Source organism: Geodermatophilus dictyosporus, assembly GCF_900115505.1.
Taxonomy (GTDB): domain Bacteria; phylum Actinomycetota; class Actinomycetes; order Mycobacteriales; family Geodermatophilaceae; genus Geodermatophilus; species Geodermatophilus dictyosporus.
In genome coordinates, this window is record NZ_FOWQ01000006.1 from 54,298 (window position 1) to 166,987 (window position 112,690).

Annotated in this window: 112 protein-coding genes, 3 tRNA genes and 1 pseudogene (1 of these 116 cut by a window edge); 50 read left to right on the forward strand and 66 right to left on the reverse strand. The window is 75.9% G+C overall.

Annotated features, from left to right (window positions below; all coding sequences use genetic code 11):
* Positions 1 to 107, forward strand: the 3' end of a protein-coding gene (locus BMZ33_RS15010) for a DUF4262 domain-containing protein (RefSeq protein ID WP_091112699.1). 373 nt of this gene lie to the left of the window's left edge; only the last 107 of its 480 coding nucleotides appear in the window; its start codon lies beyond the left edge, outside the window; the stop codon is at positions 105 to 107.
* 17 nt (positions 108 to 124) lie between these two features.
* Here BMZ33_RS15010 and gndA read toward each other — a convergent pair whose 3' ends face one another.
* On the reverse strand, positions 125 to 1,561 hold the full coding sequence (gene gndA / locus BMZ33_RS15015; RefSeq protein ID WP_091112073.1) for an NADP-dependent phosphogluconate dehydrogenase: 1,437 nt from the start codon (positions 1,559 to 1,561) through the stop codon (positions 125 to 127).
* Between the two features lie 131 nt (positions 1,562 to 1,692).
* On the opposite strand from gndA, the gene BMZ33_RS15020 reads away from it, so the two are divergent.
* Entirely contained in the window at positions 1,693 to 2,283 is a 591-nt protein-coding gene (locus tag BMZ33_RS15020; RefSeq protein WP_169064371.1) for a QsdR family transcriptional regulator, read from the forward strand.
* A gap of 23 nt (positions 2,284 to 2,306) precedes the next feature.
* On the opposite strand, the gene bcp is transcribed toward BMZ33_RS15020, so the two are convergent.
* Both bcp and BMZ33_RS15030 read right to left on the reverse strand, forming a co-directional pair.
* The gene (gene bcp / locus BMZ33_RS15025; RefSeq protein ID WP_091112076.1) at positions 2,307 to 2,795 is read right to left on the reverse strand and encodes a thioredoxin-dependent thiol peroxidase; all 489 of its coding nucleotides are present in this window, start codon (positions 2,793 to 2,795) and stop codon (positions 2,307 to 2,309) included.
* Between the two features lie 46 nt (positions 2,796 to 2,841).
* Positions 2,842 to 3,246 carry a YjbQ family protein gene (locus BMZ33_RS15030; protein WP_169064372.1) on the reverse strand — a complete coding sequence of 135 codons (405 nt, stop codon included), beginning with the start codon at positions 3,244 to 3,246 and terminating at the stop codon, positions 2,842 to 2,844.
* A 73-nt stretch (positions 3,247 to 3,319) separates the two neighbouring features.
* On the opposite strand from BMZ33_RS15030, the gene rph reads away from it, so the two are divergent.
* Both rph and rdgB read left to right on the forward strand, forming a co-directional pair.
* Positions 3,320 to 4,057: a ribonuclease PH gene (gene rph / locus BMZ33_RS15035; protein WP_091112081.1), complete on the forward strand. Its 738-nt coding sequence runs from the start codon at positions 3,320 to 3,322 to the stop codon at positions 4,055 to 4,057.
* Positions 4,054 to 4,695 carry an RdgB/HAM1 family non-canonical purine NTP pyrophosphatase gene (gene rdgB / locus BMZ33_RS15040; protein ID WP_091112085.1) on the forward strand — a complete coding sequence of 214 codons (642 nt, stop codon included), beginning with the start codon at positions 4,054 to 4,056 and terminating at the stop codon, positions 4,693 to 4,695. Before rph ends, rdgB begins: the two co-directional genes overlap by 4 nt.
* Here the strand turns inward: rdgB and BMZ33_RS15045 are convergent.
* Positions 4,673 to 5,203, reverse strand: coding sequence for a hypothetical protein (locus BMZ33_RS15045; RefSeq protein WP_091112089.1), 531 nt, complete (start codon positions 5,201 to 5,203; stop codon positions 4,673 to 4,675). The two genes, rdgB and BMZ33_RS15045, sit on opposite strands and share 23 nt — an antisense overlap.
* Complete coding sequence (locus BMZ33_RS15050; RefSeq protein ID WP_091112710.1) at positions 5,200 to 7,131, reverse strand: glycosyltransferase; 1,932 nt, start codon at positions 7,129 to 7,131, stop codon at positions 5,200 to 5,202. Before BMZ33_RS15050 ends, BMZ33_RS15045 begins: the two co-directional genes overlap by 4 nt.
* A gap of 221 nt (positions 7,132 to 7,352) precedes the next feature.
* Between BMZ33_RS15050 and BMZ33_RS15055 the strand changes: the two genes are divergently transcribed.
* Entirely contained in the window at positions 7,353 to 8,450 is a 1,098-nt protein-coding gene (locus BMZ33_RS15055) for an HPP family protein (protein WP_091112093.1), read from the forward strand.
* 3 nt (positions 8,451 to 8,453) lie between these two features.
* On the opposite strand, the gene BMZ33_RS15060 is transcribed toward BMZ33_RS15055, so the two are convergent.
* Positions 8,454 to 9,347: a hypothetical protein gene (locus tag BMZ33_RS15060; RefSeq protein ID WP_091112095.1), complete on the reverse strand. Its 894-nt coding sequence runs from the start codon at positions 9,345 to 9,347 to the stop codon at positions 8,454 to 8,456.
* A 230-nt stretch (positions 9,348 to 9,577) separates the two neighbouring features.
* Here BMZ33_RS15060 and BMZ33_RS15065 point away from each other — a divergent pair, with 230 nt between their 5' ends.
* A complete protein-coding gene (locus BMZ33_RS15065) occupies positions 9,578 to 10,498 on the forward strand; it encodes a DUF6910 family protein (RefSeq protein WP_091112099.1) in 921 nt (306 codons plus the stop codon).
* A 21-nt stretch (positions 10,499 to 10,519) separates the two neighbouring features.
* Here BMZ33_RS15065 and BMZ33_RS15070 read toward each other — a convergent pair whose 3' ends face one another.
* Positions 10,520 to 12,592 carry a GDSL-type esterase/lipase family protein gene (locus tag BMZ33_RS15070; RefSeq protein WP_091112102.1) on the reverse strand — a complete coding sequence of 691 codons (2,073 nt, stop codon included), beginning with the start codon at positions 12,590 to 12,592 and terminating at the stop codon, positions 10,520 to 10,522.
* Between the two features lie 165 nt (positions 12,593 to 12,757).
* A tRNA-Leu gene (locus tag BMZ33_RS15075) sits at positions 12,758 to 12,838 on the reverse strand.
* Between the two features lie 91 nt (positions 12,839 to 12,929).
* On the opposite strand from BMZ33_RS15075, the gene BMZ33_RS15080 reads away from it, so the two are divergent.
* On the forward strand, positions 12,930 to 13,190 hold the full coding sequence (locus BMZ33_RS15080) for a DUF3618 domain-containing protein (RefSeq protein WP_091112106.1): 261 nt from the start codon (positions 12,930 to 12,932) through the stop codon (positions 13,188 to 13,190).
* Between the two features lie 85 nt (positions 13,191 to 13,275).
* Positions 13,276 to 13,695, forward strand: coding sequence for a DUF427 domain-containing protein (locus BMZ33_RS15085; RefSeq protein WP_169064373.1), 420 nt, complete (start codon positions 13,276 to 13,278; stop codon positions 13,693 to 13,695).
* A gap of 4 nt (positions 13,696 to 13,699) precedes the next feature.
* Here BMZ33_RS15085 and BMZ33_RS15090 read toward each other — a convergent pair whose 3' ends face one another.
* Positions 13,700 to 14,317: a TetR/AcrR family transcriptional regulator gene (locus BMZ33_RS15090; protein ID WP_091112114.1), complete on the reverse strand. Its 618-nt coding sequence runs from the start codon at positions 14,315 to 14,317 to the stop codon at positions 13,700 to 13,702.
* A 135-nt stretch (positions 14,318 to 14,452) separates the two neighbouring features.
* Here BMZ33_RS15090 and BMZ33_RS15095 point away from each other — a divergent pair, with 135 nt between their 5' ends.
* Positions 14,453 to 15,544, forward strand: a complete 1,092-nt coding sequence (locus BMZ33_RS15095) for an EAL domain-containing protein (RefSeq protein WP_091112117.1) — start codon at positions 14,453 to 14,455, stop codon at positions 15,542 to 15,544.
* On the opposite strand, the gene BMZ33_RS15100 is transcribed toward BMZ33_RS15095, so the two are convergent.
* On the reverse strand, positions 15,522 to 16,103 hold the full coding sequence (locus tag BMZ33_RS15100) for a histidine phosphatase family protein (RefSeq protein ID WP_091112713.1): 582 nt from the start codon (positions 16,101 to 16,103) through the stop codon (positions 15,522 to 15,524). The two genes, BMZ33_RS15095 and BMZ33_RS15100, sit on opposite strands and share 23 nt — an antisense overlap.
* A gap of 58 nt (positions 16,104 to 16,161) precedes the next feature.
* Between BMZ33_RS15100 and BMZ33_RS15105 the strand changes: the two genes are divergently transcribed.
* Entirely contained in the window at positions 16,162 to 17,016 is an 855-nt protein-coding gene (locus tag BMZ33_RS15105; protein ID WP_091112716.1) for an aldo/keto reductase, read from the forward strand.
* A 28-nt stretch (positions 17,017 to 17,044) separates the two neighbouring features.
* On the opposite strand, the gene BMZ33_RS15110 is transcribed toward BMZ33_RS15105, so the two are convergent.
* The gene (locus BMZ33_RS15110; protein ID WP_091112121.1) at positions 17,045 to 17,545 is read right to left on the reverse strand and encodes an STAS domain-containing protein; all 501 of its coding nucleotides are present in this window, start codon (positions 17,543 to 17,545) and stop codon (positions 17,045 to 17,047) included.
* Positions 17,546 to 17,713: 168 nt separating this feature from the next.
* On the opposite strand from BMZ33_RS15110, the gene BMZ33_RS15115 reads away from it, so the two are divergent.
* A complete protein-coding gene (locus BMZ33_RS15115; RefSeq protein ID WP_091112124.1) occupies positions 17,714 to 18,868 on the forward strand; it encodes an acyl-CoA dehydrogenase family protein in 1,155 nt (384 codons plus the stop codon).
* Positions 18,861 to 19,544: a PaaI family thioesterase gene (locus BMZ33_RS15120; protein ID WP_091112128.1), complete on the forward strand. Its 684-nt coding sequence runs from the start codon at positions 18,861 to 18,863 to the stop codon at positions 19,542 to 19,544. The genes BMZ33_RS15115 and BMZ33_RS15120 overlap by 8 nt, the downstream gene beginning before the upstream one ends.
* A gap of 21 nt (positions 19,545 to 19,565) precedes the next feature.
* On the opposite strand, the gene BMZ33_RS15125 is transcribed toward BMZ33_RS15120, so the two are convergent.
* The 14 genes from BMZ33_RS15125 to paaA form a co-directional block, all read right to left on the reverse strand.
* Entirely contained in the window at positions 19,566 to 20,726 is a 1,161-nt protein-coding gene (locus BMZ33_RS15125; RefSeq protein ID WP_091112131.1) for an HNH endonuclease signature motif containing protein, read from the reverse strand.
* A gap of 111 nt (positions 20,727 to 20,837) precedes the next feature.
* Positions 20,838 to 21,488: an N-acetyltransferase gene (locus BMZ33_RS15130; protein ID WP_091112134.1), complete on the reverse strand. Its 651-nt coding sequence runs from the start codon at positions 21,486 to 21,488 to the stop codon at positions 20,838 to 20,840.
* Between the two features lie 12 nt (positions 21,489 to 21,500).
* Positions 21,501 to 22,619, reverse strand: coding sequence for an NAD-dependent epimerase/dehydratase family protein (locus tag BMZ33_RS15135; protein WP_091112137.1), 1,119 nt, complete (start codon positions 22,617 to 22,619; stop codon positions 21,501 to 21,503).
* A gap of 45 nt (positions 22,620 to 22,664) precedes the next feature.
* Positions 22,665 to 23,927 (reverse strand): MFS transporter, encoded by a 1,263-nt coding sequence (locus BMZ33_RS15140; RefSeq protein ID WP_169064374.1) that lies wholly within the window; start codon positions 23,925 to 23,927, stop codon positions 22,665 to 22,667.
* Between the two features lie 14 nt (positions 23,928 to 23,941).
* Positions 23,942 to 24,526, reverse strand: a complete 585-nt coding sequence (locus BMZ33_RS15145) for a helix-turn-helix domain-containing protein (RefSeq protein WP_169064375.1) — start codon at positions 24,524 to 24,526, stop codon at positions 23,942 to 23,944.
* Between the two features lie 49 nt (positions 24,527 to 24,575).
* Positions 24,576 to 25,907 (reverse strand): MFS transporter, encoded by a 1,332-nt coding sequence (locus BMZ33_RS15150; RefSeq protein ID WP_091112147.1) that lies wholly within the window; start codon positions 25,905 to 25,907, stop codon positions 24,576 to 24,578.
* 66 nt (positions 25,908 to 25,973) lie between these two features.
* A complete protein-coding gene (locus BMZ33_RS23380; protein ID WP_091112151.1) occupies positions 25,974 to 26,168 on the reverse strand; it encodes a hypothetical protein in 195 nt (64 codons plus the stop codon).
* A 102-nt stretch (positions 26,169 to 26,270) separates the two neighbouring features.
* Positions 26,271 to 26,903 (reverse strand): hypothetical protein, encoded by a 633-nt coding sequence (locus BMZ33_RS15160; protein ID WP_091112155.1) that lies wholly within the window; start codon positions 26,901 to 26,903, stop codon positions 26,271 to 26,273.
* Between the two features lie 448 nt (positions 26,904 to 27,351).
* A complete protein-coding gene (locus BMZ33_RS15165; RefSeq protein WP_169064376.1) occupies positions 27,352 to 27,744 on the reverse strand; it encodes a thioesterase family protein in 393 nt (130 codons plus the stop codon).
* Positions 27,741 to 28,817: a 1,2-phenylacetyl-CoA epoxidase subunit PaaE gene (gene paaE, locus BMZ33_RS15170; RefSeq protein WP_091112158.1), complete on the reverse strand. Its 1,077-nt coding sequence runs from the start codon at positions 28,815 to 28,817 to the stop codon at positions 27,741 to 27,743. The genes BMZ33_RS15165 and paaE overlap by 4 nt, the downstream gene beginning before the upstream one ends.
* A 3-nt stretch (positions 28,818 to 28,820) precedes the next feature.
* A complete protein-coding gene (gene paaD / locus BMZ33_RS15175; RefSeq protein WP_169064377.1) occupies positions 28,821 to 29,333 on the reverse strand; it encodes a 1,2-phenylacetyl-CoA epoxidase subunit PaaD in 513 nt (170 codons plus the stop codon).
* Between the two features lie 5 nt (positions 29,334 to 29,338).
* Entirely contained in the window at positions 29,339 to 30,250 is a 912-nt protein-coding gene (gene paaC, locus BMZ33_RS15180; protein ID WP_091112166.1) for a 1,2-phenylacetyl-CoA epoxidase subunit PaaC, read from the reverse strand.
* A gap of 88 nt (positions 30,251 to 30,338) precedes the next feature.
* A complete protein-coding gene (gene paaB / locus BMZ33_RS15185) occupies positions 30,339 to 30,707 on the reverse strand; it encodes a 1,2-phenylacetyl-CoA epoxidase subunit PaaB (protein WP_169064378.1) in 369 nt (122 codons plus the stop codon).
* Positions 30,704 to 31,678: a 1,2-phenylacetyl-CoA epoxidase subunit PaaA gene (gene paaA, locus BMZ33_RS15190; RefSeq protein ID WP_091112172.1), complete on the reverse strand. Its 975-nt coding sequence runs from the start codon at positions 31,676 to 31,678 to the stop codon at positions 30,704 to 30,706. The genes paaB and paaA overlap by 4 nt, the downstream gene beginning before the upstream one ends.
* A 100-nt stretch (positions 31,679 to 31,778) precedes the next feature.
* Between paaA and paaK the strand changes: the two genes are divergently transcribed.
* On the forward strand, positions 31,779 to 33,125 hold the full coding sequence (gene paaK, locus BMZ33_RS15195; RefSeq protein ID WP_091112176.1) for a phenylacetate--CoA ligase PaaK: 1,347 nt from the start codon (positions 31,779 to 31,781) through the stop codon (positions 33,123 to 33,125).
* Between the two features lie 70 nt (positions 33,126 to 33,195).
* Positions 33,196 to 33,795: a TetR/AcrR family transcriptional regulator gene (locus BMZ33_RS15200; RefSeq protein ID WP_091112180.1), complete on the forward strand. Its 600-nt coding sequence runs from the start codon at positions 33,196 to 33,198 to the stop codon at positions 33,793 to 33,795.
* A 6-nt stretch (positions 33,796 to 33,801) separates the two neighbouring features.
* Here BMZ33_RS15200 and BMZ33_RS15205 read toward each other — a convergent pair whose 3' ends face one another.
* The 5 genes from BMZ33_RS15205 to BMZ33_RS15225 form a co-directional block, all read right to left on the reverse strand.
* Entirely contained in the window at positions 33,802 to 35,124 is a 1,323-nt protein-coding gene (locus BMZ33_RS15205) for a cytochrome P450 (protein WP_091112184.1), read from the reverse strand.
* Positions 35,121 to 35,879: an alpha/beta fold hydrolase gene (locus tag BMZ33_RS15210; protein ID WP_091112189.1), complete on the reverse strand. Its 759-nt coding sequence runs from the start codon at positions 35,877 to 35,879 to the stop codon at positions 35,121 to 35,123. The genes BMZ33_RS15205 and BMZ33_RS15210 overlap by 4 nt, the downstream gene beginning before the upstream one ends.
* 89 nt (positions 35,880 to 35,968) lie before the next feature.
* Positions 35,969 to 36,424 (reverse strand): hypothetical protein, encoded by a 456-nt coding sequence (locus tag BMZ33_RS15215; protein WP_091112193.1) that lies wholly within the window; start codon positions 36,422 to 36,424, stop codon positions 35,969 to 35,971.
* Entirely contained in the window at positions 36,421 to 38,337 is a 1,917-nt protein-coding gene (locus BMZ33_RS15220) for a primary-amine oxidase (RefSeq protein ID WP_091112196.1), read from the reverse strand. Before BMZ33_RS15220 ends, BMZ33_RS15215 begins: the two co-directional genes overlap by 4 nt.
* 11 nt (positions 38,338 to 38,348) lie before the next feature.
* Positions 38,349 to 39,824 (reverse strand): APC family permease, encoded by a 1,476-nt coding sequence (locus BMZ33_RS15225; RefSeq protein ID WP_091112197.1) that lies wholly within the window; start codon positions 39,822 to 39,824, stop codon positions 38,349 to 38,351.
* A gap of 217 nt (positions 39,825 to 40,041) precedes the next feature.
* On the opposite strand from BMZ33_RS15225, the gene BMZ33_RS15230 reads away from it, so the two are divergent.
* Positions 40,042 to 41,508 carry an APC family permease gene (locus BMZ33_RS15230; RefSeq protein WP_091112201.1) on the forward strand — a complete coding sequence of 489 codons (1,467 nt, stop codon included), beginning with the start codon at positions 40,042 to 40,044 and terminating at the stop codon, positions 41,506 to 41,508.
* A complete protein-coding gene (locus BMZ33_RS15235) occupies positions 41,505 to 42,260 on the forward strand; it encodes an IclR family transcriptional regulator (protein WP_091112204.1) in 756 nt (251 codons plus the stop codon). The genes BMZ33_RS15230 and BMZ33_RS15235 overlap by 4 nt, the downstream gene beginning before the upstream one ends.
* Before the next feature lie 3 nt (positions 42,261 to 42,263).
* Here the strand turns inward: BMZ33_RS15235 and fahA are convergent, their stop codons facing one another.
* The 7 genes from fahA to BMZ33_RS15270 form a co-directional block, all read right to left on the reverse strand.
* Entirely contained in the window at positions 42,264 to 43,457 is a 1,194-nt protein-coding gene (gene fahA, locus BMZ33_RS15240) for a fumarylacetoacetase (protein WP_091112208.1), read from the reverse strand.
* On the reverse strand, positions 43,454 to 44,284 hold the full coding sequence (locus BMZ33_RS15245) for a hypothetical protein (RefSeq protein ID WP_091112726.1): 831 nt from the start codon (positions 44,282 to 44,284) through the stop codon (positions 43,454 to 43,456). The genes fahA and BMZ33_RS15245 overlap by 4 nt, the downstream gene beginning before the upstream one ends.
* Positions 44,281 to 45,486 (reverse strand): homogentisate 1,2-dioxygenase, encoded by a 1,206-nt coding sequence (locus BMZ33_RS15250; protein ID WP_091112211.1) that lies wholly within the window; start codon positions 45,484 to 45,486, stop codon positions 44,281 to 44,283. Before BMZ33_RS15250 ends, BMZ33_RS15245 begins: the two co-directional genes overlap by 4 nt.
* Positions 45,487 to 45,501: 15 nt before the next feature.
* Entirely contained in the window at positions 45,502 to 47,160 is a 1,659-nt protein-coding gene (locus BMZ33_RS15255; RefSeq protein ID WP_091112217.1) for an FAD-dependent monooxygenase, read from the reverse strand.
* 18 nt (positions 47,161 to 47,178) lie between these two features.
* Positions 47,179 to 48,141 (reverse strand): MBL fold metallo-hydrolase, encoded by a 963-nt coding sequence (locus BMZ33_RS15260; RefSeq protein ID WP_091112220.1) that lies wholly within the window; start codon positions 48,139 to 48,141, stop codon positions 47,179 to 47,181.
* 116 nt (positions 48,142 to 48,257) lie between these two features.
* Positions 48,258 to 48,947 (reverse strand): IclR family transcriptional regulator, encoded by a 690-nt coding sequence (locus BMZ33_RS15265; RefSeq protein WP_091112224.1) that lies wholly within the window; start codon positions 48,945 to 48,947, stop codon positions 48,258 to 48,260.
* Between the two features lie 73 nt (positions 48,948 to 49,020).
* Positions 49,021 to 49,854: an alpha/beta fold hydrolase gene (locus BMZ33_RS15270; protein ID WP_091112228.1), complete on the reverse strand. Its 834-nt coding sequence runs from the start codon at positions 49,852 to 49,854 to the stop codon at positions 49,021 to 49,023.
* Between the two features lie 60 nt (positions 49,855 to 49,914).
* Between BMZ33_RS15270 and idi the strand changes: the two genes are divergently transcribed.
* From idi to BMZ33_RS15290, 4 genes are all read left to right on the forward strand, one after another.
* The gene (gene idi / locus BMZ33_RS15275) at positions 49,915 to 50,460 is read left to right on the forward strand and encodes an isopentenyl-diphosphate Delta-isomerase (RefSeq protein WP_091112232.1); all 546 of its coding nucleotides are present in this window, start codon (positions 49,915 to 49,917) and stop codon (positions 50,458 to 50,460) included.
* A gap of 113 nt (positions 50,461 to 50,573) precedes the next feature.
* Entirely contained in the window at positions 50,574 to 51,359 is a 786-nt protein-coding gene (locus tag BMZ33_RS15280; protein ID WP_091112236.1) for a polysaccharide deacetylase family protein, read from the forward strand.
* Positions 51,360 to 51,453: 94 nt separating this feature from the next.
* Positions 51,454 to 52,227 (forward strand): SDR family NAD(P)-dependent oxidoreductase, encoded by a 774-nt coding sequence (locus tag BMZ33_RS15285; RefSeq protein WP_091112239.1) that lies wholly within the window; start codon positions 51,454 to 51,456, stop codon positions 52,225 to 52,227.
* 7 nt (positions 52,228 to 52,234) lie between these two features.
* The gene (locus BMZ33_RS15290) at positions 52,235 to 52,495 is read left to right on the forward strand and encodes a hypothetical protein (RefSeq protein WP_169064379.1); all 261 of its coding nucleotides are present in this window, start codon (positions 52,235 to 52,237) and stop codon (positions 52,493 to 52,495) included.
* Here the strand turns inward: BMZ33_RS15290 and BMZ33_RS15295 are convergent.
* From BMZ33_RS15295 to BMZ33_RS15305, 3 genes are all read right to left on the reverse strand, one after another.
* On the reverse strand, positions 52,492 to 54,903 hold the full coding sequence (locus tag BMZ33_RS15295) for a SpoIIE family protein phosphatase (protein WP_091112732.1): 2,412 nt from the start codon (positions 54,901 to 54,903) through the stop codon (positions 52,492 to 52,494). The genes BMZ33_RS15290 and BMZ33_RS15295 overlap by 4 nt on opposite strands.
* Positions 54,900 to 55,523: a biliverdin-producing heme oxygenase gene (locus BMZ33_RS15300; RefSeq protein WP_169064380.1), complete on the reverse strand. Its 624-nt coding sequence runs from the start codon at positions 55,521 to 55,523 to the stop codon at positions 54,900 to 54,902. The genes BMZ33_RS15295 and BMZ33_RS15300 overlap by 4 nt, the downstream gene beginning before the upstream one ends.
* A gap of 120 nt (positions 55,524 to 55,643) precedes the next feature.
* Positions 55,644 to 56,747, reverse strand: a complete 1,104-nt coding sequence (locus tag BMZ33_RS15305; protein ID WP_091112242.1) for a helix-turn-helix domain-containing protein — start codon at positions 56,745 to 56,747, stop codon at positions 55,644 to 55,646.
* A gap of 96 nt (positions 56,748 to 56,843) precedes the next feature.
* Here BMZ33_RS15305 and BMZ33_RS15310 point away from each other — a divergent pair, with 96 nt between their 5' ends.
* From BMZ33_RS15310 to BMZ33_RS15320, 3 genes are all read left to right on the forward strand, one after another.
* Complete coding sequence (locus BMZ33_RS15310) at positions 56,844 to 57,776, forward strand: proline dehydrogenase family protein (protein ID WP_169064381.1); 933 nt, start codon at positions 56,844 to 56,846, stop codon at positions 57,774 to 57,776.
* Positions 57,777 to 57,790: 14 nt separating this feature from the next.
* The gene (pruA, locus tag BMZ33_RS15315) at positions 57,791 to 59,416 is read left to right on the forward strand and encodes an L-glutamate gamma-semialdehyde dehydrogenase (protein WP_091112248.1); all 1,626 of its coding nucleotides are present in this window, start codon (positions 57,791 to 57,793) and stop codon (positions 59,414 to 59,416) included.
* A 374-nt stretch (positions 59,417 to 59,790) separates the two neighbouring features.
* Positions 59,791 to 62,109, forward strand: coding sequence for an ATP-binding cassette domain-containing protein (locus BMZ33_RS15320; protein ID WP_169064382.1), 2,319 nt, complete (start codon positions 59,791 to 59,793; stop codon positions 62,107 to 62,109).
* Positions 62,110 to 62,126: 17 nt separating this feature from the next.
* Here the strand turns inward: BMZ33_RS15320 and BMZ33_RS15325 are convergent, their stop codons facing one another.
* Positions 62,127 to 62,657 carry a DUF488 domain-containing protein gene (locus tag BMZ33_RS15325; RefSeq protein ID WP_091112255.1) on the reverse strand — a complete coding sequence of 177 codons (531 nt, stop codon included), beginning with the start codon at positions 62,655 to 62,657 and terminating at the stop codon, positions 62,127 to 62,129.
* A gap of 521 nt (positions 62,658 to 63,178) precedes the next feature.
* Positions 63,179 to 63,664 (reverse strand): hypothetical protein, encoded by a 486-nt coding sequence (locus tag BMZ33_RS15330; RefSeq protein ID WP_091112258.1) that lies wholly within the window; start codon positions 63,662 to 63,664, stop codon positions 63,179 to 63,181.
* Between the two features lie 169 nt (positions 63,665 to 63,833).
* Here BMZ33_RS15330 and BMZ33_RS15335 point away from each other — a divergent pair, with 169 nt between their 5' ends.
* From BMZ33_RS15335 to BMZ33_RS15345, 3 genes are all read left to right on the forward strand, one after another.
* Complete coding sequence (locus tag BMZ33_RS15335; protein WP_091112261.1) at positions 63,834 to 65,789, forward strand: sensor histidine kinase; 1,956 nt, start codon at positions 63,834 to 63,836, stop codon at positions 65,787 to 65,789.
* Complete coding sequence (locus BMZ33_RS15340) at positions 65,786 to 66,427, forward strand: response regulator transcription factor (RefSeq protein WP_169064383.1); 642 nt, start codon at positions 65,786 to 65,788, stop codon at positions 66,425 to 66,427. Before BMZ33_RS15335 ends, BMZ33_RS15340 begins: the two co-directional genes overlap by 4 nt.
* Before the next feature lie 97 nt (positions 66,428 to 66,524).
* Positions 66,525 to 67,679, forward strand: a complete 1,155-nt coding sequence (locus BMZ33_RS15345; RefSeq protein WP_091112264.1) for an MFS transporter — start codon at positions 66,525 to 66,527, stop codon at positions 67,677 to 67,679.
* Positions 67,680 to 67,681: 2 nt separating this feature from the next.
* Here BMZ33_RS15345 and BMZ33_RS15350 read toward each other — a convergent pair whose 3' ends face one another.
* Complete coding sequence (locus tag BMZ33_RS15350; RefSeq protein ID WP_091112268.1) at positions 67,682 to 68,113, reverse strand: Lrp/AsnC family transcriptional regulator; 432 nt, start codon at positions 68,111 to 68,113, stop codon at positions 67,682 to 67,684.
* Between the two features lie 123 nt (positions 68,114 to 68,236).
* On the opposite strand from BMZ33_RS15350, the gene BMZ33_RS15355 reads away from it, so the two are divergent.
* On the forward strand, positions 68,237 to 69,274 hold the full coding sequence (locus BMZ33_RS15355) for an ornithine cyclodeaminase (protein ID WP_091112272.1): 1,038 nt from the start codon (positions 68,237 to 68,239) through the stop codon (positions 69,272 to 69,274).
* Positions 69,275 to 69,287: 13 nt separating this feature from the next.
* Here the strand turns inward: BMZ33_RS15355 and BMZ33_RS15360 are convergent, their stop codons facing one another.
* From BMZ33_RS15360 to BMZ33_RS15380, 5 genes are all read right to left on the reverse strand, one after another.
* Positions 69,288 to 69,635 (reverse strand): hypothetical protein, encoded by a 348-nt coding sequence (locus BMZ33_RS15360; RefSeq protein ID WP_091112276.1) that lies wholly within the window; start codon positions 69,633 to 69,635, stop codon positions 69,288 to 69,290.
* Between the two features lie 111 nt (positions 69,636 to 69,746).
* The gene (locus tag BMZ33_RS15365; RefSeq protein WP_169064384.1) at positions 69,747 to 70,544 is read right to left on the reverse strand and encodes an ABC-2 transporter permease; all 798 of its coding nucleotides are present in this window, start codon (positions 70,542 to 70,544) and stop codon (positions 69,747 to 69,749) included.
* Positions 70,541 to 71,458, reverse strand: coding sequence for an ABC transporter ATP-binding protein (locus BMZ33_RS15370; RefSeq protein ID WP_091112279.1), 918 nt, complete (start codon positions 71,456 to 71,458; stop codon positions 70,541 to 70,543). The genes BMZ33_RS15365 and BMZ33_RS15370 overlap by 4 nt, the downstream gene beginning before the upstream one ends.
* 117 nt (positions 71,459 to 71,575) lie before the next feature.
* Positions 71,576 to 72,670, reverse strand: a complete 1,095-nt coding sequence (locus BMZ33_RS15375; RefSeq protein WP_091112282.1) for an FAD-dependent oxidoreductase — start codon at positions 72,668 to 72,670, stop codon at positions 71,576 to 71,578.
* A gap of 39 nt (positions 72,671 to 72,709) precedes the next feature.
* Complete coding sequence (locus tag BMZ33_RS15380) at positions 72,710 to 72,895, reverse strand: hypothetical protein (protein WP_091112286.1); 186 nt, start codon at positions 72,893 to 72,895, stop codon at positions 72,710 to 72,712.
* 207 nt (positions 72,896 to 73,102) lie between these two features.
* On the opposite strand from BMZ33_RS15380, the gene BMZ33_RS15385 reads away from it, so the two are divergent.
* Genes BMZ33_RS15385 through BMZ33_RS15395 form a run of 3 tightly spaced genes read left to right on the forward strand, consistent with a single transcriptional unit; the run spans position 73,103 to position 75,053 of the window.
* Positions 73,103 to 74,251, forward strand: a complete 1,149-nt coding sequence (locus BMZ33_RS15385; protein WP_091112289.1) for a zinc-dependent alcohol dehydrogenase — start codon at positions 73,103 to 73,105, stop codon at positions 74,249 to 74,251.
* A gap of 13 nt (positions 74,252 to 74,264) precedes the next feature.
* Positions 74,265 to 74,846, forward strand: coding sequence for a hypothetical protein (locus BMZ33_RS15390; protein WP_091112293.1), 582 nt, complete (start codon positions 74,265 to 74,267; stop codon positions 74,844 to 74,846).
* A 15-nt stretch (positions 74,847 to 74,861) separates the two neighbouring features.
* Positions 74,862 to 75,053, forward strand: coding sequence for a helix-hairpin-helix domain-containing protein (locus BMZ33_RS15395; protein WP_091112297.1), 192 nt, complete (start codon positions 74,862 to 74,864; stop codon positions 75,051 to 75,053).
* Between the two features lie 62 nt (positions 75,054 to 75,115).
* Here BMZ33_RS15395 and BMZ33_RS24155 read toward each other — a convergent pair whose 3' ends face one another.
* Positions 75,116 to 77,674: an MDR family MFS transporter gene (locus BMZ33_RS24155; RefSeq protein ID WP_169064385.1), complete on the reverse strand. Its 2,559-nt coding sequence runs from the start codon at positions 77,672 to 77,674 to the stop codon at positions 75,116 to 75,118.
* A 772-nt stretch (positions 77,675 to 78,446) separates the two neighbouring features.
* On the opposite strand from BMZ33_RS24155, the gene BMZ33_RS15410 reads away from it, so the two are divergent.
* The 4 genes from BMZ33_RS15410 (at position 78,447) to BMZ33_RS15425 (ending at position 80,957) form a co-directional block, all read left to right on the forward strand.
* A complete protein-coding gene (locus tag BMZ33_RS15410) occupies positions 78,447 to 79,259 on the forward strand; it encodes a tyrosine-type recombinase/integrase (protein ID WP_091112301.1) in 813 nt (270 codons plus the stop codon).
* The gene (locus tag BMZ33_RS15415; protein WP_169064386.1) at positions 79,223 to 79,390 is read left to right on the forward strand and encodes a hypothetical protein; all 168 of its coding nucleotides are present in this window, start codon (positions 79,223 to 79,225) and stop codon (positions 79,388 to 79,390) included. The genes BMZ33_RS15410 and BMZ33_RS15415 overlap by 37 nt, the downstream gene beginning before the upstream one ends.
* Positions 79,391 to 79,699: 309 nt before the next feature.
* Complete coding sequence (locus BMZ33_RS15420; protein ID WP_169064387.1) at positions 79,700 to 80,140, forward strand: hypothetical protein; 441 nt, start codon at positions 79,700 to 79,702, stop codon at positions 80,138 to 80,140.
* Between the two features lie 130 nt (positions 80,141 to 80,270).
* A complete protein-coding gene (locus tag BMZ33_RS15425; RefSeq protein WP_136697307.1) occupies positions 80,271 to 80,957 on the forward strand; it encodes a hypothetical protein in 687 nt (228 codons plus the stop codon).
* A gap of 66 nt (positions 80,958 to 81,023) precedes the next feature.
* Here BMZ33_RS15425 and BMZ33_RS23390 read toward each other — a convergent pair whose 3' ends face one another.
* Together BMZ33_RS23390 and BMZ33_RS15435 are read right to left on the reverse strand one after the other, a co-directional pair.
* Positions 81,024 to 81,221 carry a hypothetical protein gene (locus BMZ33_RS23390; RefSeq protein ID WP_169064388.1) on the reverse strand — a complete coding sequence of 66 codons (198 nt, stop codon included), beginning with the start codon at positions 81,219 to 81,221 and terminating at the stop codon, positions 81,024 to 81,026.
* Between the two features lie 243 nt (positions 81,222 to 81,464).
* Positions 81,465 to 81,668, reverse strand: a complete 204-nt coding sequence (locus BMZ33_RS15435) for a hypothetical protein (protein WP_091112318.1) — start codon at positions 81,666 to 81,668, stop codon at positions 81,465 to 81,467.
* A gap of 720 nt (positions 81,669 to 82,388) precedes the next feature.
* On the opposite strand from BMZ33_RS15435, the gene BMZ33_RS15440 reads away from it, so the two are divergent.
* Positions 82,389 to 82,778, forward strand: a complete 390-nt coding sequence (locus BMZ33_RS15440) for a hypothetical protein (RefSeq protein ID WP_091112322.1) — start codon at positions 82,389 to 82,391, stop codon at positions 82,776 to 82,778.
* A gap of 293 nt (positions 82,779 to 83,071) precedes the next feature.
* Here the strand turns inward: BMZ33_RS15440 and BMZ33_RS15445 are convergent.
* Positions 83,072 to 83,147: transfer RNA gene (locus BMZ33_RS15445), tRNA-Lys, on the reverse strand.
* A gap of 162 nt (positions 83,148 to 83,309) precedes the next feature.
* Here BMZ33_RS15445 and BMZ33_RS15450 point away from each other — a divergent pair.
* From BMZ33_RS15450 to BMZ33_RS15465, 4 genes are all read left to right on the forward strand, one after another.
* Positions 83,310 to 84,497 carry a L,D-transpeptidase gene (locus tag BMZ33_RS15450; protein WP_169064389.1) on the forward strand — a complete coding sequence of 396 codons (1,188 nt, stop codon included), beginning with the start codon at positions 83,310 to 83,312 and terminating at the stop codon, positions 84,495 to 84,497.
* A gap of 63 nt (positions 84,498 to 84,560) precedes the next feature.
* Complete coding sequence (locus tag BMZ33_RS15455) at positions 84,561 to 85,028, forward strand: hypothetical protein (RefSeq protein WP_091112325.1); 468 nt, start codon at positions 84,561 to 84,563, stop codon at positions 85,026 to 85,028.
* Positions 85,029 to 85,115: 87 nt separating this feature from the next.
* The gene (locus BMZ33_RS15460; protein WP_091112327.1) at positions 85,116 to 86,198 is read left to right on the forward strand and encodes a WD40/YVTN/BNR-like repeat-containing protein; all 1,083 of its coding nucleotides are present in this window, start codon (positions 85,116 to 85,118) and stop codon (positions 86,196 to 86,198) included.
* Positions 86,195 to 86,476, forward strand: a complete 282-nt coding sequence (locus BMZ33_RS15465) for a MoaD/ThiS family protein (RefSeq protein WP_091112744.1) — start codon at positions 86,195 to 86,197, stop codon at positions 86,474 to 86,476. The genes BMZ33_RS15460 and BMZ33_RS15465 overlap by 4 nt, the downstream gene beginning before the upstream one ends.
* Before the next feature lie 7 nt (positions 86,477 to 86,483).
* Here the strand turns inward: BMZ33_RS15465 and BMZ33_RS15470 are convergent, their stop codons facing one another.
* On the reverse strand, positions 86,484 to 86,729 hold the full coding sequence (locus BMZ33_RS15470; protein ID WP_091112747.1) for a hypothetical protein: 246 nt from the start codon (positions 86,727 to 86,729) through the stop codon (positions 86,484 to 86,486).
* A 174-nt stretch (positions 86,730 to 86,903) separates the two neighbouring features.
* Between BMZ33_RS15470 and BMZ33_RS24500 the strand changes: the two are divergent.
* From BMZ33_RS24500 to BMZ33_RS15485, 4 genes and pseudogenes are all read left to right on the forward strand, one after another.
* Positions 86,904 to 87,317: pseudogene (locus tag BMZ33_RS24500) on the forward strand (MFS transporter); the annotation flags it as partial.
* An 85-nt stretch (positions 87,318 to 87,402) separates the two neighbouring features.
* The gene (locus tag BMZ33_RS15475) at positions 87,403 to 88,341 is read left to right on the forward strand and encodes an MFS transporter (protein ID WP_169064390.1); all 939 of its coding nucleotides are present in this window, start codon (positions 87,403 to 87,405) and stop codon (positions 88,339 to 88,341) included.
* A 7-nt stretch (positions 88,342 to 88,348) separates the two neighbouring features.
* A complete protein-coding gene (locus BMZ33_RS15480; protein ID WP_136697309.1) occupies positions 88,349 to 88,747 on the forward strand; it encodes an ANTAR domain-containing protein in 399 nt (132 codons plus the stop codon).
* An 81-nt stretch (positions 88,748 to 88,828) separates the two neighbouring features.
* The gene (locus BMZ33_RS15485) at positions 88,829 to 89,029 is read left to right on the forward strand and encodes a DUF1918 domain-containing protein (RefSeq protein WP_091112335.1); all 201 of its coding nucleotides are present in this window, start codon (positions 88,829 to 88,831) and stop codon (positions 89,027 to 89,029) included.
* Positions 89,030 to 89,086: 57 nt separating this feature from the next.
* Here the strand turns inward: BMZ33_RS15485 and BMZ33_RS15490 are convergent, their stop codons facing one another.
* From BMZ33_RS15490 to BMZ33_RS15505, 4 genes are all read right to left on the reverse strand, one after another.
* Positions 89,087 to 90,715 carry a peptide chain release factor 3 gene (locus BMZ33_RS15490; RefSeq protein ID WP_091112338.1) on the reverse strand — a complete coding sequence of 543 codons (1,629 nt, stop codon included), beginning with the start codon at positions 90,713 to 90,715 and terminating at the stop codon, positions 89,087 to 89,089.
* A gap of 140 nt (positions 90,716 to 90,855) precedes the next feature.
* A complete protein-coding gene (locus BMZ33_RS15495; protein ID WP_091112341.1) occupies positions 90,856 to 91,044 on the reverse strand; it encodes a hypothetical protein in 189 nt (62 codons plus the stop codon).
* Between the two features lie 38 nt (positions 91,045 to 91,082).
* A complete protein-coding gene (locus BMZ33_RS15500) occupies positions 91,083 to 91,823 on the reverse strand; it encodes an HAD family hydrolase (protein ID WP_091112345.1) in 741 nt (246 codons plus the stop codon).
* Positions 91,820 to 93,337, reverse strand: a complete 1,518-nt coding sequence (locus tag BMZ33_RS15505) for a mannitol dehydrogenase family protein (RefSeq protein ID WP_091112349.1) — start codon at positions 93,335 to 93,337, stop codon at positions 91,820 to 91,822. Before BMZ33_RS15505 ends, BMZ33_RS15500 begins: the two co-directional genes overlap by 4 nt.
* A 607-nt stretch (positions 93,338 to 93,944) precedes the next feature.
* Here BMZ33_RS15505 and ngg point away from each other — a divergent pair.
* The gene (gene ngg, locus BMZ33_RS15510; protein ID WP_091112353.1) at positions 93,945 to 95,693 is read left to right on the forward strand and encodes an N-acetylglutaminylglutamine synthetase; all 1,749 of its coding nucleotides are present in this window, start codon (positions 93,945 to 93,947) and stop codon (positions 95,691 to 95,693) included.
* 27 nt (positions 95,694 to 95,720) lie between these two features.
* Here ngg and BMZ33_RS23400 read toward each other — a convergent pair whose 3' ends face one another.
* The 3 genes from BMZ33_RS23400 to orn form a co-directional block, all read right to left on the reverse strand.
* The gene (locus BMZ33_RS23400) at positions 95,721 to 96,038 is read right to left on the reverse strand and encodes an EthD family reductase (RefSeq protein ID WP_091112356.1); all 318 of its coding nucleotides are present in this window, start codon (positions 96,036 to 96,038) and stop codon (positions 95,721 to 95,723) included.
* A gap of 144 nt (positions 96,039 to 96,182) precedes the next feature.
* Positions 96,183 to 96,258, reverse strand: a tRNA-His gene (locus BMZ33_RS15520).
* Between the two features lie 58 nt (positions 96,259 to 96,316).
* Complete coding sequence (orn, locus tag BMZ33_RS15525) at positions 96,317 to 97,006, reverse strand: oligoribonuclease (protein WP_091112360.1); 690 nt, start codon at positions 97,004 to 97,006, stop codon at positions 96,317 to 96,319.
* 149 nt (positions 97,007 to 97,155) lie between these two features.
* Between orn and BMZ33_RS15530 the strand changes: the two genes are divergently transcribed.
* A complete protein-coding gene (locus BMZ33_RS15530; RefSeq protein ID WP_169064391.1) occupies positions 97,156 to 98,406 on the forward strand; it encodes a hypothetical protein in 1,251 nt (416 codons plus the stop codon).
* 102 nt (positions 98,407 to 98,508) lie between these two features.
* Positions 98,509 to 100,290 carry a hypothetical protein gene (locus tag BMZ33_RS15535; RefSeq protein WP_091112363.1) on the forward strand — a complete coding sequence of 594 codons (1,782 nt, stop codon included), beginning with the start codon at positions 98,509 to 98,511 and terminating at the stop codon, positions 100,288 to 100,290.
* A 21-nt stretch (positions 100,291 to 100,311) separates the two neighbouring features.
* Here the strand turns inward: BMZ33_RS15535 and BMZ33_RS15540 are convergent, their stop codons facing one another.
* On the reverse strand, positions 100,312 to 101,334 hold the full coding sequence (locus tag BMZ33_RS15540) for an NADPH:quinone reductase (RefSeq protein ID WP_091112366.1): 1,023 nt from the start codon (positions 101,332 to 101,334) through the stop codon (positions 100,312 to 100,314).
* Positions 101,335 to 101,352: 18 nt separating this feature from the next.
* On the reverse strand, positions 101,353 to 101,691 hold the full coding sequence (locus BMZ33_RS15545) for a hypothetical protein (RefSeq protein ID WP_091112368.1): 339 nt from the start codon (positions 101,689 to 101,691) through the stop codon (positions 101,353 to 101,355).
* A 167-nt stretch (positions 101,692 to 101,858) separates the two neighbouring features.
* On the opposite strand from BMZ33_RS15545, the gene BMZ33_RS15550 reads away from it, so the two are divergent.
* Entirely contained in the window at positions 101,859 to 102,677 is an 819-nt protein-coding gene (locus BMZ33_RS15550; protein WP_169064392.1) for an alpha/beta hydrolase, read from the forward strand.
* 121 nt (positions 102,678 to 102,798) lie between these two features.
* Here the strand turns inward: BMZ33_RS15550 and BMZ33_RS15555 are convergent, their stop codons facing one another.
* Both BMZ33_RS15555 and BMZ33_RS15560 read right to left on the reverse strand, forming a co-directional pair.
* On the reverse strand, positions 102,799 to 105,402 hold the full coding sequence (locus tag BMZ33_RS15555; protein WP_091112371.1) for a bifunctional FO biosynthesis protein CofGH: 2,604 nt from the start codon (positions 105,400 to 105,402) through the stop codon (positions 102,799 to 102,801).
* Between the two features lie 56 nt (positions 105,403 to 105,458).
* Positions 105,459 to 105,953 (reverse strand): flavin reductase family protein, encoded by a 495-nt coding sequence (locus BMZ33_RS15560; protein ID WP_091112375.1) that lies wholly within the window; start codon positions 105,951 to 105,953, stop codon positions 105,459 to 105,461.
* Positions 105,954 to 105,980: 27 nt separating this feature from the next.
* Between BMZ33_RS15560 and BMZ33_RS15565 the strand changes: the two genes are divergently transcribed.
* Entirely contained in the window at positions 105,981 to 107,411 is a 1,431-nt protein-coding gene (locus tag BMZ33_RS15565) for a dihydrolipoyl dehydrogenase family protein (RefSeq protein WP_091112378.1), read from the forward strand.
* 43 nt (positions 107,412 to 107,454) lie between these two features.
* Positions 107,455 to 108,243, forward strand: coding sequence for an SGNH/GDSL hydrolase family protein (locus BMZ33_RS15570; RefSeq protein ID WP_091112382.1), 789 nt, complete (start codon positions 107,455 to 107,457; stop codon positions 108,241 to 108,243).
* 4 nt (positions 108,244 to 108,247) lie between these two features.
* Here the strand turns inward: BMZ33_RS15570 and BMZ33_RS15575 are convergent, their stop codons facing one another.
* Complete coding sequence (locus BMZ33_RS15575) at positions 108,248 to 110,227, reverse strand: putative bifunctional diguanylate cyclase/phosphodiesterase (protein WP_169064394.1); 1,980 nt, start codon at positions 110,225 to 110,227, stop codon at positions 108,248 to 108,250.
* Positions 110,228 to 110,359: 132 nt separating this feature from the next.
* Here BMZ33_RS15575 and BMZ33_RS15580 point away from each other — a divergent pair, with 132 nt between their 5' ends.
* Positions 110,360 to 111,403, forward strand: a complete 1,044-nt coding sequence (locus tag BMZ33_RS15580; protein ID WP_091112384.1) for an LLM class flavin-dependent oxidoreductase — start codon at positions 110,360 to 110,362, stop codon at positions 111,401 to 111,403.
* A gap of 93 nt (positions 111,404 to 111,496) precedes the next feature.
* On the opposite strand, the gene BMZ33_RS15585 is transcribed toward BMZ33_RS15580, so the two are convergent.
* The gene (locus BMZ33_RS15585; protein WP_169064395.1) at positions 111,497 to 112,153 is read right to left on the reverse strand and encodes a DUF4333 domain-containing protein; all 657 of its coding nucleotides are present in this window, start codon (positions 112,151 to 112,153) and stop codon (positions 111,497 to 111,499) included.
* Between the last annotated feature and the right edge of the window lie 537 nt (positions 112,154 to 112,690).

The following is a 112,690-nucleotide window of genomic DNA, read 5'->3' on the forward strand; positions in this document are numbered from 1 at the left end:
CGGCCCAGCAGCTGGCGTGGGCCTCCCCGCCCGGCTGCTGGCCGTGGGACGCCGGCTGGGACGGCGGCGCGCACGGGCAGCCGCGGCCGGGCACCTGGACGGCGTGAGGACCGGCCGCGGGCGCTCAGCCGACCGGCCGCTCGCTGCGGTCCTCCGACCAGAGGGTGTGGAAGGAGCCCTCCCGGTCGACCCGCCGGTAGGTGTGCGCCCCGAACAGGTCGCGCAGCCCCTGCACCAGCGCGGCCGGCAGCCGCTCGGCGCGCAGACCGTCGTAGTAGGCCAGGGCGCTGGCGAAGCCGGGCGCCGGGACCCCGGCGCGGGCGGCCTCGACGACCACGGTGCGCCAGCCCTCCTGGCACTGCGCGACGGCGTCGCGGAAGTAGGGGTGCACCAGCAGCGTGGTCAGGGCCGGGTCGTCGGTGAACGCCTGCCGGATCCGGTCGAGGAAGCGGGCGCGGATGATGCAGCCGCCGCGCCAGATGGTGGCCAGCGCCGCCCGGTCGACGTGCCAGCCGTGCGCCTCGGCCCCGGCGGCGACCTGGTCGAAGCCCTGGGCGTAGGCGACGACCTTGGAGGCGTAGAGCGCCTGGCGGACCGCCTCGACGAACCCGTCGCGGTCGGTCACCGGCTCCGGCGGCGCGGCCGGGCCGGGCAGCGCCCCGCGGGCCGGGCCGCGCTGCTCGGCGTGCCCGGACAGCGCGCGGGCGAACACCGCCTCGGCGATCCCGCTGACCGGCACGCCCAGGTCCAGGGCCGACTGCACCGTCCAGCGCCCGGTGCCCTTCTGCTCGGCCTGGTCGAGCACGACGTCCACGAAGGGCCGGCCGGTGTCGGCGTCGACGTGCCGCAGCACCTCGGCGGTGATCTCGATCAGGTAGGAGTCGAGGTCGCCCGCGTTCCAGCCGGCGAACACCTCGCCGATCTCGGCCGGCGACATCCCCAGCCGGACCCGCAGCAGGTCGTAGGCCTCCGCGATGAGCTGCATGTCGGCGTACTCGATGCCGTTGTGCACCATCTTCACGAAGTGGCCGGCACCGTCACCGTCGACGTGGGTGCAGCACGGCGTCCCGTCGACGACCGCCGCGATGCTCTCCAGCAGCGGGCCGATCAGCGCGTAGGCCTCGGCGGAGCCGCCGGGCATGATGCTCGGCCCGAGCAGCGCGCCCTCCTCGCCGCCGCTGATGCCCGCGCCGACGAAGTGCACGCCCTTCTCGGCCAGCGCCGCCGTCCGCCGGATGGTGTCGGTGTAGCGGGCGTTGCCACCGTCGACCAGCACGTCGCCCGCGTCGAGCAGGTCCATCAGCTCGTGGACGACGGCGTCGGTCGAGGCCCCGGCCTGGACCATCACGATGATCCGGCGGGGCCGCTGCAGGGTGGCGACGAACTCCCCGGTCGAGCCGGTGGCGACGAACTCGCCCTCGTCGCCGTGCGCGGCCAGCAGCGCGTCGGTGCGCGCCCGCGTGCGGTTGTGGACGACCACCCGGCAGCCGTGCCGGGCGAGGTTGCGGGCGAGGTTGGCGCCCATCACGGCCAGCCCGGTCACACCGATCTCTTGGCTCATGCCCGGCCATGCTGCCCCACCCCGCGGGCCGGCGAGAAGTGCGCGGACGGGCCGCACGGTGCCTCCCGCCTCCGGGCCGCCCGCGGTGCCGCGGTGTCCCCGCAGCTCACCGCGGCCCTAGGCTCGGCGGCGTGATCGCGCCCCCGGACGAGGTGGTCCGCCAGGCCGCGCGCACCCTCCTGCGCGAGGAGCGCCTGGACACCACCGTGCTCGCCGCCCAGCTCGGCATCTCGCGGGTCACCCTGTTCCGGCGGGTCGGCAACCGCGACGCCATCCTCGGCGAGGCGCTGTGGTGGCTGGCGGAGCGGACGCTGCACCGGGCGGTCGCCGACCACGACGCCCGGAGGGCCGACCTGCGCGAGCCCGGCCGGCTGCGCAGCCTCGCCGTCATCGAGGACTACCGCGGCGTGCTCGGGACGGCGCCCGCGCTGCGCCGTTTCCTCGACGACGAGCCGGCCACCGCGATGCGCATCCTCACCGACCCGCGGGGCCGGGTGCAGCCGCGCCTGGTCGAGGCCTACACCGCCCTGTTCGAGCGCGACGTCGAGGAGCTCGGGCTGGTCCCGGACGTGCCGCTGCCGCTGCTGTCCTACGCGGTGGTGCGGCTGGGGGAGTCGTTCCTCTACTCCGACGTCATGGTCTCGCGCGAGCCCGACCTCAAGGCCGCGGCCACGGTGTGCGACGCGCTGGTGACCGGCGTGCTCGGTGTCCGGGCCGGCTGACCGGGCCCGGGCCCGGCCGGGGCTCAGGCCAGGCCGAGGTCGCGGCGCAGCTTGGCGACGTGCCCGGTGGCCTTGACGTTGTAGGCGGCCCGCTCCACGCGGCCCTCGGCGTCGATGACGAACGTCGACCGGATGACGCCCTGCACCTCCTTGCCGTACAGCTTCTTGGTGCCGTACGCGCCGTAGGCGGCCAGCACCCGCTTGTCCGGGTCGGAGAGCAGCGTGATGCCCAGGCCCTCCTGCTCGCGGAAGCGGTGCAGCTTCTCCGGCGGGTCGGGCGAGATGCCGATGATGTCCAGCCCGGCCTCGGCGAGCTCGCCCGCGGCGGCGGTGAAGTCGACCGCCTGCGTGGTGCAGCCCGGGGTCAGGGCGGCGGGGTAGCAGTAGACGACCACCCGGCGACCGCGGTGGTCGGCGAGGGCCACCGGGGTGCCGTCGGCGTCGGGCAGGGTGAAGTCCGGGGCCGGGTCGCCGGGCGCGAGGCGGATCGGGGCGGGCGCGGTCTCGGTCATGCCCGGCATCCTGCCGTGCCCGGGCCACCGGGCGGCAGCGGGGCGGCTACCCCGCGAGGAAGGACAGCCGCACGTGGCGCTGGGGGTTGTCCCGGTTGGTGTCGACCAGGCAGATCCGCTGCCAGGTGCCCAGCTGCAGGCGTCCCTCGAGCACCGGCACGCTCGCGTGCGGCGGCACGAACGCCGGCAGCACGTGGTCGCGGCCGTGCCCGGGGCTGCCGTGCCGGTGCCGCCAGCGGTCGTCGCGGGGGAGCAGCTCGTCGAGCTGGGCGAGCAGGTCGTCGTCGCTGCCCGAACCGGTCTCGATGACCGCCACGCCCGCCGTCGCGTGGGGGACGAAGACGTGCAGCAGGCCGTCGCCCTCGCCGCGGACGAACTCCTCGCACTCCCCGGTCAGGTCGACCACCGCCGGCACCCCGCCGGTCCGCACCGCCCGCAGCTCCGACCTCACGACGCCGATCGTGGCCCAGCCGCAGCCGTCTCGCCGGTCGGGAGGCGGCGGCGCGTCGTTAGGCTCGGCGTCCGTGACCCGCCCCGACGGCCGCACGGCCGACCAGCTCCGCCCGGTGACCATCACGCGCAACTGGCTCGACCACGCCGAGGGGTCGGTCCTCGTCGAGTTCGGCCGCACCCGGGTCCTGTGCGCGGCCAGCGTCACCGAGGGCGTGCCGCGCTGGCGCAAGGGCTCGGGGCTCGGCTGGGTCACGGCCGAGTACGCCATGCTGCCGCGCGCCACGCACACCCGCGGCGACCGCGAGTCGGTGCGCGGGAAGATCGGCGGGCGCACGCACGAGATCAGCCGCCTCATCGGCCGCTCGCTGCGCGCCTCGATCGACCTGGCCGCGCTGGGCGAGAACAGCATCGCCCTCGACTGCGACGTCCTGCAGGCCGACGGCGGCACCCGGACGGCGGCCATCACCGGCGCCTACGTGGCGCTGGCCGACGCCGTCACCTGGCTCGGCGAGCGCCGGAAGCTCGCGAAGGAGGACCCGCTGGCGCAGTCGGTGGCCGCGGTCAGCGTCGGCGTGGTCGACGGCGAACCGCGGCTAGACCTCGCCTACGAGGAGGACGTGCGGGCCGGCACCGACATGAACGTCGTCTGCACCGGCGGCGGCGGCTTCGTCGAGGTGCAGGGCACCGCCGAGGGTGCGGTCTTCGACCGGCCGACGCTCGACGCGCTGCTCGACCTCGCCGTCGCCGGGTGCGCCGAGCTCACCCGCGTGCAGCAGGAGGCGCTGCGGTCGGCGGGTGCGGCCCGATGACCACCCGCCTGCTCCTGGCCACCCGCAACGCGGGCAAGCTCGCCGAGCTGCAGCGGCTGCTGGAGAGCGCCGTCCGCGGCGTCGAGGTGGTCGGCCTGCGCGACGTCGAGGAGTACCCGGAGGCGCCCGAGACCGGGGCGACCTTCGCCGAGAACGCGCTGCTCAAGGCGCGCGAGGCGGTCCGGTACACCGGCCTGCCGGCGGTCGCCGACGACTCTGGCATCACCGTCGACGCGCTCAACGGGATGCCGGGGGTGCTCTCGGCGCGCTGGTCGGGCCGGCACGGCGACGACCCGGCCAACACCGCGCTGCTGCTGGGCCAGCTCGCCGACGTCCCCGACGAGCGCCGCGGGGCGGCCTTCGTCTGCGCCGCCGCGCTGGTCACCCCCGACGGCAGCGAGCACGTCGTCGAGCGGCAGTGGCGTGGGCGCGTGGTGCGCGAGCCGCGCGGGGGCAACGGCTTCGGCTACGACCCGGTGTTCCTGCCCGACGGCCTCGACCTCACCGCCGCGGAGCTGGCGCCGCAGGAGAAGGACGCCCGCAGCCACCGCGGCCAGGCCTTCACCGCGCTGGTGCCGGTGGTCGCCCAGGAGCTGGGCGACGGCTCCGGCGGGCTCAGCGCGCGGCCGACCAGCTGACGAAGGCCACCGCCGCGGCGGTGAGGGCGGGCGGGAAGGCCAGCACCAGCCAGGCCGCCAGCACCCGGTCGGTCCGCCACGGGCCCCGCACCCGGCCCGGCCCGCCGGACGCCGACGTGGCAGCAGTCGGCGTGGCGGTCCGGGTGGCCTGCCAGGCCTCCACCCGCGCCCACCCCGGGGCCAGGCCGCAGGCCACGGCCACGACCAGCGCGGCGGCGAGGGCGACCGGGAGGCTCCCGGGCACCAGCAGCACCACCCCGGCCATCCCGGCGCCGGCGACGAACCCGGCCACGCTCACCGCACCGAGGCAGAAGACGACGGCGTAGGCGACGGCGAGCACGGTGCAGGCCCCGGCCAGCACCTCGGTCCAGGGGCGGGCGAACAGCAGCAGGACGCCGGCCCCGAGGGCGACGAGGGCCGCGCAGGCCAGCGTCACGCGGCCCATGGGCACCGGCTCCGGCGGGAGCGGCGCCGGGACGGCGGAGCGGGCGGGCACGACGGCGCTCACCGGGGACCGCCGGCGGTCAGGTCGGCCCAGCCCAGCCTCTCGGGCCGGTCGTCGTCGGCCACCGCGGGCGGCTCGTCGCGCACGTGGCTGGACAGCCCGTGCGTCGTCTTCTCCCAGTAGAAGGGCTTCGTGAGCAGCTGCCAGGCCGCCTTGTACGACGCGACCGAGTGCAGCAGCCAGTACAGCGGCGAGAGCAGCGCGAAGGGCACCAGGCCGTAGGTGCGCCGCTTGAAGCCGGCCAGCAGCGACAGGTAGACGATCACCCCGTTGCCGAAGACCAGGTTGGCGGTGCTCACCCACAGCAGCCACTCCGGCAGCACCGGCAGCAGCGCCCCGGGCGCGGCCAGCTCGACGAGGAACAGCGCGTACAGCCACGGGGTGAGCAGGAACATCGCCGGCGTGCCGCCGATGAGCAGCCCGAAGCCGGCGGCCTGGCGCGGCCCGACGGTGCGCACCAGGTGCACCGGGCGGCGGGTGTGCACCAGGACGGTCTGCATGTAGCCCTTGATCCAGCGGCTGCGCTGCCGGATCCAGTTGCCGACGGCCATGTTGGCCTCCTCGTACGTCGTCGAGTTGACGACGGCGACGCGGTGGCCGCGGGCGGAGGCGCGGATGCCGAGGTCGGCGTCCTCGGTGACGTTGAAGGGGTCCCAGCCGCCGAGCTCGCGCAGCAGGTCGGTGCGGAAGTGGTTGCTCGTCCCGCCTAGGGGGATGGGCAGCCGCATCCGGTCGAGGCCGGCGAGGGTGTAGTCGAACCAGGACGAGTACTCGAGGGTGAACATGCGGGTGAGCACGTTCTCCCGGGCGTTGAAGTAGTTGAGCGCGGCCTGCACGCAGACCAGGTCCTCGCCGCCCTTGCGGAAGGCGACGACGGCCTTCTTCAGCTGGTCGGGGTCGGGCCGGTCCTCGGCGTCGAAGATGACGACGTGCTCGCCCCGGGCGAAGGTCAGGCCCACGTTGCACGCCCGCGGCTTGGTCTTGGGCAGCGAGTGCGGGACGACGACGATGCGCACGAGGTCCGGCGGCGCGGCGGCCAGCGCGGCCTCCAGCGTCTCGGGGTCGTCCTCCTCGAGCAGCAGGAGGACCTCCGTCTTCTCCCGCGGGTAGTCCAGCGCGGCGAGGTTGCGCATGAGCAGCCCGACGATGCCGGCCTCGCGGTAGACCGGGACGAGGATCGTGTACCGGGGCAGGTCGTCGTCGGTGAGCGCGGCGACCTCGGCGTCGGTGACCTGCTCGACGGTCTCGTAGGCGGTGCCGACCGTGCTGATCAGCGCCTTGGCGCCGACGGCGAGGGCGACGACGACGTTGACCGTCGCCACGACCACCGTGACGGTGGAGGCCGGGGCCAGCACCAGCCCGACCGCGGTGGCCAGCAGGAGCGCGACGGCGGCGGCGACCTGCGGCCACACGAACACCGTGGACGCCGACTCCTCGGGCCGGCGCTCGGCCAGCGAGCTGACCGCGTCGTGCACCAGCTCGTCGCGCCACACGGTGCGCAGCGCCCGCTGCACGTCCCAGTCGGTCGTGACCACCTGCCGGACGCGGGGGATGCCGGTGCGCGCGGTCACCTCGGCCTCGACGTGCGCGGAGGGGCGGCCGGCGGTGGCGACGACGACCCGCTCCCGGCCGTCCTCGTCGCGCTCGACCTCCAGCGGCAGCCACAGCTCGCGCGCCAGCAGCGCGGCGGGGAACAGCCGGGCCAGCTCCGGGTCGACCTGCACCGGGTCGACGAAGGCCAGGTCGGTGCCCCACACCTCGGCGAGGGCCACGTAGAGCTGCCGGCGGGTGACCAGGCCCCGTGCGAGCAGCACCGAGCCCAGGGGCTCGCCGATCCGCCGCCCCTGGGCCAGCGCGTCGCCGAGCTGCGTCGGCGTCAGCACGCCCTGGTCGACGAGGACGTCGCCGAGGCGGCGCTCGACCCGCCGCACGGGCGGCAGGGGAGGCGGCGGGGAGGACCCCCGGGCGCGGTCGGGCCGGAGCCGGGGCGGGGGAGCGGTCACCTCGGGGACATCGGCGCGCGGCCGGTCCCGGTCCAGGCAGCGGGCCGGCGCGCTCACCCGCAGGGGTGGGGACGGGATCCGGCCCGGGACCGGCCGCGGACGGCTAGGGTCCGCCGGCGCGGGCAGCGGCGCCCGCGGAGGAGGCCGGGGTGCGCGCGGACGGCAGGGCGTGGGCGACGGGGCTGCGCCCGGGGCCGGTGGGCTACCGGCGGGCGGAGGTGCTGCGCGGCGGGTTCGGCGCGCTGGTCGGCATCGCGCTGGCCGGGCTGACCGCGTCGGCGGTGCCCGGCGGGCCGGCGGGGCTGCCCTGGATCGTGGCGCCGATGGGCGCCACCGCCGTCCTCCTGTTCGCCGCGCCGGCCAGCCCGCTGGCGCAGCCGTGGCCGGTGCTGGCCGGCAACACCGTCTCGACGCTGGTCGGGGTGGCCGCCGGCAAGGTGCTCGACGACGTCACGCTCGCCGCCGCGGTCGCCGTCGGGGTGGCGGTCCCGCTGATGATGGTGCTGCGCTGCGTGCACCCGCCCGGCGGCGCGTGCGCCCTGTTCACCGCGGTCGGCGGGGCGGCGGTGCACGACCACGGCTGGGCGTTCGTCCTGTGGCCGGTCGGCGTCGACACCGTCGTGCTGCTGCTGGTGGCCGCGCTGGTGAACAACCTGACCGGCCGGCCCTACCCGCACGTGCCCGAGCCGCCGCCGCCACCCGGTGCCGACGTGCCGCCCACCGAGCGGGTCGGCCTGCGCACCGAGGACGTGCGGGCGGCGATGGAACGCCTCGACCGCGGCCTCGACGTCATGCCCGGCGACGTCCTCGCGCTGGTCCGCGAGGCCGAGGCGCACGCCCTGGACCGCCGGCTCGGGCAGCTGCGGGTCGGCGCGCTGATGGCCCGCGACGTCCGCACCGTGCAGCCGCAGGAGACGCTCTACCGGGCGCGGATGCTGATGAACCAGCACGCGGTCAAGGCGCTGCCGGTGGTCACCGAGGACCGCCGGGTGGTCGGCATCGTGACCGTGCACGACCTGTTCAACCTCGACGTCGCGGCACTGGACCCGGTGTCGCGGGTCATGAGCAGCCCGGTCGCCACCGTCGGCGTCGACACCCCGGTGTCGGAGCTGGTGGGCCTGATGGCCGACCGCGGGCTGCGGCACCTGCCCGTGGTCGGCGACGACGGCCGGCTGGCCGGGATCGTCACCCGCGCCGAGCTCGTCGCCGTCCTGCACCGCGCCCTCGTGGACGCGCAGCAGGCGTAGGGGTCAGCCGGTGGGCTCGGCGCCCGCCTGCGGCTCGCCGCCCGACGAGCCGCTCTGCCCGGAGCTGCCGCCGCCGGAGCCGGTGCCGGCGTCGGTCCCGCTGCCGGTGCCGGAGCCGGTCCCGGAGCCGGTCCCGGTGCCGGAGTCGGTGCCCGGAGCGGTGCTGCCGTCGTCGTCCGTCGTGGGCGAGGACTCCGACGTCGAGGTCGCCGGCGCGTCCGTGTCGCCGTCCTCCGTGCCGTCCTCGCTGCTGTCGTCCTCGGTGCCGCTCTCCGGGGCCTCGGAGGAGCTGGGGGCCCCGGTCGTCGGGCCGGCGGGCTCGGTGCCGTCCGTGTCGTCGGAGGAGCCGTCGCCGGTGGAGGTGCCGGAGCCGGAGGAGCCGGACGTGATCTCGCCCAGCGTCGTGGAGGACGACGCGGTCTGGGCGCCCACGAGGGCCGAGACCGGCTCCTTGGAGACCAGCTCGATCCCGGTGACGATCGCCATCCCGAGCACGAAGACCCCGGCGGCGCAGGCAGCCACCCGCGGCCAGCGCACCCGCTCCAGCAGGGGTGCGCGGCGGCGCGGCTCGGGGCGGCGCGGGTCGAGGTGGGCGGGCAGGACGGCGGTGGCCGCGTCCGGACCGGTGGCCGACCGGCGGGCCAGCTGCTCGCGCGCCTTGCGCAGCTTCTCGTTGGTGCGGTTCAGCGACTCGCTGTAGAGGGCGGCGCCGACGGTGCTGACCACGCTGGCCATCGCCGCGCCGACCACCGTGCCGGCGACGCCGAAGAAGGACAGCACCACGGCGGCGGAGACGGCGGCCAGGGCGCCGGCGGCCACCTGGACGGCGCTGATCGGCGCCTTGGGCTTCTCGTCGGGGGTGGGACGGTCGGTCTGCTCGGTGCGCGGGGAGGTCATGGGCTCCGACGGGTCGGGTCCGGAGGACGTGCGGTCGGGGGGAGAGCCCGGCGCGAGCACGTCGTCGTGCGACCGGGCCGACCCTCCGAGCCTACGTCCGCCGGCACCGGCGTTTCGCCGCTCCCGGGCGTGGCGTCCCGCTGACCTGCAGGGACGCCGGGCTGTGACATGGCCTACGTCCCGCGGGACGGCCGCGCATACGGCGGCGCCCCGGTGGGCACCGGTTCGCGGTGCGCGTGACGGTGGACGGGGTCGGGGCTCTGCGGTTCGACGACGGGACGCCGGTGCGGGCCGCCTCCGGCATCGCCCCGCTGGGGGACGGGTGGCTGGTCGCGCAGGACGACGCCACGCACGCGGCCTGGCGCCGCCCCGGCTCGGTGACCCGGGTGCGGGTGCTGCCGCCGGTCGAGGGCCACGACACCTTCGCCGCGGCGCTGGGGACCAAGCACCTCAAGCCCGACCTGGAGGTCGCCTGCCCGGCGGAGGTGGACGGCGCACCGGCCGTGCTGCTGCTCGGCTCCGGGTCCACCGCCCGGCGGGTGCGCGGCGTCCTCGTGCGGCTCGAGGACGGCCGGCCGGTGTCCGTCGCCGCCGACCTCGGCGCGCTCTACGGGCGGGTCGCCGCCGTCCTCGGGGTGCCGGCGGACCAGCTCAACCTGGAGGGCGGCAGCCGGCTCGGGGACACCGTGCGCTGGTACCAGCGCGGCAACCTGGCCGCCGGGGTGCCGTCGGCGAGCGTCGAGGTGCCGCTGGCCGGCCTGGTGGCCGCCGTCCTCGGCCGCACCGCCCCCGGGGCGGTCCCGGTGACGCGGCCGTGCCGCCACGAGCTCGGCGAGGTCGACGGGGTGGGCCTCGCCGTCACCGACGCGGTGGCGCTGCCCGACGGGCGAGAACTGCTCAGCGCGGCGGCGGAGGACACGCCCAACGCCGTCGACGACGGCCCGGTGGTCGCCACCGCCCTCGCGCTGGTCGACGGGCCGGAGGTGCTGGCCGTGGCGCGGATCCCCGAGATCGGCGGCCGGGTGCACAAGGTCGAGGGCCTCGCGCTGCGCGAGGTGCGCGGCGCGGAGGTGCACCTGCTGGCGGTGGTGGACGACGACGACCCGGACACCCCGTCGGCGGAGCTCGCCCTGCGCGCCGTCCTCGACTGAGGACACGGCGCGCGGGCCGGCTCAGTCGTCGTCGGGTGCCGTGGGACCGGACCCCCGGCGGTGCCGCCGCCAGCCGAAGACGCCGACCGCGAACACCCACGCCCCGGCACCGAAGACCCCGAGACCCAGGCCCCAGGTGAGCCCGAAGCGGCCGAGCTGCTGCAGCGCCCACGCCGTGCCCTCGGCGCGGCAGCCGTCCGCGCCGTCGTCGTAGACGCTGCAGTCGGTCACGCCGGCGACCTCCCGGCCGGCCTCCTCCACCGTCGGGGCGTAGGGGTCGTCGGGGGCGTCGACCGCCGGGTCCGGGTTGGCCGCGCGCCAGACCTGGAAGGTGCGCAGCATGGCCGCGTGGCCGCGCTCGTTGGGGTGCAGGCTGTTGTGCGACCAGTTCACCGGGTTGAAGCGCTGCTCCGGGGCACCCCTGACCGAGCGCAGGCCGACGAAGTTGATGCCGGGGCGTCCGTCGTTGAGCGGGTCGCACAGCTGGAGGTGGGCGTCCCGGAGGGCGTTGCGCATCCCCTCGAGGTAGTGGAAGCCGACCTCGTCCGCGGCCGCGCGGATGCGGCCGTTGAGGGCGTTGAGGAACTGCGTGATGAACGTGCGTTCCTCGTCCTCCAGGGCCACGTCGTCGCACGGCAGGCTGGTGCCCGACCGGTCCCGCGCGGCGATCGGCGAGGGGTAGGGGACGACGACCACGGGGACCCCGGCGAACGCCTCCCGCACCTCGGCGTAGGTCCGCCGCAGCTCGCGCTCGACCTCGTCCAGCCCGGCGAGCCAGGTGTCGCGCTCGGTGCTGCAGTCGCCCGGGGCCAGGCACATCAGGCCGATCGTCGAGAACCCGGCGTCGTTCCCGCCGATGCTCAGGACGACCAGGCCCGGCCGGTAGCCGCCCCGGTGCCTGGCGTACTGGGCCAGCTGCGTGTCCAGCCCGGCGGTGAGGTGCTCCTGCTCGCTGAGCTCCGGCGCCGGGGTTGCCGCGACGTCCGGCGGCGTCCCCGGGAGCGCCTCGGCTCGGGCGCGGACGTTGTAGGTGTCCGCGCCCGAGCAGGCGAGGAGGTCCAGCCCGCCGAAGTGCGGTTCCTGCGCCGCCAGCACGGCCCAGGCGGTGGGCGCCCGGCGACAGGTGTTGCCGCCGCCCTCGTCGGTCTCCGCGAAGAAGGTCGACGCGCCCTCTCCGGACATGTAGGAGTCGCCGAGCGCGACCAGGACGTCGTCCCTGCCCGCGGGGTGGTCCGGGGCGGCCTCCTGCCTCGGGGTGACGCCCATGAGGGCGATCACCGCGAGCACGACGACGATGTCGGCCTGGGTGGAGGAGGCGAGGGCGACCACCAGGCCGGTCAGGACCGCCAGTCCCACCAGCGCCCAGGCGGATCCCGCGGTCAGCCAGGTGACCAGCACGCCGACGGCGACGACCGCCGCGCCGGACCCCACGGCGAGCAGGCGGGACGTGCCCGCGCCCGGCCCCTGCAGGCTCCCGATCGCCGCCTCCGACGCCAGCGACACCCCGGCCGGCAGGCAGAGCAGCGCGACGACCGCGAGACCGGCCGCCACCCACCGGGTCCAGGTCGGCCCCCCGAGCGCGAGGACGGCGGCGCTCCCCAGGAACGCCACGGCCCCCGAGCCGAGGAGCACCCGGCGCAGCAGCCGCCGCGGACGGCCGTCGGCGACCTGCTGCCGGAGCGCGGCGATCAGCGACCCCGCGAACAGGTAGCCGCCCACCAGGGAGAGGAAGAGGAGGGTCCCGCCGGGCAGGTCGGGGAACCACCGCGGGCCGGCCAGGCCGACCACCGCGCAGCCCACCGCGACGGCGGCGACCCCCGCCAGCCAGAGCGGGTGCGGTGCCCACGCCCGCCCGTCGAGCGAGTCGGCGTACTGGCCGCGGACCCACACCGTCGCCAGGACGGCGAACAGCACGAACGCGACGACGACCAGGGGTCTGGCCGCCTCGGCCCGGGCGCTGACCAGCAGGAGTCCCAGGCCGGCGAGGAACGCGACCGTCCGCCGCCACTGCAGCCGCGAGACCCGCGGTCCCGCCGCCGTGCCGCCCGCGGACGTCGTCGTCCCCGCCACCGCTGTGCCGACCCCGACGGACACGGGTCCCCCCTCGGCCCGCGACCGCCGCGCTGCAGGGCGGGGCGGGCGGAGCGCAGGCTAGGACCGGTCCGGGAGGGCCGACAAGACGGTCCGTCCCCGGCGTGCCCGCGCCCGGCGGGTCCCCGGCGAGTCCCCGGCGTGCCCGCGCCCGGCCGGTGGCTCGTGTGCGGGAGGCGGGAGTCGAACCCGCACGCCCGAGGGCACCAGATCCTAAGTCTGGCGTGGCTGCCGTTACACCACTCCCGCGTGGCCGCCGAGTGTAGGTGCGGTCGCCCGGCCGGGTGCCCCGGACCGGCCGGGACGGGCCGGTCGGCGCGGTGTCTGGCAGGCTGTCGCCGTGCCTCGCGACCCACGAGAGATCCAGCTGGAGATCGACGCCGCCCGCGAGTCGCTGGCGGCCACCCTGGACCAGCTCGCCTTCCGGGGCAGCCCGACCCGCCTCAAGGCCCAGGGCCAGGCCGCGGTCGTCCGCTTCCTGCAGTCGCCCGCGGGCAAGGCCGCGATGGGCGGCCTGGGCCTGCTCGCGACCCTGACCGTGGTGCAGAAGGTCCGGCACCGCCGGAACGCCGGCCGCCGGGTGCAGCGCCGGAAGCGCTGACGCGCCCGTGCGGCCGCCGCGTCGCGACCCGGTGGGGCCGGGGCAGGAGTCGGTCTGGGACTACCCCCGCCCGCCCTCGGCCGAGGTGACGCCCCGCCGCGTCGTCGTCGAGCTCGGCGGCCGGGCGGTCGCCGCGACCGACCGGGCGGTGCGGGTCTGCGAGACCAGTCACCCGCCCGTCTACTACGTGCCCCGGGAGGACGTCGCCGACGGCGTGCTCGAGCGCGCGGCCGGCGCGTCGTGGTGCGAGTGGAAGGGCGCGGCCACCTACTGGGACGCCGTCGTCGACGGCCGCCGGTACCCCGCGGTGGCCTGGTCCTACGAGCAGCCCACCGCCGGCTACGAGCACCTGCGCTCGGCGGTGGCGTTCTACCCGAGCAAGGTGGACCGGGCGCTGGTCGACGGCGAGCAGGTGCGCGCCCAGGCCGGGGACTTCTACGGCGGCTGGATCACCGGCGACGTCGTCGGCCCCTTCAAGGGGGAGCCGGGCACGCTGGGCTGGTGAGGCCTCAGCGGGTGCCGCGGACCAGCGGGAGCACCACCGTCTGGAGCACCTCGTCGGCGTAGGCGGTGTCCACCGGCTCGCGGGTGACCAGCCAGCGCTGCACGAACAGCGCCGTGGTGGCCTCGGCGGGGATCGACTGCGGCAGCCCCGGGCCGACCTCCCCGCGCGCCTGCGCCCGCTCCCAGGTCTGGTCGTAGGCCCGCCGCCACACCGCCAGCGGACCCTCGCGGAAGGCCACGGCCAGGGCCTCCTCGTGCTGCATCGCCGCCAGCAGCGAGCGGGTGGCCGCCCCGACGGGGCTGGCCATCATCTCCACCATCCGGTGCACCAGGGAGCGGAGGTCGCCCTCCAGGGAGCCGGTGTCGGCGGTGACCGTCCACGCCCGGTTGACCTCGGAGACGGTGTCGACGACGAGGTCCTGCTTGGTGCGCCACCGGCGGTAGATCGTCGCCTTGCCGACGCCGGCCTCGGCTGCGACGGCGTCCATGGTCAGCGCGCCGTAGCCCACCTCGCCGAGCAGCCGCAGGATGGCCGCCCGGATGACGTCGTCCCGGCTGGGGTCGCGTGGCCGTCCACCCCTGCCGGCGCGGGGAGGCTGCTCGGCGATGACTGCGGCTACCATGCGCGCACCCTAGAGCCTGTAACCTCGGCGGGCGGGCGTCCGCTGCGCGGCACGGGCACCGGTCCGTCCCGATCCGGGGGCCGCCGCCCGCGCGCCTGACCCGGCCGGCCGGCCCGGTCGGCGATCCTGCTCGGCGTGGCGAGCACGATCGGCGCGGTGCGGCGGCGCGAGGAGTGGCCCCTGCCGGAGGCCGCGACCCGGGTGCTGCTGGCGTCCGCGGAGGAGCAGGTGCTCCCCGCCGTGGCGGCCGTCGCCCGCTCGGTGGGCCTGTCGGTGTTCGCCGCCCCCGGCCTGCTCGACCTCTCCGACGAGCGCGACGGCGTGGGCGTCGAGCTGTTCTTCGACCGGCTCTCCCGCGCGCTGACCGGCGCCGAGGCCGAGGCGGTGCGGGTGGCCACGGACCCGGCCGACGAGTACACCGCGCTGTCGATCGGCCTGCTCACCGCGCCGTCGCTGGCGCAGGAGCTGGCCCGCCGGGGCGTCACCGCCGAGGTCGGCGTGCTGGCCGAGGCCGAGCTGTGGTCGGCCTACCAGCCGATCGTGGCGCTGGCCGACCGGGCCGTCGTCGCGCACGAGGCACTGCTGCGCGGGGACTCCGACGGCCGGACCGTCGACGGCGGCGACCTGTTCTTCGTCGCCGACTCCGCCGGCTGGCTGCCGCGGCTGGACCGGGTGGGCCGCGAGTGCGCCGTCGCCGGTGCCGCGAGCTGGCTGGGTGGGGCCGACCTGTTCGTCAACACCCACCCGACCTCGGTGCTGCGCCCCGACGCCGACCTCGCCAGCACCGTCGAGGCGCTCGAGCTCGCCGGACTCCAGCCGCGGCAGCTGGTGCTCGAGGTCGGGGAGCGGGCCGCCGTCACCGACCGCGGGCACCTGCTCGCCGTCCTGGAGTCCTACCGGGACCGCGGCTGGCGGGTGGCCCTCGACGAGGTGGCCGCCGGCTGGTCGAGCCGCTCGCTGCTCGACGTCGTCCGGCCCGACGTGGTCAAGCTCGGCCGCGCGCTGGTGTCCGCGCTGCCCGACGACGGCGCCCGCGCCGTGGTGCGCACGGTGACCGAGCACGCGCACCGGCTCGGCGCGGTGGTGGTGGCCGAGGGCGTGGAGACCGAGCAGGCGGCCGAGCAGGTGGCCGCGCTCGGCGCCGACCTCGCCCAGGGCTGGCTGTTCGGCAGGCCCGTCGCGCCGCTGGTGGGCGCCGGGGAGCTCAGTCCAGTCCCCACCCGGTGAGCACCGGGCGGCCGTGCTCGTGCCCGAGCACGCCGTAGGCGCCGGCCGGCAGGGCGAACAGCGCACCGGCCTCGGGCCCGAGCCCGAGCCAGCGGGCGGTGAGCACCCGCAGCACGTGCCCGTGGGCCACGAGGGCGACGTCGCCGTCGTCGAGCAGCTCCCCGGCCCGGCCGAGCACCCCGTCCACCCGCCGGCCGACGTCGGCCAGCGTCTCGCCCGGCGTCCGCCCCGGGACGACGGGGTCGCGCCACACCGACCACGGGCGGCCCAGCTCCTCGCTGATCTCCGCGGTCGTGCGTCCCTCGTAGCCGCCGTAGTCGAGCTCGACGAGGTCCTCGTCGACCCCGGTGGCGGTCAGCCCGGCCAGCTCCGCCGTCCGCCGGGCCCGCTCGCGGGGGCTGACCCAGACGGCGGCGAAGCGCCGGCGGCCCAGCACCGGCGCCAGCTCGCGCGCCCGCCGCTCGCCCTCCGGCAGCAGCGGCAGGTCGGTGACCCCGGTGTGCTGGCCGCTGAGGCTCCACTCGGTCTCTCCGTGCCGGAGCACGACGATCTCGCCCATCGGCCCATCGAACACGCTGCGGGGAACACGCGCGCGGGTTCTCGTGCTGGCCGGTGACATGACCACCTCGACCCTGAGCGACACCTTCGCCATCGGCGGCGACCTGACCGTGCACCGGCTCGGCTACGGCGCCATGCAGCTGCCCGGCCCGGGCGTCTGGGGCGAGCCGGCCGACCGCGACGGCGCCCTGGCCGTGCTGCGTGCCGCCGTCGAGCAGGGCGTCGACCTCATCGACACCGCCGACTCCTACGGCCCCCTGGTCAGCGAGCAGCTCATCGCCGAGGCGCTGCACCCCTACCCGGAGGGCCTGGTCATCGCGACCAAGGCCGGCCTCACCCGCCAGGGACCGGGCATCTGGACGCCGGTGGGTCGTCCCGCCTACCTCAAGCAGCAGGTCGAGCTCTCGCTGCGGCACCTGCGGGTCGAGCGCATCGACCTCATCCAGCTGCACCGCATCGACCCCGACGTGCCGCTGGCCGACCAGCTCGGCGCCTTCCGGGAGCTGCAGGAGGAGGGCAAGGTGCGCCACATCGGCGTCTCGGAGGTGTCGGTCGCCGAGCTGGAGGCCGCCCGCGGGATCGTCGACGTCGTCAGCGTCCAGAACCTCTACAACCTGACCAACCGCCAGTCGGAGGACGTGCTCGAGTACGCCACCGAGCACGGCATCGCGTTCATCCCGTGGTTCCCGATCGCCACGGGCGACCTGGCCGCGCCGGACAGCCCGGTGGCCGACATCGCCCGCGAGCTGGACGCCACCCCGGCGCAGGTGGCGCTGGCCTGGCTGCTGCAGAGGTCTCCGGTCGTGCTGCCCATCCCGGGCACCAAGTCGGTCGACCACCTGGTCGAGAACACCGCCGCGGCCCGGCTGAGCCTCTCGCCCGAGGACGTCGCCCGGCTGGACGCGCTGGCCTGAGGGCCGACCGCGCTGCGGGGTCCCGCTCTCAGCGGGAGCGGCGCAGCGGGACCGTCGGTCCGCCCACGACGTCTGCGGCGAGACCGGTGCTCCGGCGGGGGCGGGCCGGCGGACGCGACCGGCGCACCTCCGACGGTGACCCCGGCCAGACCGCGACCACCGGCTGGGTGTCGCTGACCCGGTGCGACCGCGGCCGCACCGGGTCCTGGCCGGTCAGGGGCCCGTCGAGCTCGAGGTGCTCGGCGAGGCCGGTCTCGGACACCAGCCGCCGGGTGGCGGCCGGCGCGCCGACGAGGCGCAGACGGCGGCCGGCGGCGGCCATGGCGTCGCTGAAGCCGGCGAGGGCCTCGAGCGCCGAGCCGTCGCAGAAGCGGGCGCAGGCGACGTCGACGACGATGCTGGCGGTGCCGTGTCCGGCAGCGGTGGTGAGCGCCGGGACGAGCCGGGGGAGCGTGGGACGGCCGGCGTCACCGGTGAGGCGGACGACCACCTGGTCGGGTGCGGGGACGACGGCGACGGAGAGGTGCACAGGGCCTCCGGAGGAGGGGCGGCGTCGCGGGTTCGGGCGCCACCCACGACGCTAACCCTCAAGTCGCCTGCTCACAACGGGGCGTGGTCGACCGGTCGCTTTACGCTCCGGTCTCCGGCCGCGGGACCCGACCGCCCCGGGCGGTGCGACAGGCGTCACCATGGGCGTGTGGACGCCGAGGACTTCACGCAGATCCGGGACGCCGTTCGCCGGCTCGTGCGGGAGGTGGTCGTCCCGCGCGAGGAGGAGATCGACCTCCACGACCGCATCCCCGAGGAGCTGCGCGGCGCGGCCGCCGACATGGGGCTGTTCGGCTACGCACTGCCGGAGGAGTACGGCGGCCTGGGCGTGGACATGCGCGAGGACGTCGAGCTGGCCTTCGAGTTCGGCTACACGACGCCGGCGTTCCGGTCGTTGTTCGGCACCAACAACGGCATCGCCGGGCAGGTGATCGCCCGCTTCGGCAGCGAGGAGCAGCGGAAGACCTACCTGCCGCGGCTGGCCGCGGGGGAGCTGATCGGCTCCTTCGCCCTCACCGAGGCCGAGGCCGGCTCGGACCCGGCGGGGCTGCGCACCAGCGCCCGCCGCGACGGTGACGGGTGGGTGCTCAACGGCGCCAAGCGCTACATCACCAACGCGCCGCTGGCCGACCTGTTCGTCGTCTTCGCCCGCACCGACCCGGCCCAGGAGGGCGGGCGGGGCATCTCCAGCTTCGTCGTCGACGCCACGGCGCCCGGTGTCTCGCTGGGGGCGAAGGACGTGAAGATGGGCCAGTCGGGGGCCTGGACGTCGGAGGTGTTCTTCGACGACGTGCGCGTGCCGGCCGACGCGCTGGTCGGCGAGGAGGGCAGGGGCTACGCGAAGGCACTGACCGTGCTCTCCCGCGGCCGGCTGCACATCGCGGGGCTGTGCGTGGGGATGGCGCAGCGGGTGCTCGACGAGTCGGTGGCCTACGCCGCCACCGCCAAGCAGGGCGGCGCCCCCATCGGGCGGTTCCAGCTGGTGCAGGCGCTCATCGCCGACATGCACGCCGAGCTCCTCGCCGGGCGGGCCATGGTGCGCGAGGTGGCGGCCCGCTACGACTCCGGCGAGGACACCTCGATCGGCCCGTCGTCGGCCAAGCTGTGGTGCAGCGAGATGGTGGGGCGGGCCACCGACCGGGCGGTGCAGGTGCACGGCGGGCTGGGCTACCTGCGCACCACGCCGGTCGAGCGCTTCTACCGCGACGCGCGCCTGTACCGGCTCTACGAGGGCACCAGCGAGGTGCAGCGGGTGATCGTCGGCGGCGGGCTGCTGCGCGCGGCCGGCATGCCCCGTGCGTGAGTCCCTCAGCCCCGAGGAGCGGGCGGCCCGCCGGGTCCCGGTGGGGGAGCTGGGGGAGGCGCTGCGCGAGCTGGTCGACGCCGCCGTCCGCACGGAGGTGGATGCCGACGAGCTGCGTACGGTCGCCGCTGCCGCGCGCGAGCTGACCGCCCGGCTGCGCGCGCACGCGCGGGAGCTGACCGAGGTCGCCCGCGTGGACGACCCGGAGACCGGCGAGCGCTGGTACAGCCCGGTCTACGGACCCGGCAGCCCGGTGGCGCCGCCGCTGGTCGCCTCCGACTCCGCCGACGGCCGGGCCGCCGGGCGGGTCACGGTCGGCAAGCCGCACGAGGGCCCACCCGGCCTGGTGCACGGCGGCGTGGTGGCCGCGCTGCTCGACCACGTGCTCGCCCGCGCCGTCCGCGCCGCCGGCCGTGGTGGGCTGACCGCCACGTTGACCGTCCGCTACCGCCGCCCCGTGCCGCTCGGCGTGCCGCTGGCGCTGTCGGCCGAGGTGGGCGAGTCCTCCGGCCGCCGCACCACGGCCACCGCGAGGCTCGTCGCCGAGGACGACCCGGACACCGTGCTGGCCGAGGCGGAGGGCCTGTTCGTGTCGCTGCGCCCGGAGCGGGCGGCCAGCGTCTTCGCGCACATGGACCGGCCGGCCGGTGCCTGGACGGCGTCCTCGGACGCCTGACCGGCGCGCGTGCCCCCTCGGTCAGGCGGCGGGTTGCAGGAGTGGTGGTCCGGTGCGGATCTCGGTGCCGTCGGGGCGCCAGGTGCGCCACCGACCGTCCGGTTGTCGTTCGACGCGGAAGCCGTGGTGGACCTTGGTGTGGTGCCGTTCGCACAGCAGCGCGGAGTTCGCCAGGTTGGTCTTGCCGCCGTCGAGCCAGTGCACCAGGTGGTGGACCTCCGCCCACCAGGTGGGGGCGTCGCAGCCGGTGAACACGCAGCCGCCGTCGCGCAGCTCCACGGCCCGGCGCAGGTGGCGGTCGGCCAGCCGCTGCTCGCGCCCGAGGTCCAGCGGTGCCCCGTCGGGGCCGAACACGACCCGGGAGACGGTGCCGTCGCAGGCGAGCCAGCGGGCGCGGGCGGCGGAGATGACCGCGCCGAAGCCCATCCGCCCGGCCTCGCGGCCGGTGGCGGGGTCGGCCAGGTCCTCGAGGTCGATCACCACCGCGACGTGCGGCTTGACCGTGCGCAGCACCGGCAGCGACCCGGCGGCCAGCGCGGTGTCGCACAGCTGCACCAGCGCGTCGCCGAGGCGCTGGGCGCGGGTGCGCTCGTCCCCGGCGGGCCGGTCGGCCTGCACGAAGGACTCCAGGGCCGCCTGCAGCTTCTCCCCACCGACGGCGTCGAGCTCCCCGCGCAGCGACAGCGTCCCGTCGGCGTGCCGGGCCAGCATCAGCCGGCGGCCCTCGGTGGGGTCGGGTTCGGGACCGTCGGGGTCGAGCCGGGTGAGGTGGTGCCGCACCGCGGCGACGAAGTCGGCATGCGGGTGGTCGATCGCCACCTGGGTGAGCACGGCATCGACCTCGGCCAGGTCCACACCGTGCTCGGCCGCGGCCGCCAGGCGTTCCGGCGTCAGCGCGACAGCGGCGACGGCGACCTGCTCGGCCGAGACCAGCCCCGCGTCGTGCGCCTCGGCCAGTGCCGGCAGGTGGTCGAGCACCTGCCCGTTGCCCACCAGCCGCGCGGCCGCGGCGGCGGAGAGCCGGCAGTGCCCGCGCAGCCAGGGGCGCATCGACTTCTGCCCGTCGCGCTCCGGCGCCTGGGACAGCTCCGCCGCGCGCACCCGGCGGGTGAGCAGGGCGTCGATCCGGTTGCGCTCGGCGACCAGCGCGGCGACGTCGTCGAGGACGTCACCGCTACTCAAGCTGGTCGAACACGTGTACGGATACTACCGCCAGGGGAGCCCTGCCGCGACCCGTATCCGCAGGTCAGAGCGGGTATCCGCAGATCCGGCCCGTGTCTTGACGACACCTCGTCAGCGCGAGCGGCGGAAGAGCTGGACCGAGCCCACCGGGACCCCGCCGGCGCGGAGCAGCGCCCGCAGGCTCGCCGCGTTGCCCGGCGCCACGGCCGAGAGCACCGGCTCGCCCGCCGGGACGGCGTCCAGCGCGGCCGCCACCAGCGCCGCGCCGGCACCGCGACCCCGGTGGCTCGGCTCGAGCTCGAAGCTGAGCTCCGTCAGCCCCGCGATGCCCGCGCCGAGCACCGCGACGGCCGACCGCCCGCCGTCCGGAGGACCCAGCACCCGGACGTCGTCGCGCAGGGCGGTCGCGAAGGTCACCCGCGGGTGGTCCTGGAGATCGGCGCGCTCGACCAGCGGGCCGCCGCGGCCGGTGCCGCGGGCCACCAGCACGGCGTCCAGGCTGTCGATCCACCCGCCGGCGCCCGCCAGCGCGCTGACGACGCGCGGGTGGTGCGCGCCGCCGGTCCCGTCGACGCCGAGCGCGCGCAGCCGCTCGTCGTCGCGGTCGTCGTCGACCGCGAGCACGGCGTGGCCGGTGAACGCCACGACCGCCTCCAGGCCGGCCCGCCACGGCGGCACGCGCCGCCACCCGCCGTCGGCGGGCGGGAACCGGCCGCCGGCCGCGCCGACCAGCAGCGCGGCCAGCGGGTGTGGCGCCGGCACGCTGTCGTCGGGCTACTCGGGGCGGGGGTTCGGCACGTTGGCCGGGTCGCCGCCGGGGTCGTGCTCCCGGCCGCCCGTGGCCGACAGCAGCGGCCCGGGACCGCCGTCACCCCGGCCCAGCGCCTCGACGAACTGGCGCAGCACGTCGTCGCCGCGGTGTGCCGGCCGCCAGTCGAGCTGGGTGCGGGCGCGGGTGGTGTCGAGCACCGGCGACCGCAGGCCGAGGTCGAGCCAGCCGGGTTCGGTGGGGACCACGTGGGCGTGGAACGCCGCCGACAGCCCCGTGCGCAGCGCCACCGCGGGCACCGGGACCCGGCGGGTGCCCAGGGCCCGGGCGATGCCGTCGGCGTCGAGCGCGGGGTCGGCGGAGAGGTTGAACGGGCCGGGGGCGCGGCGGTCGAGCATGCGGGTGATGGCGTCGGCGACGTCGTCGGCGTGCACGAAGCCCACGTGCAGCGAGGGCAGCGGCAGGGGCAGCAGCGAGGCCACCTGGCCGGGCACCAGCCGGGCGGCGCCGAAGAGCAGCGGGCCCAGGAAGTAGCGGCCGATCTCGCTGGCCGCCTCGGGCTGCAGCACCAGGGTCGGCCGGACGACGGTCAGCGTCACGTCCTGCCTGCGGCCCACGACCTCGCGCACCACGCGCTCGGCCTCGGACTTCTGCCGGCTGTACTGCGACGACGGGATGCCGGTCGTCGGCCAGTCCTCCGTCACCGGCCGGCTCCCGCCACCGGCGGCGTAGGCCCCCAGCGAGGACATGTGCACGACGTGCTCCACGCCTGCCGCGACCGCCGCCCGCACCACCCGGCGGGTGCCGTCGACGTTCGCCTTGCGCAGCTCGTCGGGCCTGCGCCCCGGCTGCAGCGCCCAGGCCAGGTGGACGACGGCGTCGACGTCCTCGAGCAGGTTGGTCAGCGCCTGCTCGCTGGCGGTCTCCCCGAGGTCGGCGTGGTACCAGGTCACCCCGTCGTAGGGGGCGGTGTCCGGCGGCTGCCGGCGGGCCAGCCCGCGGACCTCGGCGACACCGCTGCCAGGCGCGGTCAGCCGTCGCAGCAGCGCGGTCCCGACGTTGCCGCTGGCGCCGGTGACGGCGACCGTGAGGCCCTTCAGGTGGTCGCGCGGGAGATCAGCCATGGCAGGCGGCTACCCGCAGCGTCGGGCGGCAACCGGCGAGCCCGGTCACGGGGCCGGGACGACGCCGGGCGCCGGGTCGGCGGGTGCGGCCGACCGGTCGCCGGCGCGCAGGCCGAGCGACACCACCGCCACCAGCAGGAGCGCGCCGGCCACGGCGAGGAAGCCCGCGCCGGTGCCCGCCGCCTCGGCCAGCCGGGCCAGGCCGAGGGTCCCGCCGAGCGCGCCGACCTGCAGCGCCAGCGAGGACGCCGACAGCGCCGTGGCCCGCTGCCCGGCGCCCACCCGCCCGTGCAGCACCGCCTTCCACAGCGGCCAGGAGGCGGCGTTGGCCGTGTAGAAGACGGCGAACAGGCAGCCCAGCACCAGCGGCCCGCCCAGCGGGACGGCGGCGACGGCCAGCGCGCCGAGCACCGCGAGCACCGCGCCCCCCGCCGCTGCCGAGCCGCGGGCCGCCCGGCGCGCGGCCGGCGCCAGCAGGGCGCCGACCCCCGCCGCGGCGAACGACACCGCCATCACCACCCCGAAGACGGCCGAGCCCTCCGTGAGGCTGCCGGTCAGCTCGGCGGCGCGCAGCGGGCCGAGCAGCTCGAGCGTGCTCAGCACCGTCCCGACCAGGGCGGAGACGGCCAGCAGGCGCCGCAGCAGGCGGTCGCGGGTCACCAGCCGGGCCGTGTCGCGGACGACGGCCGGCGCCGTGCGCAGGCCGTCGCGCAGCGCGGCGGTCCCCGACCCCTGCCGCGAGCGGAGCGGGACGACGAGCAGCGCCACCGCGACGACCGACACCACCGACAGCGCCGCGGCCAGCAGGATCGGCAGCACGAGGACCGCGTCGCCGGAGCCGTCGGCCAGCAGCGGCAGCAGGCCGCCGAGCACCGCGCCCAGGCACAGCCCCGCGCCGTCGGCCGCGCCGGCCCGGGACAGCCCGGGGGCCACGTCGGCGTCCGGGTCGGCGGCGCGGACGGCGTCGACGTACCAGGCCTCCAGCGGCCCCGAGCTCAGCGCCCGGCCGACGGCCCGCAGCGCCTCGGCGAGCGCGAAGGCGGCCACGTCGTCGGCGACGGTGACCGCCAGCAGCCCGGCCGTGGACAGCAGCCCGGACGCGACCAGGACCGGCCGGGTGCCCAGCGCGTCGGCCAGCCCGCCGGTGGGCAGTTCGAGCACCAGGACCACCGTCGAGTACACGGCGAAGACGACGCCGATGTCGGCCGGTGACAGGCCACGCGAGGTGGCCAGCAGGACCGTGACCGGTGCGCTCAGGCCCACCGGCAGCCAGTGCAGCGCGGTCAGCCCGACGAACCGGCGGGTCACGGAGCGGACGCCGGTCACGAGGCGGACCCCGGCAGCCGGAACACGTCGACCAGCACCTGCACCAGCGGCTGACCGGGCTCCTCGCGCTCGCTCCGCCACCGCGCCACCACGGCGTTGAGCTCGTCGACCAGCTCGCCGGCGGCGGCGGGAGAGAGGTGCAGCGCCCAGTCGTTGAGCGAGGTCGCGTCCCGCCAGGCCTCGTCCAGCTGCTCCCGCTGCTCCGCGTGCGCCGCCAGCACCCGCCGCTGGGTGGCCAGGACCTGGGAGGTCATCTCCTCGACGACCTCGCGCCCCCCGGGCCGGGCCACCACCTCCTCGGTGGACCAGCGGGTGCTGCGGTGCCGTGCCCGCCACCACCGCTCCCGCCCGGTGCCCTCGCCGGGGACCTCCTCGACCAGGCCGAAGCCGGCCAGCTGGCGCAGGTGGTAGCTGGTGCTGCCGCTGCTCTCGCCCGTCCGCTGCCCGAGCCGGGAGGCGGTCGAGGGCCCCTCGGCGCGCAGCAGGCCGAGCAGGGCGGCGCGCAGGGGGTGGGCGACCGCGCGCAGCACCCGCGGGTCGCTGACGTCGACCGCCTCGACGGGTGGGATCTCCTCGGGCACGACCCCGACCCTAGGCGTGCAGAGGTCTCTTTGCAAAGAGGTCTTTGCATCAGGCCGGGTCGAGTGCCTCCCCGCGCCGCTCGGGCAGCGCCCAGGAGCCGGCGGCCGCGACGACGAACGCCGCCGCGAACACCCCGAACACCAGTCCGCTGCCGCCGGCGGCCAGCAGCGGCGGCACACACAGCGGTGCGGCGATCGAGGCGATCCGGCCGAAGCCGGCCGCCGCGCCGGCCCCCGTCCCGCGCAGCGCGGTGGGGTAGACCTCCGGCGTCACCGCGTACACCGCGCCCCAGGCGCCGAGGGTGGAGAAGGACAGCACCATCCCGGTCACCAGGACGGCGCCGTCGCCGACGGCCAGCGCGAACAGCGCCGCACCGACGGCGGAGCCGGCCAGGAACACCACCAGCGTCGGCCGCCGTCCCCACCGCTCGACCAGCACGGCGGCCGCGGCGTACCCCGGCAGCTGCGCCAGCGTGATGAGCAGCGTGTAGCCGAAGGACCTCACGAGGTCGAACCCGGCGGCCACCAGCAGCGTGGGCAGCCAGATGAAGGCGCCGTAGTAGGCGAAGTTGATGCCGAACCAGACCGTCCACAGCGCCGCCGTCCGCCCGCGGGTGTCCGGCGCCCACAGGCCCCCGCGGCGCGCGGCAGGGGTCTGCGGGTGGGTGCCCGACGGCTGCGGGGCCACCCCGGCGGCCGCCTCGAAGCGGCGCACCGCGGCCTCGGCCTCGCCGTCCCGGCCGCGCAGCTCGAGGAAGCGCACCGACTCCGGCAGGCCGCGGCGCACCACCACCGCGTACAGCGCCGGGACGGCGCCCAGGGCCAGCGCCCACCGCCAGCCGGCGTCGCCCCGCGGGACGACGAGGTAGCCGATCAGCGCCGCGAGCAGCCAGCCGACCGCCCAGAACGCCTCCAGCGCCACCACCACCCGGCCGCGCAGTCGCGCCGGGGCGTACTCGCTGACCAGCGTCGAGGCCACCGGCAGCTCGGCGCCCAGGCCCAGGCCGATGAGCAGGCGGAACACCAGCAGCGAGGCCACCGACCACGAGAGCGCGGCGGCGCCGGTGGCCACCCCGAAGACGAGCAGGGTGAGCGCGAAGACCTGCCGCCGGCCGACGCGGTCGGCCAGCAGCCCGCCGAGGGTGGCCCCCAGCGCCATCCCGACGAAGCCGATCGAGCCGATCCAGGACAGCTCGGTCGGCGTCAGCGACCACTGCACGGCCAGCGCGGCCATCACGAAGGAGATGAGGCCGACGTCCATCGCGTCCAGCGCCCAGCCCACGCCGGACCCGACGACGAGCCGGCCGTGCTCGCGGGTGAACGGCAGCCGGTCCAGCCGCTGGGCCCGGGTCAGCGTGGGAGTCGCCGCGTCGGCGCTCACGGCGGCAGGCGGTACCCGGCGCGGTGCCGGGTCACGCTGCGGGGCGGCACCCCGGGACGGTGCGGGTCAGCCGTCGGAGTCCTCGCCGTCGGTGGCGTCCTCGACCTCCTGCTCGGCGTCGTCGACCCCCTCCTCGACGTTCTGCTCCACGTCGTCGTCCACGACGTCCGAGCCGCAGGCGGCGGTGAACGGCGAGAGGGCGAGGGCGAGGCCGACGGCGGCCAGGCGGAAGCGGCGGCGGGGGGTGGCGGAGGTGGTCACGTCTGCTCCCGGAGCTCGGAGGGCGGGCGCGCACAGTGCCCGGGGAGGGCGTGGTCCATGCACGGCTGCCCGGGACCGCCGGGCACCGGCCACGCCTCCGCGTCAGTCCGCGGGACGACGGGGCGCCGGCACCCGGTCGGTGAAGTCGTACACGCTGCTGACCGCGACCTCGGGCCGGGCGCGGATGCCCAGCCGCTCCAGCCCGGGCAGCACCCGCTCCCGCTGGTAGGCGGTGAAGAGCTCCTCGGAGTCCCAGACGTCGGTGGTGCGCAGGCCGCCGTCGGTGAACGAGGCCACGTGCACCCGCATCCCGGCGGGGACGTCGCGGTCCCACCCGACGGCCTCGCGCAGGTCGTCGTACTGGCCGGCGGTGACCTCGCCCCACTGCTGGACCACCAGCGCGTAGGTGAGTGCCGCTGCGGTCGGCAGGGGCAGCGGCTCGGGCGAGGCCGGGCCGGCGAGCACCGGGGTGGCGAGCAGCGCCTCGGCCGCGAGCGCGCGGGCGGGAGCGGGGAGGACGGCCGGCGCGGCGGGCACGGCGGCAGGCACGGCGGCGGGCACGGCGGCGGGCTCGGGTCGGCGACGCCACCACCACCGGGGAGCGGTGCCGTCGCGCCGGGCGGCGGCGCGGGCGGTGCGGGCGAACGCGCGGTCCCGGCGGCCGGCGGCGGCGTCGTGCAACAGGGACTCGTGGCGGTTCCGCATGGACTCGGCGACGAGCGCTGACTCGGTCATGGGATCTCCTGGAGCCGTCCGTGGCTCGGGCGGGACGGTGCCGGGGCGCGCCCTGGGCGCCGCCGAGGCCTCCCGTGTGACGTGTGGTGCGCAACACATGTTGCTGGCGGCGACGACCCCGTCCCAGGGTCGTCGGACCCTGACCGCGGCCTCGCTCCCCGGCGCTGCGGTCGCGGGCGTGACCGGGGCACTCGCGGTGGTCGAGGCGTGGCTGGACGCCGTCGACCGGGCCGACGTCGACGCGGCGACGGCGCTGAGGGCGCCGGACCTGGCGGTGGCCGGGTCCCGCGGCAGGGTCCGCGGCCGCGAGGTGCTCGGGCCGTGGATGGCGCGGGCCGGCCTCACCACCCGGCCGCTGCGCCGGTCCTGCGGCGCCGACGGTGCCGTCGTCGTCGAGCAGGACGCGACCTGGACCGACCCGGCCAGCCGGCGCCGTCCCCGGGTGACCTCAGCCGCGGGCGAGACGCGCGGCCACGACCTCCTCGGGCAGCACGGCCTGCCCCGTCGTCCCGCGGCCGAGCAGCCGGCCGGCGGCGTCGACGGCGGTCAGCGCGCAGGTCAGCCGCCCGTCGCGCACCGACGTGCAGCGCGCGGTCACCCGGACGCGGTCGCCCACCCAGGCCGGTGCGAGGTGCTCGACGGAGACCGCCGTCCCGATGCCGGCCTCGCCCGGCTCGAGGTGGCCGAGCAGCAGCTTGCGGCCGGCCTCCTCGAAGTGCTTGGCCATCGCGTAGGTGGCGTACACCGGGTGGACGCGGCCGAGCTCGTCGAAGTCGACGGTCATCGCCTCGGTGACCACGACGTCGAGGACGGCGGTCTCCCCGTCGGCGATCGGGGTCACGCGTCGAAGTCGACGGTGACCGCGTCCGACAGCGGCAGGGTCTGGCAGGTGAGGACGTAGCCGGCCTCGACCTCCTCCGCCTCCAGCGCGTAGTTGCGGCGCATCTCGACCTCGCCGTCGGTGACCCGCGCGCGGCAGGTGCCGCAGACGCCGCCCTTGCAGGCGAAGGGCAGGTCGGAGCGGACCCGCTGGGCGGAGTCCAGCACCGGGACGTCGCGGGGGAGGGCCAGGGTGGTCGACCGCCCGTCGAGGACGACGGTCACCTGGCTGCTGGGCCCCTCGACGGTCTCGTCGTCGCCGCGCACCGGCTGCGGCGGGACGTCATCCACATAGAACAGCTCCTGGTGCACCCGCTCGGCCGGGACGCCGAGCCCGGCGAGCAGCTCGCGGGCGTCGCTGACCATCCCGTGCGGGCCGCACAGCCACCAGTGGTCGACGTGCCCGGCGTCGACGAAGGCCCCGACCAGGGTGCGCAGCCGGTCGCCGTCGAGCCGGCCGGTGGTCACCTCGGCGTCGCGCGGCTCGCGGGAGAGCACGTGCACCAGCTGCAGCCGGGGGCCGTAGCGGTCCTTCAGGTCGGCGAGCTCGTCGGCGAACATCACCGTGTTGGTGCGCCGGTTGCCGTAGAAGACGGTGACGGTCGACTCCCCGTCGCGCAGCACGGTGCCGGCCAGGCTGAGCGCCGGCGTGATGCCCGAGCCCGCGACGACGAAGACGTGGTCGCCCGGCTGCGAGAGGTCGGCGGTGAAGGTCCCCGACGGCGGCAGCACCTCGATCTCGTCGCCGGGCGCGACCTCGTGCACCAGCCAGGAGGAGAAGAAGCCGCCGGGCACCTCGCGGACGCCGACCCGCGGCGGGGCGCCGACCGGCGCGCAGATGGAGTACGAGCGCCGCTCGTCGCGGTCGCCGTCCACCCGCCGCAGGGTGAGCGCCTGGCCGGGCCGGAAGGCGTAGTCCTCGGCCAGCTCGGGCGGGACGTCGAAGGTCACCGCGACCGCGTCGTCGGTGAGCCGCTCGACGCTCGCGACCCGGAGCGGGTGGAACCGCGGACGGCGGCGGGCGGGAGCGCTCATCGGTCAGATCTCCTTGACGTGCTCGAACGGCTCGCGGCAGCTGCGGCAGCGGCGCAGGGCCTTGCACGCGGTGGCGCCGAACTCGCTGAGCTCCTCGGTGTCGGGCGAGCCGCACAGCGGGCAGGACGCCGTCCGCCGGGAGGGGCCGAGCTGCAGCGGGACCGGCCCGGCGGGGCGGACCGGCGCCCGCCCCGGTGGCGCGATGCCGGCCGCGGCGAGCTTGCGGCGACCCGCCTCGCTGATCCAGTCACTGGACCAGGCGGGGGACAGCACGGTGCGCACCTCGACGTCGTCGAAGCCCGCGGAGTGGAGGGCGTGCAGCAGGTCGGCGCGCATGACGCCCATCGCCGGGCAGCCGCTGTAGGTCGGGGTGATGTCGACGACGACCGTGCCGTCGTGCACGCGGACGTCGCGCAGCACGCCGAGGTCGGCGAGGGTGAGCGCGGGCAGCTCGGGGTCGGTGACGGTCTCGGCGACCGCCCGCGGGTCGGTGGCGGCGGCCGGGTGCGCGGTCACGGCGGTCACCAGGTGGCCGCCGGGTGCTGGCGGGCCAGGCCCTGCAGGGTCTCCAGCAGCGCGGTCAGCTCCGGCCCGTGCTTCCCGGCCCGGCCCCGCGGCGGGGTGTCGGCCGGCCAGCCGGGCACCCGCAGCGTCGCCCGTTCCAGCACGGTGGTGAGCACGTCGCGGACCTCCTCGCGGACGTCGGCCGGGTCGACGGCGACACCGGCCGCGACCAGCCGCCGCTCGACGTCAGTGGCGGTCAGGACGTCGGCCAGCAGCGGCCACACCGCGTCGACGCCGTCCTGGGCGCGGCGGTGCGACTCCGCGGTGCCGTCGCCCAGCCGCAACACCCACCGGGCGGCGTGGTCGCGGTGGTAGGCCAGCTCGTTGACGCCCTTGGCCGCGATCGCGGCGAGCACCGGGTCGCGCGACTCGCGCAGCCGGGCGAACACCGCCAGCCGGACGGTCGAGGCCACCAGCAGGCGGACCACCGTCTGCCCGAAGTCACCGTTCTCCGCCTCGACCAGGCCGGTGTTGCAGAACTCGTCGGCGTCGCGGAAGTAGGCCAGCGCGTCCTCGTCGGGGATCGAGTCCGTCGCCCGCTCGCGGGAGCGGCCGAGCACGCCGACCGACCCAGCGCGGGCCAGCAGCAGCCGCGCCTGGCCGAGCAGGTCCAGCGCGGTGTTGCCGATCGCCACCTCCTCCTCGAGCTCGGGCGCGGCGGTGATCCACTGGGTCAGCCGCTGGGCGAGGACGAGGGCGTCGTCGCCCAGCATCAGGCAGTAGGCGCCCAGGTCGGCGGGGTCGACGCCGTCGGGCACGGTGGTGTCGACGCCGGCCAGCGGCTCGTCGAACCCGGTGCCGAACGCCCAGTGCCCCTCGCCCCCGTGCGCGTGGTCCAGCGCGTCGTACACGGTCTCCTCGTGCGGCATGGCTCTCCTGGTGACTCCGGGTCCCCGCGCGAGATCTGCACACCGGTGGCCTTCGAGGCGCCGAAGACCACCGGTGTGCAGATCTCGCTCACATGTGGGGGACGTCCTCGGGGATCTCGTAGAACGTCGGGTGGCGGTAGACCTTGTCGCCGCTCGGGGCGAACATCGGGTCCTTCTCGTCGGGGCTCGACGCGGTGATGTCGGCGGCCCTGACCACCCAGATGCTCACGCCCTCGTTGCGCCGGGTGTAGACGTCGCGGGCGGCGTGCACCGCCATCTCGTCGTCGGGCGCGTGCAGGGAGCCGACGTGCACGTGGTTGAGCCCGCGCTTGCCGCGGACGAACACCTCGTACAGCGGCCAGTCGCGGCGGGCCACCGACGGCGACGTCGTCGTCGGCACCTCCGGCCCGGTCGGGATCGCGCCGTGCCCGCCCTCGGCGGTGACGTCGGTGCTCACGCGGCGCTCCCCACGGCGGCCCCGGCGTGCTTGGCCGCGTAGGCGGTGGCCGCCTCGGTCACCCAGGCGTTGTCGTCGCGGGCGGCCCGGCGCCGGCGGATGCGCTCGGCGTTGGCCGGCCCGTTGCCCGACACGACCCGCTTGAACTCGTCCCAGTCGATCGCACCGAACCGCCAGTGCCCGGTCTCCTCGTCGAAGTGCAGGTCGGGGTCGGGCAGCGTGACGCCGAGGAACTGCGCCTGCGGGACCGACATGTCCACGTAGCGCTGGCGCAGCTCGTCGTTGCTGTGCCGCTTGATGCCCCAGGCCATCGACTGCGCCGAGTTGGGGCTGTCGTCGTCGGGCGGGCCGAACATCATCAGCGAGGGCCACCACCACCGGTCGACGGCGTCCTGCACCATCGCCCGCTGCGCAGGCGTGCCGCTCATCATCGTCATCAGCAGCTCGTAGCCCTGCCGCTGGTGGAAGGACTCCTCCTTGCAGATGCGGATCATCGCCCGGGCGTAGGGCCCGTAGGAGGAGCGGCACAGCGGCACCTGGTTGCAGATCGCCGCGCCGTCGACCAGCCAGCCGATGACGCCGACGTCGGCGTAGGTCAGCGTGGGGTAGTTGAAGATCGAGCTGTACTTCTGCTTGGACTCGATGAGCTTGTCGGTGAGGTCGGCGCGGTCGGCGCCGAGGGTCTCCGCGGCCGAGTACAGGTACATGCCGTGGCCGGCCTCGTCCTGCACCTTGGCCAGCAGGATCGCCTTGCGCCGCAGGCTCGGGGCGGCCAGCAGCCAGTCGCCCTCGGGCTGCATCCCGATGATCTCCGAGTGCGCGTGCTGGGCGATCTGGCGCACCAGCGTCTTCCGGTAGCCCTCGGGCATCCAGTCGCGCGGCTCGATGCGCCGGTCGGCGGCGATGGTGGCGTCGAACTGCTGCTGCAGTGCGGCCTCGTCGGTCGGCCGGTCGAGCGTCGGCGCGGACATCGGGGCTCCCCTCGGCTATTTACTGACCAGGCGGTCGGTAATAGTGTGCCCCAGCGTGGGGCGCGGCACAAGGAGCAGCGCAGTCGACGAGGAGGCACCGATGACGACGGCGACCGGCGGCACCACCCGGAGGCTGGGGACGGCGCCCGACCCCGGCACCCTCGACGCGGCCGAGCGGATGGGCCTGGACGAGCTCCGCGCGCTGCAGCTGGAGCGGCTGCGGTGGTCGCTGCGGCACGCCTACGACAACGTGCCGCACTACCGCCGGGCCTTCGACGAGGCCGGCGTGCACCCCGACGACTGCCGCGAGCTCGCCGACCTGGCGCGGTTCCCCACCACCAGCAAGGCCGACCTGCGCGAGAACTACCCGTTCGGCATGTTCGCCGTCCCGCAGGAGCGGGTGCGGCGGGTGCACGCCTCCTCCGGCACCACCGGGCGGCCCACCGTCGTCGGCTACACCGAGCGCGACATCGACACCTGGGCCACCGTGATGGCCCGCTCCATCCGTGCCGCGGGCGGGCGGCCGGGTGACCGGCTGCACAACGCCTACGGCTACGGCCTGTTCACCGGCGGGCTCGGCGCGCACTACGGCGCCGAGAAGCTCGGCTGCACCGTCATCCCGGTCTCCGGGGGCATGACACCCCGCCAGGTGCAGCTGATCACCGACTTCGCACCGCGCGTGATCATGGTGACGCCCTCCTACATGCTCACGGTCCTGGACGAGTTCGAGAAGCAGGGGCTGGACCCGCGGGCCTCGAGCCTGGAGATCGGCGTCTTCGGCGCCGAGCCCTGGACCGAGCAGATGCGCCGCGAGATGGAGGAGCGCGCCGGCATCCAGGCCGTCGACATCTACGGCCTGTCCGAGGTGATGGGCCCGGGTGTGGCGCAGGAGTGCGTGGAGACCAAGGACGGCCTGCACGTCTGGGAGGACCACTTCTACCCGGAGGTCATCGACCCGATCACCGGCGAGGTGCTGCCCGAGGGGGAGGTCGGCGAGCTGGTGTTCACCTCGCTGACCAAGGAGGCCATGCCGGTCGTCCGCTACCGCACCCGCGACCTCACCCGGCTGCTGCCCGGGACGGCGCGGCCGGGGATGCGGCGGATGGAGAAGGTCACCGGCCGCACCGACGACATGATCATCCTGCGCGGGGTGAACCTGTTCCCGACGCAGATCGAGGAGATCGTGCTGCGCACCCCGGGGCTGGCGCCGCACTTCGCGCTGGAGCTGACCACCCGGGGCCGGATGGACCACCTCGTCGTCCGCGTCGAGGCCCGTCCCGACTGCCCGGCCGACCGGCGGACGGAGGCCGCCGCCGAGGTCACGAAGGGCGTCAAGGACACGGTCGGCACCAGCATCGAGGTGCTCGTCGTCGACCCGGAGACGCTGCCGCGGTCGATGGGCAAGCTGCAGCGGATGACCGACTCCCGGAAGCGGACAGGGACGTGAGCATCGCAGCGAGGAACGAGCGAGGAGCGGAGCGTCCCGCGGGAGCTGACCCGTGTCGGGGTGACCGCGCATGACGGCGGCGCGGGTCCGGCGCGGGCGCCCGGGGCACTCCCTCGACAGCCTGCTCGACGTCGCCGTCGAGGTGTTCAACGAGCGCGGCTACGACGCCACCAGCATGGAGGAGCTCGCCGCGCGGCTCGGCGTCACCAAGTCGGCGATCTACCACCACGTGACCGGCAAGGTGGAGCTGCTGCGGCTGGCGCTGGACCGGGCGCTGGACGCGCTGTTCGCCGTCACCGAGGAGCCGCAGGCCCTCACCGGGCGGGCGATCGACCGGCTCGAGCACGTCGTGCGCGGCTCGGTCCGGGTGCTGGCCGCCGAGCTGCCGTTCGTCACCCTGCTGCTGCGGGTGCGCGGCAACTCCCCGGTGGAGGAGGCGGCGCTCGCCCGGCGGCGCGGGTTCGACCGGATCGTCACCGACCTGGTGCGCGCCGCGGAGGAGGAGGGCGACGTGCGGCCCGACGTCGACCCCGCCGTCACCAGCCGGCTGCTGTTCGGCACCGTCAACTCGCTCACCGAGTGGTACCGCCCGGGCGGCAGCCTCTCGCCCGACGCGCTGGCCGACGCGCTCGTCACCACCACCTTCGAGGGCCTGCGCGCCCGCTCCTGAGCCGGCTCAGGCGGCGGTCCAGCGGATGGGCAGCCGCTTGACCCCGCGCTGGAAGTTCGAGCGCAGCAGCGCCGGCGGCCCGTCGGGCTCGATGCTGCCCGTCCGCCGCAGCAGCGCGGCGAACAGCGCCCGCAGCTGCACCCGGGCCAGCTGGGCGCCCAGGCAGAAGTGCGGCCCGTGCCCGAAGGACAGGTGCGGGTTGGGGGAGCGGCGGACGTCGAACCGGTCGGGGTCGTCGAACACCGACTCGTCCCGGTTGGCCGAGGTGAAGGAGACGACCACCTTGTCGCCGGCGCGGACGCGGACGCCGGCGAGGTCGACGTCGCGGGTGGCGGTGCGGCGGAACACCATGACCGGCGTCCACCAGCGCAGCAGCTCCTCCACCGCACCGGGCAGCAGCGCGGGGTCGGCGCGCAGGTCGGCCAGCTGGTCGGGGTGCTGCAGCAGGGCGATGAGCCCGCCGGGCAGGCCGTTGCGCAGCGTCTCGTTGCCGGCGACGGCGAACAGCCAGAACAGGTTCTCGAACTCCTCGGGGCTCACCTGCCCGCCGTCCTCGTCGACCTGCGCCAGCAGCAACGACACGACGTCGTCCGTCGGGGAGCGGCGCTTCTCCTCGGCCAGCAGGCGGGCGTAGGCGTAGAGGTCGGGCATGCCGGCGCGGGTGCGCGGGTCGGGCATGCGGCCGTCGGGCCCCGGTGCCGGCCGCACCGCCAGGGCCTGGCGGGCGAGGGCCGTCCCGCCGGTGCCGTCGAAGGCCGCCGAGGTGGCGTAGTCGCGGTCCTGCCAGCCGATCACCCGGTTGGACCAGTCGTACAGCAGCCAGCGGTCCTCGGCCGGCACGCCGAGGACGTCGGCCAGGGTGAGCAGCGGCAGGTCCGCGGCCAGGTCCTTGGCGAAGTCGCAGCGGCCCTCGGCAGCGCCGCCGACCACCCGGTCGACCAGCCGGTCCGCCGTCGCCTCGATCGACGCGGTGAGCGCGGCCACCGCGCGCGGGGTGAACGACCGGGACAGCAGGCGGCGCAGCCGGGAGTGGTCGGGCGGGTCGGTGTTGAGCATCATCCGGCGCACCCACTCCAGGTCGGCGGCGTCGCGCACCTGGGTGGCGCCCAGCCACGAGGAGAACGTCGCCGGGTCGCGCAGCACCCGCTCGACGTCGGCGTGCCGCAGCACCAGCCAGAAGCCCGGCCCGGCGGGCTGGCCGTGCAGCGCGGGCTCCTCGACCCAGGTGACCGGCGTCGCGGCCCGCAGCCGGCGCAGCAGCTCCAGCGGCGGGCCGTCCTCGTAGGCGGCCGGGTCGACGAGGGCCAGGGTGTCGGCGGGTGCGGTCACAGCTGGTCGAGGAACCGCTCGACGCAGGTGAGCAGGGCGACCGGCGTCTCGAACATGGCGTAGTGGCCGGCGTTGGCCAGCACCTCCAGGGAGACGTCGGGGTAGAGCTGCAGGAACGTCTGCTCCATGACCGCCGCGCTCAGCGCCGGGTCGTGCACTCCCACGACCAGCCGCACCGGCACCTGCCGGCCGCGGACCTCGTCGGCGAAGTCGGTCCGCCCCCACGCGTCGAGGTAGGCCCGGAAGGCGACCGGGTCGGAGCTCTCGAGCGAGGCCCGCACCATGCGGTCGAGCCAGGTGCGGCTCAGCCGGCCGCCCGTCGTGAGGTCGATGATCGCGGAGCGGTTCTCCGGCTTCTCCGCCGCGCCGCTGAACAGCTCCCACGACTGCTCGTCGAAGGGGACGCCCGTCGCCGGGACGGGGCTGATCCCCACCAGGCCGGTCACCCGGTCGCCGGCGTCGAGGGCGACGCGCTGCATGACGCTGCCGCCCATCGAGTGGCCCAGCACGGCGAAGGACGACCAGCCGAGCGCGTCGGCCGCGGCCAGGGCGTCGGCGGCCATCTCGGCGATCGTGTACTCCCCGGTCTCCGCGCGGCGGGCGCCGTAGCCGCGGTGGTCGAGGAAGGCGTAGGTGTAGCGGTCCCCGTCGACCAGGTCGGCGAACGGCCCCCACCCCCTCGCCGACCCGAACCAGCCGTGCAGGGCGAGGACCCGGCACGGGCCGGAGCCGATCACGAGGGGGTCGCTGCTCACGGCCGGGAGTCTCGTGCCGGCTCCACGGCCCGACAAGGCTCCACGGCCCGACACGGCTCCACGGTCCGACGAGGGGTGCCCGGCACTCATCAGACCGGCGTGGGTGCCGCCCCGAGGACCTCCCGGCGGCGTCCCGGTCGCCGGGCGAGCGCCACCGCAGCGGCCGCGAGGGACCCGGCGACGAGGGCGAGCCCGGTCCAGACCAGGCCGCCGGCAGCGGCGCCGTGGTGGGCGCCGTGGTGGGCGCCGTGGTGCGCGCCGTGCGCCGTCCCACCTGCGGCCGGCTGGGCGAGCACCTGCAGGTGCAGGGCGAGCATCGTGACGTCGGCCAGCACCGTCGTCCGCCACGCGGACCGCGTCGGCCGTCGCCACAGCTGCCAGGCGCACGGCAGGCAGACCGCCGCCGTCGCCACCATCGCCAGCGAGGCCAGCGACGTGACGTCGAGCAGCAGCACGTGCACGAGCGACCCCGCCACGGCCAGGCCGGCGGCCGCCCGGCCGAGGGCGTGCGCCCCCGGCCGGGCGGCCACGTCGGCGCTCGTCACGACCCGTGCGACGCGCAGTGCGACGAGGTGGACCGCGGGAGGCCGAGCGCGGGGTTGCGGTCGAAGAAGCCGACCGGCTTGAGGGTGAAGCCGGTGTAGTCGGTGGGCATGACCGGCCAGTCCTCCGGGCGCGGGAAGTGCGTGAGCCCGAAGGTGTGCCAGAGGACGACGTCGGCGTCCTCCAGCGGCGCGTCGCCGGCGACGAAGGACGGCAGCCCGCCGGAACCCGGGTGCTGGTTGACGAAGTCGCCGGCCGGATAGCGCTCGGCGGGGTCGTACTCGGTCACCCACAGGCTCCGGGTCGAGAACGCCGCCCGCTGGGCGATCGACGACTCGCCGTCGGCGAGCAGGACCGGCGAGGCCTGCGGGTGCAGCGCGTACCCGACCGGCTGGCCGAACCGGTTGGTCTTCGACGGGTTGACCACGTGCCAGGTCCGCCCGACCGTCGCGTCGCTGACCCGCTGCGCCTCCGACTCGCGCGTGAGCGGGGTCAGCCGGCGGGCGAAGGCGTTGCCGTAGGGGTTGGTGTCGCTCATCGGCAGCCGGACGGCGTCCACCTCGTGCACCGTGTTGCCGGTGCCGTCCACGGCCATGTCCAGCCGGGCGGAGAACAGGTGCTGGTGGAACGGCGCGCCCAGGCCCGGGGCGATCTCGGTGGCGTAGGGGTGCTCGTCGCCGCGGTAGGACGAGGTGAAGACGATGCCGGTCGCCTTGCTCTCCAGCTGGATGGTGCCGTCGGTGTAGAGGTACCAGTAGAAGCCGTAGTCGTAGTTGCCGATGGTGGTGAAGAAGCTGATCACCAGCCGGCGGGAGCGGCGGGTCTCGGCCATCCCGTTGAACAGGTCGGTGTGCTTCCAGGCGACGCCGTGGTCCTCCTCGTGCAGGCAGACGGCGTTGCGGATGGTGCGCGGGGCGCCGTCCTCGTCGGCCAGGGTGGCGTCGAAGTAGTGGATCTCGCCGAGGCAGTCGCAGCCCAGCTCGAGGGAGTTGGTGTAGCGGGCGAAGAGGTACTCGCCGACGTCGAAGTAGTTCTGCCAGAAGCGCACCGGGGAGGGGTCGGCGTAGGGCACGACCATCTCGGCGATCGAGGCGCGGTGGACCACCGACCGCCCGTCGATCGACAGCTGGTGCAGCACCAGCCCCTCCCGGGCGTCGAAGCCCACGCGGAACTCCCAGCCGGCCCAGCGGACGACGTCGTCCTCGACGGTGAAGCTCGGCCCCTCGGGCTGGGTGATCTCGATGGGCTTGAGGTCGCGCACCGCGTGCGGGTGGGTGGCCTGGTCGAGGTCGGCGCGCTCGGCCGGCACCGGCAGGTCGTAGTGGTCGTGCACGGCCGTGGTGACGCCGCGGGTGACGTCGACGTAGGCGACGACGCCGTCGACCGGGTGCGCCCAGGGCAGGTCGGTCTCGTCCGCCTGGTGGAAGCCGAGGACCCGGACGATCCGGTGGCCGGACTCGTCGGGGAAGTAGGAGCCGGCCGACAGCGGGACGGCCCGGACGTCGGCGACGTCGAGCCCGCGCTTGGCCATCGCGGCGACCCAGCGCTCGTCGGCGGCGAGGATGGGCTCGATCGCCTCGAACTCGGCGTCGAGGATCGGGACCTGCCCGTCGGCGGCGCCGTCGATCTCGACGTCGGTGACCACCGTGCCGCCGGTGACCGAGACGGTGAGGTCGCGGCCGTTGCCGGTGGCGCGGTCGAGCACCAGGACGCGCACCCGCCGCTCCACGGGCTCGCCCGGGGTCCAGGTCAGCACGTCGCGCTTGTGCGGCTCCTCCAGGCCGACGTAGACGAACTTCGAGCTCTCGGCCACCAGGCCGGCGTCCCGGACGATCGTTGTGGCGGTGCTGATCTCCTCGGCGGTGAGCCGGGACAGCGGGTGGGTGGCGGTGGATCGGGGCGTGGTCAGGGTCATCGGGGTCCTCCTCAGATCTGCGGGGCGTTGTCGGCGGGGGTGGCGGTGGTGAGGTCGCGGGCGGCGTGCGGGCGGGCTCGTGCGAGCAGCCAGCCGGCGGCGAGGGCGGCGGCGAGCAGGACGCCGGCGCCGACGCCGAGGGGTGTGGAGCCGCCCATGAGCAGCGGCAGGTTGCGGACGAGCAGCACGAGGATCAGCGCCAGGCCGACCGCGCCGAGGCCCGGGGCGACGAGGCTGTGCCACGGCCGCCGGTCGAGTCCGGTGCGGCGGAAGAAGACGACGACGGCGACGCAGGCCAGCAGCATCAGCACGACGATGCCGACGCTGGCGATGCCGGCCAGCCAGGTGAAGATCTCCAGCACCGGGTCGAGCCCGGCGACGGCGCAGACGGCCATCAGCAGGCCGCCGATCGCGGTGGTGACCAGCGAGGCGACGTGCGGCGAGGCGTGCCGGGCGTGGCTGCGTCCGCAGGCGACGGGCAGGACGCCGGTGTTGCCGAGGGAGAAGACGTAGCGCGAGAGCACGTTGTGGAAGGACAGGATCGCGGCGAAGAGGCTGGTCACGAACAGCACCAGCATCACGTCGGCCGCGGCCGTGCCGACGTACTGCGCCGCCGTCGTCACCACGATGCCGCCCGGGTCGGCGGTCGCCGCCTCCACGATCGAGCCGTCGCCCCACGCGCTGACGATGGCCCAGGCCGACAGCGTGTAGAAGACGCCGATGATCGCCAGTGCCAGGTAGGTCGCCCGGGGGATGGTGCGCTCGGGGTCGCGGGCCTCGTCGCGGAAGATCGCCGTCGCCTCGAAGCCGATGAACCCGGCGATGGCGAACATCAGCCCGATGCCCGGGGCGCCGGAGAGGACCGCGTCGGGCCGGACGAGCGCCGAGGACAGCCCCTCGTCGCTCCCGCCCTGGCCGACGATCGCGGCGTCGAGGACCAGGACGATGCCCACCTCGGCGACGAGCAGGACGCCGAGGACCTTGCTGGAGAGCTCGATGTGCCGGTAGCCGAGCAGGCCGGTGACGGCGAGGACGACGGCGGTCCAGAGCCACCACGGCAGCGCCGGCCCGCCGTAGCCGGCCACGAGGTCGCCGATGAGGAACCCGACGTAGCCGTACACCGCGCCCTGCACGGTCACGTAGCTGATGAGCGCGACCAGCGCGCTGCCCAGCCCGGCACCGCGGCCCAGCCCCGTGCCGACGTAGGAGTAGAACGCGCCGGCGTTCGGCACGTGCCGCGTCATGGCGGTGAACCCGACGGCGAAGAACAGCAGGACGACGGCCGCGACCACGTACATGGCCGGGTAGCCGGCGCCGTTCCCGGCGGCGATGCCGATGGGGACCGAGCCGGCGATGACCGTCAGCGGCGCGGCCGCGGCCACCACCATGAAGACGATGGCGCCGGGGCCCAGGCGCCCGCTGAGGCGGTGGTGTTCCCCGGCACGGGTGGCCGGTGCGGCCGGCGGCGGGTCGGAGACGGTGGCCATGGGCGACCTCCGGGGCGGCGGCAGTCGGACTGCCGGGCGGACGGCGATGGCTGAGCAGCCTGACCCCGGCGCCGACGTGCGCGGTTACACGGCCGTCATGAACTGGAAACGTTCTCGTTACCCCGAACGGGAGACCGCGGTCACGTCTTTCTCATTCGAGGGGGACGCCGCGGACACGGGAGCTGGCTAGTCTCGCGCAGCAGTCGAAGGGAGCGGCATGACGCAGCGGAGCACCGCCGTCCGGCTGCCCCGCCGGTCGCCGGTCGACGGGCTGCGCCGGCACCGGCTCGGCTTCGCCGAGGTGCTCGCCCAGTCGGTGTCGGCGCTCGCCCCGACGGCGGCGATGGTCGTCGTCCCCTCGATCGTGCTGGTGGAGGCGGGAGCGGCGACGCTGCCCGCGTTCGTCGCGGCCACCGCCCTGGTCCTGCTCATCGGCTGGTGCCTCACGCAGTTCGGCCGCCGCATGGCCGCGGTCGGCGGGACGTACAGCTACACCGCCAAGGGCCTCGGGCCGGTCGGTGCCCTCGCCGGCGGCTGGGCGCTGCTGGTCGGCTACGCCGCGGTCGCGATGGCGGCGCTGGGGGGCTCGGCGCTGTACCTCGCCGGGCTGCTCGGGCTCGAGCCGACGCCGTCGGTCGTCGCCCTGCTGGGCGGCGTGGTCGGCCTGCTCGCCACCGCCTTCGCGGTGCGGGGCATCCGGTTGTCGGCCCGGGTCACCCTGGTCCTCGAGGTCGTCTCCGTGGCCTTGGTCGCCGTGGTGCTCGGGGCGCTGCTGCTCGTCGCCCCCGGCGCGCCGGGCAGCGCGGCGTCCGTGGTGGACGCGCCGGGGCACTGGGGTGGGCTCGCCGTGGGGATCGTGCTCGGCGTCACCGCCTTCATGGGCTTCGAGAGCGCCGCCGTGCTCGGCGTGGAGGCGCGCCGCCCGCTCGTGGCCGTGCCGCGGGCGGTCCTGTGGACCCCGGCGGTGGCGGGCGTGCTGGTCTTCGCCGCGGCGGTGGCCCAGGTCGTGCTCCTGCGCGCGGCTCCCCTCGACGTGCTGACCAGCCCGGTGCCCGTGGCCGAGCTCGCGGACCGCAACGGGCTGGTGCTGCTGCGGCGGCTGCTGGACCTCGGCATCGCCGCGTCGTTCTTCGCCTGCGTCACGGGCTCGACCAACGCGCTGGGCCGGGTGCTGTTCTCGATGGCCCGCGAGGAGGTCCTGCCGCGGACCCTGGGCCAGACGCACCGCCGCTTCGAGACCCCGCACCGGGCGCTGGCCCTGGTGCTGCCGGCGGTGGTCGGCGTCCCGGTCGTCGCCCTGGCCCTCGGTGCCGGGCCACTGGAGGTGCTGGTCGGTGCGCTCACCGTCTCGGCCTCCGGGTACGTGGTCGCCTACGTCCTGGCCTGCCTGGCCGTGCCGCTGTTCCTGCGCCGCATCGGCGAGCTGACCCCGTTGCCCCTCGCCGGCGGGCTGGTGGCCGGGGCGGCGGGCCTGGCCGTGCTGCTGGCCGCCCTGGCCGGCGCCGCACGGGGGGACGGGGAGGTGCTGACGGCCATCACCGTCGCGGCCCTGTCGCCCGGGGTGGCGTGGGCGCTCTGGCTGAGGTGGCGGGCCCCGGAGCGGCTGCGCGCGGTCGGCGTGTACGACCAGGCGACGGCGAGCAGCGTGCTCCCGGGCAGCGTCCCGGCCGAGCCGCCGCGATGACGCCGGCCATCGACCGGGGGCTCACCGGGCGCCAGCCCAAGGCCGTGCAGAGCGCGCTGGCCATCCTGGAGACGGTGGCCCGGGTCGGGGCCGGCGTGACGGCCAAGGAGGTCGCCGACGAGCTGGGACTGCCGCCGGCGACCACCTACCGGCTGCTGAACCTGCTCGTGGGGGAGGAGTACCTGGTGCGCCTTCCCGACCTGCACGGCTTCGCCATCGGCCGGAAGGCCGCCCGCCTCACGGGGGCCAACGGTGCCGCGCCGGTGTGCACGGCGGCCCGCGAGGTGGTCGCCGACCTGCGGGGCCAGGTGCGCTGCGGCGTGCACCTGGTCCGGTGCACGCCCTCGACGCTGCACTGTGCCGACGTGGACCCCGACCACCCGCTGCAGGCCCCCGAGCTGGTCGAGCGCCACCTGCACGCCTCCGCCCCCGGCAAGCTGCTGCTGGCCGAGCAGGACGACTGGCAGGAGGTGCTCAGCCCGACCCGGCTGCAGCGGCTGACCGAGCGCACGGTGGTCCGCCCCGCGGACCTCGACCGGGAGCTCCGCGAGACCCGCCGTCGCGGCTGGGCGGTGCAGGGGGGACAGGTGCACGGGGACCTGTCGTGCGCGGCGGTCCCCGTGCGCTCACCCGCCGGTGTGCTGGTGGGCGCCCTGGTGTTCACCGTCCGCGGTGCCGACCCCGCGGCGCCGGCCGCGCACGCCCGGCTCGCCGAGGGCTTCGCCCTGCGGCTGGGACCGCTGCTCGGCTGACCGTCAGCGCGCGGGCAGGACGCGGCCGGTGACCTCGCCGAGGGAGATCCGTCCACCGGCGGTGCCCGGTGCGGTGGCGGTGAGTATGACGACGTCGCCGTCCTCGAGGAACGTCCGCGTGGTGCCGTCCGCGAGTGCCAGTGGTTCCGCGCCGCCCCAGGACAGCTCGATGAACGAGCCGCGCTGGTCGGCCGCCGGGCCGGAGACGGTGCCGGAGGCGAACAGGTCGCCGGTGCGCAGGGACGCGCCGTTGACGGTCGTGTGCGCGAGCTGCTGGGCGGCGGTCCAGTACATGAGGTCGAACGGCGGGCAGCTCACGAGCTCGCCGTTCAGGCGGACCTCGATCGCGATGTCCAGGCCCCACGGGTCGGCGCCGGCGTCGTCGAGGTAGGGCAGCAGCGGCACGTCGCGGGCCGGCGGGGCGACCCGGGCGGCCTCGAGTGCGGCCAGCGGCACGACCCAGGGGGAGACCGAGGTGAGGAAGGACTTGCCGAGGAAGGGGCCCAGCGGCACGTACTCCCAGGACTGGATGTCGCGGGCGGACCAGTCGTTGACCAGGCAGACGCCGAACACGTGGTCGGCGAAGGCGGCGAGCGGCACCGGGCGGCCCAGCTCGGAGCCCACGCCGACGACGAAGCCGACCTCGGCCTCGATGTCCAGGCGCTGCGACGGCCCGAACGTCGGGGCGTCGTCGGCCGGTGCCCTGCGCTGACCGCTCGGCCGGACCACTGGGGTGCCCGAGACCTGCACCGTCCCCGCCCGGCCGTGGTAGCCGATGGGCAGGTGCTCCCAGTTCGGCGTCAGCGGCGGGGAGTCCGGGCGGAACATGCGGCCGAGGTTCTCCGCGTGGTGCCGGGAGCTGTAGAAGTCGACGTAGTCGGCGATCTCCACCGGCAGGTGCAGCGTCACCGCGTCGCGGGGCAGCAGGTGCGGCTCGACGCGGCCGCGGTGCGTCTCGTCGGTCAGCCACCCGGTGAGCTGATCCCGCAGGTCGGCCCACGCCCGCGGCCCGCGCGCGAGGAACGCGTTGAGCGAGCCGGTGGCGTGGACGTCGTCGCCGGTGGCCGCGGCGAGGTCGAGGACGGCGTCGCCGATCGCCACCCCGGTGCGGCGGCGGCCGGAGGCGTCGGAGAAGACGCCGTAGGGGAGGTTGTCGATGCCGAAGCCGGTGCCCTCGGGCAGGCCGAGCCAGCTCATGCGGGCATCCGGTCGTGGGCGGGCAGCAGGCCCAGGCGCACGAGGTCGTCCACGGGCGCGAGGACGCTGCAGGTGCCGAACGAGGTGAGGACGGCGCGCGCCCGGGCGGCGCGGTCGGGTGACCAGCCCTCGACGAGGACCCCGGGGTCGTCCTGGCGCAGCCACTGCTCGGCCGCGGCGGCGGGTCCGCCGGCGGCGAGTGCGTCGCAGGCGGCGAGTGCGTTCAGGAAGCCGTGGTGGGTGAACCCGGTGGCCGGGTCGTGATGCGCCACCGCGGAGTGCAGGCCGGCGGTGCACTTGAGCGGGACCCCGCGGGCGACGCAGGCGGCCAGTGTCGCGGCGAGCTCCTCCGCCGGGGGGAACAGGTCGGCGCGCAGTCCGCCGGTCCGGAGCTTGGCGCGCACGCCGGTGCCGGCCAGCACGTCGAGGACGGCGTCGCGGGCGCCGGTGCGGGGCAACTCGACGGCTGCCGGCACGCCGGCGGGCACGACGTCGTCGAGCACCCGGACCGCGCGCCCGGCCGCCGCGGCGTCGGCCACGACCGGCACCTCGACGGCGGCCAGCCGCAGCCGCGGGTCGGCGCCGACGCGGGCCGCGGCGGCCGGCAGGTCGCCGGCCGCCGCGAGCAGCGAGACGTCGAACGGGTCGCCGTCGCGGAGGTGCTCGGTGAGCTCGTCCAACCGGGCGGCGGGGACGACGAACGGACCCACCAGGTCACCCAGGCGCTCCTCCAGTCCCCGGTGTGCCGGGACGGCGGCGGCCATCGGCGCGTTCCCGGGCGGGAAGAGGGCGGCGTCGTCGAACAGGCGGGTGAACAGCTCCCTCATGCCGACGGGCCCCGGCCCGACCACGTCCAGGCGTACCTGCCGTCGTCGACGGCGACGCCGGCCTCGCCGAGGTCGAGGGGGCGGAAGGTGTCGACCATGACCGCCGTCTCGTCGAAGTACTCGACACCCAGCGAGCGCTCGACCGCGCCGGGCTGCGGGCCGTGGGAGTGCCCGCCGGGGTGCACCGAGACCGAGCCCCTGCCGATGCCCGAGCCCTTGCGGGCCTCGTAGTCGCCGTCGACGTAGAACATGATCTCGTCGGAGTCGACGTTGGAGTGGTAGTAGGGCACCGGCACCGCCAGCGGGTGGTAGTCGACCTTGCGCGGCACGAAGTTGCAGATCACGAAGCCGCCGCCCTCGAACACCTGGTGCACCGGCGGCGGCTGGTGCACCCGGCCGGTGATCGGCTCGAAGTCGGCGATGTCGAAGGCGTAGGGGTACAGGTGCCCGTCCCAGCCGACCACGTCGAACGGGTGCTCGGGCACCACGTGCACCGTGCCGGCCAGCCCACCGGGACCGCTGCCGCGGTGCTTGACGTACACCTCCACGTCCGTGCCCTCGCCGAGCAGCGGCTCGCTCGGCCCGCGCAGATCGCGCTCGCAGTACGGCGCGTGCTCGAGGAACTGCCCGAACCTCGACAGGTAGCGCCTGGGCGGGGTGATGTGGCTGTTCGCCTCGACGGCGTAGGTGCGCAGCGGCTCCTCGCCGGTGGGCACCCAGCGGTGCGTGGTGGTCCGCGGGATGACGACGTAGTCACCCTGCCCGACCTGGAGCGCACCGAAGGTCGTCTCCACGGTGGCGCTGCCGCGCTCGACGTAGACGCACTCGTCGCCGGTGGCGTTGCGGTAGTAGGGACTGGTCAGCGACGACACGGCGTAGTAGATGCGGACGTCGCCGTTGCCGAGCACGAGCCGCCGGCCGGTGACCGGGTCGGTGGCCTTGTGCTCCTCGCCGGGGAACAGGTCGTGGAGCTTCAGGTGCCGGGGCACCAGCGGGGCGTTGGGGGTCAGGGTTTGGTCGGGCAGCTCCCACGGGCGGGCGTCGACGATCGCCGAGGGCACGCCCGAGTGGTAGAGCAGCGAGGAGTCGGAGGAGAAGCCCTCCTCGCCCACCAGCTCCTCGTGGTAGAGGCCGCCGTCGGGACGGCGGAACTGGGTGTGCCGCTTGGGCGGGACCTCGCCCACCTGCCGGTAGAACGCCATCGGGGTCCTCCTCCTTCAGATCGTGGGCACCGGGACCGGCCCCCGTGCAGGGGCCCGCCGCGAGCGTGCGAGCGGTGGGGGGCACGGGGGTCCCTCGAGGGCGAGTGCGCGGGACACCGCGACGGGCACCGCGACCGGGTCGGTGAGCACGGCCGCGATGTGCGCGTCCGGGCGCAGCACCCAGAGCTCGTCGGCGCGGGCACCGAGCGCCTCGTGGAGCACCGGGGTCGGGTCCAGTTCGGCGACGCGGTGCACCGCCACCGGCAGGTCCCCGAGGTCGGGCAGGTCGGGGACCGGCGCGTCGTCGCCGAGCAGGACGGTGACGCCCTCGCGGGCGAGCTGCCGCAGCCGGACGACGTCGGGCCGGCCGGGGACGGTCACCGGGCAGTCGGGCACCAGCACGCCGGGCGCCGGCACCGGGACGTCGCCGCGCGCCGGGCGGCCCGGGAACGGGCGCGTGGGGTCCGGGGTGGTGAGCGGGGAGTCGACGTACCAGAACGGCTCGGCCAGCCGCCCCGAGTCGACCTGTGCGCGGGCCGCGGGGTCGGTGGCGGCCCGCTCCAGCACGTCGAGGCGGTGGCGGGCCTCCTCCTCGGTGTGCGGCACGAGGAAGCGCATCGTCGCCGTGGTGACGTCGATGTTCTCCCGGGCCGCGGCGTGCCGCTCCGCGTGGTAGCTCTCGAGCAGCTCTTCCGGTGCCCAGCCGCGGCGGACGAAGGCGACCTTCCAGGCCGCGTTCTCGGCGTCGAGCACGCCGGAGTTCAGGCCGCGCGCACCGAAGGGGCTGACCAGGTGCGCGGCGTCGCCGGCGACGAGCACCCGCCCGACGCGCATCCGGTCGACGAGCCGGGAGTGGAACCGGTAGACCGACCTCCACAGGACCTCGTGCGGCCGGTCGCCGACGACCTGGCGGATCCGCCGGTCCAGCCCGCCCGAGGCCTCCTCGGCGGCCAGGTCGAAGTCCGGGGGCACCTGCCAGTCGATGCGGAACGTCGAGTCCGGGCAGGGGTGGATGAGCACCTGGCGGCCGGGGTTCCACTCCGGGTCGAAGTAGAAGCGCCGCTCGGTCTCCCACCCGGGCAGGTCGGTGCGGATGTCGCAGATGAGGAAGGAGTCCTCGAAGGACTCGCCCGGGAAGGTCAGCCCCAGCATCGAGCGGAGGGCGTCGCTGCGCGGGCCGGGGCAGGCCACGGCGTGCGTGCCGGTCACCCGCACCTCGCCGTCGGCCGTCTCGCAGGTGACGGTGACCCCGTCGGTGTCCTGCTCGAGACCGGTGACCCGGTGCCCCCACCGCACGTCGACCAGCGGCGAGGCGGCGATCCGCTCGTCGAGGAGGGCCTCGGTCTCGCACTGCGAGACGTTGACGAAGGGCGGGAAGGGCGAGCGGCCGCGGTCGGCGAAGGTGAAGCTGAACAGCTCGCGGTCGCGGTGGAAGGTCCGGGCGGTGGTCCAGGTGACGCCGCGGCGGGCGAGCTCGGCGCCGACGCCGACGGCGTCCCAGACGTCGAGGACGTCGCGCTGCTGGCAGATGGCCTTGGAGCCGACCGGGTCCCGCGCAGGACGGGCGTCGAGGACGACGACCGGTAGGCCCCAGCGGGCCAGCAGCAGGGCGGCGGTCTGGCCGACGGGGCCGGCGCCCAGGACCAGCACCGGCGGCTCGGGGTGGGAGGTCATCGGAGGGCTCCTGTCGGGTCAGCCCTGGAGCTGGTCCCACACGGCGCGGTCGCGCTCGGCGGTCCAGATGACGGGGCGCTCGATCCCGGAGAACTCGTCCCACAGCCGGGAGACGTCGAAGGGCAGGCAGTGCTCGAAGATCGGCCACGCGCCGTACCGCGGGGCCAGGGCGGTGTGCGTGGCCTCGAACGCCTGCCTGAGGGTGCCGCCGGCGCGGTGGACCTCGCCGACCGTGCGCTGCATGGTGAGCAGGAAGTCGCGGGTCTGCTCGATCGCGGCGTCGACCTCGTCGCGGCCGCGCGCGATCCTCCCGCGCCCGCCCACCAGCTGCCGCGCCCCCAGGGCCTTGACCCGGTCGAGGGTGCCGGCGGCCCAGTCGAAGTGGAACGCGTCGCCGGTGTAGAGCGCGGCCTGGGATTCGACCAGGTCGCCGGCGAAGAGGATCTCGTGCTCGGGGAGCCAGGCGACGATGTCGCCCTCGGTGTGTCCGCGGCCGAGGAACCCCAGGACCAGCTCGCCGCGGTCGCCGCCGAGCTCGATGGTCAGCCGGTCGCGGAAGGTCATCGTGGGCCAGGTGAGGCCGGGGATCGACTCCGGCTCCTCGAACAGCCGCGGCATCCGGCCGTACTCGCTCCCCCAGTCCTGCCGGCCGCGCTCCTCGATGAGGTGCCTGGTCTGCTCGGAGCTGACGACCACCTCGGCGTCGAAGGCGCTGGCGCCCAGGACGCGGACGGCGTGGTAGTGGCTGAGCACCAGGTAGCGGACCGGCTTGTCGGTGTGCTCGCGCAGCTTGGCCAGCCAGCGGCGGGCGGCGACCGGGGTGGCCAGGGCCTCGAAGCAGACGAGGAAGTCCTCGCCCTCGACGGCGCCGAGGTTCGGGTCGCCCTCCGCGGTGAGGGCGTACACGCCGTCGGCGAGCACCTCGAGGGTCTGCTCCTTGACACCCAGGTCGGCGGAGGAGGCGAAGGGCTTCGCGGCCATGGACGGCTCCTGAGTCCGTATATCGAACAGTCCGTTCAGTTACTGACCGAACGGTACGGCGGTGTGGTGGCCGGCACAACCCTCCGCGGACGGGGGGAGGCGACGGGGCCGGGCGGTCACCGGAGCGCTGCGGTCACCTTCGCGGCCGCCTCGACGACCGACCGGCCGACCCGGTCGACGTCGACCCCGTCGTCGACGTAGACGACCGCGAGCGCGGCCCGGGCGCCGCCGTCGGGTCCCAGGACGGGTGCGGCGATCGACCGCAGGCCGGGGATCACCTCGCCGTGCGAGCTGGCCCAGCCGACCCGGCGGGCCTCCTGCAGCTCGGCGCGGTCCTGCGGCGCGGGAGGCTCGGACATGAGCAGGGCCAGCCCCGGCCCGCCGCGGCCGACCGGGTGGCGCGTGCCGGGACGGTAGGACACGTGGGCGGCCGTGTCGTGCGGCTCGACGCTCGCCACGGTCACGGCCTCGTCCCCGGCACGGACGACGAGGAACGCCGTCATCCCGAGCTCGGCCGCGAGTGCGTCCAGCCGGGGGAGTGCCGCGGCCTGCAGGTCGGTCCGCACGCCCCGGGCCAGTGCGGCCACACCCAGGCCGAGGCGGTAGTGGCCGGCCCCGTCGCGCTCGACGAGCTGGTGGTCCTCCAGCGTGCGCAGCAGGCGGTAGGCGATCGAGCGGTGCAGGCCGACGGCGGCGGCGACCTCCGCGACGGGCTGGGGGGTGGCGAGGGTCGCCAGGTGCTCGAGGATCCGGAGACCGCGGTCGAGGGTCTGCGACTGGGGTGCGCTCGCGCCGTCGTCAGCCACCCGTGCCTCCTCCGTCCGGTGGGCCCAGCCTACGGTCGCCGCCCGGCCGGGGACCCCGGTCGCCCGGGCGCGGTCACCCGGCGGTGCGGACGTGGGCGGTGACCAGCTCGGCGGTGCGCTCGGCGGCCAGCTCCGGGATCCAGTGCGGCACGCCCTCGAGCACCTCGAGCCGGTAGGGCGCCTGGACGTGGTCGCGGCTGCGCTCGGTGGCGGTGCGGCCGAGGAAGGTGTCGCCGGTGCTCCACACGTGGAGGGTCGGCACGGTCACCCGGCCGACGGGGTCGCGGACGGACAGCGGCAGGGCGCGGTACCAGGCCAGCGCGGCCGACAGCGCGCCCGGCTCGCGCATCCGGCCGACGTAGCGGTCGACGGCGTCCCCGGGCAGCCCGCCGTTCTCCAGCACGCCGCGCAGCGCCGCGCCGTCGCGGGCCAGCAGCAGCCGCTCGGGGACCACCGGCAGCTGGAACAGCGCCATGTAGGACGAGCGCAGCCCCTGGTCGCTGGTGAGCACCGCCCGGCCCGCCGCGGCCGGGTGCGGCGTCGACAGGGAGGTGACCGTGCGCAGCCGCTCCGGGTGCCAGGCGCCCAGCGCCCAGGCGACGGCGCCGCCCCAGTCGTGCCCGACGACGTGCGCGCTGCCCAGCCCGGCGGCGTCGAGCAGGGCCAGGACGTCGGCGGTGACCTCGCGCAGCCGGTAGGCCGACCGCCCGCGGGGCCGGGCGCCGGGGGAGTAGCCGCGCTGGTCGAGCGAGAGGGTGCGCAGCCCGGCGCCGTGCAGCACCGGGGCGACCCGGTCGTAGGCGGAGGAGTCCTGCGGGAAGCCGTGCAGCAGCACGACCGGCTCGCCGTCGGGGGGGCCGCCGTCCCGGACGTCGAAGACCAGGCCGTCGCGCTCGAACCGCTCCATGCGCCTCCCGTGCCCGGACGGGCGCGTGCCCGAACACCGGCCGTCGGGGAGGATGGCGGCGTGACGGTGACCGCGGCAGAGCTGATCGTGCTGGTCGACGACGACGGGACACCGATCGGCACGATGCCCAAGCCGCTGGTGCACCACGGCGAGACCCCGCTGCACCGCGCCTTCTCCGCCTACCTCTTCACCGACGACGGCCGGCTGCTGGTCACCCGCCGCGCCGCGGACAAGCAGACCTTCCCCGGCATGTGGACCAACACCGTCTGCGGCCACCCCGGCCCCGGGGAGGGCGACGCCGACGCGATCGCCCGGCGCGCCTCCTTCGAGCTCGGCGTCGAGGTGGCCGACCTGCGCCCGGCGCTGCCCGGCTACCGCTACCGCGCCGAGTTCCGCGGCGTCGTGGAGAACGAGGTCTGCCCGGTCTACCTGGGCCGCTTCACCGGGACGCCCGACCCCGACCCGAGCGAGGTCGGCGAGTGGGAGCTGGTGGAGTGGGCGGAGTTCCGCCGTCGCCAGGAGGCCGGGGAGCGCGACGCCTGGTCGCCCTGGTGTCGCGAGCAGGCCCGCCTCATCGAGCAGGCCGGCCTCCTCCCGTCGTCCTGACCCGTTCCCCGCGCGAGGGACGGTAGCCGGGAGGACACGGACCGTGGTGGGCACGCGAGCCCCGTGGTGTCGCTGCACGGGACCCGCCGAAGGGCCGTCCTAGCTTCGCCCGCGTGGACCGCCGGGGTTTCCTCCTCCTGCTCGCTGCCGGGCTGACGGGCGCCGCGGTGGGGCGCGGCGCGGCGGAGCTCGGCAGTCCCGGCACCGCGCTGGCGGCCGTCGAGCCGCTGCCCGCCGAGCCGGTGCCCACCGGGCCGCCCGGCGTGGTCGCCGTCCCCGCGCCCGCCGGCGTCGTCGACACGCTGCCCGGGCCGGCCGACACCCTCGCGCTGACCATCGACGACGGCATCGACGGCGAGGTCGTCGCCGCCCTCGTCACGCTCGCCGAGGAGACCGGCACCCGGCTGACCTTCTTCCCCAACGGCCGCTACTCCTCGTGGGAGGAGAACGCGCGGCGGCTGCGGCCGCTGATCGAGTCGGGGCAGGTCGCCTTCGGCAACCACACGTTCTCGCACCCCGACCTGGTCACGGTGCCCGACGCCGTCGTCGCCGACGAGCTGGTGCGCAACCGCGACTTCATGCGCCGCACCCTGGGGGTGCAGTCGACGCCGTTCTGGCGGCCGCCGTTCGGCTCGCACGACGAGCGCACCGACCGGATCGCCGCCGACGTCGGCCACCCCACCACCGTGCTGTGGAACGGCACCTTCGAGGACGGCCGGGTGGTGGGCCCGGCCGACCTGGTGGCGGCCGCGCGCCGGTGGTTCGCGGCGCGGACGATCGTCGTCGGGCACGCCAACCAGCCGCCCCTGGCCACCGTCCTCGACGAGCTCGTCGGGCTCATCGAGACCCGGCGGCTGCAGACGGTGACCCTCGCCGACGTCTGGTCCTCACCGGCCTGAGCGGTCCCGACCTGCGGGCGCGGGCGGTCTCGGCGAAGGTGGGGGCACGGAACGTGATCACGGCCCGGCGACGGGCCGGTGGACGGAGGTACGGGTGGCAGGGGAGCTCAAGGGCCGCGTGGCGCTGGTCACCGGCGGGGCCAGCGGGCTGGGCCGGGCGACGTGCGTGTCGCTGGCCGAGGCCGGGGCGCACGTCGTGGTGGCCGACATCGACGCCGACGGCAGCGCGCGGACCCGCGACCTGGTCACCGGCGCGGGCGGCAGCGCCGACGTCGTCGCCCTCGACGTCACCGACGACGGCAGCCGCCGCGCGGTCGTCGCCCAGTTGTTCGAGCAGCACGGCGACGCCTTCGACGTGCTGGTCAACGTGGCCGGCATCGACCGCCCCGGCTACGTCACCGACATCGACCTCGACGACTACCGCCGGGTCATGGCCGTCAACTGCGAGGGCCCGGTCTTCCTGACCAGCGAGTTCGTGAAGCGGGTGCAGCACCTGCCGGAGGGGCGCACCGCCGACGTCGTGCACGTCGTGTCGCTGTCGGCGATCACCTCGGGCAGCGGCGCGATCGCCTACAACGGCTCCAAGGCCGGCTTCCTCAACGCCACCCGCTGCATCCAGCGGGAGCTGCGGGAGAAGGCCACCACGCTCGAGGACGGCTCCGAGCGGCCCTTCCCGTGCCGGGTGCAGGCGGTGATCCCGGCGGCCATGGACACCCCGATGATGGAGCAGTGGGGCATCCCGGGGCACCTGATGATGCCGCCGTCGGCGGTGGCCGACACCGTGCGCACGCTGCTGCTGCTGCACCCCTCGGCGTTCGTGCCGGAGATGCAGATCGTGCCGCGCCTCGAGCCGAACTTCCCGCGGTGAGCCGGCCGTGACCGACCCCGACCTGCCCGACAGCGGCATGGCCTCCGGCTCCGACGCCGGCCAGCCGGGGGAGCACCTGGGCAGTGGCGACCTGCGCCCCGACGAGGAGCGCCTGCTCGGCGAGCTCGCGCGCGGGACCGACGGCGCCCCGCCCGAGGCCGGCGACGCGGAGCTGCGGGCCGCCGAGGACGAGGCGCCGCTGCCCGCCAAGGGCGGACCCCAGGGCGACGGCCTGGACGCGGAGTTCAGCGACCCCGAGGCGCCCTAGGGCCGGCCTCCCTGCAGCGGCCCGCCGCCAGCGGGCGAGTGGTGGGAGGCAGGAGCAAGCTCCTCCACCAGGCGGACCGCGACCAGCGCGACGTCGTCCTCGGCGCCGTCGGGCACCAGCCGCCCGAGCAACGCGTCGCACACCTGCTCCACCGGCCGGTCGCGGAGCTCCGCCAGCGCCCGGCCGAGCAGGCCCACGCCGTCGTCGAAGCCGGAGTCGCGGCGCTCGACCAGGCCGTCGGTGTAGAGCAGCACCGTCGAGCCGGGCCGCAGCTCCTCCACCTGGTCGGTGCGCACCGCCCGCGGGTCCACGCCGAGCAGCAGCCCCGGCCGCGGGCCGGTGAGCGCCACGGCCGCGCCGTCGGGGCCGGCCACCAGCGGCGGCAGGTGCCCGGCGCTGGCCCACCGCAGCCGCGCCGTGCCGCGGGCGCCGGGCTCGAGCCGGCCGACGAGCACGGTGGCCATGGCACCCAGACCCAGGCCCTCGATGGCGGCGTCGAGGCGGGCCAGCACGGTCGCCGGGCTGCCGGTGCTGTCGTAGGCGATGCCGCGCAGCAGCCCGCGCAGCTGCGCCATGCAGGCGGCCGCCGCGGTGTCGTGGCCGACGACGTCGCCGATGACGAGCATCGTGGAGCCGTCGGGCTGCACGAAGACGTCGTACCAGTCGCCGCCCACCTGGGCCTCGCGGGTGGCCGGCACGTAGCGGACGCCGACGTCGAGGTGGTCGGCGGCGGGTGGCTCGGACAGCAGGCTGCGCTGCAGCGTCTCGGCGGCCCGCACGATGGTGCGCGAGCGGGCGTACAGCGCCTCGACCAGGTGGTTGCGCAGCTGCCCGACCTCGGAGCGCTCCTGCGGCGTCCACGGCTGCGAGCGCTCCCGCACGGTCTCCCGCCAGCGGTCGAAGCTCTTGCGGGGGCTGAGCCGGACCGAGTCGCCCTCCCGCTCGGCGATCGCCTTGTTGTGCGGGTCGCCGCCCCAGTCCACCGAGTGCACGGCCTCCCGGCGGTGCCAGAGGACGTACTGGCCCTCGGCGAGCGGGAGCACCAGCACGCCGCAGGCGACCTCGGGCGGCGCGCCCAGCTCCGGGGCGTCGCGCGGCAGGGAGTCGGTGGCCACGACGTCCTCGCCCTGCGCGGCCGCCCAGGCCACGAGCCGCTCGACCAGCGCGGGGTCCAGTCGCGCGCCCCGGGTGCCGCCGTCGCCCTGGAGGCAGAGGGTGACGCCGTCGGCGGGCAGCACGTCGAGCAGGCTCGGGCTGCCGAGCAGGGTCTCGGCCAGCGGGCGGTCCTCGTCGAGGGTGGCGGCGGTCAGCCAGGCCAGGGTGGAGCGCACCTGCAGCGCGCGGTGCACCTCGTCCTCCGCCGTGCGGTCGACCAGCCGCAACGACAGCGTGGAGCCGAGGAACTCCGCGGCCGCCCGGGTGGCGTAGGGCGGCTGGTGCGGGCCGGCGTAGTGGTGGCAGGCGATCAGCCCCCACAGCCGGTCGCCCTGCAGCAGCGAGATGGACATCGACGCGCGCACGCCCATGTTGTGCAGGTACTCGACGTGCACCGGCGAGACGCTGCGCAGGGTGGAGTAGGTGAGGTCCAGCGGGCGGCCGGTGACCGGGTGGGCGGTCGGGTGGACCGGGCTCGGGACGTAGTCGACGTCGGAGATGAGCCGGATCCAGTTCTTCTCGTACAGCGCCCGCGCCTGGGCCGGGATGTCCGAGGCCGGGTAGTGCAGGCCGAGGAAGGAGTTGAGGCCGGCGGCCCGCGCCTCGGCGACGACCTCGCCGTTGTAGTCGGCGTCGTAGCGGTAGACCATCACCCGGTCGAAGCCGGTGAGGTCGCGGACCGCCTGTGCGGTGGTGTCGTAGAGCTCCTGCAGCGTCGAGGCGCGGTTGAGCGCGCCGACCGTCCCGCGCACCGCCTGGTAGGTGTTGGGGAAGGAGAACGGCCGCGGGCCGCGGGCGGGCTCGAGCTCCACCACCAGGTTGGTCTGCGGCGGGTCGCCGTCGGTGGGCTGGTCGTGCTCGTCCCGAACGCCGCCGAGCACCGCGCGGTGCAGGATCGCGTCGACCGGCACCGGGTCGCCGCCGACGTCGAGGGTGAGCTCGACCGGGTTGCGCTCGCGCAGGTCGCCGAAGGCGCTCGCCGAGCGGACGACGGCCCCGGCCTGGGCCACCCCGATCACCTCGGCCAGCGGCCGGCCGAGCGCGTCGGACCAGGCGACGCCGGTGAGCCCGGCCAGGTTCTCCGACGCCTGGACGACGACCAGGTCGGGCTCGCTCACGGCCAGCAGCACGCCGCGCGGCTGGATGCTGCCCGGGACGTGGATCGGCTCGCGGGCGCAGTTGTCGAGGTCGACCGGGGTGTCCGGCGCCAGCCACGCGACGTCCCGGTCGACGTCCCGGTCGAGCTCGGTCACGCGGGAGCCCCCGACGTCCGCGCGGCCGGCCGGCACCAGTCGGCGAGGACGGCGAAGGTGGCCCGGGCCGCGCCGACCACCCGGCCGGCGTCCCCGCCGGCGGCCACGTGCTCGCGGGTGACCCGGCGGAAGGCGTGCCACATCGCGCCGGTGTCGGCGCCGTAGGGGCTGAAGCAGCGCAGCCGCGGGCCGCCGGCCAGCCCGGGCAGCGTGGCGAGGTGGCGGTCGATGAACGTGCCGCCGAGCGTGGAGCCCTCCAGCACGTAGAGCCGGCCGAGCGCCTCGTCGGTGTCGCGCACCTCGGGCAGGTCGGGCAGGTCGGGAGCGGCCCCCGGGTCGGCGCCGAGCGCGCGCAGGTCGGCGGCGTAGAGCCCGGCGCGGCGGCGGCGCGCCCAGTCCAGGGCGGCGGCGTCGTCGGGCCGGCGGCGCGCCCAGGCGTCCAGGCCGGCCTCGGCCGCCAGCCAGAAGGCGTGCAGCCGCCCCAGGACGCCGACCAGGCGGTCGCGGTCGAGGTGGGGGTCCATCAGGTCGAGGGTGGTCTCGACCCGGTCGTGCTCCTCGGCGGTGGCCGTGCGCAGGTCCCGGAGGACGTCGCCGGCGCCGCCCGCGTCTCGAGGCAACGCCTCTCCTCCCGCAGCCATCAGCACCGTCGAGGGTAGGTCACCGGGGGGACGGCGTCGCGCGCGAGCGGTACTCACCGGTTCCGCCTCGCCCGACCGCACCGCGGGCGCGGGAGGCGGTCAGGGGAGGCGGGCGCGCCGCAGCGAGGCGTGCACGAGCAGGCGGGTGTCGCCGTCGGCGAGGTCCAGGCCGGTCAGCGCGGTGATCCGGCCGAGCCGGTAGTACAGCGTCTGCCGGTGGATGCCCAGCGCCGCCGCGGTGCGGGCCACGCTGCCGGCCGCGTCGAGGTAGGCCCCGGCGGTGGTGGCGAGCGCGGGCTCGGCCAGCAGCGGGGCCACCGCGGGGTCGGGCGCGGGCAGCGCGGCGGCCGTCCGCCACCCGCCGAGCTCGGCCCACTGCGCCACTGGCGCCAGCCGCGGCACCAGCCCGGCGACGGCGGCCGCGGCCCGGGCCTCGGCCCAGCGCGCGGGCAGGTCGGCGGCGCCGGGGCCGGCGGCCGACACCCCGGCGCTGGTGCCGGCGGGCAGCCGGGCGAGCGCGGCCGACGCGGCGGCCGCGGCCGGGCGCAGGTCGGCCGGGGACGCCAGCCGCACCAGGACGGCGACCTCCCCGCCGGGGAGCACCGCCGCGCCGGCGGTCGGGCGCCGGCCGGCGGGTGCACCGCGGGGCGGGCGCAGCGCGACCAGGGCCACGGGACCCGGGCGGGCGGCCAGCGCGGCGGCCGCGCGGTCGCGCTCGGCACCGGTCCCGGTCAGGACGGCGGCCAGCGCGGCGCCCGGGTCGTCGTCGGCCTCTCGCTCGGCGAGCAGCCGGCCGGCGCGGGCCGCGAGGGCGACGGCCGCGGCCAGCGCCGGGTCGCCGGCGTCGTCGGGGTCGGTGCGGCCGCCGTCGAGCAGCCACAGGTAGCCCAGCAGCCGGCCGTCGGCGCGCACCGGCAGCAGCAGCCGGGTGAGCACGCCGGCCGCGGGGTCGGCGGGGGTGCGCACCGGCCCCTGCGCGCGGGCGATGCCGAGGTCCTCGAACCAGCGGCGGGTGGCCGGCGTCGAGCCGCGGCCGAGGATGGAGCGGGCGCGGACGGCGTCCATCGCGCCGCCGTCGTCGCCGTCGTCGTCGGTGGGGTGGGCGCAGAAGGCGACCAGGGTGAAGTCGACGTCCTCCAGCGTCGCCGGGGCCTGCAGCAGCCGGGCGGCCTCGTCGACCACGTCCTGCAGGTCGGTCCGCACCTGGACGAGTGTATGAAGCGGTTTCCTACACCTGTCCCTGGCCGGTGGCGCCGCGCGGTCCTAGCGTTCGGTATCCCCCGAGGACGGAGGTGGCACGTGCTCTCGCAGAAGGCCCTGCTCCTGGGCGCCGCCCGCCGACCCGCGCTGCGCCGCGCCCTGGTCGGCACACCGGTCACCCGCCAGGTCGTCGACCGCTTCGTCGCCGGCGAGACGCTGCCCCAGGCGCTCGACGTCGTCCGCCGGCTCACCGGCGAGGGTCTCGCGGTGACCCTCGACCACCTCGGCGAGGACGTCACCGACCGCGCCGAGGCGCAGCGCTCCCGCGACGCCTACCTGGCCGCCCTCGACGGGCTGGCCCCGCTCGGCCTCGGCCGGCGCGCCGAGGTGTCGGTGAAGCTCTCGGCCTTCGGGCAGGCGCTGCCCGGCGGCGAGGACCTGGCGCTGGAACTGGTCCGGCCGGTGGTCGAGGCGGCCGCCGCGATCGGCACCACGGTCACCCTCGACATGGAGGACTCCTCCACCGTCGACGCCACCCTCGGCACCCTCGCCGAGCTGCGCCGCGACCACCCGGAGACCGGCGCGGTGCTCCAGTCGGCGCTGCACCGCACCGAGGACGACGTCCGCGCGCTGGCGACCCCCGGATCCCGGGTGCGGCTGGTCAAGGGCGCCTACGACGAGCCGCCGTCGGTCGCCTTCCAGGGCAGGGACGAGGTCGACGCCGCCTACGCCCGCTGCCTGGGCGTGCTCATGCGCGGTCCCGGGTACCCCATGGTCGGCAGCCACGACCCGCGACTGGTCTCGGTGGCCCAGCGCCTCGCCGCCGAGTACGGCCGGACGCCGGACTCCTGGGAGGTGCAGATGCTCTACGGCATCCGCCCCGCCGAGCAGCACCGGCTGGCCGCCGAGGGCGTGTGCGTGCGCGCCTACGTCCCCTACGGCGTCGACTGGTACGGCTACTTCGTCCGCCGGCTGGCCGAGCGCCCCGCGAACCTGCGCTTCTTCCTGCGCTCCCTCGTCACCACGTCCTGATCCGGAGGCCCCCCGTGGACGCCGTCACCAACGTCCCCCCGCCGACCAACGAGCCGGTGCTCACCTACGCCCCGGGCTCGCCGGAGCGCGCGGCCCTGCAGCAGCGGCTGACCGAGCTGGCCGCCGAGCCGCTCGAGCTGACCATGACCATCGGCGACAAGCAGCGGATGGGCAGCGGCGAGCGCTTCGACGTCGTCCAGCCGCACCGGCACGCCGCCGTCCTCGGCACCGCCGCGAACGCCACGCACGCCGACGCCGAGGAGGCCGTGGCCGCCGCCAAGGCCGCCGCGCCGGCGTGGCGGGAGCTGTCCTTCGACGACCGCGCCGCGGTGTTCCTCAAGGCCGCCGACCTGCTGGCCGGGCCGTGGCGGCAGACGCTGAACGCCGCCACCATGCTCGGGCAGTCCAAGACCGCCCACCAGGCCGAGATCGACTCGGCGTGCGAGCTCGTCGACTTCTGGCGCTGGAACGTGCACTTCGCGCGGGAGATCGTGACCGCGCAGCCGGTGTCCTCGCCGGGCGTGTGGAACCGCAGCGACCACCGGCCGCTCGAGGGCTTCGTCTACGCGGTCACGCCGTTCAACTTCACCGCGATCGCCGGCAACCTGCCGACCGCGCCGGCGCTCATGGGCAACACCGTCGTCTGGAAGCCCGCGCCCACCCAGCAGTTCGCCGCGCACCTCCTCATGCGGCTGCTCGAGGAGGCGGGGCTGCCGCCGGGCGTGATCACGATGGTCACCGGCGACGGGATCGCCGTCTCTGACGTCGCGCTGGCCGACCGCGACCTCGCCGGCATCCACTTCACCGGGTCGACGCCGGTGTTCCAGCACCTGTGGCGCACGGTGGGCGAGAACATCGCGAACTACCGCGGCTACCCGCGGATCGTCGGGGAGACCGGCGGCAAGGACTTCGTCGTCGCCCACCCCTCGGCCGACGTCGACGTGCTGCGCACCGCGCTGGTCCGCGGCGCCTTCGAGTTCCAGGGGCAGAAGTGCTCGGCGGCCTCGCGCGCCTACGTGGCGCGGTCGGTGTGGGCGCGACTGCGCGACGACCTCGTGGCGACCACCGAGTCGCTGTCGATGGGCGACGTCACCGACTTCTCGAACTTCATGGGCGCGGTGATCGACCGGAAGTCGTTCTCCAAGCTGTCCGGCGTCATCGACCGCGTCGACGACGACCCGGCGCTGTCGATCGTGGCCGGGGGCCAGAAGGACGACAGCGAGGGCTTCTTCGTGCGGCCGACGCTCATCGAGGGCACCGACCCCGGGCACGAGGTCTTCACCACGGAGTACTTCGGGCCGATCCTCGCGGTGCACGTCTACGACGACGCCGACTACGACGCGGTCCTCACCCAGATGGAGTCCGCGGCGCCGTACGCGCTGACCGGGGCGGTCATCGCCCAGGACCGCGCCGCCATCGTGCACGCGCAGCAGTTCCTGCGCTTCGCGGCCGGCAACTTCTACGTCAACGACAAGCCGACCGGTGCCGTCGTCGGCCAGCAGCCCTTCGGCGGCGGGCGCGCCTCGGGCACCAACGACAAGGCCGGTGCGGCGCAGAACCTGCAGCGCTGGACGTCGACCCGCTCGATCAAGGAGACCTTCGTCCCGCCGACGGACCACCGCTACCCGCACATGGGCTGAGCTCGTGGCGCGTCCCCCCTGGCGGTGCACCGTCAGGGGGACGCGCTGCGGTGGGGCAGCGACCTCCCGCAGGGAGCCGGGGGCGCAGCGTCACGACGTGCACGCCGGGGACCTGGCCGGGCGGGTCCGGAGCCGCCGTCGGCCGGGAAGCGGTTGACGCGAGCGGGGCCGGTGAGGACGGTGCCGGGCGGTCCCGTCCGCACGGACGGCCCGGGCGCACCCAGGCAGGAAGGCTCCGTCGTGGCCTGTCGACGTCATGACCCGTCGCCACCTCCGCGGCGCCGGTCCCCGGAGCGGGACCTCCGACCGCCCGGGTGCGGCACCCGCACCCGGGGCGCCCGGCCGTGCAGCGCGCCGGTGGGGGAGCGCCGGTGGTGACGGCCGGACCGCGCGACGGCACGCTGCTCCAGCTGTCCGCCGGCGGGCGCGTGTGGACCTTCGACGGGTCCCGGCCGGTGCTGGTGGGCCGGGACCGGCGCTGCGACGTGCTGCTGTCGGACCAGCGGGTCAGCCGCGTGCACGTGGGACTGCGGCTCGACGAGCGCGGCTGGCTGGTGGAGGACCTCGGCAGCAGCAACGGCACCGCCGTCGACGGCACGGTGCTGCCGGCCGGGAGGCCGGACGGGCCGCCCGGCACCGGGCGGCCGCTCGAGCCCGGGTGGGAGCACCGGGTGCGGCTGGGCGGGGAGGGAGGCCCGGAGCTGCTGGTCCGGTGGGCGCCCGCCGGGCCCGGACCGGTGGCGGGCCCCGGCCCGGCCACGGGGCCGGTCGTCGTCATCGGCCGCGACCCCGCCTGCGACGTCGTCGTGGCCGACGACCCGCTGGTGTCGCGCCGCCACGCCGCCGTGCACGTCACCGGCCCCGGCGCCGCCGTGCTGGAGGACCTGGGCAGCTCGAACGGGACGCACCTCAACGGCGTGCGCCTGGCCGGGACGGCCGCCCTCTCCCCCGGGGACACCATCGGCATCGGGGGCACGATGGCCACCTGGGACGGCCGCGCGGTGCTCCTCCCGCGCCGCCGCACCGCGACCCTCAGCGCGCGGCACCTCGGCGTCTCCACCCGCAGCGGCAAGCGCCTGCTGGACGACGTCTCGCTCACCGTCCGCGCGGGGCAGCTGGTGGCGGTCATCGGCCCCTCCGGCGCCGGCAAGTCGACCCTCCTCGGCGCGCTCACCGGCCTGCGCCCGGCCGGCATGGGACGGGTGACGTGGGACGGGCGGGACCTGTACGCGGAGTACGACCACCTGCGCCACCAGATCGGGCTCGTACCCCAGGACGACGTGCTGCACCGCCAGCTGACCGTCCGGCGGGCGCTCGACTACGCCGCGCGCCTGCGGCTGCCGCAGGACACCACCCCGGCCGAGCGGGACCAGCGGGTGCGCCAGGTCCTCGCGGAGGTGGGGCTCTCCGCGCAGCTGGACCAGCGGATCGACTCGCTCTCCGGCGGCCAGCGCAAGCGCACGTCCATCGCCCTGGAGCTGCTCACCGCGCCGCAGCTGCTCTTCCTCGACGAGCCCACCTCCGGCCTGGACCCGGGACTGGACCGGCAGGTGATGGAGGGCCTGCGGACCCTCGCCGACGGCGGCCGGGTGGTCCTCGTCGTCACGCACAGCGTGCTCGCCCTGGACCAGTGCGACCTCGTGCTGCTGCTGGCCACCGGCGGCCGGGTCGCCTTCTTCGGCCCCCCGCAGCAGCTGCTGTCCTTCTTCGGGGTGCCCGACCACGCATCGGTCTTCCGGGTGATCGACGACCCCGTCTGGGTCAGCCGCTTCGCGGAGTCGCCGGTCCGGCAGGCCTACGTCGGGTCGACGTCGGTGGTGACACCGCCCCCGCCGCCGGCCGGCCGGGCCCCGGCGCCGATGCGGCCGGCGCCGGTCCGCCAGCTGGTCACCCTCGTGCGGCGCAACCTCGCCGTCGTGGCCGCCGACCGGCTGTTCCTGGCCCTGCTGGTCGGGATGCCGGTGGTCCTGGCGGTCATGGCGCACGCCTTCCCCGGCGAGGCCGGCCTGTCGCTGCGCGCGGCCGACGGGGACCCCGCCGAGGCGCAGCAGCGGATCATCGTGCTGGTGGTGGGCGCCGCCCTGATGGGGGCGGCGCTCGCGGTCCGGGAGTTCGTCGCCGAGCGCCCCATCTACCGCCGCGAGCACGCCGTCGGTCTCTCCCCGACCGCCTACCTGGCCGCCAAGGTCCTCGTCCTCGGCGGGGCCGTCGCGCTCCAGTCGGTGGCGTTCACCCTGCTGGCGCTCATCGGGCTGCCGGGCCCCGACGACCCGCGGGTGCTGCCCTGGGGTCACGGGGAGGTGGCCCTCGCGGCGGCCGCGGTGGGCGTGACGATGAGCATCGCCGCGCTGGCGGTCTCCGCGCTGGCGCGGTCGACCGACCAGACCATGCCGGCCCTCGTCGCGCTGGTGATGGGGCAGCTGGTGCTGTGCGGCGGCCTGTTCCCGCTGGCCGACCGGGCCGGCCTGGAGCAGTTCTCCTGGGTGCTGCCGGCCCGTGCCGGCTACGCAGCGATGGCTGCGACGGCCCAGCTGCAGCCCCTGTCCGGTCCGCAGCCGGACCCGCTGTTCACGCCCACCGCCGAGCGCTGGGCGCTGGACCTCGGGCTGCTCGCCGCCCAGGCGGCGGTCTTCCTCGCCCTGACCGCGTGGGCGCTGGCGCGGTCGGTGGCGCGCTCGGGCACCCCCCGCTGACCCGTCGCCCACGGCGCTCACGGCGGCCCCGGCCAGCGCACGAGGCCGTCGTCGCCGAGGACGGCGCCCTCGGACGGGCGGTGGTCGGCCGGCCGGCCGTCGGGCATGAGGTGGCGCACCGGCACACCACGCGCGAGGACGGCGACGTCGGCGACCAGCCGCCGGTGACAGCGCCACCACACGCTCTCGCTGCACATCACCGCCACGGTCGCCGTCCCGGCCGCGTCCAGCACCTCGTCGAGCCCCGCGGCGAACTCCGGGGTCCGGGTGTGCGCCGCGTAGGCGGCGAACTGGGCGACGGTCCACCAGCCGTCGGCCACCGGCTCGTCGGCGGGCAGCCGGCGCCGGCCGCCGAGGCGGGCGTCCCACCGGTAGCCGACCCCCGCGGCCGGCAGCCACTCCTCCAGCGCCTCCCGCCGGACGTCGGGGTTGCTCCGGCTGCCCGGGAACCGGCGGACGTCGACCAGCAGCCCGACCCCGGCCGCGGTCAGCCGGGCGGCGAGGCGGGCGCGGTCGTCGGGCCCGTGGCCCACGGTCAGCAGCGGCACGCGACCCCCCCTACCCGTCACCGGGACCGCCCGCGCGCGGCGGGCGGTCCCGGTGTCCTGCGTGGTCGGGCCGGTCAGCGGAGTCGCACCTCCAGGTCGACGACGTCGGTGCCGGGGCGGAAAGTGCCGACGACCTCGCCCTCGGCGCCGACGTAGCGACCGGTACCCCCGGTCACCGCCCACGTGAAGCCGGTGGGGCTGGCGGCCGGGTCCTCGACGAAGGCGCCCTGGGTGGTGAGCTGACCGCGCGGGAGGGCCGGCGTGGCACTCCAGGCGGCGGCCAGCCGGTCCTCGGCCAGGGCGTGATGGTGCAGCTGCCGGCGCTGAGACCCGGCTCGCCGAGGTCGAGGTCGGTGTTGCGATCGGGGACGGCGACGGTGGTTGGCCGCAGGACGGGGTCGGCGGACGGGACCATGGCCAGCGCGGTGCCGGCGGCGATGCCGGCGAGCAGGACGGCGGCGGCCAGTGTGGTGCGGCGGGTGGGGGACACGGGGGCTCCTCTCGGGGTGGTGGGTCCGGGGTCAGCCGGTGAACGCCAGCCAGACGGCGGCGGCGACGGTCAGGACGGCGACCGCGACGCCCGCCGCGGCCGGCGCGGGCAGCCGCCCGAGCCGGCGCTTCGAGTCCAGGGCCAGTCCCACGGCACCGCCGGCGAGGACGGCCGGCAGCCCGGTCCAGAAGACGAGGACGGTGACGGCGCCCAGGACGGCGAGCACGAGCGCGCGCCGGGCGGTGCGCTCCGGCGGGACGGCGCGGGCGCGGGCGCTGACCAGCGCGACGACGGCGAGCCCCACCGCGACGAAGGCGACCAGCAGCGCGAGAGCGCCCCAGCCGCCCCCGCCCGCGAAGTCCACGCCCCACTCGGAGGGGCCGGACCTCCACGGGGTGTCGACGTACTGGCCGACGAACGTGCAGGCCAGTGCGACCCCGGCGCCGGCGAGGGTCGCGCCGTCCGGCGCCGGGGACGGGCGGGTGGTGGTGGCCGGAGTCGTGGACGAGGTGGTCATGGCGGACCTCCCTGATCGGGCCGGCCCTCGTGGCCGGACGGGATGACCGTGGCCGCCCACCGGGACCCGGCGGATGGGGCGGGGAACCCGGTCGGGCCGGGAGGACCTCCCGGCCCGACCGGGACGCGGGAGGCCCCACCCGGGACGCCGTCGGCGACACACTGGCGCCGTGGGCAGGCGTTTCCTGACGACCGGTGTCGCCATCGCGGCCACGCTGCTGTGCGCCGCGGCGGCGGGCCTGTCCGGGTGGGTCGAGGCCCGGGTGCCCGGGACCAGGCCCACGGTCGTCGGCGGCGTGTACGCCGTCGTCTGCGCGGCGACGGGCACGGCGCTGGTCCACCTCCGACCACGGAACGCCATCGGCTGGCTGCTCGTGCTCGCCGGGCTGCTGCAGGGTCTGAGCCTCGGCAGCACCGCCTACGCGCGCTACGGGGTCGGTGTCGCCGACCCGGACTGGCCGCTGGCGCGGCTGGTGGCGCAGGTCGGACCGATGGCCTGGCTGCCGTCACTGGTGCTGCCCGCCACGGTGCTCGTCGCGTTCTACCCGTCCGGCCGGTTGCCCGCGCGCTGGTGGCGGTGGCCGGTGGCCGCGGTGTCGGTCGGCCTGGCCGTCCTCACGGTCGTCACCAGCCTGACCCAGTCCGTGTACGACGACACCGCCTCCGGACCCGCCCCGGTGGACCTGCCCGAGAGCCTGTGGGTGCCCGTCGCCGTCATCGCCGGCGGGGCGGTGATCGGCGGTGCCTCCGTCATCTGGGGCGCCACGATGGTGCGCCTGGTGCGCGCCCACCCGCCGGAGCGGCAGCAGCTGGCCTGGCTGGTCTGCGTCGTCCTGCCGCTGGTGACGGCGGTCTTCCTCGTCCCCGACCCGGCCGGCTGGCTCGTCCTGCCGTTGGGCCTGATGGTCCCCGGTGCGGTCCTCGTCGGCGTCGTCCGCTACCGGCTGCTCGGCATCGTGGTCAGCCGGGCGCTGGTCTACGCGGCCCTGACGACCGGCGTCGTCGTCCTCTACCTGGCCGTGGCGGGCGCCACCGCGGCCGCCCTCGGGCGCACCCTGTCCCCGGTGAGCGGCGCGGTGGTCGCCGCGCTGCTCGCGGTGGCCCTCAGCCCCGCCCGCACCCGGCTGCAGGCGGCGGCCGACCGGCTGGTGTACGGCCGGCGCCGTGACCCGGTCACCGCGGTGACCGAGCTGGGCGACCGGGTGGCCGGTGCCGACGAGGCCGACCTGCTGCCCGCGGTGCTCGGCACGGTCGCCGCGGCGCTACGCGCGCCCGCGGCCCGGGTCGTGGCGCCAGGGGAGCCGGTGCCGTCCGACGGGGTCGTCGCCGTCGCCCTGCGGGTGGGCGGCCGGGACCTCGGCAGCCTGTGCGTGACGGAGCGCTCGCCCGGGGAGCCGTTCACCGCGGGGGACCGGCGGCTGCTCGGTGCGCTGGCGCCCCAGGTGGCCGCCGTCGTCCGGGCGCTCGAGCTGACCCGGTCCCTGGAGCGCGAGCGCGACCGGGTGCTCACCGCCACGCACGCCGAGCGCGACCGCATCCGCCGCGACCTGCACGACGGGCTGGGGCCCTCGCTGGCCGGGATCGGCCTGGGCGTGCAGGCGGTGCAGACCCGGCTGGGGGAGCGGGCGGACCCCTCGACCGCGGCGCTGCTGCAGCGGGTGCGCGACGAGGTCGACGGCGCGGTCGGGGAGGTGCGCCGCATCATCGACGGCCTGCGCCCCGCCCCGCTCGACGACGTGGGTTTCGTCGCCGCCGTCCGGCGGCACGCCGACGCGCTGGCCCCCACGGTGCCGGTGCGGGTCACCGCCGAGCCGCTGCCGCCGCTGCCGCCCGAGGTCGAGACGGCGGCCTACCGGATCGCGCAGGAGGCGCTGACCAACGTCGCCCGGCACGCGGGGGCCCACAGCGCCGAGGTCGGACTGCGCGCCCGGGACGGCCGGCTGGAGGTGGCGGTCGTCGACGACGGCGCCGGCTTCGGGCCGGAGGACGGCGACCCGCGGCCCGCGGGCGTGGGGCTGTCCTCCATGCGCACCCGCGCGGCGGCGGTGGGCGGCGAGCTGACGGTGACCAGCGGCCCCGGCGGCACCCGCGTGGTCGCCGGCCTGCCCCTGGAGGCGGGCCGGTGACCGTGCGCGTGGTCGTCGCCGACGACCACCCGATGTACCGCTTCGGGCTGCGCGCTGTGCTCGACGCGGCGCCGGAGGTCGACGTCGTCGGCGAGGCGGCCGACGGCGCCGCCCTGCTCGAGGTCGTCGCCCGCTGCGCCCCGGACGTCGTCCTCACCGACCTGTCGATGCCGCGGCTCTCCGGCACCGCCGCCGTCGACGAGCTGACCCGCCGCCGCCCCGGCCTGGGCGTCCTCGTGCTCACCATGCACGAGGACGACGCCTCCCTCTTCGGCGCCCTGCGCGCCGGCGCGCGCGGCTACCTGCTCAAGGGCGCCGACGCCGACGAGATCGTCCGGGCCGTGCTCGCCGTGGCCGGCGGCGACGCCGTCTACGGCGGGGCGGTGGCGCGGCGGGTCGTCGACGCCCTGACCGGGAGGGCCGCCCGCGCCCCGGCGCTGCCGGAGCTGACCGGCCGGGAGCGGGAGGTGCTCGAACTGCTGGCCGCCGGCCTCCCGACGGGCCAGATCGCCCGCCGGCTGGCCCTGTCGGACAAGACGGTGCGCAACCACGTCTCCGCCGTCCTGACCAAGCTCCAGGTGCCCGACCGGGCCGCCGCGGTCGCCCGCGCCCGCGAGGCGGGCATCGGCCCGGCCTGAGCCGGGGCCGGGCCGGGGCGTCCACCCGCCGCCGCGCGCCGGCCCGGCGGCGGTCATGCTGGACGGCCGGGGACGGTGCCGGGGCGAGGGGAGCGGCGTGGCGCAGGGGACGACGGGACGGCGGACGTCGCTGTGGCGGCTGCCGGCCATGCGCGCCCTGGTCGGGGCGACCGCCCTCGGCTTCGCCAGCTACTGCCTCACGCTGGCCTCGCTGCCGGCCCACGCGGTGCAGGGTGGCGCGTCCGCGGACACCGCCGGCGTCGTCACCGCGGTGTTCCTGCTCGTCACCGTCGCCGTCCAGGGGCTGGTGCCGGGGCTGACCGCGCGCTTCGGCCCGGCGCCGGTCCTCGCTGCCGGGTTGCTCGCCCTCGGTGCGCCCGCCCCGCTCTACGCCCTCGGTGACTCCGTGCTCTGGCTCTCGGTGGTGTCCGCGGTGCGCGGCGCGGGGTTCGCGGTGCTCACCGTCCTCGGCGCCACGCTGGCCGCCCAGGTGGCCCCGCCCGAGCGCCGCGGCGAGTCGATCGGCATCTACGGCCTGGCCATCGCGGTGCCCAACCTGGTGTGCATCCCGGCGGGGGTGGCGCTGGTCCTCGGCGACCACCCGGTGCTGCTGGCCTGGCTGGCCGCCTGCCCCGTGCTCGCGCTGCCGCTGCTGCCGGTGCTGGCCCGGAGGGTGGCCCGGGAGCCGGTCGCGACGACGTCCTCGCGCGCCGCGGTGCGCGCCGCGCTGGCGCCGTCGGCTGTGCTGCTGGTGGTCACGCTGGCCGGCGGTGGGCTGGTCACCTTCCTGCCGATCGAGCGGCCCGACGGCGTCCTGGCGACGGCGGCGCTGCTCGTCTTCGGGATCACCGGGGCGCTCTCCCGGTGGCGCGCCGGCCTGGTGGCCGACCGGGTCGGCACCGGCCGGCTGCTGCCCGTGGCGCTGGTGGGCGGCGCGGCGGGGATGGCCCTGGTGGCCGCCGGCCTCGGGATCGGCGACGCCTGGGTGCTGCTCGGCGCCGCGCTCTTCGGCGGCGGGTACGGCGCCGTGCAGAACCTGACGCTGGTGAGCGCCTTCGCCCGCGCCGGGGAGGGCGGGTCCACGGCGGCGAGCGCGCTGTGGAACGCCTCGTTCGACCTGGGCACGGCCCTGGGCGCGCTGGCGCTCGGCGTCGTCGCGGCCGGGCTCGGCCTGCCGTGGACCTACGTCCTCGTCGCCGCCGTCCTCGTGGCCACGCTGCCGCTGACCCGCGCGGCGACCCGACCCGTCTGAGGTCAGCGCAGCACGGAGGTCAGCAGCAGACTGGTCTGGCTGTTGATCACACCCGGGACCGCGCGGATGCGGTTGAGCAGCCGGTCGAACCCGACGAGGTCGGCGGTGCGGGTCTCGGCCACGAGGTCCCAGGCGCCGTTGGTCGAGTGCATCGACTCGATCTCGGGGAAGCCGCGCAGCCGGCGGATGACGTCGTCGGTGGAGCGGCCCTCGACCTCGATGAGCGACACCGCCCGCACCCCGCCGGCGGCGGCCTCGTCCCGCACGCGCACCGTGAACCCGACCACGACGTCCTCGGCGACCAGCCGGTCGAGGTGGCTGGTGACCGTCGCGCGGGTGACGCCGAGCCGGCGGGCGAGCTCGGCCACCGGCGCCCGGCCGTCCTCGCGCAGGGCCGCCAGCAGCCGCCGGTCGAGGTCGCTGAGCTCCGCCATGCGCAGAACGTACAACCGGCCGCGACGATCCGGTCAGGTCCTGCACACGATGCACTCGTTCTGCTCATTGCCCGTGCAGATCGCCCATCCCTAGCGTTCTCCCGTCGAGAGGAGACCGTCGTCATGACGCTGTTCGTGGACGTCCGCAACATGGTCCGCTGGGTGGTCGAGACCGGGCCCGAGCGCGTGATCGCCGGGATCGCCGAGTACGTGGAGGACGACTTCCGCCGCTGGGAGTCCTTCGACAAGATCCCCCGCGTCGGCAGCCACACGCCCTACGGCGTCATCGAGCTCATGCCGACCAGCGACGGCGAGACCTACGCCTTCAAGTACGTCAACGGCCACCCCAGCAACCCCGCCCGCGGCTTCCAGACCGTGAGCGCCTTCGGTGCCCTGTCCGACGTCTCCAACGGCTACCCGGTGTTCCTCGCCGAGATGACGCTGCTGACCGCGCTGCGGACGGCGGCCACCTCGGCCGTGGTCGCCCGGCTCCTGGCCCGGCCCGACTCCCGCCGCCTGGCGCTGATCGGCGCGGGCAGCCAGTCGGAGTTCCAGGCGCTGGGCATGCGGGCGCTGCTCGGCATCCACGAGGTGGCGGTCTGGGACACCGACCCCGACGCCATGGCCAAGCTCGCCCGCAACCTCACCCCGCTGGGCTTCGACGTCACCGTGGCCTCCTCCGGCCGCGAGGCGGTGCGCGGCGCCGACGTCGTCACCACCTGCACCGCGGACAAGGCGCGCGCGGTCGTGCTGCCCGGCGAGTGGGTCGAGCCGGGGGTGCACCTCAACGCCATCGGCGGCGACTGCCCCGGCAAGACCGAGCTGGACCCCTCGATCCTGCTGCGCGACGACGTCACCGTCTTCGTCGAGTTCCCGCCCCAGACCCGCATCGAGGGCGAGATCCAGGCGATGCCGGCCGACTTCCCGGTGACCGAGCTGTGGCAGGTGCTCACCGGCCGCGCCCCCGGCCGGACGTCGGCCGCGCAGGTCACCCTGTTCGACTCCGTCGGCTTCGCGATCGAGGACCACTCGGCGCTGCGCTACGTGCGCGACCAGGTGCGCGGCACGCCGTGGGTGGACGACGTCGACCTGGTCGCCGAGCCCGAGGACCCGAAGGACCTCTTCGGCATGCTCGGCGCACTGACCCCGATCGGCTCCTGAGCGTCCGGCCTCCTCAGCCGGCCACGCGGTCGGCGGCCGCGCGCAGGGAGCGCAGCAGCAGCAGCTCCTCGGCCGAGCGGCGCAGCCAGGCGCGCAGCCCCGCCGGGTCGCTGCGGACGGCGTCGCGGGCGGCGCCCAGGTCGACCTGGCGGGTGTTGGCCTGCGCCCGCTGCGCCGGTGGCAGGCCGCGGGCCTCGGCACGGGACAGCGAGGTGAGCGCGGCGCCGACGTAGACGAGCTCGCGCACCTCGTCGACGCCGGCCAGCACCGCGTCGGCCGCGGCGGGGTCCCCGGCCGCGAGGTGGTCCAGCAGGGCGGCGGCGCGCTCGCGGCCGAGGGCGGCGGCGTCGGGGGAGGTCACCCCTCCACGGTGCCAGCCCCCCGTCCGGGCCGGCCGGACCGGGTGGTCCTCCGCACCCGGTCGTGCTCTGCACACAGGAGTGTGCAGAGCACGACCCGGCTCCGGAGGGCTTCAGGCGTCCCGGCGGGCGAAGGCCACCGCGGCCAGCCCGAGCAGGACGGCGACCTCGGCGGCGAACACCGCGAAGCCGGTCCACGGCTCGAGCAGCAGCGGGTTGAACGACTCCGGCACGGCGATCCGGGAGCCGGCGTTGCCCGGCATCAGCTTGGTCAGCCACTCGCCCAGCGCGCCGGGCAGCAGCATCACCAGGTTGCCGACCAGGAACACCAGCGCGAGCACCACCGACACCGCGGCGGCGGTGGAGCGCAGCAGCAGTCCCGCGGCCATCGCCAGCAGCCCGAGCCCGGCCATGTAGAGGCCGCTGCCGAGCAGCGCGCGCAGCACCCCGTCGTCGCCGAGCGAGAGGCCGATGCCCTCCGCGGAGAGGAAGGCGTTCCCGCCCAGCCAGCCGAGCACGGCGGTGACCACGCCGGCGACGAACAGCGTCCCCGACAGCACCAGCGCCTTGGCGGCGAGCACCGTCCCGCGGCGCGGTGTGGCGGCCAGGGTGGCGCGGATCATCCCCGTGCCGTACTCGGCGGTCACGGTCAGCGCGCCGAGCACCACCGCCGTCACCTGGGCGAACAGCAGGCCCCAGGTGATGAACGCCCCGACCGGCTCGCCGGTCTGCCCAGCGGCCAGGTCCGGGGCGACGAGAGCGCACACCAGGGTCGTCAGCCCCGCCCCGAGCGCCACCATCGCGGCCACCGACCAGCCGGTGGAGCGCACCGACCACAGCTTGAGCCACTCGGCGTGCACAGCGCGGCCGAGGCCGGTCCCCCGGGGGGCGGTGGGGGTCACGGCGGTCACCGGGTCACCTCGGCGGGACGGGCGGCGTACTCGACGCTGCCGGCGGTCAGGGTCATGAAGGCGTCCTCCAGCGAGGAGCGGACGAGGCCCAGCTCGTGCAGCACCAGCCCGGCGCCGGCGGCCAGCTCGCCGACCGCGACGGTGTCGGCGCCCTGCACCCGCAGCTCGTCGCCGTCCCGGGTGACGTCGGCGCCCGAGCGGCGCAGCAGGTCGGCCAGCGCGCCGGGCCGCGGTGCGCGGACCCGCACGAACGAGGCGGCGTGCTCGGCGATGAAGTCCGCGGTGGCGCAGTCGGCCAGCACCCGGCCCCGGCCGACGACGACGAGGTGGTCGGCGGTGAGCGCCATCTCGGCCATGAGGTGGCTGGAGACCAGCACGGTGCGGCCCTCGGCGGCCAGGTCGCGGGCCAGCGAGCGCACCCACCGGATGCCCTCGGGGTCCAGGCCGTTGACCGGCTCGTCGAGGACGACGACCGGCGGGTCGCCGAGCAGCGCGGCCGCGATGCCCAGCCGCTGACCCATGCCGAGGGAGAAGCGGCCGACCCGCTGGCCGGCGACCGCCTCCAGCCCGACCAGGCCGAGGACCTCCTCGACCCGGGCGGCCGGGATGCCGTTGGACGCGGCCAGCCAGCGCAGGTGCGCCCGGGCGGTGCGGCCGGGGTGCAGGGCGCGGGCCTCGAGCAGCGCGCCGACCGCGCGCAGCGGGGCGGGGGAGTCGGCGTAGCGGGCGCCGTCGACGGTGACCGTGCCGGCGGTGGGCCGGTCCAGCCCGATGACCATCCGCATGGTCGTGGACTTGCCGGCGCCGTTGGGACCGAGGAAGCCGGTGACCCGGCCGGGGCGGACGGTGAAGGAGACGTCGTCCACGGCGACGCGGTCGCCGTAGCGCTTGGTCAGGCCGGAGGCGACGATCACGGCGCCACCGCCGAGGGGGAGGAGGTCATGGCCGCGAGACTCCCGCCGGGCGGGGTGCCGGCACATCCGGGCCGGTCCCCCATCCGCCCCTGACCGCGGCTCCGGGAGGACCCTGGGTCAGGCGCTGCGGGGGAGGGGCGTGGCGGCTCCGGCGTCGTCGTCCAGCAGCCGGCGCAGGACCACCGCCGCCGTCCGCCCGGCCCGGTTGGCGCCGATGGTGCTCGCGCTCGGGCCGTAGCCGACCAGCTGCAGCCGGGGCTCCTCCACGGCGGTGGTGCCGTCCACCGGGACCACCCCGTCGCGGGTCCGCAGCCGCAGCGGCGCGAGGTGGCCGACGGCGGCGCGGAAGCCGGTGGCCCACAGGATCACGTCGGCCGGCACGGACCGGCCGTCGTCCCAGGCGACGCCGTCGGGGGTGATCCGGTCGAACACCGGCAGCCGGGTGAGCACGCCGGCGTCCAGCGCCCGGCGCACCCACGGCGTCACCACCAGGCCGGTCGCGCCGACGACGCTGCCGGGCATCCGGCCGGCGCGCACCGCCTCGGCGACGCGGGCGACCGCGGCCCGGCCCTGCTCCTCGCCGAAGGGCCCCTCCCGCCACACCGGCGGCCGGCGGGTCACCCAGGTGGTCCGGGCGACGGTGGCGAGCTCGCCGAGCAGCTGCACGGCCGAGGCGCCGCCGCCGACCACGACCACCGACCGCCCGGCGAACTCCGCCGCGCCGCGGTAGCCGACGGTGTGCAGCTGGCGGCCGCGGAAGGTCTCCTGGCCCGGGTAGTGCGGCACGAAGGGGCGGGTCCAGGTGCCGGTCGCGTTGACCAGCCCGCCCGCCCGCCAGGTCCCCCGGTCGGACTCGACGCGGAAGCGCCCCTCCCCGTCCCGGCGGACCGCGGTCACCCGCACCGGCCGCTCGACGGGCAGGGCGAAGCGCCGCTCGTACTCGGCGAAGTAGGCCGGCACCGCCTCCGCGGCGGGCAGGTCGTCCGAGGCCGGCTCGAACGGCAGCCCCGGCAGCTCGTGCACGCGGTGGGTGGTGGCGACGGTGAGCGAGGACCAGCGGTGCTGCCAGGCCCCGCCGGGTGCGGCGTCGGCGTCCAGCACGACGAAGCCCCGGCGGGGCGGGAACCCCAGCCGGGCCAGGTGGTACGCGGCCGACAGGCCGGCCTGGCCCGCGCCGATGACCACGACGTCGACGTCCCGCTCGCTGCTCACGTCCCGGCAACGCCACCGCGGCGGCCGGGCTTCCGCGGGTCAGCCGATCGCGATCACGAAGACCAGGTAGATGACCAGCAGCAGCGCGAGCAGCACGAAACCGAAGCCGAGGGTGACCCAGCGGTGGATGGACGTGAGCAGCTCGGTCTGCCGCTCGAGCTGGCTCAGCTGCGCCCGGCGGAAGGTGTCGGTGCGCTCCTGCTCGGACGTCGGACGGGTGTCCATCTCGGCGGCTCCCCCTGGTCGGTGCTGCGGCGAGCCGACGGTAGGGCCGGCACCCCCGGGAGGCGAGGAGCGACGCCCGCCGGGGCGTCTCGAGTGGCCCTCCGGCCTCCGGCACCGCAAGGTCGGGGACGGACCGGTGAGCAGCGCCGGCGACCCGGCGGCCCGACGCAGGACGCCGGGCTCCCGCTCGAGGAGGGCAGCCCCCGCATGCGCGCCATGGTCTACCGCGGGCCGTACCAGGTCCGGGTCGAGGACAAGGACGTCCCGGCGATCGAGCACCCCAACGACGCGATCGTGCGGGTCACCCTGGCCGCCATCTGCGGCTCCGACCTGCACCTCTACCACGGCCTGATGCCGGACACCCGGGTCGGGCACACCTTCGGCCACGAGTTCATCGGCGTCGTCGAGCAGGTGGGCCCCTCGGTGCAGAACCTCGCCGTCGGCGACCGGGTGATGGTGCCGTTCAACGTCTTCTGCGGGTCGTGCTGGTTCTGCGCGCGCGGGCTGTACTCCAACTGCCACAACGTCAACCCGAACGCGACGGCGGTCGGCGGCATCTACGGCTACTCCCACACCACCGGCGGCTACGACGGCGGCCAGTCGCAGTACGTCCGCGTGCCCTTCGCCGACGTCGGCCCGGTGCGGATCCCCGAGTGGATGCACGACGAGGACGCCGTCTGCCTGACCGACGCCGCCGCGACCGGCTACTTCGGCGCCCAGCTCGGCGAGATCGCCGAGGGGGACACCGTCGTCGTCCTCGGCGCCGGGCCGGTCGGCCTGATCGCCGCGCAGTCGTCGTGGCTCATGGGTGCCGGGCGGGTGATCGTCGTCGACCACCTCGAGGAGCGCCTGCAGAAGGCGCGGACCATGGCCTACGCCGAGGTGCTGAACTACGACGAGCTCGACGACGTCGTCGTCGAGCTGAAGAAGCAGACCGACTACCTCGGCGCCGACGTCGTCATCGAGGCGGCCGGCGCGGAGGCCGACGGCAACTTCCTGCAGCAGGTGACCGGCACCAAGCTCAAGCTGCAGGGCGGGTCCCCGGTCGCGCTCAACTGGGCGATCGACGGGGTCCGCAAGGGCGGCACGGTCTCCGTGGTCGGCGCCTACGGGCCGATCCCCAACGCGGTGAAGTTCGGTGACGCGCTGAACAAGGGGCTGACCCTGCGGATGAACCAGACGCCGGTGAAGCGCCAGTGGCCGCGGATGTTCGAGCACGTGCGCAACGGCCACCTGACCCCGCGCGAGGTGGTCACCCACCGGTTCCCGCTCGAGCACATCGCGGAGGCGTACCACGTGTTCTCGAGCAAGCTGGACGGCTGCATCAAGCCGCTCGTCCTGCCCGACGCGGCCTGAGGAGAGCGCGACGATGACCGATCCCGACATCCCGAGCGCCTACGTCCGCGACAAGCGCACCCCGCCGCCGAGCCGCGAGGAGCTGCGGGCCCGGATCCCCGGCTGGGGCGTCGACCTCGACCCGGCCGACCGGCCCTCCCACCCGAGGCTGCAGTACCCGGCCGACACCGGCGCGCACTGGGACTTCCCCGAGCGCCAGCCGGGCGGCGAGGGCCGGGAGCACTCGATCGAACACGCGTTCGTCACCCCCGTCTTCGGTACCGCGCAGCCGCTGCGGGGGCCGTCCGGAGCGATCCGGCGCTACGCCTACCGGCGGTTCAGCGAGGGCCGGCTGGCGCACTGGCTGCTGCTGGTGGCCGGCGACCGCGTCGACGCCTGGGAGCACCACCTGCGGTCGTTCGTCTCCGGCCGTCCCGACGTGCCCGCCACGGGCGTGCGCACCGAGCTCACCCACGGCGGGCTGCGGTCGCGGCGCGGGCGCTCGGACGTCCGCCACCAGCTCCTCGACCCGGTCGTCGTCGTGGGCCCCTGGGTGGCCGGCGCGGGCGCCGCGGTGCTCGGTGTCCGGAGGCTGCTGCGGGCCGTCCGCGGCTAGAGCTGCGGACCGCGCGTGACCCCGCTCGACGAGCTGCCCCGCATCGGCGCGCCGGCCACCCGGGCGCTGCACGGTGCCGGCCACACCGGCCTGGGGCAGCTCGCCGGCGTCCCGCGCACGGAGCTGGCCGCCCTGCACGGCGTGGGCCCGAAGGCGCTGCGCCTGATCGAGGAGGCGCTCGCCGAGCACGGGTTGCGGCTGGGCTGAGCCCGGGCGGGGCCTGAGGAGCCCGGCGTACGAGGTCGTCCCCTCCGGGAGGGGGGTCACTCTCAGGGGGTCGCTCCGGTGGCGGTGGGTTCGGCCGTGGGCGCCGTCGTGGCGGGTGCTGCGGTGGTGGTCGGTGCGGTGGTGGTCGGGGCGGTGGTGGTCGGTGCCGTGGTGGTGGGCGCGGTCGTGGTGGGTGCGGTCGTGGTGGTGGGTGCCGTGGTGGTGGGTGCCGTGGTGGTGGGTGCGGTCGTGGTGGTGGGTGCCGTGGTGGTCGGTGCCGTCGTGGTGGACACGGTGGTGTCGGGCGCGGTCGTGGTCGGTGCGGTGGTGGTCGGTGCGGTGGTGGTCGGGGCGGTGGTGGTGGGCACGGTGGTGGTGGGCGCGGTCGTGGTGGGTGCCGCGGTGGTGGTGGGCGTGGTGGTGGTGGTCGGGGTGCCGGTCCCGGTCGGGGTCGCCGCGGACGAGGTGGCCGTCGGAGGGGAGCTCGTCAGAGGTGGCGTCGTCTCCGGTGGCGCTGTCTCCGGTGGCGCTGTCTCCGGTGGCGTCGTGGTGGGGAGCGCCTGGGCGAGCGGGGTGTCCGTGGCCTCCTGAGGCGTGGTGGTCCCGCCACCGGTGGTCCGGCGCTCCTCAGGCGTTGGCGACGACGCGGGGAGTGGCGGGTCCGTGAGGGTCATCGGGTCGGCACGGTCGGGGCCCGGCCCGTCCGCCGTCGAGGTGTCGGCGTCCTCCGTCCCCGCGGCCCGCGCACCCGTGGCCTCGCCGTCCGCGGGGTCCTGGGAGGCCTGGACGACGCCCACCCCGCCGAGGAGCACGGCCACGAGGCCGGTCCCGGCCAGGAGGTGCCTGGCCCTCCCGGGCACCCGACGGGACGGGGCCGCCGAGGTCGCCCGGCCGAGGATGAAGAGGCCCACGAGGCGCCGTCGGCGGGGCGGAGCAGCGGGGACGGCCGGGCGGGTGCCCGGGTCGCCGGCGATCAGCGCCTCCGCCTGGCGGGCCTGGATGCCGGACTTGTCCGACAGGACCAGCTGCGGCAGGAACAGGAACACGAGGAACCCGGCCGCGGCCACGGCCGCCACGACGAGGAACACCAGGGCGACGGAGTCGGCGAACCCGGTCCGGAACGGCAGCGCCAGGGAGCCGGGCAGGCCCTGGACGAAGGAGGTGTCCGACAGGTCCCCGCCGGCGGGCAGCCGACCGCTGCCCACGGCCTCGGCCACCCGGGGGTCGGCCGCCGCGGACGCGGTCACTGCCGCCCCGATGTCGGCGGGCAGGCGGCTGAAGAGCACCGACAGGAACGCCGCGGTGCCGATCGTGGCGCCCATCTGGCGGAAGAAGGTGACCGACGAGGTGGCCACGCCCATCTGGGAGGGCGCGACGGCGGTCTGCACCGCCAGCACGGCGGGCTGCATGTTGAACCCCAGGCCCACACCGAGGAGCACCATGAGCGGCGCCAGCGCCAGGACAGAGGTGTCCGCGCCGACGACGGACGACAGTGCGACCAGCGCGGCGGTCATCAGCACGGTGCCCGCCAGGGGGAACACCCGGTAGCGGCCGGTCCTCGCGATCGCGACACCGGAGCTCGAGGCGCCGAGCGCGATGCCGACGACCAGCGGGATCATCTGCAGGCCCGCGACCGTGGCGCTCGAGCCGTGCACGATCTGCAGGTACTGCGGCAGCAGCAGCAGGCCGCCGAACATGCCGGCGCCCACGACCGCGCTGCCCGCGGTGGCGACGGTGAAGCTGCGGTTGCCGAACAGCCGCAGCGGCAGCAGCGCCTCGTCCCCGTAGGCGCGCTCGGCCGCCAGGAAGAGCCCCAGACCCACGGCGCCGATCGCGTAGCACGACAGCGCGTCGGCCGAGGTCCAGCCCCAGGTGCGGCCACGCTCGGCGACGACGAGCAGCGGCACGATGCAGGTGACCAGCGCCAGCGCGCCGGGCCAGTCGATGCGGTGCTCGCGCCGCTCGTGCGGCAGGTGCAGCACCCGGAAGACGGCGGCGAACGCCAGCAGGCCCAGCGGCACGTTGACCAGGAAGACCCACCGCCAGCCGTCGACGCCCAGCAGTGCGGACCGGCCGGCGAGGAACCCGCCGACGACCGGTCCCAGCACGCTCGAGGCGCCGAACACGGCCATGAAGAAGCCCTGGTACCGCGAGCGCTCCCGCGGCGGCACGATGTCGCCGATGATCGCCAGCGCCAGCGACATCAGGCCGCCGGCGCCGATGCCCTGGACGGCACGGAAGGCGGCCAGCTGGTACATGGAGCCGGCCAGCCCGCAGAGCACCGATCCCAGGACGAAGACGGCGATGGCGAACAGGTAGAAGGGCCGCCGGCCGTAGACGTCGGAGAGCTTGCCGTAGAGCGGCGTGGAGATCGTCGAGGTGATCAGGAACGCCGTCGTCGCCCATGCCTGCAGGTCGTAGGCCTGCAGGTCGTCGGCGATGGTGCGGATCGCGGTGGCGGCGACGGTCTGGTCGAGGGCGGCGAGGAACATGGCGACCATCAGCCCGGCGATGATCGTGAGGATCTGCCGGTGGGTGAAGGCGCCGTCCTCGCCCGGTGCGGCGGCGGCCGCTCGCGTTGCCCGGTGCCTGGCCGCGGTGGTGGAGGGGGTCCGGGTCACGAACTGCCCGCCTGCGGGAACGGGGCGACCGGCACGGTGGCGGGTCCGCGGTGCGTCCGGGCCGGTGGGCCTCGTCGCCCGGGCTCCGATCTGGAACGGGTGCCGGGTCATGCTGCTCCTCGGTGGACCGGCTCCCCGGTGCCGACGGGCGCGCGTCACGCGCGACGGCCGGCGTGTCGACGGTCTCCCTGGCGGATCCGGCTGCTGCTTCCGGATGGGGTCCGAGGACCAGGCCCGGCCACACGCTAGGGCCGCCGTGGAGACGACCACATCCGTCGCAGGTCGCGTTCCGGGCGTCCGACCACCGAGTGGGGGAGGACCGTGGTCCCCTGCGACCCGAGGAGGGCGTCGCCGCCGCGTCCGGCGTCGGACGACCGGGGAGGCCAGGTCCTCCTGGACGGCGGAGGGAGCCGTCCAGGAGGTGGGGACGACGGCCTGGGACGCGACCGCGGGGCCTGAGGTGCCCGGCCGCAGGGCACGGGAGGTGAGCTGGGTGCGCCATCAGGGACCCGAATACCGAACCCGCTGATCGAGCGACTTGGGGATGCCATTCTGCGGTCCATCTGCAGTGGTCACTCGACCTGCACAGGAGCGAGCGGTGGCTTGTCGACCTGCACGGACGTCCCGCGGGCGGGTGGTGTCGAGAATGACCGTGATCGCTGGCAGTCAACGGCCGCGAATGGTCCGGAATGGCTCTCCTGGGAACTGGCTGCGGACTGCCAGTCCTTCTGCCGGAGGCGCCGGCGGCCGCTCCGGCGGTGCCCGCTGAGGTGTGCCGAGCATCGCCCGCCGTCCCGACGGGCAGTGGCTGAGCACCCGGGTCGACCTCAAGACGACCACCCGGCGCGGCTACGAGAGCGCGCTACGGACGCACGTGCTGCCCGTCTGGAGGCCGGTCCGGCTCGCCGACGTCACCTACCAGGGCGTGGCCGGCTGGGTCGCCGACCTGCACCGCTCCGGACTCAGTGCGGCCACGGTGCGGCAGGTCCACCGCGTGCTGTCGCTGGTGCTGACCTTCGCCGTCCGCGACGGCCGGCTGGCGCGCAACCCTGCGACCGACGTGCCCCTGCCGGGTGCCGAAGGCACGGAGCGGGTCTTCCTCGCCCGCCAGCAGGTCGATGCCCTGGCCGCGGCCGCCGGGCGGCGCCGGCTGGTCATCTACTTCCTCGTCTACACCGGCGTCCGCTACGGCGAGAGGGCGGCACTGCGGGTGCGCGCCCCCGACCTGCTGCGCCGCCGCGCCCTCATCACCGAGGCGGTCGCCGACGTCAACGGCCACGCCGTGTTCGGCACGCCCAAGACCCACCAGCGGCGGCAGGTGCCGGTGCCGCGCTTCCTCGCCGACGAGCTCGCCGCGCAGGTGGCGGGCAAGGGGCCGGCGGAGTTCGTCTTCACCGCCGAGAGGGGCGGGCTGCTGCACCTGCGCAACTTCCGCCGGCTGAGCGTCGCCCCAGCCGTCCGCGCTGCCGGGCTGCAGTGCCTGACGCCCCTGTGCTGCGGCACACGGCTGCCTCCCTGGCGATCGCCAGCGGAGCGAACGTCGAGGTCGTGCAGACCATGCTGGGGCACCAGTCGGCCACGATGACCTTGGACCTGTACGGGCACCTGCTGGCGGATCAGCTGGACGAGGTCGCAGACGCGATGGACGCCGCCCGACCGAACGGCGCCACTCAGCGAGTTGCCGCATCGATCACTGCTCTGCCTGTCGTCACGTGACCGAGGCGGTCGGCCTCACGACGACACGGGGGATCTCGGCCCTGCGCACCTTGCGCCGTCGGTGTCGCACCGGGGTCGCGCAGCGCAGAGAGCGTGGTTCTGTCGATCTCGCACGTCTCCAGTGCTGCTGGCGAGGCGATGGGTGGATGCGGTGAAGTCGGGTGCGCGGGGGCTCGAGCCGAGCCAGTGAGCCGACGGTTCGGCGAATCGAGGTGTCCCTGAGGGCGGCTTCAGGGACAGATGCCAAGGCGACCGTGACCCGAGCGTGGTCGGTCGCCAGGGCAAGCAGCGGAACCTAGTCTGCGGGTCGTGCGTCCGCCCTCACCGATGGACCGTGCGGTGCTGGACGTCGTACAGCAGGAGCTTGCCGCGTACGGCGACGTCGCTGACACACAGCACGTCTGGGGAGAGAGCCCCGAGATGTGGTTCGTCGAAGTGCAGCCGGTCAACAGGCGCGCTGCCCCTCTGAGCCTGGCCTTCGACGGGTGTGACCTGCTCAACGTGAACGTAGGCGCGACCTGGTTCGAGGTTTTCCCCTTCGGTGATGACTCGCTCGACCACCTGCGCGCCATCGTCCGGGCCGTGCTCGCCGGTCGCGTCGAGGAAGCTCCTCCACGGGGCAGCGCCTTCGCCCGCCTGTACACGGAGGCCGGGACCATGAGGGTCGGGCACGTCCACTGGGCGTTGCCTTGGGCATGGCGATTCGTCCGGCGCTACGAGCCGTACGGCGACCCCGTCACCTTGGGTTGAGGCAGCCGGACTCACGTGCGTCCAGGGCCCGCACCCCCACCCGCGCTGCCCCTGCATGGGCCGTTCAGGGACACATGGGACCAAGCGCCGAGCCACCGGAAGGACAGGAATGGGCTGGGACGAGACAACCGTGGTCACCTACGCGGATCTCCAGGCGGGTGCCAGGCCAGGTGGCGAGGTCAGGGTCGAGGGCGGCGGACTGGTCCGTGGTGCCGACCTGTCGAACTGGAAGGTGTCGTGGCTGTTGTTCGCCGAGGCGACAAGTCCGCTGAGCAGCCTGCTTCCACGACCGTTGAAGCCCGGGCGCGTCGGCCGCGAGATCCCGCTCTTCCTCGAGTGCGACTTCAGTGGACTGACCTGCCCCGCCTTCGACCCGGTGATTGCGCGGTTCGTCCGCTGCCGGTTCGAGCGCGTGGACATCGAGTTGAACCTGGGTACCGCCAGCGCGCACTTCGAGGACTGCACCTTCTCGGGTCGGTGGGACGGCAACTTCGACGCGCGCCCACACGCCCTCGATCCGGCCAAGCGAGTCACCGTTCGCGGCAACGACTTCACCGGCTGCCGGGGGATCGGCCTCCAAGGTGGCATTGACTGGACGGCCAACACCTTCGACTTGTCGCTGCACCTCGTCCTGTGGCGGGGTGATCCGAACTGGGGACAGATCCGCCAGATCGCCGAGGAAGACGGCTACCTCCGGAACGTCGTCAGCTCAATCGAGGGCCACGGTCCCTTCGGCCTCGGGCAGGACTGGGCTGTCCTCGACCGCGAACACGTCGCGGACGACCTGTGGACCCGTCTCCGTCGAGCCTGCCGGTAGGACGGTGGGTGTCCCTGAGTGGGGCGCTCAGGGACACGTGAGGCCCGGCTCCCTCGGAGGGCGGCTTCAGCGACGCCACTCGTCTGGACCGAACACCTTTGTCCGAGTGGCACGCTCGTGGTCAAGGTCCGTGTCGAAGACCTCACGGGCGATCGTTCGGGAGTCGTGGTGGCCCAGCCACCGGACCTCATACAGCAGGTCCTCACCGACAACGACCTGGTCCGCGTCCCAGAGGTTCAGCATCTCGTCGAGCAGGTCGTCCATGGACCATCCGAGGTGGAACGGGTGCTCAACAGCGGCGGCGGACACCCATGCGTCCGCCGTCGTCTTCGGCGTTCCCCACCGTCGCCACCAGAGGTGGCCTCCGATCCGCTCCCAGAAGACCGCCGGGAGGACAAGCACGTGCCCGGTGTCCGTTCCATCGGGGCTTCGCAACTCGCCTGCTCGCCGCTTGAGGACAGCCTCGCCCGGCCCGCCCCCTCGAGGGTAGCCGATGGGACATCGGAGTCACGCGAGCACCACTGCCTCAGCCGCGACCTCGGGATGCATCAGGAATCGAAGGCAAGCCGCATGAGCGAAGAACTGCTGCTCCTGCTGCTGGGCGTTCGGTGCGCGCCAGTTGGCGACGACGACGAGTGCGCACGGGTCGATGCCCTGGGTCTCGACTCCCTGACCACAGAAGGCGCACATCACGTCGACCGACGTGCTCACAACTGTCCTCGAGTGGGCCGCTCCAGGACATCCCGGCCGGCCCACCAGTACGGCGGCCTCTGCGACACCTTCGGGACGCGTCCAACACGCCTTCGCCCTTCACTGCTCGCGAGGGCACGATGCGGTCGTGGATGGGAGGGAGGAGAAGCCGAACCGGCAAGGAACCGTCGCCTACGGCGAGGACGGCTTCCCCGTGGTGCCCAAGTACCGCCAGCGCACCTGGGCCGGCCTGCGGTGGCCGGAGCAGAGAGCCGTCCTGCGTGCCGCTCGACGTGGAGAGACGCATCCCGACGCTGCTACAGCAGAGGCCGCGCGTGACTGGGCGCGGGACGTCCTGGCACCCGAGCCACCATCGCGAGCACTGCGGCAGGTCCTGCTGCGTCTGGTGGAGGACCCGTTCGGTGGGACGCTGGGACAACTGTTCGGGGAGCGCCGCGCCGCGCGCCGCACTCTCGCTGTCAGACCCCCGCGGCAGGCGGAGCACCCTCGCGCTGACCGTCCCTAGGTGGGCCGCTCGGGGACGCCGGCCACGGCTCCGCGTCGAGGGACTCCTGCCTCGGACCGCCGGACTTCGCTTGCCGACAACGCCGTCCGAGTGGGTTCCACCACGGTCACTGCTGGATGCCGTCTCGACGCGAGAACCGGGTGGGTCTGCCGATGACCGGAACGACCACGTGATGCATCGGGCGTCGAGTGCCGCCCCCTCCATGAGGAGCGACCGTGCCCCTTGTCCGTCGAGTCGGCGCCATTGTGCTGGCCCTCGCTGCCATCGTCGTCTGGTTCGTGATGGCCCCCGGCGAGTCCAGTGACCGTTCCTCGGACATCGTGAGTGCGTTGGCCGACTACGAGGTCAACGAGGCGCGCACCCAGGGTGCGCCGCAGCAGCAGGTGGTCAACGGGTGGGTCGCGAAAGACCTGCTGACCGTCATCGCGGAGCAGCAGAACGACTCCGTCAACGATGATCGGCTGCCTGCGCTTGTGGTGCTGGTCGTGCTGGGACTGGCCCTGCACATCGCGACGTCCACGCGGCCTGCCGAGGCTGATGGTGTGGCCTCCGCATCAGGCGTGCCGGCAGCGGACCCGAGCCCCGAGCCGTCTCGCGCTGTGTGAGCGCACGGGAGGGGCGGGCTTCGACCTGCTGTCCGCCGACGGGTCTCAGGTCGGGTCCGTTGTCATCCCAGGCCGCGCGCGGGGAGGGCGACGCTGTGCCTGACATCACGTCCCTGGCCGCGCCGCCGCGGGCGCAACCGCGCTGGCACCGCGTCCCTCGTGCCGCCGGGACGGGTGTGCGGACAGTGGCTGCTGAGGACGCGCTGCGGACTCCGTGCGAACTGCAGCGGCGCCGGAGAGGTGCTCCTGAGCGACTGGAGGAGACGAACGTGCAGGTCAGCGGCCTGCCGTCCTGGTGCGCCATCAGGGACTCGAACCCCGAACCCGCTGATTAAGAGTCAGCTGCTCTGCCAATTGAGCTAATGGCGCGTGTCCCCGGGGCGTCCCCGGTCACGAGGGAGAACGATACCAGCGCCCGGGTCGGGCCCGCCGGGGACCGTCCCCGCACGGACCCCCCTCCTCCGCCGCGGCGGGGACACTGGGCACGGCGGCTCCGGCCGGAGCGGCGCCAGGGGACAGGGAGACGACGAGGTGCGACGGACAGCGACCCTGGTCACGGCAGGGGCGATCGCCCTGCTCGGTGGGTGCAGCGGAGGGGGCGACGCGCCGGCGACGGCGGCGCCGACCACCACCACCACCACCGCCGCCGACGTCGCCCCTGCACGGGTCGAGCTGTCCCCGGCCGACGGGGCGACCGACGTGGCCCCCGCCGACCCGGTGGAGATCTCCGTCACCGGCGGCGAGGTCACCGAGGTGACGGTCACCGACGAGTCCGGCGCCGAGGTGCCCGGCGCGGTGGCCGACGGCGGGACCGAGGGCACCGAGGTGTGGACGCCGGAGGACGCACTCGACTACGGCACCACCTACACCCTCACCGCCGCGGCGGAGAACGCCGACGCCGAGACCGCCGAGGCCAGCAGCACCTTCACCACCGTCAGCCCGGAGGCCCTCACCACCCCCGCGATCGGCCCGCTCGACGGGCAGACCGTCGGCGTGGGCATGCCGATCCGGGTGTACTTCGAGGAGCCGGTCGTGGACCGGGCCGCCGTCGAGAGCCGGCTGCTGGTCACCAGCTCGACCCCCACGGACGGCGTGTGGAGCTGGGTCGACGACACCGAGGTGCACTTCCGCCCGTCGGAGTACTGGCCGGAGAACACCGACGTCACCCTGGAGGCCGACCTCCACGGCGTCGAGATCGGCGAGGGCGTGTGGGGGGAGCAGGACCGCACGGTGGCCTTCACCATCGGCGAGCGGCACGTCTCCGTCGCGGACGCAGGCACCCACCGGCTGCAGGTCTACGACGGCGACCAGCTGGTGCAGGACTTCCCGATGAGCGCCGGCAGCCCGGACAACCCGAGCTACAACGGCCCGCACGTGGTCACCGAGATGAACACCGAGCGGATCATGGACTCGAGCACCTACGGCGTGCCGGTGGACAGCCCCGACGGCTACCGGACGCCGGTGCAGTGGGCGGTGCGGCTCTCCGACAGCGGCGAGTTCGTGCACGCCGCCCCGTGGTCGGTGGCCCAGCAGGGCCGGGAGAACGTCTCGCACGGCTGCATCAACCTCTCGACCGAGAACGCCCGCTGGTTCTTCGAGTTCTCCCAGCCCGGCGACGTCGTCGAGATCCGCAACTCCGCCGCCGGCACGCTGACCTCCGACATCTCTGACTGGACCATCCCCTGGGAGGAGTGGACGGCGGGCAGCGCGCTGGCGTGACCGTGGTTTCTCCAGGGACGACCGCGGGCACCACCTGGGCGTTTTCCTGGGGAGGGGAGCGTCGTGGACACCTGGTTGATCGTGCTGCTCGTCGTCGTCGCGCTGGTCGTGCTGGTCCTGGTCGGGCTGGCCCTCGCCAAGCGCAGCCGGGTCGCCTCGGCCCGCCGCCGGGAGCAGCAGCGCGCCCAGGCGCGCGAGCACCTGGAGGAGGCGCGGCTGCGCGGGGCGCAGGCGGAGAAGGAGCAGGCGCTGGCCGAGGAGCAGGCCGCCCGCGCCCGCCGCGAGCGTGCCGAGGTCGAGGAGCGCACCCGCCTGGCCGAGCAGGAGGCCCGACAGCGGGCCGCCTCCGCGCAGGAGCACGCCAGCGCCGCCGAGCGGCTGCGTGCCGAGGCCGAGAAGCTCGCCCCGGGACTGGCCGACGGCCGGCACGGCGGCGGTGACCACGTCACCGACCCGGACGCCACCCGCCGCATCGAGGGGGGCCAGGCACCGGTGGCCGGCGACGGCCGCGGGGGGTCGACCCGCCGCTGACGCCGTCCCCGCCGCTCAGTTCCGGCGGCCGCCGCGGTCTGTCCTCCGGGAGGGGCCGCACCGGCCCCGGGACGACCGGAGGGGACCGTGGCCGACCTGCTCGCCATCGGCACGCGCAAGGGGCTGTGGCTGGCCCGCAGTGACGACGACCGCCGCAGCTGGACCCTCGACGGGCCGCACCTGCTCGCGCAGGAGGTGGCCGCGGTCGGCCTCGACGTCCGCGGGTCCGCGCCGCGGCTGCTGGCCGGCGTCCAGTACGGGCACTGGGGGCCCACCGTCACCTGGTCCGACGACCTGGGCGCCACCTGGTCGGAGACCGACGAGGGGGCCATCCGCTTCCCCGCCGACACCGGGGCCGCGCTCGCCCGCGTCTGGCAGCTGCGGCCCGACGCCGCCGGGCGCTCCGGCCTCGTGTGGGCCGGCTGCGAGCCGCACTCGCTGTGGCGCAGCGAGGACGGCGGCCGCTCGTTCACCCTCGTCCGCGGTCTGTGGGACCACCCGCACCGCCCGTCCTGGGCACCGGGCGGCGGCGGCGGCGCCGTGCACACCGTGCTGCCGCACCCGACCGGGGAGCGCCTGGTGGTGGCGATGAGCACCGGCGGGGTCTACCTCAGCGAGGACGGCGGCGGCTCCTGGCAGCCGCGCAACAAGGGCATCGGCGCGGTCTTCCTGCCCGATCCCGCGCCCGAGTACGGGCAGTGCGTGCACAAGGTGGCCGTCGACGCCGGCGACCCCGACCGCCTGTACGCGCAGAACCACTTCGGCGTCTACCGGACCGACGACGCCGGGGGTGCCTGGACCTCGATCGCCGACGGCCTGCCGGCCGACTTCGGCTTCCCGGTGGTGGCCTCGCCGACGACCCCGGGCACGGCCTGGGTGGTGCCGCTGGTCGCCGACGCGCAGCGGGTGCCCCCGGACGGCCGGCTGCGCGTGCACCGCACCCGGGACGCCGGCGCCACCTGGACCGAGCTCGGCGCCGGGCTGCCCGACGCCACCTGGACCGCGGTGCTCCGCGACGCCGTCTGCGTGGACGAGGCCGACCCGACCGGCGTCTACGTCGGCACCCGCGACGGCTGCGTGTACGCCAGCGCCGACGAGGGGGAGTCGTTCACGCTGGTGGCCGACCACCTGCCCGACGTGCTGTGCGTGCGCGCGGCGCGGCTGCCGTGACCGTCGAGGTGCTGCTGCCCGGCGTCCTGGCCGACCTGGCCGGTGGCTCCCGGCGGCTGGAGGTGGACCCCGCCGACCCCACGCTGGCCGGGCTGCTCGACGCCCTGGCCGCTCGCCACCCGGTGCTCGAGCGGCGGATCCGCGACGAGGCCGGCGCGCTGCGCCGGTTCGTCAACGTCTACGTGGACGGCGACGACGTCCGGTTCGCCGCCGGGTTGGGCACGGCCGTGCCCGCGGGCGCGGTCGTGCAGGTGCTGCCCTCGGTGGCCGGGGGCTGACCGCCGGTCAGAGCATGGCCAGGGTGGCGCACTCGGGGCAGAGCTGCTGCTCCTCGTACCCCTCCGGCGGCCACTGGACCTGCTCGTCGACGGCGACGTAGGCGCCGCACAGCGACTTGCGGCTGCGGCCGGTGACCCGGCCGATCGTCGCGTGCGCCGGGCCGATCTGGCGGGGCTGGAGCCCGTCGGGGCTGCCGACCGAGCCGACCATGACGACCGCGTGCGCGGTCCCGTAGGAGTAGGCGGTGGTCATGGCGCCAGGGTCCGAGCCCGCGCCGGGCCGGGCCAGCACCGCCCGGTGCGTGTCGGGCGCAGGGCGGTGCAGGCGTCCCAGCCGCCCCACCTGGCACGGGCGCCGCGCCCCGGCACGCCGGGGGCGTCCGCCCTCGGCGGACGGGCGGGTGCCGGTGGGGGACCGGCGGGCACGATGGCGGGGACCGGGAGGAAGGGGGAGCGGGTGCCGCTGCCGCGCGCGCTGGCGCCCCTGCGCTCCCCGGCCTACCGCCGGCTGGCGGGCTCCCTCGCGCTGTCGCTGGTCGCCAACGGCTCGTGGGCGGTCACCGTCGTCTGGCAGGTCGTCGCCCTCGGCGGCGGCCCGGCGGAGCTGTCCCTGGTCAGCGGGCTGTCCGCGGCCGGGACCCTGGCCGTGGCCCTGCCCGGCGGGGTGCTGGCCGACCGCGTGCCGCAGCGGCACCTGCTGCTGGCGGTGACGCTGCTGTCGGCGGTGCCGGTGGCCGCGGTGGGCGGGCTGTCGCTGGCCGGCGTGCTGCCGCTGCCCCTGCTCGCCGTCGTCGGACTGCTCGGCGGGGTGGCGCTGGGGCTGCACCACCCGGCCTACTCGGCGCTGGTGCCCGCGCTGCTGCCGCCGGAGCAGCTCCTCGCGGCCAACGGGCTCGAGGGGGCCGTGCGCCCGGGCGCTGTACCAGGTGGCCGGGCCCGCGGCGGCCGGGCTGCTCGTGGCCGCGCTGTCCCCGGGCGCCGCCCTGCTGGCCACCGCGGCCGCCTCGCTCGGCGCCACGCTGTGCGTCCTCCGGCTGCCGCTGCTGCCGGTGCACCGCGACGTCGCGGCCGGCCACCCCGCGGGGGCGCTGCTCGCCGACCTGCGCGAGGGCCTGGCGTTCCTGCGGCGCACCCGCTGGCTGCTGGCCACGCTGCTGTTCGGCTCGCTCGTGCTGCTGACCACCGGGCCGCTGCAGGTGCTCGCGCCCTTCGCCCTGCGGGACCGGGCCGGCGGCGGCCCGGTGCAGCACGCGCTGGTGCTGGCCGCCTTCGGCGTCGGCGGCGCGCTCAGCTCGCTGGTCGTGGCCTCCCGCCCCCTGCCGCGCCGCTACCTGACCACCGCGATGGCGCTGTGGGCGGTGGGCTGCCTGCCGCTGGCGGTGTTCGGCACCGCCGAGCGCGTCGGGCCGATGGTCGCCGCCGGGCTGGTGGCCGGCGCCGGCATCCACGGCGGCATGGTGGTCTGGGGCACGCTGCTGCAGCGGCGGGTGCCCGCGGCGCTGCTCGGCCGGGTCTCCAGCCTGGACTTCGTCGTCTCCGGCGCGCTGGCGCTGGTGTCGGTGGCGCTGACCGGGCCCCTGAGCCAGGGGGTCGGGCTGTCGGCGACCTTCCTGGTGGCCGGTCTCGCGCCGCCGGTGCTCGCCGTCCTGGTCCTGCTGGTCGCGCGGCTGCCCGCCGACGAGCGCGCCCACCCGCTGGACCGCGCCGCGCCGCGCCGTCACGGCAGGAGCGGCGGGAGGCCGCGGAGCACCGAGCGGGGCACCGAGGGGGGCACCGAGCGGGGCACGCTACGGTCGGGCGCGATGGTCCGGCGTCCAGCCTGTGGCGCCGGACCGGGCGGCCTCCGGGCCCCGGGACACGAGTGACGGTGCGGTGGTCGAGGACACGCGCGGACGGCGCGCGGCCAGGGGCCCCGGCGCGGGCGGGCCCGACGGCGTCCCGGCGGACGGCCCGGCCGACGGCGTCGCCGGTGACGGCCGGGTCGACGCGGCCCTGATGCGGGCGACCGAGCAGGTCCTGCGGCTGGAGGCGGACCTGGCCGCCGCCCGCGAGCAGCTGGCCGGCCTGGAGACGGCGCTGCAGAGCAACCGGCGCATCGGCATGGCCCTGGGCATCCTCATGGCACTGCGCAAGGTCGACGAGGCCGCGGCCTTCGAGCTGCTGCGCACCGTCAGCAGCCGCCGCAACCGCAAGCTGCGCCTGGTGGCCGAGGACGTGATCCGCACCGGGACGGTCGAGTGGGAGCCCCCGCCGGAGGTCGGCCGGAGCTGAGCGCGGGACCCCTTGCCGACGCCCGGACGGGGCGGGCAGGCTGGAGGCGTTCCGGGCCGGGTCGTCAGCCGGGAGGCCGCCGTGGAGGCGCACGTCGGGGACAGGATCGTCGTCCGTTCCACGCACCAGGGGGAGCCGGAGCGCACCGGCGTCGTCCTCGAGTGCCACGAGCCCGACGGCGGGCCGCCGTACCGGGTGCGGTGGGAGCCCGACGGGCACACCGGCCTGTTCTTCCCGGCCGGCACCGCGACCGTCGTGGAGCCCGACGCGTCCCGGGGGTGAGCCGCCGCACCCGGCGGCGTCGCCCACCGGCCGGGTCGCACCGGCTCGACGGCGGTGTCAGCCCAGCTGGGCGGCGACCAGCGGCTCGAGGGTCAGCCCGGGCTTGCCGTTGCGCACCACGCCCATGACCCACTTGGTGGTGAAGAGCGCGAGCAGCTCGCCGTCGCTGCGCTGCATCACCTCGGTGCCGGAGCTGGCGGTGATGCCGGCGACCGACGCCTCGTCGGTGCGCATCGCCAGCGTGTAGGGCAGCGGCTCGAGGTGCACCGGGGCGGAGAACTCGTGCTCCATGCGGTGGGCGGCCACCTCGAACTGCATCGGGCCCACGACGGCGAACACCGGGGCCTGCTCGCCGCGCCGGTCCGACCGCAGCACCTGGACGACTCCCTCGGACTCCAGCTGTTCGATCCCGCGGCGGAACTGCTTGTGCTTGGCGGTCTCCAGGCTGCGGACGACGGCGAAGTGCTCGGGCGCGAACGTGGTCAGCGGCGGGAAGGTGACCGGGCGCCCGGCGAAGAGCGTGTCGCCCACCCGCAGCGCCGAGGCGTTGACCAGCCCGACGACGTCGCCGGGGTAGGCGACGTCGATGCTCTCCCGCTCGCGGCCGAAGACGTGCTGGGCGTACTTGGTCGCGAAGGGACGGCCGGTCGGCCCGTGGGTGACCACCATGCCGCGCTCGAACACCCCGGAGCAGATCCGGATGTAGGCCAGCCGGTCGCGGTGGGCGGCGTCCATGCCCGACTGGACCTTGAAGACGAACGCGCTGAACGGCGCGCCGACCGGACGGGCGACCCCGTCGGTGTCGGGCCGGCCGGCCGGTGCCGGGGCCAGGTCGACGAGGACGTCGAGCAGCGCGCCGACCCCGAAGTTGGAGACCGCGGAGGCGAAGAGCACCGGGGTGGTCACCCCGGAGAGGAACAGCTCCTGGTCGTGCCCGCCCGCGGTCGCGTCGAGCAGCTCGACCTCCTCGCGGGCCTGCGCCCAGGCGTCGGGCTCGCGGGCGGCGGCCGCGGCGGGGGAGAGGACCTCCTCGGGTGCGACCGTGGCACCCCCGGCCGTCCGGGTGTACCGGTGGTAGCTGCCGTCGCGCCGGTCGAGCACGCCGCGGAAGTCGCCGGCGATCCCCACCGGCCAGGTCAGCGGGGTGGGGGTGAGCCCGGTCCGCTCGGCGACCTCGTCCATCAGCTCGAGCGCGTCCTTGCCGGGGCGGTCCCACTTGTTCACCACGGTCACGACCGGGATGCCGCGGTGCCGGCAGACGGCGAACAGCTTCATGGTCTGCGCCTCGAGGCCCTTCGCGGCGTCGATGAGCATGACCGCGGCGTCGACGGCGGTGAGCACCCGGTAGGTGTCCTCGGAGAAGTCGGCGTGCCCGGGGGTGTCGAGGAGGTTCACCACGGTGTCGCGGTAGGAGAACTGCAGCGCGGCCGACGTGATCGAGATCCCGCGGGCCTTCTCCATGTCCATCCAGTCCGACACCGTCCCGCGCCGCCCGGCCTTGCCGTGCACCGCGCCGGCCTGGCCGATCACCCGGGCGTGCAGGGCCAGCGCCTCGGTCAGCGTCGACTTGCCCGCGTCGGGGTGGCTGATGACGGCGAACGTCCGCCGCCGCGCGGCCTCGGCCGCCACGTCCGCCGACGCGGGGCCCGTCTCGTCCGGGCGGAGCGCGGCGTTCGTGGTCGTCATCGGCGGATCTCCCTGGTGTGGTGCGCCCTCGCTGGTGGCCCTGCCGGCGACGTGCGCCCGGTCGGTCACGTCGTGCAACAGCCGGCGAGCGTCGCACACTCCCCGCCCCACCCGGCGGACCGGCACCAGGCTCCGGTCCGCTACTCGCGGACCACCCACACCTCGGCCGGGCCGCCAGGGGTGACCCGCACCTGCACGGGCTCGAAGCGCTGGTAGACGCCGAACCACCGGGGTCCGTCGTAGACGAGCAGCGAGGACGCCAGCTGCTCGGCCGGCACGTCGTCGACCTCGCCGTGGCGGGGGCCGCCCCAGTGGAGGACCCGCGGCACGGGGACACCGTCGCTAGCGCGAGGGGACGGCGGCGGGATCAGCACAGCAGGTCCTCCGCGTCGGCCCACGACCCGACGACCGCGGCGACGCCGATCTCACGGAGCGCCTCGGCGCGCTCCCGCCGGTCGGCGTCCGGGACGAACTGCAGGATCCCGATCGTCGGGTACCCGGCGGCCACCGCCGAGCGGGCCCCGTTCAGCGAGTCCTCGACGGCGACCGCCTCGGCCGGGCCCACCCCGAGGGTGGCGCCGGCGTACGCGTACACGGCCGGGTCGGGCTTGCTGGTCGGCTCGGTCAGCGAGTCCTCGGCGCTGAACCGGCGTCCCGGGTCGAACAGCGGGGCGAGGCCGGTGACCTCGAGGCAGGCGGCCAGCCGGGAGGAGGCGCTGGACGTGACCGCGGCCAGCGCGAACCGGCCGGACAGGCGCTCCAGCGGACCCCGGACCGCGGGGTCGGGGCGCAGGACGGTGCGCAGGTGGGCGGTGACCACGTCCTTCTCCTCGACGACCCAGTCCTCGAGGTCGGCGCGGGTGAGCTCCCGCCCGTGCGCGGTGGCCAGGTCCCCGGCAGCGGCCCGGAAGTTCTTGCCGTTGGTCATCCGCTGCAGCTCGTCGGGTGCGTAGGTGCGCCCGGCACCGAGGCCGGCGAGGAAGCGGTTGGTGACGTCGGCCGACGCCGCGTACGCCGGCTCCTCGGAGGGGAACAGGGTGCCGTCGGCGTCGCAGAGCAGGGTCGTCACGGCGGCCGGGTCCAGCGGGTGGAGCCACCCGGCGCTCACGCCGGGCCTCCGCCGGCGAGGAGCTCCTCGACGACCTCCCGCGGTCCCTGCCGGTCGAGCGCGGACAGCGCCTCCTGCACGCAGTCGGCGAAGCGCGGGTCCTGCCCGACGTGGTCGAACACCGCCCGCTCCGCCAGCAGCGGCGCGGCGTCCCCGCCCGCCTCCTGCGCGATCGGCACCAGGTCCATCCGCGGCCCCTGCACCGGCACCTCGTCCCCGGCGTAGTCGTGGCCCCGGAGGAAGCGCAGCCAGCCCGCCACCGCCACGCACAGCAGCCGGTGCGGGCGCCCGGCCTCCATCGCGGCGCGCACCGACGGCAGCAGGTAGTTGGGGATCTTGGTCGAGCCGCGCCGGCCCAGCCGGGACAGCTGGTCGGCCATCCGGGGGTTGGCCAGCCGGTCGATCAGCGTGGCCTGGTACTCGTCGAGGTCGACGCCGGGCACCTGCGGGAGGTGCGGCGCGATCTCCTCGGCCATGAGCCTCGTCAGGTACGCCCGGAACACCGGGTCGGCCATGACGTCGGCGGTGGTGCGGTAGCCGGCGAGGTAGCCCAGGTAGGCGATGGCGGTGTGCCCGGCGTTGAGCAGCCGGGTCTTCACGGTCTCGTACGGCGACACGTCGTCGACGAAGCGGACGCCGACCTGCTCCAGCGGCGGCCGGCCGTTGCAGAAGGAGTCCTCCACGACCCACTGCCGGAACGGCTCGGCGACCACCGGCCACCGGTCGTCGACGCCGGTCCCGGCGGCGACGGCGTCCCGGTCCTCGGGGGAGGTGTTGGGGGTGATCCGGTCGACCATGCTGCTGGGGAAGGCGACGTGCCCGTCGATCCAGTCGGCGAGGTCCCCGCCGCCGTCCCCGCCGCGCAGCCGGGCGAAGCTGACGACCGCCGTCCGCGCCGCGGTGCCGTTGGACTGCATGTTGTCGCAGGACAGCACCGTGAACGGCGGCAGCCCGGCCTCGCGGCGCCGGTGGAGGGCCTCGACCAGGTAGCCGAAGACCGTCTCGGGCGTGCCGGGGTCCTCCAGGTCGCGGGCGACGTGCAGGTCGTCGGCGTCGAACTCGCCGGTGTGCGCGTCGATGCGGTAGCCGGTGCCGGTGATGGTCAGCGTCACCACGCGGGTGCGCTCGTCGGTCAGGACGGCGAGCACGGCCTCGGGGTCGTCGGGGGCGTAGAGGTACCGGGTCAGGGCACCGACGACGGTGGCGCGGTCGCCGTCGGCGGCCCGCTCGACCACGGTCCAGAGGCGGTCCTGGCCCGCGAGGACCTCGCCGATCTCGCGGCTGTGCAGGCCGACGCCCACCACGCCCCAGCCGGTCTCGCCGCTGCGGGCGAGCTCGTCGAGGTACACGGCCTGGTGGGCGCGGTGGAAGCCGCCGACGCCGATGTGCACGATGCCGGGGCGCAGCGCCGCGCGGTCGTAGGTGGGGACGGACACCTCGGGCGGCAGGTCGCCGAGAGTGTGGTCGGACAGGGGGACGGCGGGAGCCGCGGCCCGGGTCTGGGCAGGGGTCATGGGGATCTCTCGGGGAGGGGCGGGGCAACGGGACGCTGTTCACCCCGCACCGCTCCTGCACTGTGCCCAGCCACGGGCTGCCCAACCCGCGGCGGGGTGGATGTGGTGCACGTCCCGGCGGTGGGCAGGGGGCGGGGCCTCGAGCGACCGGGGACGTCCCACCTCCCCTCCGAGGCACCGTGCGCTCCTGTCCTCTCTCCGCCCATCCGGTCCCGCCCCGCGGCCGGTGCACGTCGACCTCGGGGCCTCGGCCGGCCTGCAGCTGCCCGTGGCCGCCGCCACCTGGTCACGCCGCGAGCCTGCGGCTGGCACCCCGGGCGGTCGTCGCAGAGGGCGTGTTCGAGCTCCTCCGGGCGGACGCTCCGCAGGCACCCGCGGGAGCGGCCCGGCCGGTCCCGGTGACCGCGGCCCCGCGATCATCGGGCTCGCCCTGCCGGTCCGGTGCGTTTGGTCCGCGTCCGGGTGGGCACGGGTCCCTGGCACGGCCCGGGTGCAGCACGCCGCCCGCGGACCGGGTGCGACCTCGGGTGGCAGCACGTCGTGGAGACTCTCGCGCCTCCTCCGGATCCCTCCCCGTCAGCGGCGCAGCAGGTCGGGGAGGTGACCCGTGGTCGCACGGCCTGACCTCCGCCGGCGGTCGGCGGCCGTTCCGACGATCACCGGTACGCCCTGGCAGCAGCCGTCGGAGCACCAGCTGCGCGGCATGCGCACCGACGCCACCCTGGACATGGGCTGGGGCCGGCTGGTGTTCGGCCAGACGTTCACCACCCTGTACGGCATCGTCGCCGCGCTGCACGCCGAGGAGGACGGCCGTCGCGACATCTGCATCTACCCGCCCGATCCGCAGGTGCTGGTCGGCCTGGCCCCCGATGAGCTGTTCATCGACCCCTCCTACGTGCTGCGCCTGGACCTGCACCGCTACCGGCCACGGCGGGAGCTCATCGACGACGTGTTCGTCCGGACCGTGACCTGCTCGGACGACCTCGCGGCGAGCGCGCGCCTCCACGCCGCCGCCGGCATGGTCCCCGGCGACCGCGCCACCATGTGGCGGCACCACTCCGGGCGCACGGTCACCCACCTGGTCGCCGAGAACCGGCGCACCGGGGACGTGGTGGGTGCCGTCACCGGCGTGGACCACGTGGCGGCGTTCGGCTGCCCCGAGCGCGGCGCGAGCCTGTGGTGCCCGGCGGTCGATGGGCAGGCCGCCCCGCCAGGGACCGGGGAGGCGCTGGTGCGGGTGCTCGCCGAGCGCTACCTGGCCCGCGGGCGGGCGTATCTGGACCTGTCGGTGCTGCACGACAACGGCCCGGCGCTGGCGCTGTACCGCACGCTGGGCTTCCGTCAGGTGCCCGTGGTCTGCGTCAAGCGGAAGAACCCGATCAACGCGCCGCTGTTCGCCGCCGCCCCGCCGGGCCTGGAGGAGCTCGACGTCCACGCGCGGATCCTCGCCGACGAGGCGCTGCGCCGCGGCATCCGGGTGGAGGTCACCGACGCCGCCTTCGGCGAGCTGCGACTGACCCTGGGCGGCCGGACGGTGCTGACCCGGGAGTCGCTGTCGGAGCTGACCACCGCGGTGGCGATGAGCCGCTGCGACGACGAGCGGGTCACCCGCCGGGTCATGGCCCGCGCCGGCGTCCGCGTCGCCCACGGTGTCGAGGTCACCGACGGCGACGCGACGGCGGCGGAGGCGTTGCTGCGCGAGGTCGGCGAGGTCGTCGTCAAGCCCGCCCGCGGCGAGCAGGGCCGGGGCGTCACGGTCGGCGTCCGCGACCAGCCCGGTCTGCACCGCGCCCTGGATTCGGCGCGGCGGCACTGCCCCGACGTGCTCGTCGAGGAGCGCGTCCCCGGGCTGGACCTGCGCGTGGTGGTGATCGACCACCGGGTGGTCGCCGCCGCTGTCCGCCGGCCGGCCGAGATCGTCGGCGACGGCACCCGGGACGTCAGCACCCTGATCCGCGAGACCAGCCGCCGCCGTGAGCGGACCACCAGCGGGGAGTCGCGGATCCCGCTCGACGACACCACCCGTGACGTCGTCACCGCGGCCGGCTGGCGGATGGACGACGTGCCCGCGGCCGGCACCTGCATCCAGGTGCGCCGCACCGCCGACCTGCACACCGGCGGCACCATCACCGACGTCACCGACCGCCTGCACCCGACGATCGCCGAGGCCGCGGTGCGCGCCAGCCGCGCCATCGGCATCCCGGTCACCGGCCTGGACTTCCTCGTCCCCGACCTCGACGGGCCCGAGCACGTCTTCGTCGCGGCCGACGCGCGTCCCGGGCTGGCCGACCACGAGCCCCGGCCCGCCGCCGCCCGCTTCCTCGACCTGCTGTTCCCCGAGACCCGCCGCCGCTGACCCCGCCGTCAGGACCGACGGCCGGGGTCAGTCGACGACCACGACGTCCTCGGTGAAGGCGGTCGTCATCTGCGGGTCGGCGAAGTTCTCGACGTCGGCGACGGCCGCGGCGAACTCCGGCGACCCGGTCGCGGCCGCGAAGGCCTCCTGGTCGTCGAAGTACAGGCTGGCCACGCCGAGGAAGGGGGGATCACCCTCGGGGGCACCGACGGCGTGGTGCTGCACGTACCGGCGGACGCCCGGGATCCTGCCGGCGATCGGCCCGTGTGTCTCGCGCCAGTAGCGGAGCGCCTCGCCGCGGTCCGTGCCGGGCTTCTCGTTCAGCACGATCGTCAGGTTGATCACGGCCGTCCCTGCCTCTCCGGGGTCCCGCCGTCCCCGGGCGCCGGGGAGGCGAGGCACCAGCGTCGCCCCGACCACCCGACCCCGTCCAGCGGAGCCGGACGAGCGAGAGGCCCCGGCCAGTTCCCTGACCGGGGCCTCCCGAGGTGGGGTGAGTGACGGGGCTCGAACCCGCGACACCCAGGATCACAACCTGGTGCTCTACCAGCTGAGCTACACCCACCGCGTACCCGCCCGGAGCCTGCGGCGCCGGGGAGCAGGGACGAGGATACCGGAGCCGGTCAGCTGCCCGACGCGGCCGGGGGGTCCTCGCCGGCCGCGGTGGCCGGAGGGGTGGCATCGGCGGCGGCGAGGACGTCGGCGAAGCTGCCCGCCACCTCGCCGGCCGCGCGCTGGGCCTGCGATGTCGAGGGGCCCGGGGCGTCGACGAACAGCGTCCGCCGGTAGTAGGCCAGCTCGCGGACCGACTCGACGATGTCGGCCAGCGCCCGGTGCGCCAGGCCCTTGGACGGCTGGGCGAAGTAGACCCGCGGGAACCAGCGGCGGGCGAGCTCCTTGATCGAGCTGACGTCGACCATCCGGTAGTGCAGGTGGTCGTCGAGCTCGGGCATGTCACGGGCCAGGAAGCCGCGGTCGGTGCCGATCGAGTTGCCGCACAGCGGGGCGGTGCGCCGCTCGGGGACCCACCGCTTCACGTAGGCCAGCACCTGCTGCTCGGCCTCGGCCACGGTGAGCGTCGAGGCGCGGACGGCCTCGGTCAGCCCCGACTTCGCGTGCATCTCGGTGACCACGTCGGCCATGCCCTCGAGGTCGGCGTCGTCGGCCGAGATCACCAGGTCCAGGCCCGGGTCGAGGACCCGCAGCTCGGAGTCGGTCACCACGACCGCGACCTCGATCAGCTTGTCCCTGGTGAGGTCCAGCCCGGTCATCTCGCAGTCGATCCAGACCAGGTGCCCGCCGCTGTCCGCCACGACGATCGACCCTACGTCCCGTCCGTCCCGCCCGCCCCGGGGGACCGCCCTCTACCGCAGCCGCCACACCGGCGCCACTCAGGGGGTCGGCCGGAGCAACCCGCGCCGCTACCCTCGGCCCAGCCCGACCCCGTACCCCTGGAGACCCCGTGCCGCAGCCCGTCGTCCCCGCCCGAGCGGTGCCCGCAGCACCGGTCTCGCCGGCCGCCGGGTTCCGGCACCCCGTCGCGCTGCTGCGCTGGCTGTGGTCGGCCTACATGACGCCCGGCCGGCCCGGCCGGCCCACCAGCCAGACCGAGCTGCGCTGGATCTACACCGCGTGGCTCGGGGCCTTCCTGCTCAAGATGCTCGGCTCGTCCTGGGACGTCTCCTGGCACTTCAAGTGGCTGCGCGACGACCTGGCGCCCCCGCACCTGCTCAACTCGGCGGGCACGGCCGTCGTCGTCGCGCTGGTGGTGTTCCACAGCTACAGCGGTCACGGCGTCGACCGGCGGGCGCTGCGGCTGATGCAGTGGGGGATCGGCACCTTCCTGGTCGCCGTCCCGGTCGACCTCGTCAACCACCGCGTCAACGGGCTGGACATCACCAGCTGGAGCCCCAGCCACGCGCTGCTCTACCTCGGCACGGCGGTCATGCTGGCCGGAGCCGTCCGCGGCTGGTGGCTCTACGCCGCCCCGGGCCGGGTGCGCGACCTCGTGTCGCTGGGCCTGTGGCTGTTCTTCGTCGAGAACGTGCTGTTCCCCAACCAGCACCAGGAGTACGGCGTCCTGTCGCTGCGCGCCTACGACGCCGGGCGGACGACGGCCGAGCCGCAGCTGCTCGACTTCGCCGTCGCCCAGGGCCAGACGCCGACGACGTTCATGCTCCCGGTGCCCTCCTGGGTGCACCCCGCGTGGCTGCTCTGTGCGGGCCTGCTGTCGCTGGTCGTGGCCCGCCGGGTCGTCGGCCTGCGCTGGACGGCCACCGCACTCGCCGGCGGCTACCTGGCCTACCGCGCCGTCGTGTGGGCCGGCCTGGTGGCGCTGGACTTCCCGCCGTCGGTGCTGCCGTTCGTGCTGCTCGTCGGCGCGGTCTGCGTCGACGTGGCGGTCACCCACCGGCTGCCGGGCTGGGTCGCCGCCCCGGTCACCGCGGCCGCCGTCTACACCGCCGGCTGGGTGCAGGAGGCCGCCGGGCTGCTGCCGCCGTGGGACCTCGGCTGGTGGTCGATCGGTCTGGTCGTTGCCGGCTTCACGGTGCTGTGGACCGGGCTGGACCTGGTGGCCCGCAGCTCCTCCTTCGCCCGGTGGCGCCGCCCGCTCGAGCCGGGCCGGTCGGACGACGACGTCCCCGAGGTCCCGTTCCCCGCCGGCGGCGCGTCGCCGCGTCGAGGACCGGGACCGGACCGTCACATGTCGTAACGTCGGCCCCGGCCGGCGCCGTCGCCGGCCCCCGGGCCCCGACGGGCCCTCCTGCGCGCCCCGAGGCGCCTGCCCCCCGCACCCGACCCCCCGGAGGACGACGTGCTGGCCCTGACCCCGGCGCCGCTGCAGACGGCAGGGGAGCACGCGCTCTTCGCCGAGCTGACCCGCTGGGACCGCGGCGGCACCGTCCGCGGTGCCGTCGTCGCGTCGATCCCCGTGGTCGACGGACCCGTCGACCGGCGGGTCGCCGACGCCGTGCTGTTCGTGCCCGAGGGCCTGGCCGTGGTGCGCGTCGTCGAGGTGGTCCGCCAGAGCGGCGTGGTCACCGCGACCCCCGAGGGGTCCTGGACCATCGGCCCCGACGCCGGTCCCGGTGAGGTGCTGCAGCTGGCCGGCGGCGGGTCGTCGACGCTCGACGGGCTGATGCGCGCCGGCATGGACGCCGCCGTCCGGCTGCGCCGCGCCGGTCTCGAGCCCGGCCGGATCGCCCGGCTCACCGTCCTCGTCGGGGACCTCACCGGCCTGGTGCCGGCCGACGGCGACCTCGGCGAGGGCGACCAGGTCGCGCTGCTGGAGCCGCGCTCGCTGCTGCTGGGCATCGCCCGCTCGGCCCGCTACGCCGGCGTGGACAACCCGCGGCTGTGGACCACCGCCGACGTCCGCGCTGCGCTGACCGCGCTCGGCCTGCCCGGTCGCGGCCCGTCGGTCGAGGAGCTCAACGGCGAGGGCTTCCCGTACTCGCCCTACGTGCTGCGCAAGCGCGAGCTGCTCACCCCGGCCGCGATGGCCGCGAGCCCGGCCATGGCCGGTGGGAGCGCGGCTCCCGCCGCCGTGCCGCTGGTCGACCCGGTCGCGGCCGCCGCGGTCGCCGCCGCCGCGATCCGCGCCGACGAGGAGGCCGCGGCCCGTGCGGCGGCAGGCCTGGTCCCGGCACCCGCCGCGCCGGTGGCCGCCGCACCGGCACCCCCCGCGATCCCGGTCCCGCACCCGCCGACGGCCCGCTTCACCGCACCCGCCGCGCAGTCCGGCGCGCCCGCCGTCCTCGCCCCGGCTCCGGTGGCGGTAGCCGTGGCGCCCGTGGCCGCCGTGCCGCCGCCCGAGGCACCCGCCGACGAGACCGGCGGCCTCGGCGGGCTGTTCGGCGACCCCGACGCCGACGCCCCGCCCGCGCGGGAGCCCGCCCCGGCAGCGGCCGCTGCCGCCCCGCCGGAGCCGCCGGTCCCGTTGGTCGGGCCCCGGCGCCGCTCGCCGGCCGCCCGGCGGCGCCTCGCGCTGCTCACGGCCGGGTCGGCGGCCGTCGTGGTCGCGGTGGTGGCCGGGGTGGTCGGCCTCACCGGGGGCGACGACGACGCCTCGGCAGCCGACACCGGCCCGGCGGTGGCGAGCACCAGCCCCGCGGCCCGGACGCCCGTGCCGCCGCAGCCGGGTGACCGCAGCGTCGTGGGCGGGCGCGGCTACGTGCTGCAGCAGGTGCTCACCGAGGACACGTGCACCGGCAACGCCTACGGCGACGTCGCCGACTTCTTCGAGTCCGGTGACTGCGCGGGCCTGTCGCGGGCCCTGTGGTCGACCGACGTCGACGGCCGCGCGGTCGTCGTCTCGGTCGCCGCCGTCGACATGGGCGACGACGCCGGTGCCCGCGCGCTGCGGGCGCTCGCCGACCGCGACGGCAGCGGCAACGTCAGCGACCTGCTGCGCGAGGGCATCGGCTACCCGGGCGGTCCCGCGGGGCTCTCCGGCGCCGAGTACGCCAGCGCGGTCGAGGGCTCGGTCGTCACCATCGTGGAGACCGCGTGGGTGGCGCCGGGGGGCACCGGCGGCGCGGCCGACCTCGACGTCGTCGCCGGCGAGGGCCTGTCGCTCCCGGTGCCCGCCGCCTGACCCGGGTACCGGGGGTGCGTCCTAGGCGGTGACGTCGACGAGGACCTTGCCGACCGCGCCCTCCTCGACCGCGCGGTGCGCCTCGGCGGTCTGTGCCAGCGGGTGGACGTGCAGCGGCAGCCCCGCCTCCTCGCCGACCCGCACCGCGCCGTCGAGCACCGCGGCGTTGACGTCCTCGACCCCGAGCACCTTGGCGCGCTCCGGCTCGGTGTAGACCAGCACGAAGTGCCACTGGGCGTTGGGTCCCATCTGGGTGCGCACCGGCAGGGTCACCTCGTCGCCGCCGTTGTTGGCGTAGACGGCCACCGCGCCGTGCGGGCCGACCAGCTGCGCGTCGACGGCGGCGTTGGTCGCGGGCGCCACCTCCACGACGACGTCGACCCCCTTCGGCGCCACCTTGCGCACCTCGGCCACGACGTCCTGCTGCCGGTAGTCGACGACGTGCGAGGCGCCGGCCGCCGCGGCCAGCTGCGCCTTCCGGGGACTGCTCACGGTGGCGACGACGGTGGCGTCGGCCCAGCGGGCGAGCTGGATCGCGGCGTTGCCCACCGCGCCGGCGCCGCCCTGGACGAGCACGGTGCGGCCGGTCAGCGCGCCCGGACCCAGCCGGTCGGGCAGCGACTCGCCGAGGGTGAGGCAGCGGTGCGCGGTGAGGAAGGGGATGCCCAGCGCCGCGCCGAGCTCGAAGGAGGGCCCCTCGCCCAGCAGCACCGCCTGCCGTGCGGGCACGACGGTGTACTCGGCGGCGGTGCCCCAGCGCCGCTGCCAGGCCGCCTCCCACACCCACACCCGCTGGCCGGTGACGGCGGGGTCCACGCCCTGCCCGACCGCCTCGACGGTGCCGGCGCCGTCCTGGTTGGGGATCTGGTGGTCGTCGGCCAGCGCACCGGCGGTGGCGCCCGAGCGGGACTTCCAGTCGGTGGGGTTCACCCCGGAGAAGGCCAGCCGGACCCGCACCTCGCCGGGGCCGGGGTCGGGCACGGGGAGGTCGACCAGCTCGAGGACGTCGGGGCCGCCGGTGCGGCGGTAGCTGATGGCACGCACCCCGCCACCTTGCCCCGCTCAGGCGGTCGGCACGACCTCGGGGCCGGCGGCCGTGCGCTCCCGCTGCACCCGCCGCCAGTGGTAGGCGTACAGCGGGCCCGCGATCAGCAGGGTCGTCCCGGCGGTGACCACCTCGAGCACCTCGAACCGGCGCTGCGACTCCACGGCCTGCTCGGCGAGCTCCCGCTCGGTCTCGTCGTCGAGCACCGGGTCGCCCACGTAGCCGTAGCCGGGGTCGGGGTAGGCCAGGCTCACGACGCCGCGGACCAGCTGCACGGTGGCGAAGATCGAGATGACCAGGGCGACCAGGCAGACCAGGTAGAGGTAGACGTTGCGGAGGGTCAGGCGCTCGGCCACGGGGGCTCCCGTCGTCGGCCGGTGGAGGCTCACCGGCGGTGGGCGTCATCGTCCGCACACCGGCCACGCCGCGGCGCCGGCGTCCCGCCGTGCGGCCGAACCGTTACCGGAGCCGGCCGGGCTGCTCCAGTGGACGCTGACCCGCGCGTCTGCGGGATGATCGGCCGGTGCTGCACCGGCTGGGGACGGCGGCCGTGGTCGTCGTCGTGCTGGTGGGCGTCCTCGTCGGCCTGCTGTGGGCCGTCCAGCGCCGGCTGGTGTACCTCCCCGACGCCGGGCCGGTCGGGCCCGCGGCCGCGGTGCTCCCCGGCGCCCGCGACGCCACCCTGACCACCGGCGACGGCCTGGAGCTGGCCGCCTGGTACCTGCCCGCGGCCCACCCCGACGCCCCGGCGGTGCTCGTCGCCAACGGCAACGGCGGCCACCGGGGACTGCGGGCCCCGCTGGCGCGGGCACTGCACGCCGAGGGGCTGTCGGTGCTGCTGTTCGACTACCGCGGCTACGGCGGCAACCCGGGGAGCCCGACGGAGGCCGGCCTGGCGCTCGACGTGCGGGCCGCCCGCGAGTACCTGGTCGCCGACGCCGGGGTCCCGCCCGGGCGGCTGCTCTACCTCGGCGAGAGCCTCGGCGCGGCGGTCGTGACCGAGCTGGCCGCCGAGCACCCGCCGGCCGGGCTGGTGCTCCGCTCGCCGTTCGTCGACCTCGCCGCGGCGGGGGAGGTGCACTACCCGTTCCTGCCGGTCCGGGCGCTGCTGCGCGACCGCTACCCGGTGGCCGAGCGGATCGCCGGGGTCCGGGTGCCGACCACCGTCGTCCTCGGCAGCCGGGACACGATCGTCCCGCCCGGGCAGAGCCGCGCCGTCGCCGAGGCGGCCGCCGACCTGCACCGGCTGGTCGAGGTGCCGGGTGCCGACCACAACGACGCGGTGCTGCTCGACGGCGAGGAGCTCGTCGCCGCCGTGGTCGAGCTCGCCCCCCGCGCCTGAGCGAGGTGAGGTCCGTGCGCAGTCGTGCTCTGCCCACACCTGTGGGCAGAGCACGACCGACCGCGGGAGGACCGCCGTCCGCCCCGGTCCGGCACCGCCGACCCGGTGCCGGCCCGCTCGTTCAGGCTGGCGCGATGGACAGCGTCAGCCGGCGGCGGCCCTCCTCCGAGCGGGCGGTGCGCAGCCGCTCCTCCGACGGGGTGCCGTACTCGGTGGTGCGCTGCCGGGCGGGCCGGCCGATCGCGGCCGCGATGGCCTCGAGCTCGGCGATGGTCTTCAGGGAGCCGTTCTCGCTGCCGGCCATCCGGCTGATCGTCTCCTCCATGAGGGTGCCGCCGAGGTCGTTGGCCCCGCCGGTCAGCACCGCCCTGGTGCCGGCGTCGCCGAGCTTGACCCACGACGTCTGCACGTTGGCGATGCGGCCGTGCAGCAGCAGCCGGGCGACGGCGTGCACCGCACGGTTCTCCCGCACCGTGGGCCCGGGCCGGGCGACGCCGGCGAGGTATATGGGCGCGTTGTGGTGCACGAAGGGCAGCAGCACGAACTCGGTGAACCCGCCGGTGGCGTCCTGCTGGGCGGCGAGGGTGCGCAGGTGCGCCACCCAGTGGGCGGGGGTGTCGACGTGGCCGTACATCATCGTCGACGTCGTCGGCAGGCCGACGCGGTGCGCGGTGCCGACGATCTCCAGCCAGGTCGCCGCCGGCAGCTTGCCCTTGGTGAGCACCCAGCGGACGTCGTCGTCGAGGATCTCCGCGGCCGTCCCGGGCACGCTGTCGAGCCCGGCCTCCTTGGCGGCGGTGAGGAAGTCGGCGAACGACAGGCCGGTGCGGGCCGCCGCGTTGACGATCTCCATGGGGCTGAACGCGTGCAGGTGGACGTCCGGCGCCCGGCGCTTCACCTCGGCGATCAGGTCGAGGTAGGCGGTGCCGGGGAGGTCGGGGTGGATGCCGCCCTGCATGCAGATCTCGGTGGCGCCGGCGGCCCAGGCCTGGTCGACACGGTCGCCGACCTCGGTGAGCGACAGCGTGTAGGCGTCGGCATCGGTGCGCCGCTGGGCGAAGGCGCAGAACCGGCAGCCGGTGTAGCAGACGTTGGTGAAGTTGATGTTCCGGTTGACCACGTAGGTGACGTCGTCGCCCACGGTGTCGCGGCGGACGGCGTCGGCGAGCGTGCACAGCGCCTCGAGGTCGGGACCATCGGCGCCCAGCAGCGCCAGGTACTGCGCGTCGGAGAGGCCGGCGGGGTCGGCCTCCGCGCGCCGCAGCGCGGCGTGCACCTCGGGGTCGCCGACGGCCAGCGCGGTGGAGTGCCCGTCCCGGGCGGCCGTGGTGCGCTCGCGGAGGTCGGCCCAGTCGCCGTAGACGGCGTCGAAGTCGCTGCGCCGGTCGCTGCTGCGCCCGACGGTGTCGACCTCGACGTGCAGGTCGGTGCGCCCGGTGGAGACCCAGGCCTCGTCGGGCTCCTGCCACGGCAGCCCGGCGGGGATCCGGCCCTCCACGGCCAGCCCGTCGGGCCCGGCGAGCGCGGCCACGTGCGGGCGCACCCGCGGGTCGAGCCACGGCTCGGGCTCGAGGACGTAGCGGGGCTGGGCGGCCAGCCGCTCGCGCAGGGTGAACCCGCCCTCGGCGGAGAGCGCCGCGAGCTTGTCGGTGTTCGGCCACGGGCGCTCGGGGTTGACGTGGTCGGGCGTGAGCGGCGAGACCCCGCCCCAGTCGTCGACGCCGGCGCGCAGCAGCAGGCCCAGCTCGGTGGAGTCGGACAGGTTCGGCGGCGCCTGCACCCGCGTGCGCGGCCCGAGCAGCAGCCGGGTGACGGCGACCGCGGCCACGTACTCCTGCAGCGCGAGGTCGTCGTGCGCGGCCATCGCGGTGCGCGGCTTGGCGCGGAAGTTCTGGACGATGACCTCCTGCACGTGCCCGTGCCGCTGGTGCGCGGCGCGGATCTGCAGGACGGCGTCGACCCGCTCGGCCGGCGTCTCGCCGATGCCCAGCAGCACGCCGGTGGTGAACGGCACGGCAGAGCGGCCGGCGTCCTCGAGCACCCGCAGGCGCACGGCCGGCTCCTTGTCCGGGCTGCCGAAGTGCGGGCCGCCGGGCTGCGACCACAGCCGGGTCGCCGTCGTCTCCAGCATCATGCCCATCGACGCCGAGACCGGCTTGAGCCGCTGGACCTCCTCCCAGCTCAGCACCCCGGGGTTGAGGTGCGGCAGCAGGCCGGTCTCCTCCAGCACCCGGATCGCCATCGCGCGCAGGTAGGCCAGCGTGGAGTCGAAGCCGTGCGCCTCCAGCCACTCGGCCGCGACCGGCCAGCGGTCCTCCGGGCGGTCGCCCAGGGTGAACAGCGCCTCCTTGCAGCCCAGCGCCGCGCCGTCGCGGGCGATCTGCAGCACCTCGTCGGGCGAGAGGAACGGCGCCTTCCCCTCCCGGCGCAGCTGCCCGGGCGTGGTGACGAACGTGCAGTAGTGGCAGCGGTCGCGGCACAGGTGGGTCAGGGGGACGAACACCTTGCGGCTGTAGGTGACGACCCCCGGTCGCCCGGCGCTGGCCAGCCCGGCGTCGCGCACCCGGGAGGCGGCGGTCAGCAGGCGGTCGAGCGGTTCGCCGTCGTCCAGCCCGCGCGCCGAGAGCAGCACCTCGGCCTCGCCGGCGTCGAGGGTCACGCCCCGCTCGGCGCGGGCGAGGGCGCGCCGGAGCGCGGACGGCACGGGGGTCTGCGGCTGGCTCATCGCCCCCGACGCTAGTTCACCGACCCCCGCGGGGGACCTCGTCCGTGCGCTCGGGCCTACCCGGGGGCGTCGACGTAGCGGCCGCGGAGGCGGAGCAGGGGCGCGGCGTCCTCCCGCAGCACCGGGACGCCGACGACGGCCAGCAGCGCCAGCACGTGGTCGCCGGCCGGCACCAGGCGGTCGAGCCGGCAGTCCAGGGCCACGACGCCGCCGTCCAGGACGATCGCGTCGCTGCCCGCGGTCCGCGACCACGGCACCGACTCCAGCAGGTGCCGGGCGCCGGGCCGGCCCGCCGAGGAGAACCGGCTGGCCAGGATCGCCTGCCCGGCGGCGAGCACGGTGAGCGCGCACGACCCGACCGCCTCGAGCACCTCGGCGGGGTAGCCGTCGGCGGCCAGTCCCACGGCCACCAGCGGCGGGTCGGCCGAGACGCTCATCACCGAGGTGACCGTCGTCCCGACGTCGTCGGTGTCGTCGCGGACGGTCATCAGCGCGACGCCCGCGGGGTGCTGGCGCAGCGCGGCGGCGAAGTCGGCGGGCGACACGGGCATGGCGGCCAGTCGACCACACCCGCCAGGATGGGCCGGGTGAGCAGCGCAGAGCAGACCTACGACGTCGTCGTGCTGGGCGCCGGGCCGACCGGGGAGAACGTCGCCGACGTCGTCGTCCGCGGCGGCCTGTCCGCGGTGCTGGTGGAGGAGCACCTCGTCGGCGGGGAGTGCTCCTACTACGCGTGCATGCCGAGCAAGGCGCTGCTGCGCGGCACCGAGGCGATCGAGGAGGTGAGGGCCGTCCAGGGCGCCGCGGCCGCCGTCACCGGCGAGCAGGACGTGGCCGCGACCCTCCGGCGCCGCGACTCCTTCACCCACGACTGGGACGACAGCGGCCAGGTCGGCTGGGTGGAGGGCGCCGGCATCGCCCTGCTCCGCGGCACCGCCCGGCTCGACGGCGAGCGCGCCGTCGTCGTCACCGGCCCCGACGGCGGGCAGACCCGGCTGAGCGCACGGCACGCCGTCGCGGTGTGCACCGGGTCGGCGGCCGCGGTCCCCCCGGTCGAGGGCCTGCCCGACGTGCAGCCGTGGACGCCGCGCGAGGGCACGAGCGCCAAGGAGGCGCCCCGTCGCCTGCTGGTGCTCGGCGGCGGCTACGTCGGCTGCGAGCTGTCCTTCGCCTGGAACGCGCTCGGCTCCGAGGTGACGCTGCTGCAGCGCGGCGACCGGCTGCTGCCCCGCGCCGAGCCCCAGGCCGGCGACGCGGTGCTCAGGTCGCTGCGCGACCACGGCGTCGACGTCCGCCTCGACGTCGACGTGACCGCCGCCCGCCGCGAGGACGACGAGGTGGTGCTCACCCACGACGGCGGCGAGGTGCGCGGCGACGAGGTGCTCGTGGCCGTCGGCCGGCAGGCCCGCACCACCGCCATCGGGGTGGACACCGTGGGCCTCGAGCCCGGCCGGTACCTCGACGTCGACGACACGCTGCAGGTGCGCGGGCTGCCGTGGCTCTACGGCGTCGGCGACGTCAACGGCCGCCGCCAGCTCACCCACATGGGCAAGTACCAGGCGCGCCAGGCCGGCGCGGCGATCGTCGCCCGCGCCCGGGGCGAGGAGGTGCGCGTCGAGGACTGGTCGCCCCACACGGCCACCGCCGACCGCGCCGCCACGCCCTCGGTCGTCTTCACCACCCCGCAGGTGGCCAGCGTGGGGCTGACCAGCGCCCAGGCGCGTGAGCGGGGCCTGCCGCACCGGGTGGTCGAGCACCCCATCGGCTCGGTCGCCGGCGCGGCGCTGTTCGCCGACGGCTACGAGGGCACCGCGGTCGTCGTCGTCGATCCCGAGCGCGAGGTGCTGCTCGGCGTCACCTTCGTCGGCCCGGCGGTGGCCGAGCTGCTGCACGCGGCCACGGTCGCCGTCGTCGGCGAGGTGCCGATCGGCCGGCTGTGGCACGCGGTCCCGGCCTACCCCACGGTCAGCGAGATCTGGCTGCGGCTGCTCGAGGCGTTCCGCGGCTGAGGGGGCCGTTCGGCGGCTCACCCGGGCGTGCTGGAGTGGAGGCGTGCCCGCACCGTCCCGTACGTCCTGGCGGCGCTACGTCGCCCTCGGCGACTCCTTCACCGAGGGGCTGGCCGACGCCGACCCCGACCGCCCCGGTGCCCACCGTGGCTGGGCCGACCGGCTCGCCGACCACCTCGCCGCCGCCGGCCCCGGCCTGGAGTACGCCAACCTCGCCATCCGCGGCCGGCTGCTGCACCAGGTGCTCGCCGAGCAGGTGCCCGTGGCCCGTGCGGCACGGCCGGACCTGGTCAGCCTGGTGGCCGGCGGCAACGACCTGCTGCGGCCCGGCGCCGACCCCGACCGGCTGGCGGCCGCGCTGGAGGAGGCGGTGGCCGCGTTCCGGGCCGACGGAGCCGACGTGCTGCTGGCCACCGGCGTCGACCCGCGGCTGACGCCGATCATCCGGCGCACCCGCGGCCGGGTGGCGGTGTTCAACGCCTCGCTGTGGTCGATCGCCGCGCGGCACGGCGCCGTCGTCCTCGACCAGTGGGGCGCGGGCTGGCTGCTGGACTGGCGGCTGTGGGACGGCGACCGCATCCACCTCACCGCCGAGGGGCACCGCCGCACGGCCCTGGCCGCCGCCGCGGCGCTGGGCGTCCCGGTCGCCGACGACGGCGACTGGCGCACCCCGCTGCCCCCGGCACCGCCGCGGGCGCTGCGCGCGGCGGTGGCCGAGGAGGCGGCGTGGGTGCGCGGCTTCGTCGCGCCGTGGGTCGCCCGCCGGGTGCGCGGGCGGTCCTCCGGCGACGGCCGGGCGCCCAAGCGCCCGGTGCCGCTCGCGCTGCCCTGAGGCCTCAGGAGCGGCGGCCGCGTCCCTCACCGGCGGGCGGGTCGTCGTCGACGACCTTGAGGAACATCCGCCGCGACGGCGGCGGCAGGGTGTCCTCCAGCGGGAACAGGTCGATGCCGTCGGCGCCGGCCGGGACCGCGGGGACGTCGCCCGTCACGGCCTCGAGCTCGCCGGTGACCGCCTCCAGGACGGCGGCGGCCTCCTCGGCGGCCTGTCCGACGAGCGCCTCGGCGGCCAGCGCGCCGTGGCGGCTGGGCAGCGGCGCGGGCCGGCCGAAGGCGTAGCCCTGCGCCATCGCGCAGCCGTGCCGGCGCAGCCACTCGGCCTGGTCGAGGTCCTCGATGCCCTCGGCGATCACCTGCAGGCCCATGCCCCGGCCCAGCTGCAGCAGGCCGTGCACCAGCGCGGCGGTCGAGGGCTGGGTGACGACGTCGGCGACGAAGGAGCGGTCGATCTTGACGGTGTGGATGGGCAGCCGGTGCAGCGCGGTGATCGCCGAGTAGCCGGTGCCAAAGTCGTCGAGCGCCAGGGTCACGCCACGCTCGGTCACCTCCGACACCGCCGTCAGGGTGGCCTCGGCGGCGAACAGCGCCGTCGACTCGGTGATCTCCAGCTCCAGCCGCTCGGGCGGCAGGCCGGACTCGTCCAGCGCGGCGGCGACCAGGTCGCTGAACCCGGGCTCGGCCAGGTGCCGGGCCGAGACGTTGACGTGCACCCGCAGCCCGGCCGGCCAGCCCGCGGCGTCGGTGCAGGCCTGGCGCAGCACCCAGGCGCCGAGCCGGGAGGTCAGCCGGTTGTTCTCCGCGGCGTCGAGGAAGGCGCCGGGCGGGAGCAGCCCGCGGGTGGGGTGCTGCCAGCGGATGAGCGCCTCGTAGCCCAGCAGCGTCTCGTCGGCCAGGGAGACGATCGGCTGGTAGAACAGCCGCAGCTCGTCGCCGTCCAGCGCCCGGCGCAGGTCGGTCTCGAGCTGCAGCAGGTCGACCTCGTCGTCGGTCAGGCCGCCGTCGTGCACCTCGATGCGCGCCCGGCTGCCGTCCCGCTTGGCGCGGGTGAGCGCGTTGTGCGCCTGGCGCAGCAGGTCGTCGGGGGCGACGTCGGAGCCCATGGTCAGCCCGACGCTGGCCGACAGCACGATCTCCCGGCCGCCGAGCTGGAACGGGTCGTCGAGGACGGCGAGCAGCCGGTCGGCCAGTGCGCGCAGCCCGTCGAGGTCCTCGACGTCCTCGGCGAGGATGAGGAACTCGTCGGCGCCCAGCCGCACGGCGGTGTCCTCGACGCGGGTGCTCCAGCGCAGCCGGTCGGCGACCTGGCTGAGCAGCTGGTCGCCGGCGTCGGTGCCGAGGGTGTCGTTGACCGCATGGAACCGGTCGAGGTCCAGGTGCACCAGGCCCACCTGCAGGCCGCGGCGACGCGAGAGCGCGAGGGCGTGGTTGAGCCGGTCGGTGAGCGCGCGGCGGTTGGGCAGGCCGGTCAGCGGGTCGGTGAAGGCCCGGCGGACCAGGTCCTCCTCGGCGCGGCGGCGGTCGGTGACGTCGACCAGGGACAGGACGACGAACTGCGGCTCCCCGGTGCTGCGGTGGACCACGTCGTGCGACTGCTGCACCCACAGCTCGCTGCCGTCGGCACGGCGCAGGCGGCGCTCGCCCTCCTGGCGCAGCCACGGGTCGAGACCGGGCACGGCGCCGGTCCCGCCGTCGCGGACGGGGGCCTCGTCGGGGTGGGCCAGCAGGTCGACGTGCCGGCCGACGACGTCGTCGACGGTGCGGCCGGACATCGCGCACAGCGCGTCGTTGACCACGAGCAGGCGCCCGTCGAGGTCGACGAGGGCCTGGGGGACGGGCGAGGACAGGAACAGCGCACGGAAGAGCTGGCCGCGGTCGGCCAGCAGCGTGTCGATGGCCCGCAGCCTCGTCCCCGCCGGGCTGCCGGGCCGTCCGGGCTGGCCGGCCCGCGGCTGCGGCGTGCGAGGGGCGCTGAGAGTCACCCCGACAGGGTGGCCGACCGGGCGCCGGGAGTGACGGAACCCGTACCCGGAATGTCGTGGTCGACCGGTCACACCGGGTGAGGAGGATGCCCCACCGGGAACACCCGCCTCGGCGGACGCGCTGGTGCGTCCGTGACTCCTCGCACCGACAAGCGGATCGGGTTCCTGTCCTTCGGTCACTGGCAGCCGATCGCCGGCTCGCAGGTGCGCACCGCGCGGGACGCCCTGGTGCAGAGCGTCGAGCTCGCGGTGGCCGCCGAGGAGCTCGGCCTGGACGGCGCGTTCGTGCGCGTGCACCACTTCGCCCGCCAGCTCGCCTCACCGTTCCCGCTGCTGGCCGCCATGGCCGCGCGGACCTCGCGGATCGAGGTCGGCACCGGCGTGCTCGACATGCGCTACGAGAACCCGCTGTACACGGCCGAGGAGGCCGCGGCCACCGACCTCCTCAGCGGCGGCCGGTTGCAGCTGGGGGTGAGCCGCGGTTCACCGGAGACGGCGCTGCGCGGCTCGGAGGCCTTCGGTCACGTGCCGCCGGAGGGGTCCTCGGACGCCGACCTGGCGCGGGAGAAGACGGCGCTGTTCCTGGCCGCGATCCGCGGCGCGACCGTCGTCGACGCCGACCCCGGGATGACCGGCGGCGCGCGCGGCCGGCTGGCCGTGCAGCCGCAGTCGCCGGGCCTGGCCGACCGGATCTGGTGGGGCGCGGGCACCCGGGCCACGGGGGAGTGGGCGGCCCGCCAGGGGATGAACCTGATGAGCTCCACGCTGCTGGTGGAGGACACCGGCGTCCCCTTCGACGAGCTGCAGGCCGAGCAGATCGCCCGGTTCCGCGCCGCCTGGGCCGAGGCCGGCTGGGACCGTGAGCCGCGGGTGTCGGTGAGCCGCAGCGTGGTCCCGGTCGTCACCGACCTCGACCGCGCGTACTTCGGGGAGCGCTCCGGGGAGGACCAGGTGGGCCTGCTGGAGGGCGTGCGCGCCCGCTTCGGCAAGAGCTACGTCGGGGAGCCCGACCAGCTGGCCGAGGAGCTGGCCAAGGACGCCGCCGTCCGCGAGGCCGACACCCTGCTGCTCACCGTGCCGAACATGCTGGGTGTCGAGTACAACGCGGCCCTGCTGGAGAACGTCGCCCGGCACGTCGCCCCGGCGATCGGCTGGGTGCCCGCCGGCGCCCGCTGACCCGTCGCACGCGAGCGGCCCAGGACCGGGTGGTCCTGGGCCGCTCGTCCCCCGTGGGTGCTGCCCGGGGTCAGGGGGCAGGCAGGTCCTTCCTCAGCTGGCGTCGAAGGTGACGTTGCCCTCGGCGTCGATCAGGGCGGTGACGGTGCCCATGTCGGTCGGGTCGTCGACCAGGGCCACGTCGCAGATCAGCTGCAGGCCGTCCTCGGCGACGAGGACCGAGCGGTCGCCGGCGTCGCAGGCGGCGTCGACGGACAGCCCGGCGCTGGTGGCGAACTCGTCGACCAGGGCGGCCTCCACGTCGGTGACCTGGACGAAGACCCCGGTGCTGTCGATGCGGACGTTGCCCTCGTCGTCGGTCTGCTCGACGGTGTAGCCGACCTCCTGGCCCTCGACCATCGCGGTGCAGGTGGTCACCGTGCCGGCGGCGAGCTCGACGTCCTCGGGGCAGGTGACGTCGGTGACGGTGACGCCGGCCTGCTCCTCGGTGAGCGTGGCGATCTGCCGCTCGGCCTCGGCGGTGTCGAGGTAGGAGGTGCCGAACAGGAAGAAGGCGCCGACGCCGAGGCCCGCGAGGACCAGCACCGCAACGATGCTGCCGACGATCGCGCCGGTGTGCTTCTTCTTCCGCTGCGGCTGGCCGTAGCCGCCGGGGGCCCCGTAGCCGGGAGCGGGGAACGGCGGCGGCCCGTAGGGGCCCGGGCCCTGGGGGTTCGGGCTGCCGTAGCGGGGGTCGTGGATCTGGGTCACGTGGACTCCTCGATTGGTCCCGGGCCGTCCCCGGGTGCTCGGGGAGCACCGTGCCGCCGCCCGCTTGCAGTCCTCTGGCAGGCCACTTGCAGGTCCTGTCCGGGCACTGTCCTGCGCTTCTCGCGCCGGTCCGGCGAGCGCGCCCGGCAGGGATCGAACCTGCGACCAAGTGCTTAGCAGATGGCCTTGTTACACATGATTGCGCCTTGTGCCTTGTCATGACTTGAGCTGCAAGTTCTCCTCCGCACTGCGCAGGCGCAGATCACTGCACGTTAGCCCCAGTGGGCCGTCGTTACCTCCTTCATGGGTAACTTGGCCGGTAACAAGCGGCAGCTGTCCTCAACCCGGTGCGTCGTCAGAGGACGTCGGCGACGACGGGGCGAGCCGGTGCTGGTCGCGGAACGCCCTGGCTCTGACGGAGTGATCCAGACCTGGGAAACACACGTAGTGTCACAGCCTCGAAGGCACCGCCACAGCGTGTCAGAGTTGTTCTGCCGGAGGACGCCCTGACAACCAGCGGGGCGCACCCGCCGCTCC

Coding starts and splice junctions, on each gene's coding strand:
- gndA (WP_091112073.1), bottom strand. CDS start 1,561: ATGAGCCAAGAGATCGGTGTGACCGGGCTGGCCGTGATGGGCGCCAAC.
- bcp (WP_091112076.1), bottom strand. CDS start 2,795: ATGACCGAGACCGCGCCCGCCCCGATCCGCCTCGCGCCCGGCGACCCG.
- rdgB (WP_091112085.1), top strand. CDS start 4,054: ATGACCACCCGCCTGCTCCTGGCCACCCGCAACGCGGGCAAGCTCGCC.
- BMZ33_RS15060 (WP_091112095.1), bottom strand. CDS start 9,347: ATGACCTCCCCGCGCACCGAGCAGACCGACCGTCCCACCCCCGACGAG.
- BMZ33_RS15090 (WP_091112114.1), bottom strand. CDS start 14,317: ATGGTAGCCGCAGTCATCGCCGAGCAGCCTCCCCGCGCCGGCAGGGGT.
- BMZ33_RS15100 (WP_091112713.1), bottom strand. CDS start 16,103: ATGGGCGAGATCGTCGTGCTCCGGCACGGAGAGACCGAGTGGAGCCTC.
- BMZ33_RS15105 (WP_091112716.1), top strand. CDS start 16,162: ATGACCACCTCGACCCTGAGCGACACCTTCGCCATCGGCGGCGACCTG.
- BMZ33_RS15135 (WP_091112137.1), bottom strand. CDS start 22,619: ATGGCTGATCTCCCGCGCGACCACCTGAAGGGCCTCACGGTCGCCGTC.
- BMZ33_RS15160 (WP_091112155.1), bottom strand. CDS start 26,903: ATGACCGAGTCAGCGCTCGTCGCCGAGTCCATGCGGAACCGCCACGAG.
- paaE (WP_091112158.1), bottom strand. CDS start 28,817: ATGAGCGCTCCCGCCCGCCGCCGTCCGCGGTTCCACCCGCTCCGGGTC.
- paaC (WP_091112166.1), bottom strand. CDS start 30,250: ATGCCGCACGAGGAGACCGTGTACGACGCGCTGGACCACGCGCACGGG.
- paaA (WP_091112172.1), bottom strand. CDS start 31,678: ATGTCCGCGCCGACGCTCGACCGGCCGACCGACGAGGCCGCACTGCAG.
- paaK (WP_091112176.1), top strand. CDS start 31,779: ATGACGACGGCGACCGGCGGCACCACCCGGAGGCTGGGGACGGCGCCC.
- BMZ33_RS15200 (WP_091112180.1), top strand. CDS start 33,196: ATGACGGCGGCGCGGGTCCGGCGCGGGCGCCCGGGGCACTCCCTCGAC.
- BMZ33_RS15220 (WP_091112196.1), bottom strand. CDS start 38,337: ATGACCCTGACCACGCCCCGATCCACCGCCACCCACCCGCTGTCCCGG.
- BMZ33_RS15225 (WP_091112197.1), bottom strand. CDS start 39,824: ATGGCCACCGTCTCCGACCCGCCGCCGGCCGCACCGGCCACCCGTGCC.
- BMZ33_RS15230 (WP_091112201.1), top strand. CDS start 40,042: ATGACGCAGCGGAGCACCGCCGTCCGGCTGCCCCGCCGGTCGCCGGTC.
- BMZ33_RS15235 (WP_091112204.1), top strand. CDS start 41,505: ATGACGCCGGCCATCGACCGGGGGCTCACCGGGCGCCAGCCCAAGGCC.
- fahA (WP_091112208.1), bottom strand. CDS start 43,457: ATGAGCTGGCTCGGCCTGCCCGAGGGCACCGGCTTCGGCATCGACAAC.
- BMZ33_RS15245 (WP_091112726.1), bottom strand. CDS start 44,284: ATGAGGGAGCTGTTCACCCGCCTGTTCGACGACGCCGCCCTCTTCCCG.
- BMZ33_RS15250 (WP_091112211.1), bottom strand. CDS start 45,486: ATGGCGTTCTACCGGCAGGTGGGCGAGGTCCCGCCCAAGCGGCACACC.
- BMZ33_RS15255 (WP_091112217.1), bottom strand. CDS start 47,160: ATGACCTCCCACCCCGAGCCGCCGGTGCTGGTCCTGGGCGCCGGCCCC.
- BMZ33_RS15260 (WP_091112220.1), bottom strand. CDS start 48,141: ATGGCCGCGAAGCCCTTCGCCTCCTCCGCCGACCTGGGTGTCAAGGAG.
- BMZ33_RS15270 (WP_091112228.1), bottom strand. CDS start 49,854: ATGGAGCGGTTCGAGCGCGACGGCCTGGTCTTCGACGTCCGGGACGGC.
- BMZ33_RS15330 (WP_091112258.1), bottom strand. CDS start 63,664: ATGACCACCTCGTCCACGACTCCGGCCACCACCACCCGCCCGTCCCCG.
- BMZ33_RS15350 (WP_091112268.1), bottom strand. CDS start 68,113: ATGGCGGAGCTCAGCGACCTCGACCGGCGGCTGCTGGCGGCCCTGCGC.
- BMZ33_RS15355 (WP_091112272.1), top strand. CDS start 68,237: ATGACGCTGTTCGTGGACGTCCGCAACATGGTCCGCTGGGTGGTCGAG.
- BMZ33_RS15380 (WP_091112286.1), bottom strand. CDS start 72,895: ATGGACACCCGTCCGACGTCCGAGCAGGAGCGCACCGACACCTTCCGC.
- BMZ33_RS15385 (WP_091112289.1), top strand. CDS start 73,103: ATGCGCGCCATGGTCTACCGCGGGCCGTACCAGGTCCGGGTCGAGGAC.
- BMZ33_RS15390 (WP_091112293.1), top strand. CDS start 74,265: ATGACCGATCCCGACATCCCGAGCGCCTACGTCCGCGACAAGCGCACC.
- BMZ33_RS23390 (WP_169064388.1), bottom strand. CDS start 81,221: ATGGACGACCTGCTCGACGAGATGCTGAACCTCTGGGACGCGGACCAG.
- BMZ33_RS15470 (WP_091112747.1), bottom strand. CDS start 86,729: ATGACCACCGCCTACTCCTACGGGACCGCGCACGCGGTCGTCATGGTC.
- BMZ33_RS15490 (WP_091112338.1), bottom strand. CDS start 90,715: ATGACGACCACGAACGCCGCGCTCCGCCCGGACGAGACGGGCCCCGCG.
- BMZ33_RS15505 (WP_091112349.1), bottom strand. CDS start 93,337: ATGACCCCTGCCCAGACCCGGGCCGCGGCTCCCGCCGTCCCCCTGTCC.
- BMZ33_RS15555 (WP_091112371.1), bottom strand. CDS start 105,402: ATGAGCCAGCCGCAGACCCCCGTGCCGTCCGCGCTCCGGCGCGCCCTC.
- BMZ33_RS15560 (WP_091112375.1), bottom strand. CDS start 105,953: ATGCCCGTGTCGCCCGCCGACTTCGCCGCCGCGCTGCGCCAGCACCCC.
- BMZ33_RS15565 (WP_091112378.1), top strand. CDS start 105,981: ATGGGCCGGGTGAGCAGCGCAGAGCAGACCTACGACGTCGTCGTGCTG.